The organism is Pseudomonas sp. NPDC087358, assembly GCF_044900785.1.
Lineage (GTDB): Bacteria > Pseudomonadota > Gammaproteobacteria > Pseudomonadales > Pseudomonadaceae > Aquipseudomonas.
This window is the reverse complement of the sequence record NZ_JBJDOA010000005.1, coordinates 365407-480749: the sequence shown is the minus strand read 5'-3', so window position 1 is coordinate 480749 and position 115343 is coordinate 365407. Positions and strand designations below refer to the sequence as shown.

The following is a 115343-nucleotide window of genomic DNA, read 5'->3' as shown; positions in this document are numbered from 1 at the left end:
GTCGTAACGCATCCCGTACGCGGCATAGATGCGCTGCACCTGCCCCTCGCGAATCAGGGTCTCCAGCGCGTCCTCCACGGCATACGCCAGTTGCCGATTGCTTTCGTGCACCGCCATGCCGATTTCCCAGGTTTGCCGGCCCATGTTCGGGTAGGCGTTTTCAGCCATTGCCCATTGTTCGTCATGAGCCTGATGCAACTGCCAGTCGACCTCGCCGCGCATGGCCATTACCGCATCCACCTGGCCCTCGTGCATCGCGGCAAAGGCCTGGCTTACCGTTGGAAAATGATGAGTGCTGGGGCCAAACTCACCGTTGAAGATCGAGGTCAGGTAGAACGAGGGCACGCTGTCGACCTCGACTCCGATGGGGTGCTTGGCAAAGATCGCGACACTGGGTACGGCATCCAGGCGGCGGCGATCGAATGCCACCTGCCAGCGTTCGGTCTGGTACGGCCCGAACATCACCACATGATCGTTTTCCAGCTCACCAACGTCGTTGCGCTTTTGCGTGTAGTCCTTGTCGTAGGGCACGCGCATCATCAGGTCGGCCAGTTGCTGACCGCGCAGCTGATTGCCGCGCCAGATCAGATCACGCAGGTCGTCATCGAGCTTCTCCCCCGGTGGCGCCCACATCAACTCCAGCCGCACCCCCAGCGCCTTGGCCAAGGCAGTGGCGAGCTCGACATCGACCCCGCGAGACTGGCCGTCGACCTGAAAGCTGTAAGGCGGGAAGTCCTGATACACCGCGACCTTGATCACCCCCGCGGCGATGATGCTGTCGAAGTTGCGAACCTGGGCGCTGGCCGGCTGGAACATCATCAGCCCCAGCCAACAACCGAGCGCACTCAATAGCACGGCGATGGCACGCATACCGATCATTCCTCGGTGTAGACGCTGTCCAGATACGTGCGCACCGCCCACAACGCCTCCTGGCTCAGGTAGTCGGCCATCTTCGGCATGTACACCCGGCCATCCCTGACTGCGCCGTTGCGCACGCGCTCGACGAACCATTCATCGCCGGCGGTGCCGGCATCCAGATGCCGCAGGTCCGGCGCGATGCCGCCGGAAATGGCTTCCAGGCCATGGCACGCAGCGCAGTTCTGGGTGTAGGCAGACTTGCCGATCTCCAGCGCCTTGTCGTGGTCGGGGGATTCGCGATAGGGGTTTTCCGTCCGCCATTCAGGCCCCAGCTGTTGCAGGCCGTCAGTGGCGACCGCGTGGGGCACCACATCGCCATGGGCCTGGGCCAGGTTACTGACAAGCAACCCGCACAGCATCAATGCGCCGATCAGCAAGGTCTGTTTCTGATGACGGCATCGGGTCTGGGGCTGGATCCGGTTTTTTGTTGTCATTGTTATGTCCTCAAGCGAGCATGCAAAAGCCTGTGCTCATCTTAAGAACGGCAGCCGCCCCGCCGAATGCTGCTTTGGTGGCCGCGCCTTACTACCTTGGTACTGGCAGACCCGTACCATCTGCATATTTCCCCGTCCCGCGCGCATTTCTATGCTGGCTGCACCTGTATGGAGTGCCTCATGCGCCAGCCCCTCGCTCATCGATTGCTTTGCCTTGTCCTCGCTGCCTGGTCGTTGCTGGCCACGGCGGCCGATGACCCGTTGCAGGTGCGCATCGGCTATCTGGCGTACATCCCCGACACCGGGCCGATCCTGTCCAACGTCATCCCCGAGCCCAGGGACGCCGGCCTGCCCGGTGCCCAGCTGGCGATTGTCGACAGCAACAGCACGGGGCGTTTTCTCAAGCACAGCTACAGCCTGACCAGCGCCAATGCCGACAGTCCCAAAGCGCTGCTCGAGCAAGCCAGGGCGCAGCACGAACAGGGGCTGCGCCTGTTCGTGGTCAATGCGCCGGTCGACAGCCTGCGCCAGCTCAGCGCGGCGATGCCCGACAGCCTGCTGTTCAATGCCGGCAGCGCGGATGACAGCCTGCGCAGCAGCGCCTGCCTGCATAACGTGCTGCACACCCTGCCCAGCCGCGCGATGCTGGCCGACGCCCTGGCTCAGTACCTGACAGTGAGGCGCTGGACCCGCTGGCTGCTGATCGTCGGCCAGACCCCCGACGACCAGGCGTATGCCAATGCCCTGCGGCGGGCAGCGAAACGCTTCGGCCATACCGTCGTGGCGGAGAAAGTTTTCACCTTTGATAACGACCAGCGACGCAGCGCCCAGGCCGACATGCCGCTGTTCACCCAGACCGCCGAATACGATGTGGTGTTGGTGGCCGATGAGCGCGGCGACTTTGGCGAGTACGTGCCCTACCAGACCTGGTACCCGCGCCCGGTGGCCGGCACCCAGGGCCTGACCCCCACCGGCTGGCACAAAACGATCGAGACCTATGGCGCGGCGCAACTGCAAAAGCGCTTCGAGGCGGCTGCCGGGCGCTGGATGAACGACCGTGACTTCGCCGCCTGGATGGCCGTGCGCAGCATCGCCAGCGCGGTCACCCGCTTGCGCGGCACTGACGCCATGCAGATCCGCGAACTGGAGTTGGGCGACAACCTGCCGCTGGACGGCTTCAAGGGCAGCAAACTCAGCTATCGCGCGTGGAACGGCCAGCTGCGCCAGCCCATTGCGCTGGTGCAGCCGCGCGCGCTGGTGTCCACCTCGCCGCAGGAAGGTTTTCTGCATCCGGGCACCGAACTCGACAGCCTGGGCTACGACAAGCCGGAAGTCAGTTGCAGTTTCTGAAGCATCAATCCAACGCAGCAAGACACATCACTGCAGAACCCATAACAACAAGGACCGCACCATGCGCCGCACTCTGATAGCCACTGCCTTGCTGATCGTCGCGGGGCAAAGCCTGGCCGCTACCGCCTTTGTCTCCAACGAGAAAGACAACAACTTGAGCCTGATCGACATGGACACCTTGCAGGTCACCCAGACCCTGCCGGTGGGCATGCGCCCGCGCGGCCTGCTGCTGTCCCACGACAACAAGCTGCTGTACATCTGCGCCAGCGACTCGGACCGGGTGCAGGTGATGGACGTCGCCACGCGCAAGATCATCAAGGAGTTGCCTTCCGGCAAAGACCCCGAGCAGTTCGCCTTGCACCCCAACAACCGCTGGCTGTACGTCTCCAACGAAGACGACTCGCTGGTGACCGTGATCGACACCGAAACCTCCAAGGTGCTGGCCCAGGTCGACGTTGGCGTCGAGCCCGAAGGCATGGCGGTCAGCCCCGACGGCAAGTGGGCGGTCAACACCAGCGAGACCACCAACATGCTGCACTGGATCGACACCAGCACCCAGACCCTGGCAGACAACACCCTGGTCGATCAGCGACCGCGCTTTGTCGAGTTCAACAAGGACGGTTCGCAACTCTGGTCGTCGGCGGAAATCGGCGGCACGGTCAGCGTGATCGATGTCGCCAGTCGCAAGATTCTCAAGACGCTCAAATTCGCCATCAAAGGCGTACACCCGGACAAGGTACAGCCGGTGGGCATCAAGATCAGCGACGACGGCAAGTACGCGTTCGTGGCCCTGGGACCGGCCAACCATGTGGCGGTGATCGATGCGAAAACCCTGGAAGTGCTCGACTATCTGCTGGTGGGGCGGCGGGTGTGGCAACTGGCATTCAGCCCCGACCAGAGCCAGTTGCTGGCCACCAACGGGGTCAGCGGCGACGTCTCGGTGATCGATGTCGCCAGCCTCAAAGTGCTCAAGTCGGTCAAGGTCGGGCGTTACCCCTGGGGTGTGGTGGTGGCGCCATGAGCGCCTTACGGGTCAATGAACTGAGCTTCGCCTACGGCGCGCGGGAGGCGTTGCGGCAGGTGTCGTTTGCCCTGCAACCGGGCCGTTTTGCGGCACTGCTGGGGCCCAATGGTGCTGGCAAATCCACACTGATCGCCTTGCTCACGCGGCTGTATGACCTGCAACAAGGCGAGATCCGTATCGGCAGCCACTCGCTGCGCCAGTCACCGCGCCCGGCCCTGCGGCAGCTGGGTGTGGTGTTCCAGCAGAGCACCCTGGACCTGGATTTGAGCGTGGAGCAGAACCTGCGCTATCACGCCGCGCTGCACGGTCTGGCCCGGCGTGACGTCGACCAGCGAGTGGAGCAGGAACTGGCGCGTCAGGACCTGACCGAACGCCGCCGCGAGCGGGTGCGCGAACTCAATGGCGGGCATCGTCGACGGGTGGAAATCGCCAGGGCACTGTTGCACCAGCCGCGCCTGTTGTTGCTCGACGAGGCCAGCGTGGGGCTCGATCCGGCCAGTCGTCTGGCACTCAACCAGCACGTGCGCAGCCTGTGCCGTGACCAGGGCATCAGCGTGCTGTGGACCACGCATCTGCTCGACGAAGTGCACAGCGATGACGATTTGCTGATTCTGCATCAGGGCCGTCTGGTCGCCAGCGGGCAGGCGCATCAGGTCAGCGCCGAACACGGCGGCGGCCTGGACCGGGCATTCACGCAACTGACGGCGGCTGCAGGGAGCCTGCGATGAGCGCGTACTGGCAGTGTTTGAGTGGCATCGTGCTGCGCGAGTGGCTGCGTTTCGTATTGCAACGCACGCGGTTTCTCAGCGCACTGGTGCGGCCGTTGCTGTGGTTGCTGGTGTTCGCCGCCGGCTTTCGCGCCGCATTGGGCATCGCCATCATCGAGCCCTACGACACCTACATCCCCTATGAGGTGTACATCATTCCGGGGCTGGCCTGCATGATCCTGCTGTTCAACGGCATGCAGGGTTCGCTGTCGATGGTCTATGACCGGGAAATGGGCAGCATGCGCGTGCTGCTGACCAGCCCCCTGCCCCGCACCTTTCTGCTGCTGAGCAAGCTGCTGGCGACTTCGTTGATCTCCCTGCTGCAGGTCTATGCGTTTCTTGCGGTGGCGTGGATCTACGGGGTGCAGCCACCCGCATGGGGGCTGTTGCTTGCCCTGCCTGCATTGCTGCTGGTGGCGTTGATGCTCAGTGCCCTGGGCCTGCTGCTGTCCAACGCTATTCGTCAGCTGGAGAACTTTGCCGGGGTCATGAACTTCGTGATCTTCCCGCTGTTCTTCATGTCCTCGGCGCTCTACCCATTGTGGAAGATGCGCGAGGCCAGCGAGTGGCTGTACTGGCTGTGCGCGGCCAACCCGTTCAGCCATGCCGTGGAGCTGGTGCGTTACGCCCTGTATGAACGGCTCAATCCCCTGGCACTGTTGGTGTGCCTGGGCTTAACGCTGCTGTTCGCATGGCTGGCGGTGCTAACTTTCAATCCTCAGCATGCGGCGGTGCGCAAGGCAACCTGAAGGCAGCGTGTTTTTGATTCCGGCCTACGGCCAGCATCAACCGCAACGAAATTACGACTTTAGTACCGGTTTTCCTCTCTATGGTCGCATTCACAAAGCAGCGGGACTGGCTTGTAATGCAGGGCATAAGAAGAAAGGAATTCCTGACATGCCCCGCGCGCTGCTCTGCTCCTGCCTGCTGGCCCTCACATTGGGCTCGACCGCGTTTTGCGCGGCACAGACCGCCCCCTCAAACCCCGACACGCCTTTGTTCAACGCCCAGGGGTACCGAATCAGCCTGTATCGCAGCCCGACCCCCGAGCAGATAGACGGTGCGCAGATCATCGGCACCGAGCAGCTGCAGGCCCTGCTCAAGCACACGCCCGCGCCGGTGCTGATTGATGTCTATCGCAGACAGTGGCTGCAAGGGCGTTTCATCGAAGACGAACCCCATGCCAACCTGCCCGGCAGCCACTGGCTGGCCAATACCGGCGACGGCGAGCTGGCGCCCGTGTGGGCAGAGTACCTGTCGCAGAACCTGCGGCTTGTCAGCGACGGGCGCCAGGACGTGCCGCTGGTCTTCTATTGCCGCGCCGATTGCTGGCTGAGCTGGAATGCGGTCAAACGTGCGGGTGCGCTCGGCTACAGTCATTTGTACTGGTACCGTGACGGCCTGGACGCCTGGCAAGCCGCCGGGCTGCCGGTGGAACCTGCCCAACCCGAACCCTTGCGCTGAACGGCAACCACACAATAAAAAGGTGAAAAACCATGTACAAGATTCTGATTGCCGACGATCACCCGCTGTTCCGCGAAGCCATTCACAACGTCATCAGCGACGGTTTCCCCGGCACTGAAGTCATGGAAACCGCCGACCTGGACAGTGCCCTGGCGCTGACTCAAAGCCATGAGGATCTGGACCTGATCCTGCTGGACCTGAACATGCCAGGCATGCACGGGCTCAACGGGCTGATCAACCTGCGCAACGAAGCGCCGACCATCCCGGTGGTGATTGTTTCTGCCGAGCAGGACAAGCAAGTGGTGTTGCAGGCGATCACTTACGGTGCGGTGGGTTTCATTACCAAGTCTTCGCCACGCAAGCAGATGACCGAGGCCATCGAGCAGATTCTCAACGGCAGCGTCTACCTGCCCTCGGACATCATTCGCAGCCAGAAAACCAGCTCACGACGCAGTGGCAACGACGCCCCGCACTTCCCACCCGAGCTGCTCCAGGCCCTCACCCGCAAGCAGTTGCTGGTGCTCGAGCGCATGACCAAGGGCGACTCGAACAAACAGATCGCCTTCAGCCTGACTATCGCGGAAACCACGGTCAAAGCCCACGTCTCGGCCATATTGCGCAAGCTCAACGTGCACAACCGGGTGCAGGCGATCCTCAGCGCAGGGGATATCGACTTCGCGGCGTATTTGCGGCGTTAGGAGCTGCTCTGCTGCTGCCCGCAGGGCGTAGGCGCGTTCGGAGGTGACGACGACCGCGATGGACTGCGAAGCGGCCCTGAAACCAAGCGGCGAGGTCCATCAGTTGTACGGCATGTTCAGGATTGACTGCCGCTTGCGGCAGATCCCGAGCAAGCTCACTCCTATAGCCAGCCATCCGTATCCAACCCAGCTCAGCCCTGCTGCACCAGCACTTCGAATGCCTCTTCGATGTAGCTGACCTTGCTTGGCCGCACCAGTCGCGCCACTTCCTGGCCGTCGCGTATGAACACCAGTGTCGGCCATAACTTGACCCCGAACGAACGCCCCAGTCGCCGTCCGCTGCCGTCCTCGATTTTCAGGCGACGCACCTGCGGGTACTCGGCGATCACCTCGCCGATCAAAGGTTGCGCGGCGTTGCAGTGGCCGCACCAATTGGTGCCGAACTCGATGACGCTGGCGCCCGCCAGGGCATCGACTTGGGCGCGGGTCAGGGTTTCTACAGCGTAAGGCGCTGTGCTCATGTGCGATCTCCAGTGACGAGTCCCGCAGTGTAGCCCCACCCACAGGCCTCCAACAAAAGCCTCATCGGCCCTCTGGTCAGTCTGATCATGGCCACACCGCCTATCACTTCGCCTTAAATAGTGACTTGCACAATGAAAGTCACTCCATTAGATTACAACCATAATTTCTCAGCAGCCATCGCTCTGGAGATCCCGGTCATGAAAAAGAAAAGCTTCGCCGACATGCCCTGCCCGATTGCCCACAGCCTGGAACACGTGGGCGACTGGTGGAACATTCTGATCCTGCGCGACATGTCCTATGGGCTGAGCCGCTTCGACGAATTTCAGAAAAGCCTGGGCATCGCTTCCAACACCCTGACTCGTCGGCTCAACGGTCTGATCGAGTCCGGACTGGTCGAACGCCGGCCCTACAGCGACAAGCCGCCGCGCTACGACTACGTGCTCACCGACAGCGGTCGCGACTTCCGCCCCGTGGTGCTGACGCTGATGAAGTGGGGCAGCAAGCACTTCTCGCCCAACGGCTCGAACGTCGAAATGATCGACGAAACCAGCGGCCAGCCGGTCGACCTGGTGCTCGCCGACGGCAACACCGGCAAGCGCATCAACATGCGCGATCACAGCCTGCGTTACCAAGGCCCGTCCGACAGTATTTCCGCCTGGCGCATCGAAGCCGGCCGCGCTCGCCGCGACGCCTATCGCAATGCCCTTCCCACCTCCCCACCACTGCAGCTCAACAGGTAAACCGCGATGAACAATCCCCAAACTGTCACCGAGCCGGCCGCTGCCACAGCGCCAGCAAAACCCGCTCGGGGCAAGCGCTTGATCCTGTTGTTGCTGGTAGTCGCCATGCTCGTGGGCGCGGTGCTGTTCGGTCTGCACTGGTGGACCGTGGGGCGTTTCCTGCAGTCCACCGACGATGCCTACGTGGGCGGCGATGTGACGGTCATCGGGCCGAAAGTGCCTGGCTACATCACCCAACTGAAGGTGGTGGACAACCAGTTCGTTCACGCCGGGGACCTGCTGGTGAAAATCGATGACCGCGATTACCTCGCCGCCTTGAACAAGGCCGAAGGCGCGGTGGCCGCCGAGCAGGCACTGCTGGCCAACCTGGATGCCACCGAGCAGCTGCAACATGCGGTGGTCAGCCAGTCCAGGGCCGGTATAGATGCGGCGAACGCTGAAACCGTGCGTTCACGGGATGATCAGGTGCGCTATCAGGTGTTGTCCGGGCGCTCGGCAGTGTCGGTGGAGAGCTTCCAGCGCGCCGATGCCACCTACAAGACCGCGCAGGCCAATGGCGCCAAGGCTCAGGCATCGATGCTGGCCTCGCAGCGCCAGCTGGACGTGATCGCAACCCAGAAACAACAGGCACGCGCCGCGCTGGATCAGGCCAAGGCCGAACGTGACATGGCCCGCCTGAATGTCGGCTACACCGAACTGCGCGCCCCGATCGATGGCGTGATCGGCAACCGTCGGGCCCGGGTGGGCGCCTATGCCGCTGCGGGCACTCAACTGCTCTCGGTGGTGCCTGCCAAAGGGCTTTGGGTCGATGCCAACTTCAAGGAAGACCAGCTCGAGCACATGCACCCAGGCCAGGCAGTCAGCATCGAGGCCGACGTCTTGCCTGGCCAGGTGTTCCACGGCCACTTGGACAGCCTGGCCCCGGCCACCGGCTCGCAGTTCAGTGTGCTGCCACCGGAAAACGCCACCGGCAACTTCACCAAGATCGTTCAGCGGGTGCCGGTGCGCGTGTATCTGGACGGCGAAGACGGCAACCTCGGCAAGCTGCGTCCGGGCCTGTCGGTGATCGCCCAAGTCGATACCAGAGCCGACACCAACGCCGATGCGACCACCGATGCAAACAGCAACCCGCCACACACCAGCAACCTGGCCAGCGCTGCTGGCGCGAAGAAAGCGCCATGAGTGCCGCCACCGCCGATAGAGGCGCACCCGCAGCCAGACCCAAAGGCCCGGTAGACGCCGCCTCGATGGCCACTGCGGCCAAGGTCCTGGCCTTCGCCAGCATGTGTCTGGGGATGTTCATCGCCTTGCTGGACATTCAGATCGTCTCGGCATCCCTGCGTGACATTGGCGGTGGTCTGTCGGCCGGTTCCGATGAAACCGCCTGGGTGCAGACCAGCTACCTGATCGCCGAAATCGTGGTGATTCCGCTGTCTGGCTGGCTGGCCCGGGTATTTTCCACCCGCTGGCTGTTCTGTGCCTCGGCCATAGGCTTCACCCTCGCCAGCCTGCTCTGCGGCCTGGCCTGGAACATCCAGAGCATGATCGCCTTTCGCGCCCTGCAGGGTTTTCTCGGCGGCTCGATGATCCCGATGGTGTTCACTTCGGCGTTCATGTTCTTCACCGGCAAACAACGGGTGATCGCCGCTTCGACCATCGGTGCCATCGCCTCCCTGGCGCCGACCCTGGGCCCGGTCATCGGCGGCTGGATCACCGACGTATCGTCCTGGCACTGGCTGTTCTACATCAACCTGGTACCGGGTATTTTCGTCGCCATCGCGGTGCCGATTCTGGTCAACATCGACTCGGCCGACCTCAAGCTGCTCAAGGGCGCCGACTACATCAGCATGGTGTTTCTGGCGCTGTTTCTCGGTTGCCTGGAATACACCCTGGAGGAAGGTCCGCGCTGGAACTGGTTCAGCGACCAGACCATCCTCACCACCGCCTGGATCTCCGGTCTGTCTGCGCTGGCATTCATCAGCCGCACGCTGCTGGTGAAAAATCCGGTGGTTGATCTGCGCGCCCTCAAGGATCGCAATTTTGCCCTGGGTTGCTTCTTCTCCTTCGTCACCGGTATCGGCCTGTTCGCCACCATTTACCTGACCCCGCTGTTTCTCGGCCGGGTCCGTGGCTACAGCGCACTGGAGATCGGCGAGGCGATCTTCTCCACTGGGGTTTTCCAGCTGGCGGCGATTCCGGTATACGGCTTTCTGGCCAACCGCGTCGATCTGCGCTGGATCATGATGTTCGGGCTGTCGCTGTTCGCCCTGTCGATGTGGGACTTCTCGCCGATCACCCACGACTGGGGCGGCCATGAATTACTGCTGCCCCAAGCGATTCGCGGCTTCGCCCAACAGATGGCCGTGCCACCGACCGTGACCCTGACCCTGGGCGCCTTGCACCCGTCGCGGCTCAAGCAGGCATCGGGGCTGTTCAACCTGATGCGCAACCTGGGCGGCGCCATCGGCATCGCGGCCTGTGCAACGATCCTCAATGACCGCACCAACCTGCACTTCACTCACCTGGCCGAGCACCTGAACACCAGCAACGAAGCCATGAACAACTGGCTGGCCACGGTGACCGGCAACTTCGCCAATCTGGGGCAGAACGCCGCCGATGCCAGTAACTCGGCGCTGCATCAATTGTGGTTGCTGACCTACCGCGAGGCGCAGACCCAGACCTATGCCGATGCCTTTCTGGCGATCATGGTCTGCTTCATCGTCGCCGTGGCCATGGTGCCGCTGATGCGCAAGGTCGCACCGCCGGCCGCGCCGTCTGCCGACGCCCATTGAGAACGCCATGAATACCTATTCCCCACTTGCAGCTTCACGTTTCGAGGACAGCCCCATGAACACCCTGGCGTCTCGTTTCAAACGCACCGGCCTGTTTGCCTTCAGCGCGCTGTTCATTGCCTTGGCCGGCTGTACCGTCGGCCTTGACTACCAGCAGCCGGACAATACCCTGACCGCCACCTACCAGAACCAGACGTTATTGCAGCAGCGCGTGGGCGACACCCCGGCGCCGGCGCTGGACACCTGGTGGACCGGTTTCAACGACCCGCAACTGACCCGTATCATCCAGCGCGTGCTGGCGCAGAACCTCGATCTGGCCAAGTCCTTTGCCCGGGTCGAGCAGGCCCGCGCCGTGGCGCAACAGGCCGGCGCCATCCGCTTGCCGCAGGGGGCGCTGGATGCCAGGGCGGTGCGTCAGCGTCAATCCACCGAAAGCTCGCAAGGTCAGGTGGGCAGCACCTTTCCCGGGTACGACCGCAACCAGACGCTGGAGACCATCGGTGTCGGCGCCAGTTGGGAAGCCGACCTTGCAGGTGGCCTCAAGCGTGGTGAAGAGGCCGCGATAGACGAAACCCAGGCGGCCGAAGCCAGTCATGTCGGCGTGCGCATCTCGGTCGCGGCCGAAGCGGCCGATGCCTACTTGCGTATCCGCGGCGCGCAGCAGCGGCTGACGGTGGCCGAGGATCAGGTCAAGACCCAGAACAACCTGCTGGACCTGATCAACGACCGGATGGGCAGCGGCCTGGCCACCCACCGCGAGCAGGCACAGGCCCAGGCGCTGGTGTTGCAGGCCCGTGCGACCATCCCGCCGCTGCGCACCGAGCTGGCCACCCAGCTCAACCGTCTGGATGTGCTGATGGGCGCTCAGCCTGGCACTTATAGTCAGGAACTGAAAAACAGCCCGCAGCAGTACAGCGTGCCGACCATCAGCGACTCCGAAGGTCCGGCCGACCTGCTGCGCCGCCGCCCGGACGTGATAGCCGCCGAACGTAAACTGGCGGCGTCCAACGCACGGATCGGCGCCGCGGTTTCCGAGTACTACCCCAAGGTCTCGCTCTCGGGTCTGTTGGGTTTCGATACCGCGCACAGCGGGCAGCTGTTCAGCTCCGCTGCGTTCCAGCCACAGGCAATCATCGGCCTGCACTGGCGGTTGTTCGACTTCGGTCGCGTCGATGCCGAAGTCGCCCAGGCCAAAGGCGCCAACGCCGAGGCCCTGGCCGAGTATCGTCAGGTGATGCTCAAGGCCACTGAAGACGTCGAGAACGCAATCGTCACCCTGGTGGAGCTTGAACTGCAGCGCGGCGAAGTGGACCAGGAAGTCACCGCCCACCAGACCGCCCGCGATGCCGCGCAGGACGCTTACAAAGGTGGCGCGATCAGTCTGGTGGAAGTGCTGGACGAGGATCGCCAGCTACTGACCTCCCGCGATCAACTGGCGCAACTGCACGCCAACGATGCACGAGCGGCCGTCGCAACCTTCCGAGCCCTGGGCGGCGGCTGGCCGCAGGCGATGAAGGGCGAAACGGCGAAACGCTTACGACCTGAAACCGCCCGGCCGGGCGCGATGTTACGGCTGCATCGATCTGCTTGTGCCGAAGGCGGTGGAATATCCTCACACATCGGCTTCTGCTGAAGGCAAATGGAATATCAACGCAAGTCCGCCTCTGCCGAAGGCGTGGGAGTCCGGTTTGCCGGCGGTGGCGATCTTCGGGAGGTCACCGCCGGTGCGCCGGACTGCTACACGGATAAACGCCTTCAGCCCTTGATGAACCCCAACAAGATCTTGTTGATCTCGTCCGGCTGCACGGTGCACATGCCGTGGGCGCCGCCTTTGACCACGTGCAGGGTCGAGCCTTTTACCAGTTCGTGGCTCTTGTAGCCGGCGGCCACGATCGGCACGATCTGGTCGTCATCGCCGTGAAGGATCAATGTTGGCACGTCGATCTTTTTCAGGTCTTCGGTGAAGTCGGTTTCCGAGAACGCCTTGATGCAGTCGAATTCGCCCTTGACGCTGCCGAGCATGCCGATCGACCAGAACGAGTCGATAGCGCCCTGGGAGACTTTCACACCTTCGCGGTTGAAGCCGAAGAACGGCACGGCCAGGTCCTTGAAAAATTGCGAGCGGTCGGCAGTGAAACCTGCGCGGATGCCGTCGAACACATCGATCGGCAGGCCCTCAGGGTTGGCGGCGGTTTTCAGCATGATCGGCGGAACGGCGCCGATCAGCACGGCCTTGGCCACCCGCGAGGTACCGTGACGGCCGATGTAGCGCGCCACTTCGCCGCCGCCGGTGGAGTGACCGATCATGATCACGTCCTTGAGGTCCAGCGCTTCGAACAGCTGCGCCAGGTCGTCGGCGTAGGTGTCCATGTCGTTGCCATCCCAGGTCTGACCGGAGCGGCCGTGGCCACGGCGGTCATGGGCGATGACCCGGTAGCCGTTCTGACCGAGGAACAGCATCTGCGCGTCCCAGGCATCGCCGTCCAGCGGCCAACCGTGGGAGAACACGATCGGCTGACCGGTGCCCCAGTCCTTGTAGAAAAACTCGGTGCCGTCATTGAGGGTCAGGATGGACATGGGGCGCAATCTCCGGGAAAGGTGCAGGGAAGATTGAGCGTAGTCCGCGACGGCGGATGTGCATTGTAGATATGTGCTGGTTTGATCCATTGCCACAGGGACGATGACCGGTCGACGTACTGCCCAACCGGTCATGCATCCCTAACCTGCATACTCAGACGCTATCCGTTGACGACCTTCACCTTCTTGGCTACGTAGCTGTGCTTCTTATCAGGCTCGGAAGCGGCATGAGGATGGGGTTCCCTCTCGAACTTCACCTGTGCCCCGGTTTCTGGAAATTCTCCCGATACATCTGTCTCCTGGAAGTGAATACGATCATCAACTTCAGAGGATCCTCTGGTTCTGGTGGGTACTCGATCCAGCCGAATTTTTTTCCGGCCCCGTCTTCGCCTATGAAACTCACTTTCCCTTCGAGCTGATTCATCATCACCTGTCGTTTCGTTGATGCGGACCAGTAAATAACCCGATAGCAATGGCCGCTGAGTTGCTGTCGTCCGAAAACGGTGATGGCTCAACCGCTCAATCCCAGAGTCGCCCAGAGATCGTATCGAGGCTTGTAAGGGGTATCGCGGCGAAGCTTGGCACGTGCCTGCGAGCTGATGGATGAGGAGTCATCCCCTTGCGCCAAAGCTACGGACGACTCCACCGTTCCTCGGAGGACATTGACCTCAATTGCTAACCCTTCGATTTCATTGACCCTGGCGGCGAAACGTGAACGGTTGGCCCACTCGTAGAGCCTGGCCGGCCGTCCTGTCAGATTGAGAGGGTCCGGGCCGTCCCAATAGCTTCTCAGCTTGCCGAACCACCCGCTTCTTTCGTAGGTGGGCATCGGGTCGAGCGGTGCGGCAGGGGCATCAAGGTAGTCGCCCACCTGACGCATGAACGTGCGCAGGCGCATCCGCAGAGGAAGGCGCGTGGCGCCCAGTTGGGCTTGGTAGATCCGAGTGAGGCGTCCTTGGCCTTTGAAGAGTCGAACAAAGCTGCGACCGAGCGCTTTTGCCCCGCGCCCTATCAGACGCACGGTACGTCCGACCGCGCTGATCGTCTGCTTGAGCAGACTGACGCCCGCCTTGATCGCCCCCATGAAACAGGCTGCGGACAGTACACCCGCGGCCATCGAGGCAACGCCAAGGGCCTTGGACAGTTGCGGATTCGACTCTGCGGTCAGCACCGAAGCGACCTCCAGCCCGAACGAAGCGGCACTGAGCGCCGTCAACGCACCGAACAGCAACATGGAGGCCGTGCCTCCAGAAAAAACCGTTGCAACGCCGCCCACCACCGTCAACACCAACGACAGCGCCAGCCCGCGCCACTTGCCCCCGACCTCCATCGCCTGGGTATCCTGGAGCTCCTGCTCGAGATTCTGCATGACCAGATTCTGCTCCCAGCGGCTGAGCATGATCGCGCCACTGGGGTCATGCAGGTTGATCGGGTCCGGGCAGTGTTGATAGGGGTTGTGACCGCCCTCACCGACCGGGGCCAACCAATCTGGCTGGGCGTAACGGTACAGCGTCGGGTCGTAACTGCGGTAGCCATTGCCGGCGTGGTACTGGCCTGTTACCGGGTCGCGGCGCATGCCGTTATAACCGATGATCACCTCGTCCAGCGCCGCGCCCTCGCCGAACGGCAGCAGCGGCGCCAGGCTGAGCTCGCCATCCTTCACCTGCCCGGCGATGCCGACCTGCGGATCATCAATCAGCCAACGCACCTGCTCCCCGTTATATTCGGCAAGGCCGGCCGAGAGGCTGGTGCGACGGGTAACGGCCCGGTCCTTGTCGAACCAGATTTCGCCAATCAGCTCATCACCGTCGTAGCGCAGTTCGCGGGTGCTCTCATCGGCCCTGACGTACTGCGCCGCCAGGCGTTGATAGCCGTCGTATTCATAGCGTGCCAGCAGCCCATCATTGGCGTCGCTGACCTTGCTCAGTTGGCCGCAGGCATTGTATGCGAACGTGGGGCCCTGGGTTTCAACGGCCTTGAGGTAGCCGTTGTCGCTCCAGGTCAAGGCTTGGGACTCGGAATCGCGCTGCACCGCCGTCATGCGCGTAGGGTCAGTGCTGTCGTCATAGCTGAACGCCCGGGTCACGACCGCATTATCGAAGCCGGTGGTCACGCAGCTGACCAGGTTGTCCAGCGCGTCCCAAGTGAATACTTGCGCCTTGACCGCCTTGCCATCGGCGTCTTTGGGACAATGCGCTGCATCCTCGGCATCGCAGGTATAGCGTTGCAGTCGATCGAGTTCATCGTAGCCGAACCGCTCAGTGGACCTGAGTGCGCCACCCTCGTAACTCGCCTTGCTGGCCAGGCGACCATCTGCGCGCCAGGTCATGCGTTGCTCAAAGCGCGGCGCGCCGTTGTGCAGGAAGCTGCGAATCACCTCTTGGCCAAACTCATCGTGCTCGCTGAGCACCTGCCATTGTTCGCCGGCCTTGAGTGCCTGGACCTGACGCGATTGCAGTTGACCCAATGCGTTGTAGCGGTAGGCCGCGTCCTCATGCTCCTGACAGGTCCGCAGGACACGTCCTTCGTTATCGACGAAACCGCGCTGCCAATGGCCATCGGCGCGTAGCGCAGCCACAGTGGCCCCGCGCAAACTTCGCCACTCGACACTGTGCGATTCGCCACGGGGTGTGGTTTGCGCCTCCTTGACCCTGCCGGGCAGGCTGGGCTGGGTAAAGCTGTGTTTCCAGGCACCGTTTGCGCTGCTGCCCGAGGCCACGGTGGTGACCCCCTCTTTGCGCGTCAGGCTGGCGACGGTGCTGTCGCTCGCATCCCAATGGACCCCCTCGGCATCGACGCGCGTGTGCAAACGCGTCTTGTCGGGCAGGGTCACTGTGTCGTCATCGAAGGTGTAGGTACGGCTGCCGACCTTGCGCGATCGCAACGTGGAATCGTTGACCATTTTCTGCGTGACCACCACCTTGCCACCCACCTTGAGTTCGGTGATCTGGTTGCTGAAACCGTGATAGGTCCGTTCGATCAGCGTGCTGTCAGGTCGCGTTATACGGGTGACTCGACCCAGGGCATCGCGCTCGAGGTGGTAGGTACGTGTTTCATCGCCGACGGCACGCTCGCTGCTCACCACCCGGCCATTGGCATCCAGACTTTGGGTGAGTTTCAATTGCTGTTGACCGAGGCCGTACGACAGACTTTGCGTGCGTTCGAAAGTGCCATCGGTTTTGCTCAGGTATTCTGTGGTGCGTTGGGAGAGGTGGTATTGGGATAGGCCTTGTTCAATAATCAGCCGTGTACCTGCATCGTCAACGGCATCCAGGCGAGTAAACAGATCTGAGCCATCCAATCGAAGCTTACGAAAAACGCTGTCAGCGGCTTCCTCCCCAAGGAATACTGGAAAATCTAAAGGGTCTACATCCACCATATCAGCCATTGATGATAAACCATCGGCATACATTTTAAGGTAATAAGGGTGAATACCTTCGTTGCCCTTACACCCAGCCAGGCCCTGCAAGAACTTTATCAACCTTACAGGGTCATATTTTTCAAATACCACAACAGCCTCAGCGACCGAGTTCGCGATTAGCTTTATGACATCTCTATCCGGCTTATTCCGTGAGCCATGCAGCTTGCACAGCCTATGAAAGTAACCCTCGCACAGCTCATGAAAGTAATCTCTGGCAAAACCCTTGCTGTTTAAGTTCTCGTAAGTAAGTCCGACGCCCTCCTCCTGTACACTTTCAACCGATCGACTTTCAGATTCCGACGCCCAAGACTCAGCCCCCCGCTCACTCACCCAAGGCTGACGCCCATGCCGAGGCTGCACCTGAGCCCGCTCGACAATGGCCTGGCCACCCGGCAAATAATCCCACTCGCAACTGCCCAGCACACGTGACTCATCCAGGCCTTGCAGCGAGCATTCGTACAGCGGCAGATAACCGCCGGAGCCGGCCCTTCGCCACTCAGTTCGCCATGTCCGCTGCAAGCCGTCCAGGTGAGCACGGCTTTCATCGCCGTTGCCATGGAGTTGGGTCGCCAGCTTGCCATCGGTGGAATATCGGATCTGAGTGCGCGCATCCGCTTTCTGGTCAGCGGCCCTGCTTTTTTTGCCTGGCTTGAGTCGATACTGCGCTTCATCGACCACACGCCCCATGGCATCGTACGCCCAAGTCGTCTCGACACTTTGTTCGACCCGCTGCAGACAACGCTGGCTGTAACGTGACACTCGCTCGGTACTGACCTCTTGGCTGCCAGCCTGTGTTCTTGAAATCATGCGCACGACAATAAATGACTTATTCGGGTTGTCATCGCAGATGCGCGTGGTTTCCAGCGAGAAGGTGTCAGTGCCCAAATGGGTCAGCTGCGTGTCGCCCAGGGTCCACTCCCTGACCTTGCTTTCACCGCCAGGCGTCGTCTTGGCGGTCACTGGCGAGACGGTAGTGGTGCGCTGACGCCACAGCACCTCATCGGCAGTCTTGACCCAGACGGTGCTGCTGCGAAACTGCCCGTCGAATGTGCCCTCTACACCTACCCCTTCAATGACCACCTGTTGCTCAAGTTCAAGGAATGTTCTGCCATCACGCTGCACCGCGCGGTAGCCAAAGAGTTTCAGACCAAGGGAATTACCGAAGTCGTCGCATTGATACTCGACCATCAGGGGGCGTACGGCATACTCAGGCAGTTCAGGGCAGCTCAGTTGCGGCACACCCGATACGCCGCTCAGGCCGTTCAACATAGCAGCACTGACGATGTTGTCCCCACCGCTTGCCGGGTAATAGGTGCTGTGAAGGGTGTGATGACCTTGCGTGATCAGTTTTATCGGCAGGCCATCGTCGTTCTGTTCGGTGATCAGCCTGTCGATCGCCTTGCCCAGTGCCGGACGCTGCGACGCCGGACTGACCTTCAGCAATGACTCGATAGAACGGGTCAAACGCGTCCGGCCTTGCCGACCGTAGGTCCAGAGAAGCTCGACGATAGCCTGTTGATACTTGACCCGCTGCTGTCCGAGGAGCACGACCGCTTTGTCGTTCTTGATGCCTAGCTTGATCTGTCCAATGGCCTCGATCAGATCATCCCCATACCCCGTGTAGCGGATCACTTCAGCTTTGCCCGATTGCCGTGCCCTGAACTCCAGCCATTGGCTGTCAGTGGACGCCGCGCCCACCAGCAGCTCCTGCCGCTGCGTCCGATCGTCCAGACCGAAAACCTGCAGGTGGTGCTCCCGTGCCCCATGCGCACCGCGCTCGCCCTCAATGATGTACAACTGATCGGATGTGTCCAGCAGACGGCCGGTATAGCGGTAGGTATTGACCTGGTTTTCTTGCCCATCACCCGGAATCAATGCATGCAGCACGGCCTGCGGCCAAAGGGGTTTACCTCTTCCCCGTATGCCTGGACGGTACTGCACGCATTCGACCGACCCATCGAGCTCCGTCAACCGGCACAGCACCCGATCCAGGGTTGGATCGTCGGCATAGCCGCAATCGACCTGCTGAACGATTGTCTTTGTTCGTTCGTGGGGGGTTTCCTGGGTGCGCGTGAGCGTGCGTAGTAAATAGTTCTGCAAATGCAGTTTGACCTCGAAGCGTTCATCGCTCGTCGGCCAGACCTGCATGTTCACCAGCTGTGCACCGGTTTTGTCCGCAGTGAAATATTCGGCCGTGAACAGCGCCTCATCCCCGCTCTTGATACCCATGAGCAGAAACTGGCCTTTCTGACGCTTCCACTCCAATTCCAACGCCTGGCCATACAGCGAAACGATGCGTGAGGGCAGCAGTTGCACGAAGGGTCGTTGGTAATAGGCAATACGCTCGTTCAGCTGTTTGACGCTGCCGTGGTTTTCCCATGCGCGGCAGGCTTCGTCGTAATCCAGCTTGGCGCCGATGTAATAGCCGATCGGTGAAAGAACGAGCAGCATCCACTGGGTCCAGTGCTCGGGAACCGCAGGGAAGTTAGGTTTACTTTTCTCCTTGATGGCCTTGAGCATCGTGATGATTTTTTCGACAAATTCGGCGTTGGGCTCCTCCTCGTCGCTGCCCGCTGCGTCGGGTTTTTTAAGTATTTCCCGACGTCCGCTGGGCAGGTCGAGGGTGAACTCGCTGTAATCCTTATTGGCTTGCACCAGGCAGTGTTTTTTCTTCAGCGGTTTTTCTGTACCGAGCGCCTGCCATTCCTCGCCGGTAAAGGTGATTCGCATGCCATTGGCCAGGGTCAGGCAACGCTCACGCACATCCAGACTGGAGAAGCGCCAGGCCCAGCCATCGCCAAGCCCCGCTTCGTTGCCGCGCAAGGCCGAGTAATGCAAGGTCAGGTCACATATCGGGCCGAGCCCGCTCAGGCCTTGCAACGTGGCGACCGGGTAATGGGCGTGGAACAGGCCGGTGCGTGTGTCCACGCCGCTTTCACCCTGCCCCAGGGTGTCAAAGATTTCCGAGCGCTCGGTATTGCCGTAGTCCTCGCACAACAGACTGGTCGGCGAGTAAGGCGCCAAGGCGCTGGACGGGGTGTAGAAGACGACCAGGGGTGCGTGCCAGAATTGCGTTTCGCTAAAAGCACCGACATGGCCGACGGCTTGCTCTGTTTCGCCGTACATGTTCTGCGGGTAGTCCAGGCTGACCTCATAGGTGCATGGACTGGCCAGTGCGCCCCAGGTGACTCTGTCGGCCGTCACGGAGATTGGCCACGACACCTCCTCACCAGGCACCTCTTCACCCGGCACGACAGGCACACAGGCGGCGATACGCACGCCTTTGTTCACGGCAGCGCGGTTCAAACGAAACTCCAGCTCACCGGCATGAATATCGGCGCTTATCCGTAATGAGCCGATGCCCGAGGCAAGCGTCACCGTGGGCGATGCGGATGCGGTCGGCGCTGCAGGCGCAACGTCGGTGGCGACCGGATCGAGATCGACTTGCAGTTCGCAAAAGCGTGGCATCCAGACGTCGGCGTCACCCTGCTGCGCCTGGCTTGCCGGCTGCACGTGCAGCTCGGGCCAGGCCTGATTCTTGAGGAACCCGATGAGCGCATCGCGCCAGGCGTGTTGATCGAATTCACCCTCATCTGCTGCCGCAGGGCTGAACACCGCTGCATGCAGCACCTGCCCGCTGAACGGATGGCGCACCATGACCTGCAGATCGTCAGTCGTCTGCGACCCTTGCGGTAGCTCAAGTGCAAGCCCCGTAGAGCGATTGCCTGCATCGGGCAGGGAGGTGAAGATGCGCAACGCATCACCCCGCTGCCAAAGGCCGAGGCCATGGATAGACGTGATCTTGAGGCTGTCTTCAGTGGGACTGCGAACCTCCGCTCGCAGGTAAGCCGACACGTCTGAGGTATTCAATGCGTTGGCCCACGCCGCCAGCCATTTGCCGCTCCCTGACTGGGCGGTAGTCGGCGCCCATTCATGTTCAGCCAGCAAGCGGTGGGAAAACGCATCGTAGACCCAGGCGTGCAGCCTGGTGCCTGCGTCCAGTGCCTGCACCCCTTCCAGTTCGCGGCTCTTCCACCAGTTCGCCAGCGTCAGCGTGACGCTCAGCTCGGCGCATTGCGGCCCCCAGAAAGCGTTGCCATGGTCGGCGGGCGCCACATGACCGTCAGCGCCCGGCACACCGGCACGCAGCAGATGACTGTCACGATTGATTTGCTCGCACAGAGCCCTGGACCAACCTGCCCCGGCCTGCGTCTCGGCCGCCTGGAACAAATGCTGCTCGAACAGCGCCTGAGTTTTCAGGTCGCGCACTTGCAGGCAGAGGGTCTGTCCGGCGATCAGCGGGAAGTCGTCATTACAGGCCAGCACCTGGACCAGATTGGCGGCGAAAGGCGCGTTGGTGAACGCGCGGTGCTTGGCATGGCACCAAAGGCGCAACGGTGTGGTTGCGGTCGAGAAGCTGTTGTCATCACTCCACGCCCCGGCAGTGATTGCCGCGCCCTGGCGGGCAATGTACTGGGCGAAAGCCTCAGGCCATTGGTCGTGCTTGAGCGTGCCCGCCTGCGCAATGTAGTCGAACCGGCTGATCTCGCCGTCGCGACGATTGACCAGGAACGCGCTCAGTGTTTCACCGGCGGTCAGCGCCCGGTCGCCCTTGATCGGCACCGTGCTGTACCAGCCGTCATCGACGCTGCCCGCACGTTCCAGGGTGAAGTCCTGCATGTCAGGCAAGTGGCCGTCGGGCTGGGTGGTGATCAGGTAGGGAACTGCAAACGGTTCGAGCGTCTGTCGGCTGACTTCAGCTGCGGGTATGACCGTATCTTGTGCCGATGGAGAAGGTGCGACTTCATCTGCGGGCTGAGGCTTATCTCTTGCGGGTTGAACCGGCTCGACCTCAGCTGCAGGCTGAGGCTCATCAGAAGCGGATGGAAGTTTGCCACGGTCGACGCCCCGCAAGGCGTACATGTTGTCGATAGCAGAAACCAGGACATCATCGACGTCTTCATTCACGCCACGTGCGGTGTTCAGCAGCGGCAGCACGGCCGAGAGTGAATCGTAAGCCGCACGACTTTCTTTAGTGGCGCAAAGATCCAGATAATAACTCGTATGCCCGAACGTTTTACTCACTACGCTTCGAACGTGCTTCACACTGCCGAAAAGATAGTCTCCGTCGTCCATTTCGATCAACAACGGGCCACTCTGAGGTGTCAATGCGAGTCGATCCGGTTCTGCAATAACAACCGCCCCGGCATTGATGAGCAAACCCAGCTGTCTGGCTTCTTCAGTTTTCCTGAGATCAACTTGCGGGAGCTCTTTGATATTGCCATAAGCGACGCGCTGTTGCGCTTTACCTTCGGGTGAGTCAAGTACTATATCCGGGCCATCAGCCCTGACATAAACGTACTTCTTGCCGTTTAATTCGATGAGTTCGTCGGCGATTAAAAATTTTCTGATGTCACGTCGTGTGTATGCCATCCTGGCAGTCCTCTGAAACGTTGTGGCTATCCATTAGTTGCGCACGCAGATGCTATCAGGCTGCAGTGACGATCAGGTCTGCTGCACCCTTAATCAAGTCGGACGATCCTCAAACTACATTGCACGCGCTATTTCGATGCAACGGAAAAAGCCGATGGGTAAACAGTCCGGAGTAAAGACCCCATTAGAAAAGTGTAGTCATGGAAGTGCATATTTAAAGCACAACCATCGTCAAGGTGACGAACGGCGCACTTCAACTACCTCGACAAGTCCGCAACCGGATGACCACCGCGGGCAGCTTCCCGGACTTCATCGGCTTTCGCGACAGCGATGCTTGCGCAGGCGCACCAATCATTGGCTGACCGCCCTCGCGAGCAAGCTCACTCCTGCAAATGGTGGCGTCTAGACCACCATCGCGTCCCGCGCCACCGACACGTTGTCAGGCAGCTCCCCGGCATGCTCGATCAGCCAGGCATCCAGCGCATGCCCCACGTGCGTGAGCAACGCCCGCGCAGGCGTCAGCTCATCGATGATCCGCAGCGCCAAGTTCAGGTCGTTGTGGTTACGCGGCACTTGAGGCTGGGGCGGCATCGAGCAGTCCAGAATCAGCACATCCAGGTGCCCTCCCCGCAGATACGCTGTGGTGTCATCGGGCAGACCCACGGTATCGGTCAGGTACGCCACCCGCCGCCCTCCACCCTGCAGCAGATAGCCCAGCGTCGGTCTGGAATGCAGCAACGGCAATGCCGTCACCTCAAGCGCGCCAAAGGTACGGGTTTCGAATGCCGCGAACGGCCGGCTGAAATCGAGGATCCCCGGGTGTTTGTACAGATCCGACAGCCCTTGCGGGTCCGCCGGGCCATGCACCGGAATCACCAGCCCCTGGCCCCAGCGCAGATGCAACAGACCCTGTGCATGGTCGGCGTGGTAGTGGGTCTGGAGAATGCCGCTGAGGCTGTGCGGCGCAAAACGCTCGGTGAGGTCTGGCAGGCCGCTGTCGATCAACCAGCGCTGATCGCCCAACTCAACCAGCGCGCAGCAGGGCCGTCGGCGCAACCCTGGATCGGCATGCGCTGCCTGACACGCCTGACACTGACAGCCGTAGACCGGAACCTGCCGCGCATCGCCAGTACCCAGCAAGGTCAGGCGCATGCGTGCTCCCGGTCGATACCCTGCAGCAGCCGGGCGACGGTCTGCTCCAGCGCGCCCGAGTTATCCAGCAGCAGCAACGCTGGGTCTTCGGCCAACAGGTCATCGGCAAACTGCGCATTGCGCGCAAGCCTGGCCTCGATTTCCTCTGCCGATTCCCGGCCTCGCGCCAGCAAGCGTTGGCGAAGCACCGACTGATCGACACACAGCAAGACCGCCGACAGGTCCGGGTAGCGCTGCCGTGCCTGCGCCAGATGTCCGCGTGAACCGTTGATCAGCACATCGTGACCTTCGCCCAGCCACCGATCGATCTCTTTGGGAATGCCGTAGTGCAAGCCATTGGCGAACCAGTCCAGGGCGAAGTCGCCCTGAGCCTGCATCAGAGTGAAATCCTCTACGCTGACGGCCTGGGCCGCCTCGCCCTTGGCTTCGGCCGAACGGGTAATGACCCGGCGCACGATCCGGCAGCCGCGAGCGGCCATCGGTTCGCGCGCGGCATCGAGCAGGCTGTCCTTGCCCGAACCGGACGGTCCGATGAGATAGATCAACCTGCCTGCCATCAGAAAACCCTCTTCGCTTGTCGCCAAACCTGTTGGATGACCGGCAACGTACCCACGGCGCGGGCGTGGATCAGATCGGCGCGCAGGCCGACGCCGATTTCGCCACGGTCGTGCAGGCCGGCAGCACGCGCCGGGGCCAGACTGCCCGTCGTGACGGCCTTGGCCAGCCCTGCCCCGGCCAGCGCTTGATCCTCGTCCAACTGAGCACCGAGGGTGAACGCCGCCTGCAACAGACTGGCCGGATAATAATCGCTGGAGAGAATATCCAGTAGCCCTTCTTTAGCCAGGCTGGCGGCGGCGATGTTGCCCGAATGCGAGCCGCCACGCACGATATTCGGCGCACCCATCAGCACGCTCATGCCCAGGCGACGGCAGGCCTGCGCCGCTTGCAGGGTGGTCGGGAACTCGGCGATGGTCATGCCGTAGGCCGCCGATTCCTCGACGTGCTCGACGGTCGCGTCATCGTGGCTGGCCACCGACAGCCCGCGCGGCAGGCAGATGTCGACGATCGCCCGGCGATAGCGATCGCTGTAGACCCTGGAGTTGGCCACCTGCTCGACGATGAATTGATCCATCTGCTCGCTGCTCAAGTGATATTTGCCCATGTAGTACTCACGGTACTTGGATTCGAGGGCGAACTGGCGCTGACCCGGCGAATGGTCCATCACCGACACCAGTTGCACCAGCGGTTGCTCCACCAGATCGCGGAACACGCTCAGGGTGTCGGGGTGGCACACCTCGCAGCGCAGGTGCAGGCGGTGCTCGGCGCGGGTCATGTCCGAGGCGTTGGCGCGGGCGATGGCCTCGACCATTCCGGGCAGCTGCTGCATGCGCTTGCCCTTGGGGTTGACGTCGCCGATGGACAGCGCGTCGAACACCGTGGTGATCCCCGCCGCGATGATCTGCGCATCATGGCTCATCACCGCCGATGCCGACGGCCAGTCCACGCCGGGACGCGGGCTGAGGTGTTTTTCCAGGTTGTCGGTGTGCAGTTCGACCAGGCCCGGCAGCAGGTAATCGCCGTTCAGGTTGTGCGCCTGCGGCAGCTGGCTGACGCCGCGTTCGACCTCGGCGATCAAGCCGTCGCGCAGCACCACGGTGCCGGTCAATACCTGATCGGCGGTGACGATCTTGGCGTTGGTCAGGATCTGTTCGTTCAGCATTGCAGCGACTCCTTGGCAGTCGGGCTCTCGTCCAGCAGAGCTTGCGGCGTCATGTCCAGATGGCGGTCGGACACCGCTTCGCGAGCCAGTGGGTCATGGAAGATGCCGATCACTGCGGCACCGGCTTTTTTCGCCTCGACAATCAGTTCCAGCACCACCTGACGGTTGCTGTCGTCCAGCGATGCCGTGGGTTCGTCCAGCAGCATCACCGGCCACGGCACCATGAACCCGCGAGCGATGTTGACCCGCTGTTGCTCGCCCCCGGAGAACGTCCCTGGCGCCAGTTGCCACAGACGCGGCGGGATGTTCAGGCGACTCAACAGGTGCTCGGCGCGGGCCTTCGCCTGTTCACGGCTCCAGCCACGGGCCAGCGCCGGTTCCAGGACCACATCCAGGGTCGACACGCGGGGAATCACCCGCAGAAACTGGCTGACATAGCCCAGGGTCTGCCGACGCACATCCAGCACCTGTCGCGGCTGGGCGCCCACCAACTCCAGCCACTGCCCTTGATGCTGCACACGGATGCTGCCCCCCGCCGGCAAATAGTTGCCGTACAAGGTGCGCAGCAAGGTGCTTTTGCCGGCCCCGGAATGCCCGTGCAACACCAGGCATTCGCCGCCGCTCACGGAAAAGCTCAAGCCGCGCAATACGTTGAGCACCACCCCGTTCTGCTGATGCAGGGTGAAAGTTTTCGAGAGGTCATGGACCTCGATCAGCGTGTTCATCAAGCCACTCCAGAAAGGTCAGCCCAGAAATCGTTGCCTACCGCCGAATCAGGGCTGCAGCACCGAAGACACCAGCAGTTGCGAATAAGGGTGTTGCGGGTCGTCGAGGATCTGATCGGTAAGGCCGGTCTCCACCACCCGAGAGCGGCGCATCACCATCAGTCGGTCGGCCAGCAGTCGGGCCACGGCCAGGTCATGGGTGACGATCACCACCGCCAGATCCAGCTCGCGCACCAGACCGCGCATCAGGTCCAGCAGACGCGCCTGCACCGACACGTCGAGACCGCCGGTGGGCTCGTCCATGAACACCAGACGCGGACCGGAGACCAGGTTGCGGGCGATCTGCAGACGTTGTTGCATGCCACCGGAAAAGGTCCGTGGCAGGTCGTCGATACGTGCTGGATCGATTTCCACCTGCTCCAGCCAATCCAGCCCGGCGGCGCGCAGTTGCTGGTAGTTGCGTACGCCCTGGGCCATCAGCCGCTCGCCGATGTTGGCCCCGGCAGACACCGCCATGCGCAGGCCGTCGCGCGGGTTCTGCTCGACGAAGCCCCATTCGGTGCGCAGTAACGTGCGGCGTTCGGCTTCGCTGGCGCTGTACAGGTCCAGCCATTTGCCGCTGCCATTGGAAGCCTCAGCAGTGCGGTAATCGATGACGCCAGCGTCTGGCGGGCAGCGACCGCTGAGCAGCGACAACAAGGTCGACTTGCCCGAACCGGACTCGCCGACGATGCCCAGCACCTCGCCGGGATACAGCTCGAAGCTGACGTCCTGGCAGCCCTTTTCCGGGCCGTACAATTTGCCCAGGCCCTTGACCTTGAGCAGCGGCTGGCTGCGCTCGCGGGCCCCCTGCTGCTGAATGTGCTGTGCTGCGGTCATTGGCCTTCCCTCCCCTGATTGACCCGTTGCGCGCAGTAGTCGGTGTCCGAGCAGACGAAGCTCTGGGTGCCCTGATCGTCGAGAATCAGCTCGTCGAGGAACGAGTCATGGCTGCGGCAAATGGCGCAGTCGTGCTGCCACTTCTGCACTTCAAAAGGGTGATCCTCAAAGTCCAGGCTGGTGACCCGGGTGAACGGCGGCACCGCATACAGGCGCTTCTCGCGGCCGGCACCGAACAGCATCAGTGCCGGGCTCATGTCGAGTTTCGGGTTGTCGAATTTGGGGATTGGCGAGGGGTCCATCACGTAGCGCTCGTTGACCGTCACCGGATAGGCATAGGCGGTGGCGATGTGGCCAAAGGTGGCGATGTCTTCGTAGAGCTTGACGTGCATCACCCCGTAATCGTTGAGCGCGTGCAGGGTCCGGGTCTCGGTTTCAGAGGGCTCGATGAAGCGCAGCGGATCAGGGATCGGCACTTGATAGACCATGATCTGATCGGCGTGCAGCGGGGTTTCCGGGATCCGGTGACGGGTCTGGATGATCGTCGCCTCGGGGGTGCGCTCGGTGGTTTCAACGCCAGCGGTGCGGGCAAAGAAACGGCGGATCGACACCGCGTTGGTGGTGTCGTCTGCGCCCTGATCGATGACCTTGAGCACGTCCTCGGCACCGAGAATGGCGGCAGTCAATTGCATGCCACCGGTGCCCCAGCCATAGGGCAGCGGCATTTCACGACCACCGAACGGCACCTGATAACCGGGGATGGCGACGGCCTTGAGCAAGCCCCGGCGGATCATGCGTTTGGTCTGCTCGTCCAGGTAAGCGAAGTTGTAGGCCTGGTCGCGAGCCGGTCGGGCTGGCCGAGGTTGCGTTGCGGCATTCATTGGGCCTGCTCCTTGGAGGGCGTGCGCAGTTTGCGGATCAGTTCCAGTTCGGCCTGGAAGTCAACGTAGTGCGGCAGTTTCAGGTGCGAGACGAAACCCGAGGCTTCGACGTTGTCGCAGTGCGCGAGCACGAACTCCTGCTGCTGTGCCGGCGAAATGATTTCCTCGGCGTATTCGCCGGCACGCAGGGAGCGGTCGACCAGTGCCATGCCCATGGCCTTGCGTTCGGCGTGACCGAATGCCAGGCCGTAACCGCGGGTGAATTGCGGCAACTCGGTGGCGGAGCCGACGAACTGGTTGACCATCTCGCATTCGGTGACTTCGATGGCGCCGATGCTGATCGGGAAACCCAGCTCTTCAGGCTCGATCCAGACCTCGACTTCACCGACGCGGATTTCCCCGGCAAACGGGTGATTGCGCCCGTAGCCCCGTTGGGTGGAGTACCCCAGCGCCAACAGAAAACCTTCGTCGCCACGGGCCAGGGCCTGCAAGCGTTCGGCACGGCTGGCCGGGTACTCCAATGGCTCGCGGGTGATGTCGGCGACCGGCGCGCCAGTGTCGAGCTCTTCCTTGATCAGCCCTTCGATCGCCAGCAGACCCGACACCCGAGGGCAGGCTTGAAGCGTGGCATCGGCTTTGATTTCCGGGCCTGGGTACTGGCCCTCGGCGAGCAGGCTGAAATCCAGCAGTCGGTGGGTGTAGTCGAAGGTCGGGCCCAACAGTTGCCCGCCCGGCACGTCCTTGAAAGTCGCGGACAAGCGGCGGTTGAGCTGCATGCTCGAAGTGTCGATGGGCAGGCTGGCGTTGAAGCGCGGCAGCGTGGTGCGGTAGGCGCGCAGCAGGAAGATCGCTTCCACCAGATCGCCCGCCGCCTGCTTGATCGCCAGCGCCGCCAGTTGCTCGTCGTACAGCGAGCCTTCGGTCATCACCCGGGCCACGGCCAGCGGCAATTGCTGGCGGATCTGCTCGACACCGAGTTCGGCCACCGAGGTATCGCCGCGACGTTTTTTCGCCAGCAGCTTGTGCGCGTTGTCGATGGCCTGTTCGCCACCCTTGACGGCCACGTACATCAGACATCTCCTTTGGATAGCAACGGCTTGAACAACACTTGGGTGCTGCGCGGCAGGCCCAGCAGTTCGTTGCCGGCAACGAAGAACACGTCGATGCCACGGGGAAAGTCGTTGCGTGATTCACGCTCCTGCCAGAACGCCTCTTGCAACGGCAGGCTGACGTGGTTCTGGCTCTCGATGCCCGGGCCGCGCAAGGCGACCTGACGCCCGCCTTGCAGGCTCGGTAACTGAACCAGCAGCGTGCAGGACTGATCGGGGTAGCGGTCATTGCCCAGGTCGAAACCGCTCAGGTCGTGCAACTGACTGTCATCGAGCAACGCAAAGCGCGCGTTCTGCCGGTCGCTGACGATCGGGCAGCCGCAGTGAAAGGTCAGGTTGGCGCGGATCGCCTGGGTGTCGAACGTCGGCGCCAGCCACAGCGGCGTGTCGATATCCAGCAGCGCCAGACACAGCGCATGGCTGGCAGGCGCCAGGCCTTGCAGATGCGGCGGGGTCTGCGCCGCCAGCAGGCTCTGGACCACGCCGGGACCGGCCAAGGCCTTGAGGGCGGCGCGGAAGCTGCGCTGGGCGTCCAGCACCGGATCGGCAAATGCAGGCTGCAATAACGCTGCGCTGACGGCAGTGGCGCTTTCGGGAATTGCGTTCATCAATTCTCTCCTCTGACCAGGGTGAAGAAGTCCACTTTGGTCGCTGCGATTTCGGCTTGTTGTTCAGTCCGCCGCACGGCTTGCGCCAAGGCCAGCGGTTCGATCAGCTCGCGGATCCAGTGCGCCTGCTGTGTGCCTTGCAGGTGTGCATCGGCCAGGGCAGCCAGCTCGGCATGGGCCTTGTCGCGCCCAGCCAGATAGCTGTAGCCGGTGCGCCCGTCGGCCAGGCGCACGACACAACGGGTGACGCTCATCTCGCCGACATTGAACGGCGCACCACTGCCGCCCATGCGTCCACGGACCAGGGTCATGCCGATTTCCGGAGCGCGAATCAGCTGGTATTGGGCATCGCGCAGGGCCGCCTCATGGGCCAGCAAATCAGCGCGGCGGGTGCGCGACAGCACACCGATCCAATGCTGGCGTGCAGCGTGTTCACTCGATAAGGAACCGGGGTCGGTTGGCAAAGCAGGTGTGGCGGTCATCGAAGGCATCTCCATCAGGTAACGATCTGATACTGGAAGCGGTCGGAGCGGCTGGTGGAATGGGCAATCTCCACCGGCTGGCCGTGCGCATCGCGGGAAAGGGTGAGCACCGTCAATGCCGGCAGATGGCGTGGCATCAGCAGCACGCTGGCCTCGTCACGGCTGGGCAATCGGGCGCCGATCAGGCTGAAGGTGCGGGTCAGCGGCAGGTCGCGATCGGCAAGGAACTGGCGCACTGAACCGCTCTGATAGTCCGCCAGCAGCGAGGTGCGGCTGGCGCAATAGCGGTGGCGAATCAAGCTCACCGGCTGGCCGTCGAGACGGCGCAGGGTTTGCAGCTCGATCAACGGCGCATGCTCCTCAAGGCCCAGATGCTCGGCCTCCTGGCGAGTGGCAAGGCACTGACGACGTTGCAGCAGGAGCGCTTCGACGCCGTGGCCCAGCGCTGACAACGACTGGCTGTAGGCGCTCTGGGCAGCCAGCGGGTACACCAGTGGCCGACCGAGCACCTGCGTGCCTTTGCCCTGGCGGCGCAGCAGGCTGCCTTCGCGCACCAGCTCGTCGATCGCCCGGCGCACGGTGTGGCGGTTGACGTCGAAGCGTGCCGCCAGCTGGGTTTCGGCGGGCAGGAATTGGCCTGCGGTGTAGCCGTTCAACTCGCGGCGCAAGGTATCGGCCAGCTCGCGGTACATCGGTTCGCGGTGCCGGGCTTGGTGGTGTAGGGTTTCGGCTTGTCTAGACAACTGCATGGCTAAAAAAAGGGTTCGCACCCTCTCCTGTCGTGATCGTTAGATGAACTGCTTGCGCAGACGCTGGGAGAAGATGTCGATGACGCTGACCACCGCAATGATCACCAGCAGGACCGAGCAGGTCTGGGTGAACTGGAAGGCGCGAATGTTTTCCCAGAGGATCACCCCGATGCCGCCGGCGCCGACCATGCCCACTACCGTCGCCGAGCGCACGTTGGATTCGAAGCGGTACAGGGCGTAGGAAATCCACAGCGGCATGACCTGCGGGATGACCCCGAAGATCACCTCCTGCAAGGCGCTGGCGCCGGTCGCCCGCACACCCTCCACCGGGCCCGGATCGATGGCTTCGACGGCTTCGGCAAAGAGCTTGGCAAGCACGCCGGTGGTGCTGATCCACAACGCCAGGACACCCGCGAACGGACCCAGGCCGACGGCCACCACGAACAGCATCGCGAACACCATTTCGTTGATCGAGCGGAACGAATCCATGACCCGGCGCAGCGGCTGGTGAATCCACCAAGGGGTGATGTTGTCGGCGCACAGCACGCCCAGCGGCACCGAGCAGACGATCGCCAGCAGCGTGCCCCACAGGGCGATCTGCACGGTGACGATCATTTCCTTGAGGTAGGCGCGCCACTCGTGGAAATCAGGCGGGAAGAAGTCGGCAGCAAAGGTCGCCATGTTGCCGGAGTCGCGGTACAGGGCCAGCGGGTTCATTTCGGCGCCGTGCCAGGCCCAGGTCATCATCGCCAGGAAGACGCCCCAGCCCAGGTACTGCGGCCAGGTGCGCTTGCCGACAGCTTCAGCGTAAGCAGCGTGAGTGGTCATAACGGTTCCCGATAGCGAATACGTTGAAAGGCCAGGCCAGGCGTGGCGCACACGTGCGTGGGCGCCACGCCGGTTGCATCAGCCCGCCTTGGCAGTGCTTTGTTTTTCAAGCTCGGAAATACGGTCCTGCAACTTGTTCAGGCCGGCGTCGATGTCTTTCAGGCGGGTGGCCTTTTCATCGGCACTCAAGGTGGTGCTGGCGGTGGTTTCGGTCTTCTGCTTGAACAGCTCAAGCTGGCGGATGGTCAGCAGTTGATCGTCCGAGGACTTGAGGAACTTGCCCATCTGCATGTTCGCAAGCACGGCCTTTTCTTCGGCGGTGTCACCGTAGCTGGCAAAGAAATCGCGGATCTTGTTCTTGGTCTCGTCGGCCATGCCTTTACGCCAGACCATCGGGTCGGCCGGAATGATCGGCGACTTCCAGATCACCTTGAGCCTGGCCGCGCTCTCGGGCTGAGTGACTTGCAGACGGTCCATGCTTTCGGTGTTGAAGGTGGCGACATCCAGCTGACCCTTGGCGACACTCAGCGCGTTGACCTCGTGGCTGGAGTTGAGCGTGCGCTTGAAGGCGGTGGCGGCATCGACGTGGTTCTTGGCGAACACGTAGTAGCCGGGGACCAGGTAGCCGGAGGTGGAGTTCGGGTCGCCGTTACCGAAGGTCAGTTCCTTGGCATGCTTGAGCATGTCCTCCACCGAATTGATCGGGCTGTCCTTGCGCGCAATGATCACGCTCCAGTAGCCCGGCGCACCGTTGGCAGCGGCGGTCTGGGCGAAGATTTCGCCGCCGGAACGGTCCACCGCTTCCATGGCCGCCTTGTTGCCCAGCCAGGCCACGTCGACCTTGTTGAAGCGCATGCCCTGAATCAGCCCGGCGTAGTCGGAAGCAAAGGTGGCGTTGACTTTTAGCCCGGTCTTTTTCGACATGTCGTCGATGAAGGGCTGCCAGACGCTCTTCAGGTTCTGCGAGGATTCGGTGGACATGATGCCGAAGTTGATGGCGCTGTCGTCAGCCTGCGCGGTGCCCATCAGGCAACCGGCGAGCACAGCGGCAGACGCGAACACGCGACCGAAACGGTTCAACATGGGTAGCTCCTGGAACTGAGGTTGAGGGGGTGTTGGGGTTGTCGGGGTGAGCCGAGCAACGGCTTGGTCAGGCCCGAGCCAGCACCAGCCGCGCTGGCCGGTCGGCGTTGCGGCCCTGATCGGCAAACATCAGGCTGGCGTCGGCATCGGCGCCGTACAGGTCATTGAGGAACTGGCCGTCGAGGTCGGCGCCCTGGCCGTCGAAATGAATGCGCCCACCCTTGAGCGCCACGGCACGCGGGCAATAGCGCACCGCGTAATCGACCTGATGCAGGGTGACGACCACGGTCTTGCCGTCCTGGCGGTTGATGTCGGCGAGAATTTCCATGACCTTGCGCGCAGACTCGGGGTCCAGCGAGGCGATGGGTTCGTCGGCCAGAATCACCTCGGCCTGCTGGGTCAGGGCACGGGCAATCGCTACCCGTTGCTGCTGCCCGCCGGACAAGGTAGAGGCCCGTTGCCGGGCAAGATCGGCCAGACCGACGCGCTGCAGATTGGCCATGGCCCGGGCCTTTTCTTCGGCATTGAACAGCGCCAGCGTGCCACGCCAGCGCGGCATGCGACCCAGGCAGCCGAGCAGCACGTTGTCCAGTACGCTCAGGCGATTGACCAGGTTGAACTGCTGAAAGATGTAGCCGATGTCGGCACGCAGCCGGCGCACCTTGCCATTGAGGCGGCCGGCGGCCTGCACTTGGCGACCCAGTACACTGACGCTGCCACCATTGCCGCGGTCGCAGCAGGCAAGGCCGGCCAGATGGCGTAACAGGGTGGATTTGCCCGAGCCGGAAGCGCCGATCAGCGCTACCATTTCTCCGGGTTGTATAGACAATGCAAGGTCAACCAGAGCGGTCTTGCGAGCAAATGTCTTGTTCAAGCGGTCGACATGGATAGCTGCGTTCATGGGGTTTTCGACTCTCATCTTGGGGATGGCGCCGGCGTCCTGCCGGGGGTGAATGTTCAACCGCACGACCGGTCCGTGGCCGCCTTCGGTGCGAGTGACATTAGAGAGCGGGTGTGGCAGTTCGATGACCCGTCGATGAACGTGGGATAACAGTTGGTTGACGATTTGATGCAGGTTTTTCGGCGGATCTGCTCGACAGGTGGCTGCACATCAGCGGCCTGACGCAGGCGCGTGATAGACAAGTTGCACAGCCGCAGGAGCCCCTATGAGTGCCACTCGATGAACTGGAAACACATCCTTACCGTCATAGTCTTCAGCGCCCTGCCCTTGATCGCTGCCGCTGAAGACCAGGAGAACCGCACATTGGCTGAAACCGGCTCTGCCCATTACCGCTTCGAACGCCTGAATCTGGACTCCGCGGATGGCCAGCGGCACTACCGGCTGGACATCGGCATCCCGCGCAACCCGCCAGCACCGGCGGGCTATCCGGTGATGTACCTGCTGGACGGCAACAACGCGGTGGCCGAACTGCAGGAGCACTGGCTCGCTGAACTGAACGCCGGCACCCCGCCGCTGCTGGTGATGATCGGCTATGACATCGACGGGACCTACGATGGCGAACAACGCACCCGTGACTACACCGGCGCCACGGCCAGGGCGTTTCTGCAAGTGCTCGAGACGAGGATCAAGCCGCTGATTCAGGCGCAGTACAGCGTGGACCGTACTCGGCAGACCTTATGGGGGCATTCGTTCGGCGGGCTGTTCGTGCTCTATGCGCTGCTCGAGCAACCCGATGCCTTCCAGAGCTGGATCGCCGCCAGTGCATCGCTGTGGTATCAGCCGATCACGTTCGACAATGGCATGGCCTTGACAGCGTTCCCGGCTGGCACTACGCGCAGCGTGCGCATGGTCCGGGGCGAACGCGAAGGCAGGCCGCCCATCGCGCAGTTCGACGGTGGCTCGGAACAACGAAGGAAGGAGATGCAGGCCGTGCCCAATGATGCCAACCGCCTGCTGGCCGAACATCTGGCGACGCTGCCTGCCACTGAAGCCAGCTACCAGCAGTTCAATGGCCGCAACCATGGGCAGATGTTCGGTACGGCCCTGCACCTGGGGCTGCGCCGGGCTGCCGGGTTGCCCGAACAACCTTGAGGCCAGGCCTGGAGACAACCTCTTGTAGCAGCACGCCTTGCTAGCGAACCGGTCGGGTCAGACACCTCAGTGACTGACCCCCTACATTCGCCAGCAAGCCGGCTCTACGGCCCTCGGCCAGAAGCAACCCCCGTCAGATGCGGAACGTGCCCACCAGATGCTGCAAGCGCGCGGCCTGATGCTCCAGGTGGGTACAGGCGTCCAGCGTCGACTTGAGGTTGTCGACGCCTTCCTGGTTCAGGGTGTTGATTTCGGTGATGTCGACGTTGATCGACTCCACTACCGCCGTCTGCTCCTCGGTTGCGGTCGCCACCGACTGGTTCATGCCGTCGATTTCGCTGATGCGCCGGGTCACGCTGTTGAGGCGCTCGCCGGCCTGGTTGGCGATGGTCACGCTGCTTTCGCTCTGACGCTGACTCTCGGTCATGTTGATCACCGCGTCACGCGCACCGACCTGCAGCTCCTCGATCATGCCCTGCACCTGCTGCGCAGAGTCCTGGGTGCGGTGGGCCAGGTTACGCACCTCATCAGCCACCACGGCAAACCCGCGACCGGCTTCACCGGCCCGCGCTGCCTCGATCGCGGCGTTGAGGGCCAGCAGGTTGGTCTGCTGGGAAATGCCACTGATCACTTCAAGAATCTGCCCGATGTTGGCGGTCTTGTTGTTCAGCGTTTCGATGTTCACGCACGACTCGCTGATCTTTTCCGACAGCTGATTCATCGCCTTGATGGTCTGGCTGACCACCCCCTGGCCTTCGCTGGCCAGTTGCGTGGCTTCGCTGGAATGCTGCGACGCCAGGGCGGCGTTCTGCGCGATCTCCTGGGCAGCGGCGCCCAGTTGATTGATTGCCGCCGCCACGCTGCTGGTGCGGCTGGCCTGTTGATCGGAGTTACCCATCGAGGAGTTGGAAGCCCCCACCACCCGCGCCGCCACTTCACCCAACTGCCCGGCCGTGGACGCCACTTCGCGGATCGAGCCATGGATACGCTCGACGAAGCGGTTGAACGACTGGGCCAGGTCACCGAATTCATCCTGCGAAACGATCGACAGGCGTTTGGTCAGGTCACCCTCGCCATCGGCGATGTCCTGCATGGCACGGCCCATCTGGTGCAGCGGCTGCATCAGCACGCGAATCAGCAGGCCGAGCAGGATCATGATGATCGCCACCGCGATGACCATGGCAAAAATAGCCGAGGAGCGGAACTCGCTGAGCATCGAATACGCGGCATCCCGGTCCAGCACCAGCGCGACGTACCAGTTGGCAGAAGACAGCCCTTCGACCCGGGTGAACGAGATGAACTGCGCCTTGCCGGCCGATTCGATCTCATACACGCCCGGCGCGATCTTCGGCGCACCGTTGGGGTAGGCCTCGCTGACGTTCTTGAGGATCAGTTTGCTGTCGGGGTGAATGAGGATCTTGCCATCGGCGCTGACGATGTAGGCATAACCGTGACCGCCGAAGTTCAGCGAGTTGATGGTCTTGCTGATGGCGTCCAGCGAGATGTCCGCGCCCGCCACACCGATCATCTGGCCTTGCTGACGCACCGGGGTGGCCAGGGTGACCACCAGCTTGCCGGACGACGCAGCGATGTAGGGCTCGGTGACGATGGTGCCCTGGGCGGCATCGGCGGCCTTGTACCAGCCACGGGACCGCGGATCGTAGTCAGCGGCACGGTTACCTGCCGGTACCGAGAACATCACCCCGTCCTTGCCGCCGAAGTAGCTGAGCTGAAAGTTGTCGGGGTAAACCGACAGGCCGATGGCCCGCTGCAGATTGCTCAGCGCAGGACCGTCGACAGCGATTTGCTGGGCCATGGAGTACAGCAACTGGGTGCGGCTCTCCAGCCAGGTCTGGATATTCTGAGTGGTCAGACTTCCCAACTGTTGCAGTTCGGCATCCACGTTGTTCTTTAAAGTTTCGCGCTGACGATAATCGTTCACCAGAATAAAACAGGAGAAAGCAACAACAACTATCAATGCAGCGGCCAGCAGGATCTTTCTGCTGAAGCCCAGACTTTTGATCATACGATTGTGTCCATAACCAAGGATGACAGCGACGGGAGTGCGTTGCCTGTAGGCGCGCGCTGCGCTTTGTACGGGGTTGTCGGGGGAAAGGGAAGACGCGGCCTGAAATATAGTTCGGCCGGCGGGAGCGAGAGTTGAGTGCCGGTCGTCGAGGAAACAAACCAGAGCGGTTTTAGAAGAGATTCAGAATAGACAGATGTTTAACTAACCATCCAACGATGTTTAAGCTGGATCCAATTATTGAAGCCATGGGCCAGAAGTTTGCAGGAGAGAGCTTGGTTGCGGTCAGCATCGTTCGTACACAAAAGAGCTGATTGACGGGACGCTATCGCAAGCAAGCTTACTCCTACAGGTGGCGAACGTTACTTGGCGAACAACTGCCCGATGTCCTTGAACGCCTTGAACTCCAGCGCATTGCCGCACGGGTCGAACAGGAACATCGTCGCCTGCTCGCCGACCTGGCCCTTGAACCGCACGTAGGGTTCGATGACGAACTTGATCCCCTGGCCCTGCAACCGATCAGCCAGCGCCTCCCACTCCTGCCAGCCAAGTACTACACCGAAGTGCGGCACCGGCACGTCATGGCCGTCCACCGCGTTAGTGCCGGCATGGGCCTGGGAGTCGGTTTTCGGGTGCTCGTGAATCACCAGCTGATGGCCAAAGAAATCGAAATCCACCCAGTGATCGCTGGACCTGCCCTCAGGCAGGTTGAACACCTTGGCATAGAAATGCCGCGCGGCGGCGAGGTCGTGGACGGGGATGGCCAGGTGAAACGGCGAGAGTTTCTGCGCAAGTGCGGTCACGGTGATTTCCTCTACAGGGGATGCAGCCATCTTTACCCATTGAATCATTGATGGAAAGATCATAATTTTTGTGTCGAGCCACAATTATCTTGATCAGTGAGAAACCATGATCCGCGAGCTGAAAACCTTCCTCAGCGTCGAACGCCTGGGCACTTTCGTCGCGGCCGGCAACCGCATCGGTCTGACCCAATCGGCTGTCAGCGCGCAGATTCGTACGCTGGAAAAAGCCCTCGGCACCCCGTTGTTCGATCGTAGCGGGCGCAGCGCCGTCCTTAACGCGGCAGGTCAGCGCGCGCTGCCCATGGCGCGGGAGATTGTCGAGCTGTTCGAGCGTATGGCCGCGCCGTCCGTTGACAGCGGTTTTCATGGCGAACTGCTGATCGGTGCGATCGCCACGGTGCAAACCGGCCTGCTGCCTGCAACGCTGGTTCGATTGAACACGCAGGCACCGGCGGTTGAAGCCAAGGTAATACCCGGGGTGTCGCAGACCTTGCTCAACAGCGTCGATGCCGCCGAGATCGATCTGGCGATCCTGATCCGCCCGCCCTTCGCGCTGCCCAAGGAACTGCATCTGGAAGTCATCGAGCGCGAGCCGTTCGTGCTGATCCTGCCTGCGCATATAGAAGGTGACGATCCGCTGCAGTTGCTGCGCGAGAACCGCTTCGTGCGCTACGACCGGCACTCGTTCGGCGGCCGGCAGGTGACGCGTTTCCTGCGCGAACAGAAGATCGAGACCCGTCCGGGCCTTGAACTCGATGAAGTGGACGCCATCGTGCGCATGGTCGAAGCCGGCCTGGGCGTTTCGCTGGTGCCCCGGGCCGGGCTGTGGCTGGAACGCGCGACGCAGATCAGGATCGTCGAACTCGGCGCCCTGACGTTCTATCGCGAACTGGCGCTGGTGATGCGCCACGCCAACCGGCAGTTGCCGTTGCAGCGGTTGTTCCGCGAGTGCCTTGAGAACCCGTAGCAGTGAGCTTGCTCGCGATGCGCTGTGTCCGGCACGGATAGGGCGCCGACACGAACGTATCACTAGCACGCTCACCGCTAAAGGTATGCGGTTAGTCTGAGCGCACTCAGACCGACTGCAAATGACACCTGACCAACTCGCCGCCCGCCGCGTCTTTGGCCGGCAGCAGTGCCTGGGGTTTGTCACACCCCACCGTTGCTTTCGGGCAACGATCCCTGAAAAAACACCCGCTGGGCAGGTTGCGATTGCCCGGCAGTTCGGTGGGTGCCGAAGCCTGGGCGTCGTCCACTGTCACCCCCAGTCTTGGCACGGCGTCGAGCAGCAGTTGCGTGTAGGGATGACGCGGCCGCTCCAGCACTTCCCTGGCGCTGCCCAGCTCGACGATCTGCCCCAGGTACATCACCGCCACGCGATCGGCCATGTGCCGGACCACCGAGACGTTGTGCGAAATCAGGATGTAGGTCAGGTCGCGGCTGCGCTGCAGCTCGGCCAGCAGGTTGAGGATCTGCGCCTGCACCGAGATGTCCAGCGCCGAGGTTGGTTCGTCAAGGACGATAATGTCCGGGTTCGACGCCAGCGCCCGGGCGATGGCGATGCGTTGGCGCTGCCCCCCGGAAAACTGATGGGGGAAACGGTCCATGTACTCGGTGCGGATGCCCACTTGCGAGGCGACTTTGGCCGCGATGTCGCGCATGTCCCGGCGTGGCGCCGAGCGCTGGACGAACAGCGGCTCGGTGATCACTTTCCACACCGGCAGGCGCGGGTCGAGCGAGGATTGCGGATCCTGAAACACGATCTGCACGTTACTGCTGCGTTCCCTGGCGTTGTTGTAGACCCAGTCGAGCTGGCCCGAGGTCGGTTTGATCAGGCCCATCAGCAGCTGCGCCAGGGTGCTCTTGCCGCAACCAGACTCGCCGACAACGCCCAGGGTCTCTCCGGCGCGTACCTGCAGGTCGATCCCGTTCAAGGCATGGGCCACGGCCTTGGGGCGACCGAGCCAGTCCTTGCCCATCGGGTAATGCACCCGCACGTCTTGCAGCGCGAGGATGGTCGGGCTTTCCCCGGGCACGGATTCAAGGGCTGCGCGACTCATGTCAACGACTCCTGCGCGGGGGAATAGGAGGGTTCGCTCAACCAGCAGGCGCTCTTGCGATCGGCCTGGGCGTCGAGGGTCTGCATGGGTGGCCGTTGCAGGCACTTGGGCATCGCAAACGCACAGCGATCGCGGAAGGTGCAGCCCTCAGGCAGCGCCGAAAGGTTGGGCACCTGACCCGGGATGGTCATCAGGTCCTGACCCGGCTCGACTTGCTCGGGCAAGCCGCTGAGTAATCCCAGGGTGTACGGATGGCGCGGGTCGGCCATGACCTGGGCGGTAACCCCCTGCTCCACCACCGCCCCGGTGTACATCACATACACCCGGTCGCAGAACTGCGACACCAGCGCCATGTCGTGGGTGATCAAGAGAATCGCCGTGCCCCGCTCGCGGGCCTTTTCGCGCAACAGCAGCAACACCTGACGCTGCACGGTGACATCCAGCGCCGTGGTCGGCTCGTCGGCAATCAACAATTGCGGATCACAGGAGAACGCCAGGGCGATCATCACCCGCTGACGCATGCCCCCGGACAGCTCGAACGGGTAGCTGTTCATCACCTGCTCGGGGTCGGCAATGTGCATGTCGCGCAGCAAGGCGATGGCCTTGGTCCGCGCCTCAGGCTTGCTCAAGCGCTGGTGATGGATGATCACATCGAGCATCTGCCGGCCAATGCGCCGGGTCGGATTGAGGGCGGTCATGGGCTCCTGGAAGATCATTGCCGCGTCGCGACCCCGGACCTTGAGCAGGTCTTTTTCCCGGGCCGTCAGCATGTCGCGGCCAAGGATGTTCAGGCTGCCGCTTTTGACCTGGTACGCCCGCTCGGGCAACAGGCGCAGGCTCAGCATCGCGGTCACCGACTTGCCGGAGCCAGACTCGCCGATCACGCCGACGATTTCCCCCGGATTGACGTGCAGTGACACGCCATTGAGGGCCTTTACCGTGCTTTTATACGCCGCAAATTCAATGCTCAGGTTGTCGATGGCCAACACCGGGGTGTCACCCAGCGGCCGTTTTTCAGTGTCCAGGTGCATGTCATTTCCCCTGCTGGCGTGGGTCGAGCAAGTCGCGTACGCCATCGCCCAAGAGGTTGAAGCCGGTAGCGGTGATCAGGATCGCCACGCCGGGAAAGGTCGAGTACCACCATTGATCGAGGATGTAATTGCGCCCGGTGGCGACCATGGCGCCCCACTCCGCCGTCGGTTGTTGCGCGCCCAGGCCGATGAAGCCCAGCGCCGACGCCATGAGAATGGCACTGCCGATGTCCAGGCTCAGTTGCACCAGCAGCGGCGGCATGGCGTTGCGCGCCACGTGCCACAACACCATGTGCCAGCGGCCGGCGCCAAAGGTTTCGGCGGCCTTGACGTAACCCATCTGGCGAATGCTCAGCGCCTGCCCCCGCGCAAGGCGTACGTAGAACGGGATGCGCACCAGGGTAATGGCCAGCATCGCGTTGAACAGGCTCGGACCCAGTGCCGCGGCCAGAGCCATGATCAGCACCAGCGATGGCACCGACAGCATGATGTCCATCAGGCGCATGATCAGCCCGTCGAAACGCCCGCCGATGATCCCGGACATGCAGCCCAACAGGCCTCCGGCAAAGCACGAAGCGAAAGCCACGAACAGGCCGACGCCCACCGATTGCCGACTGCCGTAAAGCACCCGGCTGAACAGATCGCGACCCACTTCGTCGGTGCCGAACCAATGTGCCGCGGACGGTGCGCCCAGGCGTTGCGTCAGGTTCAGCGCATTGGGGTCATGGGACGCCAGCCACGGCGCGAACGCCATGACCAGCAGCACCAGCAAAGTGATGAGCAAGCCGGCCATGGTCAGCGGGCTGCGGCGAACCTGATGCGCCAGGTAAGCGAACTTGTCCTGCCAGCGCGCGGCTTGCGGCAGTGGCGCCACCACCGGCGCAGTGATCGGGGTAGGCATCTCAGTTGACCTCGCCAATGCGTGGGTCGATCAGGCGGTACAGCAGATCGATCGCCATGTTCAGCAGTACATAAATGAAGGAGACCATGATCGCGAAGCCCATGACCGCGGGAAAATCCAGCGACTGGATCGACTTGACCACGTAGGCGCCCATGCCCGGCCAGGCGAACACGGTTTCGGTGAGCACCGCGCCATAGAGCAGATCGCCCAGGGTCAGGCCCAACACCGTCACCGAGGGAATCAGCGCGTTGGGCAACGCATGGCGCAGGATCACCGCCCATTTCGACAGGCCATAGGCCCGCGCGGTGCGGATGTAGTCCTCGCCCAACTGGTCGAGCATGGCCGAGCGGATCTGCCGCGCCACCACGCCCAGGTTGACGAAGCCCAGGGTGATCGCCGGCAGAATCAGGTGCTGCACGGCGTTGAAGAACAGCGCGCTGTCGCCGGCCAGTAAGCTGTCGATCAGGTAAAAGCCGGTGATGGTGCGTGGCGGGTCCAACCCCTCGTCAAGGCGCCCACTGCCGGGCAACCAGTTCAGGTGGCCGTAGAACAACACGATCAGCCCCAACCCGAGCCAGAACGCCGGGGTGGAAATACCGGTCACCGCCAGGGTCCGCGCCACCTGATCGATCAAGCGGTTGTGGTACACCGCCGACAGCACGCCCAATGGCACACCGACCAGAATCGACAGGGTCAACGCCGCCAGCGCCAGTTCCAGGGTCGCCGGGAAGAACGCCTGCAGGTCTTCGAGCACCGGCCGATGGGTGCGAATCGAGGTCCCCAGGTCGCCGTGCAGCAGGTCGAGCATGTAGCGGCCGTACTGTTGGTACAGCGGCAGGTCCAGCCCCAGTTGATGGCGGATATTCTCGACAATGGCATCGGTGGCGCGGTCACCGGCGATCAGCCGCGCCGGGTCACCCGGGATCAGGTGAGAAATGGAAAAGGTAATCAGGGAAACGCCAAACACCACCAGCAGCAGGCCGCCCAGGCGTTTACGCAAAATATTCAGGAAGGCCATCAGGCACCTCGGTCACGCATTCAATCGACAACGCGAAACAGCTCGCGGACACAGCCTTGCCACGGCCCCGCCAAAGAGCGGGGCCGTGTGATGCAACGACGACTTACTTGGTGATCGTGCCGATGTTGAACACTTGTTCGAGCATCGGGTTGAACACATAACCCTTGACCTTGTCGCTCATGGGCAAGGTGTAGGCCTTCTGGTAGAGGTAGGCATAGACGCTGTCGTTGAGCACGATCTTTTGTGCCTGCTGATACAGCTCGGTGCGCTTGGCCATGTCGTTGGTGGTCGCCGATTCACGGATCAGCTTGTCCACGGCCGGGTTGTCGTAGAACGACCGGTTGCCCGCCAGACCTTTCAGCTTGGAGTCGAAGAAGAAGTTCATGAACATGTAGGGGTCGGCGAAATCCGGGCTCCAGGAACCGATGGCGACATCGAAATCGCCGGTGCCCAGGCGTTCACGCATGCTGGCGTTGGCCAGTTTTTCCAGCTTCAGGTTCACCCCCAGCGATTGCAGCCCGGCTTGCAGGGTCAGACCGATGGGCTCCCAGTTCGGGTCCTTGTCGGAGTACATGAAAGTCAGGTTGCTGATCTTCGGCGAGACTTTCGCCAGATCATCCTTGGCCTTGGCCATGTCCTGCTTGAACGCCGGCTGCTTCTCGTCGTACGCCCACATGCCCTGCGGGATCGGGCCGTTCAGCGGTTTGGCCTTGCCTTTGAGGATGCCGTTGGTGATGCCGTCGTAGTCCAGCGACTCGACGATCGCCCTGCGCGCATCCGGATTGTTCATCGGCGCCTTGGCGGTATTGAGATACAGCAGGGTCACGCGCAGCGACGGGTAATCGCCGACTACGATGCCGGACTTCTTGGCCAGCGCTTCGAGCTGGTCTTCGGGCATGTCCTCGATGATGTCCAGGTCGCCGTGTTCCAGCTGCAGGCGGCGCACCGAGGCTTCACCGATAATCTTCACCACGACCTTTTTCAGGGTCGGCTTGGGACCGGCGTAGTAGCTGTTCTGCTCCATGGTCAGGGTCTGGCCCTTCTGCCAGTTGACCAGCTTGAACGCGCCCGAGCCTGCGGTGTGGTTGGACAGGTAAGCGTCGGCGCCTTCGGTTTTTTTCGCCACGTCCGGGTTGATGATCGCCGCGCCGTTGTGTGCCAGGGTCGAGAGGAACGGTGCGTACGGCGCCTTGAGGGTGAACTTGACGGTCAGCGGGTCGACCACTGAAATCGCCATGTCATCCGGGAACGCCCCGGACGGACCCTGCTTGAGCTTCATCACCCGGTCGAAGGAAAACTTCACCGCCTGGGCATTGACCTCGGCGCCGTCATCAAACTTGTTGCCCGGCTTGAGCTTGAATTCCCAGGTCAGGTTGTCGGCTGAGGTCGACCAACTGCTGGCCAGCTCGCCCTGCACTTCGGTACTGCCCTTGCCGTTCTCGACCTTGTAGGTGACCAGGCGCTGATAGGCCGGATAGGTCACGGTCCAGTCATTGTTGTCGATGGTCACGGCCGGATCCAGGGTCTGCGGATCGGACGGTTTGCCGATCATCAGGGTGTCCTGGGGCACGGCTGCGCTGGCCGTCTGCCAGGCACCCAGGCCCATGGCGGTGCACAGAACTGCCATCGCCAGCGTGCGTGGGAAAGCAGGTGAGGTAACGATTGATTTCATGCCGGTTCCTTGATCGTTCGATGTGTGGAAGTTCGTCAGGTTTGTTATTGAAGCTATACCGGGCAGTTAAAGCTCACAGGCCTGGAGCCTGCGAAATGGCGCGCCCTGCTCTTTGCAGCTCAGGTCGGCGCCAGATTCAGCCGGGATTCATGGTCGTCCCGGTCAGGTGTCTTGTCCTTCAGTGGGCGGGACGAATCGAGCCGTCGTCGATCAACGGATAGTCATCGGCGCCGGGCAATTCGTAATGCCACCATTCGCTATCAATGTAGGTGAATCCGGCGCCCAGCATGATCCCCAGCAACAGCAGGCGATTGCGCTGCACATCGGCTGGCAAGTCAGCAAAGAACTGATGGGAGTGCTCGCGCATGTCGTCAAAGCCGGTGCCCATGTCCAGCGCCTTGCCAGCGGCGTCGACCAGGGTCAAGTCCACGGCCACGCCACGGCTGTGATGCGAACCAAGGCCTGGGTCACGCACGTATTCGGGGTTGGGCAGCGCCTCCCACAGCAGATACTGCGCGTACGGCGGGCGGTAGGCATCGAAGATGCGCAGCGTCAGACCGGCCTGACGCGCCAGGCGACTGGCTTTGCGCAGGCAGGCTTCTGCGTCGCGGTGCAACAGACAACGAGGGTCCTGGTAGATCTGCTTGCCGGCCAGGTTATCGACGCCGGCGTAGATCAGGTCGATTTCGACCTGCAGCGCCGTTGCATCGACTTCGACGAGGGGGCTGTCATTCACGTAAAACACTCCAGATCAGGTGACACACGCTCATCACGCGCAGGTTTATTCCAGTCGCTCTATTCGAACTGGCCGAACAATTGTTGCAGCTCACGGTTTTTCGCCAGGCGTTGATCCAGGCGTTCGCCGTATTTCTCGGCCACCGCCGATACCATCAGGTTGAACAGGCAGGTCAGCGGCGCCAGCGAGTCCCAGAACTGGCCGACATCGGAGCTCAGTTGCAGCAGGTCGGTGGGGTAATCCCGTGCCCAGGGGCAGTGAAAATCGGTGATGAAGGCCAGTGCCAGCCGTTGCTGGTGGGCGACCTCGCAGAAGGTCCGGGCCACGGCCGAATAGGTTCGGAAGTCAGCGATCACTGCGTAGGGGTTTTCGAACTGCGAATTCAGCGACTCGGCATAGGTGCCGGACAGACCGTCGACGTAGTAGACCTTGGGCCGGATGTACTCAAGGTGAGTGAAGAAGGCGTTGAGAATGCCGCGTGTGGTCTGGATGCCGACAATGAACACCGCATCGGCGTTGCACAACCGGTCGACAATGCGCGCGAAGGTCTCGCTGCGGGCCAGCGCGTAGACCCGCTGGATGGCTTGCAGCTCGCGGTTCATCGACTGCTCCAGCGCATCGCCATGCAGGCTCTGTTCACGGAAGGCGCCCAGGCGGTCGGTGATCACCCAGGGGCTTGCGCCATCGCCGCGCAGGCTCTGCTTGACGTCATCGAGATTGCGGTAGCCCAGCGAGCGCAGGAAGCGCCCGACCGAAATGCCGGTGGTGCCGGTCTGCTGCGCGATGCTGTCGGCGGTCTCGAACGGCAGCTTCTGCGGGTTGGCCAGCAGGTAGCCGGCGATACGCTTGCCCGTTGGGGTCAGGTCGCTGAACCGCTGTTCCAACGTATCGAGGAAAGATGTTTTTTCCATTGAATTCCACCGCAGATCGACCGGCATAACCGATGGCAAATGTTATCAACCGGTCATTTCTCAACAAGATGTTACCAACATAACATCGGTTTTTAAGCGGGCACAATGGATTTTTTCAGAAGATTTCAGGCGCGGATTTTATTGATTCAGGGTGGTGCGGCGGGGGCGGGAAATGCGCTTTTTGTGGGCAAAAAACATCAGGATTTGCGAACAGTCAGCGTGTAGGAGCGAGCGTGCTCGCGATGCGCTGTGCCAGTGACATGAATGCCACCTGACCGTACGCAATCGAGCAAGCTCACTCCTACAGAAGCGCTGATTGCCAATGATCAGCGAAGGTTGGTCTTGGCCAGCTCCAGCACCTGATCGGCCTTGCCGTTCATCACCGCTTTCAACATGAACAGACTGAACCCCTTGGCCTGGGCCAGCTTGATCTTCGGCGGCAGGCCGAGCTCCTGCTTGGCGGTGACGACATCCACCAGCACCGGGCCGGGGTGTTCAAAGGCTTTTTTCAAGGCATTGGGCAGGTCGGCGGAGTCCTCCACGCGAATCCCGAGAATCCCTGCGCCGATGGCGATGTTGGCGAAGTTGGTGGTGTGCAGGTCGGTGTCGTGGGGCACATAGCCGCTGGCCTGCATCTCCATGGCAACAAAACCCAGCGAACTGTTGTTGAACACCACCAGTTTGATCGGCAGGTTCAGTTGGCGAATGCTCAGCAGATCGCCCATCAGCATCGACAGCCCGCCATCGCCACACAGCGCGACCACCTGGCGCTCGGGGAACGCCCCCTTGGCGCCCAGCGCCTGAGGCATGGCATTGGCCATGGAACCGTGGTTGAACGAGCCCAGCAAGGAACGCTGGCCGTTCATGGTCAGGTAGCGTGCCGCCCACAGGGTCGGGGTGCCGACATCGACACTGAAAATCGCATCTGCATCGGCATAGGCATCGACCATGCGTGTCAGGTACTGCGGGTGAATCGGCTCGCCAGGGGCCGATGGCGTGGCCAGTTCGTCCAGCTCTTCGCGGGCCTTGGCGTAGTGATCCAGAGCCTTGTCGAGGAACTTGCGATCGGTGTGCGCCTTGAGCCTGGGCAACACGGCGGCGATGGTTTCGGCAATGCCACCGGGCAGACCGAGGGTCAATGGCACGCGCCGTCCCAGCGCGGCAGGGTCGATGTCGATCTGAATGATCCTGGCCTTGTCCGGATAGAAATTGCGATAGGGGAAACTGCTGCCCAGAATCAGCAGCGTGTCGCACGCCATCATCGCGTGGTAGCCGGAGCTGAAGCCGATCAGGCCGGTCATGCCGACGTCGAAGGGATTGGCGTATTCGATGTACTGCTTGCCTCGCAGGGCATGGACCACCGGCGCCGAGAGCTTTTCGGCCAGGGCCACGACCTGATCATGGGCCTCTGCGCACCCTGCCCCGGCCAGAATGGTCACCGCTTTTGACTTGTCCAGCAGGTCGACCAGGCGTTGCAGGTCTGCTTCGGCCGGGATAACCCGTGCCGGTGCGTGATCGATCCATTCAGGTTTGGCCTCCGGCGCCGGGCTCAAGGCCACGTCCCCGGGAATTACGATCACCGCCACGCCGCGCTGACTGATGGCGGCGCGCATGGCCCGCTCCAGCACCCGAGGAAACTGCTCGGCGTTGCTGACGAACTCGACGAAGTGGCTGCATTCCTTGAACAGGTCGGTGGGGTGGGTTTCCTGGAAATAATTCAGGCCGATCTCGGAGGACGGAATCTGCGCGGCGATGGCCAGCACCGGCACCCGGCTGCGATGACAGTCGTAAAGGCCGTTGATCAAATGCAGATTGCCCGGGCCGCAACTGCCGGCGCACACCGCAAGCTTGCCGGTGGACGCCGCCTCGGCGCCGGCAGCAAAGGCGGCGACTTCTTCGTGTCGGGTGTGCATCCACTTGATCTTGCCCAGGCGCTCAAGGCTGTCGGTCAGACCGTTCAGGCTGTCGCCACTGACGCCCCAGATTTTCGAGACGCCTGCTGCGGCGAGGGTTTGCGCCAGATAGTCGGCAACGGTTTTGCTGGACATGGGGCAGGTTCCTTGTCGAGTCGAGTGGTCCGCGCGACCCCCCTACAGGCATCGCGCGTCGTTTCAAATCGACCTGTAGCACCGGTCACAGTTCAGTGCTTGTCGGGATGTGCGCTTGATCGCACTGCCCAATGTCCACTGACAGGCACTGATCATCACGCTGGCGCGGCACATGAAGTTCGGCTTCTGCCCACGGGCCTTTGGCCAGCATCAAAACCCGAGCGAGGCAATTACACCGGCGGCTGGGCTACCGCCTTGCTGGGCGCTGCGATCTGTACCTTGGGGTTGACCGGGGTTGCCGCTGGCGTGGCGTATTGCTGCTTCAAATGGCCGTCCTGGTCCAGCAGCCAGGCATCGAGGATCTGCCGAACCACCGGGCCTGCCACGCGACCCCCTGCCTCGCCGTTCTCGATCATCACCGAGACCACGATTTTCGGGTTGGCCGCTGGGGCAAAACCGACGAACAAGGCGTTGTCCCGGTGACGCTCCAGCGTCTTGTCGCGGTTGTAGCGCTCGCCCTGCTTGATCGCCACCACCTGTGCGGTACCGCTTTTGCCGGCGATCCGGTACTGGGCGCCCTGCGCCGCAGCGCGGGCGATGCCGCGTGGGTCGTGCATCACCGCCTGCATACCGTTGTTGACCTGGTCCCACTCGCGCGAATCACGCAGCACGATATTGGGCATCGGATGTTCGTCCACCGGCGCCACGCCGCCAATGGCCTTGGCCAGGTGCGGGCGATTCCACACGCCCTTGTTGGCGATCAGGGTCGTGGCCTGGGCCAGCTGCAACGGTGTGACCTGCATGTAGCCCTGGCCGATGCCGAGAATCACCGTCTCGCCCGGGAACCAGGCCTGACGGCGGGTGATGCGCTTCCACTCCTTGGACGGCATCAGCCCTGGGGACTCTTCGAACATGTCCAGCGAAACCTTCTGGCCGATGCCGAACATGGTCAGGTAGTCGTGCATGCGGTCGATACCCAGCTTGTGTGCCAGATCATAGAAATAGGTGTCATTGGAACGCATGATCGCCGCGTTCAGGTCGACCCAGCCGTCACCGCTGTGGTTCCAGTTACGGTACTTGTGATCGAAGTCCGGCAACTGGAAATAGCCCGGATCGAACACCCGCGTCGAGGGTGTGATGATGCCGCTGTCCAGTCCTGCAATCGCCACTTCAGGCTTGATCGTCGAACCTGGCGCGTACAATCCGCGCAACACCCGGTTGAACAGCGGCCGGTCGACCGAGTCGCGCAGCGCCGAGTACTCCTTGAAACTGATACCGGTGACGAACAGGTTCGGGTCGAAGCTGGGTTTGCTGACCATCGCCAGCACTTCGCCGGTGGCCGGATCGATCGCCACCACCGAGCCGCGACGATCGCCCAGCGCTTCTTCGGCCGCTTCCTGCAACTTGATGTCCAGGCTCAGGGTAATGCTCTTGCCCGCCACCGGATCGGTGTGCTTGAGCACCCGCAATACCCGGCCCTGGGCATTGGTCTCGACCTCTTCGTAACCGACGTGGCCGTGCAGTTCGTTTTCGTAGAAGCGTTCGATACCGGTCTTGCCGATCGACTGCGTGCCGCGATACTCGACCTGATCGAGCTGGGTGGCTTCTTTCTCGTTGATCCGTCCCACATAGCCGATCGAATGGGCAAAATGCGCGCCCAGCGGGTAATGGCGGACAAACTGCGCCTCGACATCCAGCCCCGGCAGACGGAACTGATTGACCGCCAATACTGCAATCTGCTCCTCGGTCAGCTCATACAGCAGCGTCACCGGCACGAAACGGTGCGGGGAGTTCTTCATGGCCTTGTCGAAGATGATGCGATCCTCGTCCGGCAGGCTGAGAATCTGCATCAGTTCGTCGATCACCGCATGCCAGTCACCGGCCCGCTCACGGGTCATGGTCAGGTTGAAACTGGGGCGGTTGTCGGCCAGGACCACGCCATTGCGGTCATAGATCATGCCGCGCTCTGGCGGAATCGGCAGCACGTGAACGCGGTTGTTTTCGGAAATCGTCGAGTGATAGGCGAACTCGGTGACCTGCAGGAAATACATCCGACAGACCAGTGCAACACTGAGGATGGCCACGAACAAGGCACAGGCGATCAAGCGTTTGTTGACCAGCCGGGTTTCCTTCTCATGGTCCTTTAACGGTATGGGATCAGGCATTTCTACAGCTACTCGGTGAAGATGTGAACGGTACACACAGCGTCCGCTGAAGAGGGTCTGGACGCAAATGGCGTGCACCATACCAAGAAGCGCCCGCTTTCATCGGCCGTTCTTCATGAAAATCCTGTCATGTTCTGCACGCACGACCAAGCGCTGCGCGGTGAGCGGCACGCGTAGAGCCCGGCGCCGGCGCACGCCGATCCCAAACTTTTATTACGCCGTTGAACTTAATCCCGCGCCGATCCTCCACGCACTAGAGTTGCGGGAAAACAGTTCGGATCTGCACCGCTTTCCTGTGCCGCGTCAGCATGTGGCGCCGATGCACCTGCAACGGGCTTCTCGAGCATCTGTCATGACTGTGCGGTGATTGCTGCGTCAGAAGAGCAAGAACGTGACAATGATCGACTATTACCGTTTGCGTAACAGTCATTTACCGAATCCGCACGATGCAACAGTCGGTAACACATCTATGATTGCCATTGGCTTGGAAAAGATGACGAGCGGTAATGGTAGCTCCCCGCCTAGCGTGCGCCTTTGGCCCGCTGGCTTGCCAGAGACCCAATGTCACACCCCGCCGCAGAAACGCCCGCTTGGCCAGATTGCGTCGAGCAAAAACCGTGAAACACACGCACACGCACACGCAGTCCCGGCACGGACCATCTTCGCCATGGCCCGGGTCGGCGCGTTCGCAAGGAGCCCTGAATGACAGAAAAATCCAAAGGCTTTACCCGCCGCCAGTTGCTGAAAACCTCAGCCGCGTCGCTGGCCGTGGGTGCTGCCGCAACGGCCAAGGCCGCCACCGTCGTGGGTGTTCCACAATGGGTGCCCTTTGACCACAACGGTCCGATGCACTACGACACCCCGGGCTGGCAGTTCTTCACCGCCGCCGAAGCCAGCGCCGTGGAGGCCATCGTTGCGCGCCTGATTCCGGCTGATGACTTGAGCGTCAGCGGCAAGGACGCCGGTTGCGCGGTGTTCATCGACCGTCAGCTGGCCGGCGAATACGGCACGTTCAGCCGCCTGTACATGCAAGGCCCTTTCGACAAAGGCACGCCGATGCAGGGCGACCAGTCCGAACTGGTCCCGCGTCAACGCTACCGTCTGGGCCTGGCCGGGCTTGAAGCCTACTGCCAGAAGCAGTTCCAGAAGAGCTTCAACGCCTTGGCCGCCGATCAGCAGGACAAGGTTCTGCTGGGTGTGGAAAAGGGTGACATCGCGCTGGACGGCATCGACGGCAAGCTGTTCTTCCAGCAGGTGCTGGGCAATACCATGGAAGGCTTCTTCGCCGACCCGGTCTATGGCGGCAACCGCGACATGGTGTCGTGGAAGATGATCGGTTTCCCCGGTGCCCGCTACGACTATCGCGAATACATCGGCCTGCATAACCAGAAGCTCGACCTCGTGCCGCTCTCCATCATCGGCAGCTCCGCCTGGAACAAGAAGGGTTAATTCGACATGGCCAAAAAACTACCTTCCACGGACGTCGTGGTCGTCGGGCTCGGCTGGGCCGGATCCATCATCGCCAATGAGCTGGCCGACGAAGGCCTGAACATCATCGGCTTCGAACGTGGCCCATGGCGCGACACGGCGGCGGACTTCAACCTGGCCTCGGCCGCTGACGAGCTGCGTTACAACCGCCGTCAGGACCTGATGCTCCGGACCCGGCAAAACACCACCACGATCCGCAACAGCGTCACCGAGACAGCGCTGCCCATGCGCAGCTGGGGTTCGTTCCACCCCGGCAACGGTACCGGCGGCGCAGGCAATCACTGGGCCGGGATCACTTTTCGTTTCCAGCCCCACGAGTTCCGCCTCAAGAGCTACCTGACCGAGCGTTACGGTAAAGAGCTGTCGCCAGAGCTGACCCTGCAGGACTGGGGCACCGACTGGGAGGAAATGGAGCCGTTCTACACCAAGTTCGACCGTCTGGCAGGCGTCTCGGGCAAGGCCGGCAACATCAAGGGCGTGATCCAGGAAGGCGGCAACACCTTCGAAGGTGCGCGTTCCGAGGAATACCCCAACCCGCCGACCAAACAGACCTACGCGCCGGTGCTGTTCGCCGAAGCCGCGAAGAACTTGGGCTACAAGCCGTTCCCGGTACCCTCGGCACTGGTCTCCCAGCCTTACGTCAACTCGCTGGGCGTGGCCATGGGTCCGTGCACCTATTGCGGCTTCTGCACCAATTACGGCTGCGCCAACTACTCCAAGGCCAGTGCCATCACCACCGTGCTGCCGGTGCTGATCCGCAAGCCGAATTTCACCGCCATGACCAACTGCGAAGTCCTGCGCGTGACCATGGATGCCAGCGGCAAACGCGCCACCGGCATCGTCTACATGGACGCCAACGGTGAAGAGTGGGAACAACCGGCCGAACTGGTGGTGGTCAGCGCGTTCATCTTTGAAAACGTGCGCCTGATGCTGCTGTCCGGCGTCGGCCAGCCGTACGACCCGGTCACCAACACCGGCACCACCGGGCGTAACTACGCTTACCAGACGGCCAACAGCGTGCGCATGTTCTTCGATGACAAGAACTTCAACCCGTTCATTGGCGGTGGCGCCATCGGCATGGGCATCGACGAGTTCAACAACGACAACTTCGACCACTCAGGTCTGGGCTTCGTTGGCGGCGGCAGCACCCGGGTCACACCCATTGGTGCCGCACCCATCGACTCGCGCCCGACCCCGCCGGGTACACCGGCCTGGGGCTCGGACTGGAAGAAAGCCACGGTCAAGAACTACGCCAGCACCATGTCCATCGGCTGTGAGGCGAGCAGTTACGCAACCCGCACCAACTACCTGTCGCTGGATCCGACCTACAAGGATCCGCTGGGCCGTCCGCTGCTGCGTATCACTTTCGACTTCCCGGAGAACGATCGCAAGATGGCCGCGTACGTCACCGGCAAGGTCGCTGAAATCGCCAGGAGCATGAATCCGCGCGAGATGGTCCCAAGCGCCCAGACCGGGCCCTGGAACAGCGCGCCGTATCAGTCCTCGCACATCGTCGGTGGCTTCATCATGGGCGCCGATCCGAAGAACAGCTCGGTCAACAAATACCTGCAAGTCTGGGGCGTGCCGAACCTGTTCGTGGTCGGCTCCTCGGCCTTCCCGCAGAACCCTGGCTACAACCCGACCGGCACCGTGGCGGCGCTGGCGTTCAAAGCGGCGGATGCCATCCGCACCCGCTACCTCAAGCGTCCAGGGGAGATGATCAGCGTATGAAGACTCTTCTGACTGTGTGTGCAGGCGTCATCGGACTGTCCGTCAGCCTGGCTCACGCCGCGACCGGCGCCGATTCCTACAACCTTGTGGAAAAAGGCCGTTATCTCAGCACGCTGGGCGACTGCACGGCGTGCCACACGATCCCCGGCAAGCCGCTGTTCTCCGGCGGTGTGATTCTCGACACGCCCTTCGGCAAACTGGCGGGCGCCAACATCACCCCTGATCCGGTCAACGGCATCGGTCGTTGGAGCTTCGAGGACTTCCAGAACGCCATGTCCAAAGGGCATGGCCTGGATGGAAAACGCTTGTACGGCGCCATGCCGTTCACCGCGTACACCAAGGTCACCCGTGAAGACAATCAGGCGATCTGGGCCTACCTGAAAACCGTTGACCCGGTGGACACCAAGGTCGAGACCAACCAGTTGCCCTTCCCGTTCAATGTGCGCACCAGCCTGATCGGCTGGAACCTGATCAACTTCAAAGAGGGCGAGTTCAAGGCCGATCCGCAGAAGTCCGAGCAGTGGAACCGGGGTGCCTATCTGGTCGAAGGACTGGGGCACTGTGGGACCTGTCACACGCCGAAGAACCTGATTGGCGGCGACAAGAACGATCAGTTCCTCACCGGCACCAACCTGCAGAACTGGGTCGCGCCGAACATCACCTCGACCGGGCATGACGGTCTGGGCGCCTGGAACGAGGCGGACATCGTCCAGTACCTCAAGACCGGCGCCAACCGTTTCGACATCGCTTCAGGTCCCATGGCCGAAGAAGTCGAGCACTCCTCGCAGCACTGGAACGATCAGGACCTGATGGCCGTGGCGGTCTACCTCAAGGATGGCGCCAAGCCTGCCGAAGCCGCCAAACCGGTAGCCGCCAGCGATGCCGCGATGGTGGCAGGCAAGGCGATCTATGCTGACCGTTGTTCGGCCTGCCACACGCCGAACGGTGAAGGCGTGGCCAAGCTGTTCCCGAAACTGGCCATGGCTCCGCTGATCAACAGTAACGATCCGTCGTCGCTGATCCGTGTGGTGCTGTCCGGTAGCCGTGCAGGTGCCACCGATGCGGCGCCGACCGCGCCAGCCATGCCGGCGTTCGGCTGGAACCTGTCGGACGAGAACGTCGCCGACGTGCTGACCTATGTGCGCAACACCTGGGGCAACGCAGCCCCCGCGGTGTCCAGCGCCAGCGTCAAAGATGTGCGTGAGGCGTTGTCACCCAAATAAACGCCGCTCGATGAAAAAAAATGCCTGGCCTCAGTGATGGGGTCAGGCATTTTTTATGGCCTGCAGAACGTCTCCCCCTGTAGCAGCGGGCTTGCACCGCGAGCGGCGGGGAACCCGTCGTAAAACCCGGCCACGGGATCAGCCTGATGCACCGCGTCCAACGCATTGACGACGACTGCGTCGCCGCTCGCGGGGCTAGCCCGCTCCTACGGCCGACGGTGGCAAGGTCGCTGGGTCGCTGGGTCGCTGGGTCGCTGGGTCGATGGGTCGCTGGGTCGCTGGGTCGCTGGGTCGCCATCGAGGCTGCCGCGAAATCATGAGGGGCTGACGGTTTTTGTCCGCGCCTGGCGCGCCTGCATGATTCGCGGCAGATTCTGCTCGATCCAGGTGGTCAGGCCGTCGACGCGCAAGGCCACCTCTTCGCCCAGTGGCGTGAGGTTGTATTCGACATGGGGCGGCACCACGGGCAAGGCCTTGCGATCTACAAAGCCGTCCTGCTCCAGGCTCTGCAGGGTTTGCGAGAGCATTTTTTCGCTGACCCCGCCGATCTTGCGGCGTAATTCGCTGAAGCGGTGCACGCCATCGAGCAGCACCACCAGCACTAATACGCCCCAACGGCTGCAGACATGGTTGAGGATCTCCCTCGAGGGGCAATCACGCGCCAGGAGTTCGCCCATGCGGATGCGCTCCAGCAATGAGGTGTTTTCTACAGAAGGACCTGCACTATCATTCATGACACTTACCTTTTTGTGCGTACTTACGAAAGGTTAGCATGATAGCTATGCTGATCGCACATTCATCTTCGCTCAGGAAATCATTATGTTTGTCATCACCGGTGCATCGGGTCAGCTTGGCCGTCTGGTTATCGAACAGTTGCTGGAAAAGGTCCCTGCCGCGCAGATCATTGCCGCCGTGCGCAGCCCGGAAAAGGCCGCTGACCTCGCGGCCAGGGGTGTGCAGGTGCGTCAGGCCGATTATTCGCAACCTGCCACCCTGGACGCTGCCTTCGCTGGCGCGGAAAAAATCCTGCTGATTTCCTCCAGCGAGGTCGGACAGCGGGTCGGCCAGCATCAGGCCGTCATGGCCGCCGCCAAACGCGCAGGCGCCGGGCTGCTGGCCTACACCAGCGTGCTGCACGCCGACACCTCGCTGCTGGGTCTTGCCGAGGAGCATCGCCAGACCGAAATCGCGCTCGCAGCCTGCGGGGTGCCGGCGGTGATCTTGCGCAATGGCTGGTACCACGAGAACTACACGGCGGCGATTCCCGGTGCTCTGGCCCATGGCGCGCATTTTGGCTGTGCCGGTGAGGGGCGGATCAGTTCGGCCGCGCGCACGGATTACGCCGCGGCAGCGGTAGCGGTTCTGACCGCCAACGACGATCAGGCAGGCAAGGTGTATGAGCTGGCCGGTGACAGCGCGTACACCCTCAGCGAATTTGCCGCCCAGGTGACCCGACAGAGCGGCAAGCACGTGGTCTACAGCGACCTGCCCGAGGCAGATTTCAAGGCAGCGCTGTTGCAGGCCGGGCTGCCGGAGTTCCTCGCACAGCTGTTGGCCAACTCCGATGCAGCAGCGGCCAAGGGTGCGTTGTTCGATCAAGGCCAGCAGTTGAGCAAGCTTATCGGGCGTTCCACTACGCTGCTGGCGGCAAGCATTGCCCAGGCACTGGCGACATAAAACCCTGCAGGAGCGAGCTTGCTCGCGATGGCTTTATCCCATGCCCGCGCGATGCTGACCGATACCTTTAAATCGCGAGCAAGCTCACTGCGACGGATCGTGTGCCAGCAAAACCTGGCTATAAACGCACTGAATGATTTGCACGTAACAGGGTCGGAGCTAGTGACAGCGCATTACGCACTGGATAAGGAGCTTCGTATGAACAGCAAATCGCTCATCGCCGGTCTCGCGATCCTGGGTTGCGTTTCTGTAGTCAGCTTCTCGGTACAGGCCGAAGACGCACCCGCTCAGACCGTTCAGCCATCCAAAGACAACATGCGCGACCTTGAAAAAGGCGATCGTGCGCCGGAAAAATTCCAGCGCCCTGGCGCTGCGATCAAGAACTGGAAAGCCAAGGGCCTGCACGCGCCTGCCGACCAGAGCCAGTGGGTACGGATCAATGACAAATACGTCCAGGTCCAGACCACCAATGGCCAGATCACCGACATCACCCCGGTCAAAAAATAACGCTGCCCTACAGACAGCGAACGGCTCGTTGTACGCGAGCTGACCAAAGGACAAAACAAGGAATCGCCCATGAACCTGAAAACCCTGATCGCCTGTGCCGTGGCCATGAGCTGCCTGGCCGGCACCAGCCTGATGGCGCAAGCCGCCCAGCCTGCGTCGAGCAAAACCGTTCAGGCTGAAAACACCAACGAAAAACTGAAAGTCGGCGACACCGCCCATGACCTGTACAAACAGGAGCGCGTCGGCATCAAGGACTGGCAACAGAAGGGCCTCAAAGCGCCGCACGAAAACACCCAATGGGTGCAGATCAGCGACAAATATGTGCTGGTGCAGATGGACAGCGGCAAGATTCTCGACATCACACCGGTCAAGAAATGAGCCCGAGGTAAACCCTCCAGCGCCTGAAGCTCTCTCAGGCGCCCTTCCCCCTGATATCTGTTACTCGTCCCGAACGCTCTGCGTCGCGGCCTGGCAATGATCGAACCGCGGCCTCATGGGCGAGAAAGGTTGGACGCTAACGATTTCTGACTTTAATCTTTGCCGCTTGTTTCGCAGTGTCAGGGTCCAAGTCCGATGTCTTCCGTTCTTAATGTGCTATTGCCGATCTTCGCCCTGATCCTGGTCGGTTATCTGTGTCGTCGAACCAACCGCCTGGGCCCGACCGCCGCCTCCGAAATCAACCGGATGGTGGTCTGGCTGTGTTTGCCTGCGCTGTTGTTCACCGCCACGGCCACCGCGACCTGGGAGCAGATATGGCATCCCGGCTTCGTTCTGGTGTTCACCCTTTCCACGCTGGTGATGTTCGTTGTCACCCTGCTGCTGCGACGCAATAAAGCCGGGCACTTTGCCGACGCCAGCATCGACGCCTTGAGCGCTTCATACGCCAACACCGGCTACATCGGCATTCCGCTGTGCGTCATGGTTTTGGGGCAGAACGGTCTTGAGCCTGCGCTGATCGCCTCCCTGCTGGTGGTCTGCGTGTTGTTCGGCATCGCCCTGGTGTGCATCGAAATCGGCCTGCAGAGCGAGGCGCAGGTTCATCGCATCGTGCTCAAGGTGCTGCTGGCGCTGGCGAAGAACCCATTGGTGGTGTCGCCCATCCTCGGCGCCTGCTGGGCCTGGACCGGCATGCCGCTGCCGGGCGCGCTGGATAAGTTTCTTCATCTGCTGGGTGCGGCCACTACACCGTGCGCGCTGATTTCCCTGGGGTTGTTTCTGGCCCACAAACAACAGGGCCCTCGCCAGGGCACCCGTCTGCTGGTGCTGGTCAAGCTGATCGGCCATCCGCTGCTGACCTGGTTTCTGGCCTTTCATGTGTTTCATCTGCCACCGCTGTGGGCCAATTCGGCACTGCTGCTCAGTGCGCTGCCTACCGGTACCGGGCCGTTCATGCTCGCCGAGTACTACAAACGCGAGGCGTCGGTGGTTTCGAGCACGATCCTGATCTCCACGCTGGGCTCGCTGGTGACCTTGTCACTGTGCATCTATTACATCAACGGCTGACCCCGGCGCACAGCCCGAACCCCGTGTGGCAGCAGCGCTTGCGAGCATAGCGCTGACGCCTTTTTCTACGCCTGGATTGAATTCCTCTGGCCCCTCCACGCCGTCCCCGCGTAACGGTTTTTTTCAGCCGGCAGAAATATTTTTGTCTGTCTGTAACCCGTTGTCTTTCTCCAGCGAACTACCTCTCGGATCAGGTGCACAGCGTGACTCACACGCAGGTGCTGCGACCACGATCGATCAGGTCAGCGCAGAAACAAAATGGCACGACATGCCGTTCGCGCTTGTTTCTTCGACGAACTAACGTTCGGACCTGTCGCACGGCGTGACCTCACGCAGGTGCTGCAATCATCCTTAACCCGTCACTGGAGATACACCATGAACAACCTCAAACTCGCTGCTGTCGCTCTGGCTTTCGCTTCCATCGCCACTGGCGTCAACGCCGCCGAAACCGGCACCGCGCCGGCGATGGAAAAATGCTACGGCGTGTCCATGGCCGGCAAGAACGACTGCAAGGCCGGGGCTGGCACCACCTGCGCTGGTACCTCGAAAACCGACTACCAGGCCAATGCCTGGAAGAACGTCCCGGCTGGCACCTGCACCTCGATCAAGACCCCTCACGGCATGGGCTCGCTGAACGCGATGTAATCACTGCCCAGCGTCACCAGGCACTGTAAAAACCTCTCGCAAGGGCAGACGTCGACCATGAACACTTCACTCACATTGGGTGCCGGACTGGGCCTCAAAGCCGAACATTACGAAGCAGCATACGACTGTGCTGCCAAGGGGTTGTGGTTTGAGGTCCACCCGGAAAACTACATGGTCGACGGCGGCCCGCGCCTGGCCTGGCTGGAAACGATCGGCAGCCGTCACCCGCTTTCTCTGCACGGTGTTTCACTGTCACTGGCGGCCGATTGCGCGCCTGACGTCGAACACCTGAAGCGGCTCAAGGCGCTCGCCGACCGGGTTCAGCCAGCCCTCCTTTCCGAACACCTCGCCTGGTCCGCCTGGCGGGGTCAGTATCATCCCGACCTGCTGCCGTTCCCGCGCACCGGGAAAGCCCTGCAGCGAATCGCCGACAACATTCAACGCACTCAGGAGTTTCTCCAGCGGCCAATCGCCGTCGAGAATCCCAGCCACTATCTGCAGCTGCCAGGCCACGATCTGGGTGAGATCGAGTTTCTGTGCGAACTCAGCAAACGCACCGGTTGCGGCCTGCTGCTGGACATCAACAACGTGTTTCTCAGCGCGCACAACATGGGCTACGACGCCGACGCCTATGTGGATGCCTTCCCTGCACAGGCGATCATGGAAGTGCATCTGGCCGGGCACAGCCTTGACCCCGGCGGTGCAGCGTTGTTGATCGACAGCCACGATGCCCCGGTCGCCGAGGCCGTCTGGGCCTTGTATCAGCGCCTCATTCGACGGGTCGGCCCGCGTCCGACGCTGATCGAACGCGACGACCATCTTCCGCCCTTCGTCGAGCTGTTGCTGGAACGCGACCGGGCTCAGTCGATGCTGGAGGCGCAGTCATGACCCAGTCTCTGACCGAGTTTCAGCATGCGTTCGTCCAGGGGCTGTACGACCCTGATGCCAGCAGCCTTGCGACCCTGACCGAACAACCCGGTTTCAAGGTGTATCGCAACACCGTGATGAAGGGCGCGGTGGATGCATTGCAGGCGAACTTTCCCACCGTCGAACGTCTGGTGGGAACCGAATGGTTCGTCGCCGCAGCCGCGATTCATGCGCGACAGTCCCCGCCCATTGATGCTCGGCTGATGCATTACGGCAGTGAGTTTGCGCGGTTTCTCGAGGGTTTCGAGCATGCGCAGCAACTGCCCTATCTGGGCAACGTGGCCCGCCTGGATCAGCTGTGGACTCACTGCCACACCGCGGCGGAAGAACCCGGCATCGACCTGCAGCGGATTGCCGGTCTTGCACCCGCGCAACTCGCCTCACTGGTGCTCACGCCACGCGCGGCGGCGGGCTGGCGCTGGTTCGCCGGGCAACCGGTGTTCACGCTCTGGCGACATAACCGCGAACAACGGGCGCTGCCTGATCCCCTCGACTGGCGAGGCGAAGGCGCGTTGCTGGTACGCAGCGGCGGCGCGGTCGGCTGGCATCCGCTGGAGATCGGCGACTGCGCGTTTCTCGACGCCTGCGCCGCCGCGACCCCCTTGGCCGAAGCCGCACAACTGGCCAGCGACCTGCAGCCGTCGCTGGACATCACCGAACTGCTGACACGACTGGTCAATGCCGACGTATTCGCGATGACCGCCCCTTCTTGAATGGATACAGGAGACAACCATGGACACGCTACGCACTGAAACGCCCGATCAAGGCTCGGCGCATTGCCGCTGGGGCCGTATCACCGATCGTCTTCATCTGCTGATCAACGACTCGCTGCTGTCGCTGGTGGCACGCCTTTCCATCGCCGGCGTGTTCCTGATGTCGGGGCGGACCAAAGTCGAGGGTTTTCTCACCATCACCGACAGCACCTACGAGCTGTTTCGCAGCGAATATAAACTGCCCCTGGTACCCCCGGAAATTGCAGCACATCTGGCCGCCTACGCCGAGCACCTGTTCCCGGTGCTGTTGATTCTCGGCCTGTTTTCGCGCCTGTCGGCCTTTGCCTTGCTGGGCATGACGGCGGTCATCGAGATATTCGTCTATCCCGATGCCTGGGCCACCCACCTGAGCTGGGCCGGCCTGCTGCTGATCATCATCGCCAAGGGCGGCGGCGTGCTGTCGCTGGATCGCCGGTTCGGAATCAGGTAGGCACGGCATCCAGAACCGTGCCGCCAGGCCATGGATCGCGCGCATGAACCGATGCTTCTGATTCTGGCCGAAGGCCGTGGATTCCAAGACAGACCCGATGCTTCTGATTCTGGCCGCAGGCCGTGGATTCCAAGACAGACCCGACGCTGCTGATTCTGGCCGCAGGCCGTGGGAGCCAGGCTTGCCGGCGATCTGCCGGGGACCGGCAGTAAAACCATCCGCCCTGGCCGTGTCAGGTACTGCGCATTGGCAACAATTGCTGCCGGTGCCCGGCAGATCGTCGGCAAGCCAGACTCCCACGCCCTCCGGGCAGAAGCAGGTTTGAGCATGCCCCAGATGTTGATTCCAGCCGCAGCCCGTGGATTCCAAGACAGACCCGACGCTTCTGATTCTGGCCGCAGCCCGTGGACTCCAAGACAGACCCGATGCTTCTGATTCCAGCCGCAGCCCGTGGACTCCAAGACAGACCCGGTGCTTCTGATTCTGGCCGCAGGCCGTGGGAGCCAGGCTTGCCGGCGATCTGCCGGGGACCGGCAGTAAAACCATCCGCCCTGGCCGTGTGTCAGACGGACCGCACCGCCAGGGTTTGGCTGCCCCCTGCTCGCTTCAGATCGCCTTGCTCTTCAACCCGTCAGCAATGAACTCCGCCTGCCGGATCGCCAGGGTGACGATGGTCAGCGTCGGGTTCTCTCCTGCGCTGGTGGTGAACTGGCTGCCGTCGGAAATGAACAGATTAGGGATCTCATGGCTCTGTCCGTGTTTATTGCAGACGCCGTCCTGCGCCTTTTCACTCATGCGGCAGGTGCCCAGGTTGTGGGTCGAGGGGTACGGCGGCACGCGAAAGGTGTTCACTGCCCCGACTGACGAATACAGCGCCTCGCCCTGCTTGAACGCATGCTCGCGCATGGCCAGATCGTTGGGGTGATCGTCGTAGTGCACGTTGGGCACAGGCAGGCCGTACTTGTCCTTGACGCTGTCGTTGAGGGTGACGCGGTTGGTTTCCTGCGGCATGTCCTCACCGACGATCCACATCCCCGCCATCTTGCTGTATTGCTCCATCACATCGGTGAAATCCCTGCCCCACGCGCCGGGATTGAAGAACGCGGCGAGAAACGAAGGCCCCAGGGATATGGTTTCCATCTCGTAGCCGCCGACAAAACCCCGCTCGGGCTTATGGTGAATCTCGTCGCTGATGATCCCGGCCATGATGGTACCGCGATAGAAATGCACCTCCTCCTTGAACGAGGCGAACACGCTGCCGGTGGTGTGACGCATATAGTGTTTGCCGACCATCCCGGAGCCGTTGGCCAACCCGTGCGGGAACTGACTGCTCGAAGAATTGAGCAGCAGACGCGGGGTCTCGATGGAGTTGCCCGCCACCGCAACGACCCGCGCCTTCTGCCGCTGCTCCTTGCCCAGACCGTCGAAATACACCACGGCGTTGACCCGACCTTTATCGTCATGCTCGATTTTCGCCACATGGCACTGGGTGCGCAGTTCGAGCTTGCCGGTGGCTTCGGCAGCAGGAATTTCGGTGTAAAGCGTCGACCATTTCGCGCCCATCTTGCAGCCCTGGAAACAGAAGCCCAGTTGCTGGCAGGCAGCGCGATCCCCGCGTGGCTTGCTGTTGATCGCCATGTGCCCGGTCGAGCATTCCTTGTAGCCCATCTTCTGCGCGCCGTTGTACAGCACCTTGAAGTTGTTGTTGCCGGGCAGGCCCTCGATATCGTTGGTCCGCGTGACGCCCATCTTGTCTTCGGCGCGGGCGTAGTAAGGCTCCATTTCCGCCAGGGAGATGGGCCAGTTCAGCAGGTTGGCGCCCGTGACCTGGCCGTAGGTATCCAGCGCGCGGAACTCGTGTTCCTGGAAACGCAGGCTGGCACCGGCCCAGTGCGTGGTGGTGCCGCCAACGGTCTTGCAGATCCAGGCCGGCAGATTGGGGAAATCCTTGGCCACCCGCCATGAGCCCGAGGTGGTGCGGTTGTCGCCCCACGCCAATTGCGAAAACGAAGGCCACTCGTCGTTGATGAAAGTGCCGGTGGACTGGCGTGCGCCCGCTTCCAGCAGCACCACCGGCACCCCCTTCTGGCACAGCTCGTTGGCCAGGGTGCCGCCGCCGGCGCCGGAGCCGATGATCACCACTACTGAATCGTCGTCCAGGTTATACGTCGTCATGATTGCGCTCCTCAGGCAGGGACAGTCGGGCTGGCATCGACAGGCGGCGCCGGCAACCATTTCAGGTCATTGAAACCGCGATGGATGTAACCGCCCTTGGGAAAGGACGCGCCTTCATAGCCGAAGTGCTTGTACGCCAGTTCGTTGCTGTACAGGCTGTTGACCGAGGTGCCGCGCACCAGCGCAAAGAACGGCCCGCTCTGGACTTCCTTGAGGATCCCGACCTGCCTTTCTTCGGCAAGCTTGCTCCAGTCGCCGCCAGCTCGCTGGTCGAGGTCGGCCAGGCCCTGCTTGAGAAGGTCAGCGACCCCGGGGTCCTGTGAGGCTTTTTCGTCGAGGGCCTTGACGGAAAACGCGTAGACCGCTTCTTCCATGGTGTCGTGGGGGAATATGCGGCGAATGACCAGCAACAACCGGCTGCCGGTGGCGCTGTCCAGGGTGTTCATCTCCAATGCCCAGGTCTGGCTTGGAGCAAGCAGTGCAATGGGACCGGAACCGAATAACAGCGTCCCCAACAGCAGTCCGCCGCTTCCTTGCAAAAAGCGGCGACGATCGAGCTTCAGGTCTTTCATGGCTTTTGTCCTTGTTATTTTTCTTGTCGGTGCAATCAAGCTGATTTGATAGTAGTTGGGCCGTCGGCATAAAGGTAATAGCCTTCTACTACGTGGTTATAAGGCAGCACGCCGGGTGATGGCGCAGGAGCGTGGCTTGTCCCGCGATCGGCGGGGAACCCGTCGTAAACCGGCAACCACGGTGCCCCTGCTTAGCGCATTCAGCCGTTTCACGACGACTTCGTCGCCGATCGCGGGACAAGCCACGCTCCCACAGGTCTCGATTTGCCAGTAGTAGTCCCGTATTACCTGCCGTGCAGCGCCGTTTCCTAAACTGGCAAACCACTCACAACGAGCAGCCTGCCATGTCCTTCGTCAGCGAAACTCAACCCGGCGTATGCCTTGCCCCCGATGCCGTCACGCAGGATTACGTGTTCAACCACACGATGCTGCGGGTCAAGGATCCCGAGCGTTCGCTGGATTTCTATACCCGAGTACTGGGCATGCGACTGCTGCGCCAGGTGGATTTTCCGGAAGGCAAGTTTTCGCTGCTGTTTCTGGCCATGGCCAAAGGCGGGACGGTTCCCGAAGATGCCTCGGCGCGCATGAGCCACACCTTCGGCCGCGAGTCGGTGCTGGAGCTGACCCACAACTGGGGCACCGAGAGCGATGAGTCGCAGTACCACAACGGCAACAAGGACCCCCGCGGTTTCGGCCATATCTGCTTTTCGGTGCCGGACATCGAAGCCGCCTGTGCCCGTTTCGAATCGTTGGGCGTGCCCTTCGTCAAGCGTCTGGACAAAGGCATGAAGCACGTGGCGTTCATCGCTGATCCGGATGAATACTGGATCGAAATCGTGCAGGCGGACCTGCTGGGTAATCTGGGGCAGTAACTGGCAGCCAAGGCCGCCCCGCAGCGGGCGGCTTGCCAGGGCGTGATTATTTCAGCTCGGCGACCACGGCATCGAAAAACACCATCGGGTCGATGGGGTCCTTGTCGACCGGCTTCGGTTGCGCGCCAAAGGTAACGATCACCACGTTGTGCGCCGGATTGATGTAGATGTTCTGCCCCTGAATCCCGACGGCGGAGTAGGCACCGTCCTTGACTGACGCGTCGGTCCACGCCGTCCACCACATGTAACCGTAGTCCAGTTTCTTGCCGCCCTTGAGGGTGGTCGGCGACGTCGCCTCCTTGACCCAGCCATCCGGCAGAATCGATTTGCCGTCGATCTTGCCGTCGTTCATGAAGAACAGACCGAAACGTGCGTAATCGCGCAGGGTGGCGCTGATGCCGCTGCCACCGATCTCGACGCCATTGGTGGAGTCCAGCCACCATTTGGCGTCGCTCTCCATGCCAAATGGCTGCCAGATCTTCTGCGACAGGTAATCGGCCAGCGGCATTTTCACCGCCCCGCGGACAATCTCGCCAAGGATCTGCGTCTCTCCGGTGCTGTAGTTATTGACCGTCCCGGGTTCTGCCGCCCTGGGCAGGTTGGCCATCAACCCCACCGCCGAACGAGGCTTCTGTGATATCTGCGCGTTGAGTAGCGCCCGGCGGTCGGACTTGGGATCGGTGTAGGTCTCGTTCCATTTCACGCCCGAGGACATCATCAGCACATCGCGGACCGTGACGCCGTCATAGGCGCTGCCTTTGAGTTCCGGCACATAGTCGACCACTTGAGCGTCGAGCCCCTTGAGCAGGCCGTCCTTGATCGCCGCCGCGGCCAATGTCGATGTGATGGATTTGGCCATCGACATCGACATCCAGCGGGTCTTCTCGGTGTTGCCGCGCTGGTAGGTCTCGTAGACGATCTTGCCGTCCTTGATCACCAGCATCGCCGTAACGCTGTCCAGCGCAACGTAGTCGTAGAGATCGTACTTCTTGTCCTGATAGGTGAAGTGCACGTTGCCCAGCTGTTTCTCGGATTTGGGCAGCGCATAAGGGTGGCCGCCGGCCTTGATGGTGTGGGTGGGGAACAGCCGGTCGATGTTGCGATAGGTACTGACCGCAAGATCGGGCAGCATTGCGCCATCGTAGATCTGCTCGACGGTGCCGATGGGTTCCTGGGCATGCGGGTAACCGGCGTCATCGGCCCAGGCCGCCGACATCACGCCAAGGCTCAACACACCGAGTGAGAGGGTCAGCGGCAGGCGCTGAGCGGGACGGGAAACAGCTCGTGTGAACATAAGGCATCCTTATTTTCTGGCGACCTTGTTTGAAGGTGTCGGGACTTCTGCCCGCCTGAACCATAGTTCACCGCAAAGCAATCTTCCGTGCGTTCAGTTAAGTGGCTCCATAACCTGAGATTGCAAATCTTGTATGTAAAGCGTCTGCAGGCCACAAAAAAAACCACCGCCAGAGGGCGGTGGTGTTTGTCCTGCGGTCGCGGCCCTCGGGCTCAGACCTTGACGATCCAGCCGGCAGGCCCTTCGATGTCGCCGAACTGGATACCGGTCAGCTCCCTGTACAGGCGCTGGGTCACGGGACCGACGTCAGTCTCGCTGTGGAACACGTGCAGTTTGTCCTTGTAGCTGATGCCGCCGATCGGCGTGATCACCGCAGCGGTGCCACAGGCGCCGGCTTCTTTGAACAGGTCCAGCTTGTCGATGAACACCTCACCCTCGGTGACCTTCAGGCCCAGACGGCTCTGCGCCAGCTCGATCAGCGACAGACGGGTGATACCCGGCAGCACCGATGGCGATTTTGGCGTGATGAACTGGTCATCGTGGGTGATGCCGAAGAAGTTGGCCGAACCGACTTCCTCGATCTTCGAGTGGGTCAGCGGGTCCAGATAGATGGCGTCGGCGAAGCCACTCTTCTTGGCTTCGCTGCCCGGCATCATGCTCGCCGCGTAGTTGCCGCCGACCTTGGCCGCACCGGTGCCCTGGGGCGCTGCGCGATCGTAGCTGGAGATCACGAAATTGTGCGGCTTCATGCCGCCCTTGAAGTACGGGCCAACCGGGATGCAGAACACCGAGAAGATGAATTCAGGGGCTGCGCGCACACCGATGTTGTCGCCGACGCCGATCACGAACGGACGCAGGTACAACGCACCGCCGGTGCCATAAGGAGGAATGAAACGCTCGTTGGCGCGAACCACGTCCTTGCAGGCCTGGATGAACATGTCGGTGGGCACATGCGGCATCAGCAGACGCGAGCAGCTGCGCTGCATGCGCGCGGCGTTCTGGTCCGGGCGGAACAGATTGATCGAGCCGTCTTTTGCACGGTAGGCCTTCAGACCTTCGAAGCATTGCTGACCGTAGTGCAGCGCTGTGGAGCCTTCGCTGATGTGCAGCACGTTGTCTTCGGTCAGGGTGCCCTCTTCCCACTGGCCATCGCGCCAGGTGGACAGGAAACGCTTGTCAGTCTTGATGTAGTCGAAACCCAGCTTGTCCCAATTAATGCTCTCGTTACCCATGACACCCTCTATTTCCTGGCCAGCGCGCCCGGCGTGTGCGGGGCTGGCGTTTCATCAATATGGTCGTGAAGGCCCGGTACAGGACACGGCCTGTCCCGATGTTGCGCCATATTACTGATTTTTTGCCCGACAAACCGCCTCCGTCGCCTGCGCGCTGAAAAAGATCCTGCCGTGCTTTGTCAACAGGGTTCAAAAAGCGCCGCCAACCTGCGAGTCTGGCGCAGTTCTTCCTTGCCAAGGCCGACACCATGCTCAGAAAAGTCGCAGACCAATGGTATTCACTGGACAAGATCGACGACGCCATCACGCTGATTACCGAACCCCATGTCACGCCGTGGCTGCGTTGCAACATCTGGCACATCCGCGGCCGCGACCAGGATCTGGTGGTCGATACCGGCATGGGCATCTGCAGCCTGCGCGAGGCGGCCAGGGACCTGTTCGGCCAGCGCATAAGTGCCCTGGCCACTCACGTGCATCTGGATCATGTCGGCTGCCACCATGAGTTCGACGAATGCCTGGTGCACAGCGCCGAAGCCGACGGCCTGCGCGGTTCAGACGGCTACTTCACCCTGGTCGAGGCGGATTTCGACCCCAATGACTTCAGTCTCGCGACCCTTGGCGGCCAGCGTCTGGGCCCGATCATCAGCGCGCTGCCGTCGCCTGACTACGACCTCAACACCTGGAAAATCCAGGCGGCCAAGGTTACCCGCACCCTGGAAGAAGGCGACGTGGTGGACCTGGGCAACCGTCATTTCGAGGTTCTGCACCTGCCAGGGCACTCGCCCGGCAGCATCGGCCTGTGGGAATCGGCCAGCCAGACGCTGTTTTCCGGCGACGCCATCTATGATGGTGAGCTGCTCGACAACCTGGCGCACTCCTGCCCCGAAGATTACATCCGCACCATGCAACGGCTGCGAGAGCTGCCTGCTCGCGTGGTGCACGGCGGCCACTGTAAAAGCTTCGGCCGCGAGCGGCTGATCGAACTGGCCGACGCCTACCTGAAAAAATTCGACTGAACATCAGGCAAGGCAACGCGGTGGTTTCGCGCAGCCGTCCAGCACGCTCGCGCCTGCATACCGCCCGCTGCCGGCGGGCCCCTTGGTTCGTTCCATCTGTACCAAAACCTGAACAGCCGCCGTGCAGATTCGCCAATCTTGCCTATCGTTGGTAATTCACATGAAACAGGAGCAAGGCCATGGCTATCGAGCAACTCTTCGCGGATTTGGGCAGCCTTCCGAGCATTCCCAAAGTGGCTCAGGACCTGATCCGGCAGTTCGACAACCCGTCGTCGAACCTGGAAAGCATTGCCCGAAACATTCAGAAGGACCCAGTGATTTCAGCGAAGATCCTGCGTCTGGCCAACTCCGCGCGCTTTCGTGGTGCGCGCGAGTCTTCGAGCATCGAGGACGCGGCCATGCGCCTGGGCTTCAACACCCTGCGCACGCTGGTGCTGGCTTCGGCGGTGACCGGGGCGTTCAAGGCCGGTCCCAGTTTCGACCTCAAGGGTTTCTGGCTGAAAACCTTCCAGGTTGCCGGGATCTGCCGACTGCTGGCCAAGCAGTCCGGGGTGGATGCGGAAATCGCCTTCACCTGCGGGGTGATGCACGACATCGGCGAGCTGCTGATCCAGACCGGCGCGCCAAAGGTTGCCGAGCAAATCAACAGTGTGACCCGGACCGGCACCACCAGCCGCGCGGCCATCGAAACCCTGCAACTGGGCTTTGGTTATCCCGAGGTGGGTGCAGAACTGGCTCGGCGCTGGCAGTTGCCGCCCGTCATCCAGCAGGCCATCGCCTATCAGGCGCGGCCGATGCAGGCGCCCGAAGGTGCCGTTCACCCGCGGATCGTGGCCCAGGCGTTGACGGTGGCCGATGCGCTGGAGAGTCATGGTGGTGCCACGCCAGAGGCGCAGAACGCGGTGCAGGGGCCATTGTTCGAAGGGATTGACCTGGACGCGCTGTTTGCCGCGTTGCCGGCGGTGCTGGAAGCGGACAAGGCGTTTGCCGAACTGTTGAGCTGATCGGCCTGCCCCGGTTTTACGCCCTGGCAGCCATGCTGTAGGAATGAGCCTGCTCGCCAAGCGTCAGGCCAGACAACGCTGCTTCGCCCGACCTGACGCCTGGCGAGCAAGCTCACTCCTACAGAAGCGTCAAACGATCGTCCGGGCAGCGGTCACCGAATTGCCCCATGCCCATTTCCGTCACCTCGTTTAGTATCAGCCCACCGCCGCGCTTACGAGGGCCCGCCCGTGTTCGACACCTACGCCAATTCCGACATCGATCTGCTGTTGCACTGGATGCACGAACGCTCGTTCGTGGTGCTTACCGGTGCGGGCATCAGCACCTCGTCCGGCATTCCCGATTATCGGGACAGCGAGGGCGTCCGTCGGGGCCGGCAGCCAATGATGTTCCAGGAATTTCTCAACGCCCCCGAAGCGCGCCGCCGCTATTGGGCGCGGGCCATGCTCGGCTGGCCGCGCGTGCGCGCCGCGCAACCCAACGCTGCCCACGAAGCGCTGGCCGCTCTGCAAAGCCACGGGGTGATAAGCGGCCTCATCACCCAGAACGTCGACACCTTGCACGATCAGGCTGGCAGCCATGACGTGGTCGAGTTGCATGGCAGTCTGCATTGGGTGCTGTGCCTGGATTGCCGCCAGCGCAGCGAACGCGACGTGATTCAAACCACCCTGGTGCAACAAAACCCTTACCTGGCGGGCGTGGATGCCGTGCAGGCCCCGGATGGCGACACGCTGCTGGACCCGGCGTTCGAGGAGCGCTTTCAAGTTCCGCACTGCCCGCATTGCGGCGGCGAGCGAATGAAGCCGGACGTGGTGTTCTTCGGCGAAAACGTCGCACCGCCCACCGCGGCCAAAGCCATGGCCCGGGTCGAGCAGGCAGAGGGCCTGCTGGTGGTCGGGTCCTCGCTGATGGCGTATTCAGCGTTCCGCCTGTGCCGTGTGATCGCCGATCAGGGCAAACCGCTGATTGCCATCAACCTGGGCAAGACCCGCGCCGACGACCTGCTGGATGTGAAGATCGCTGCCTCGTGCGAAGTGTTGTTGCCCGAACTGACACGAAGGCTGATCGACGCATTCCCCTGATGCGCAGGCGCAACTGGGGGCCTGGCGCGTCGCCTGAGCGCTAGCGCCGGCAAGCCGTGCTTTTACCGAAGGCTTCCCCGCCTATCCGCTCAGGCATTGATTCCCGGCAACGCCGCCAGCGCCCGTTCCCAGATCTGCCGCGTCCTGACCCAGACCACTTCCTGCCAGTCCGGATCTGCCGGATAGAACTGCTCCAACAACCCCTGCTTGATGCGCCTGCCCACCTGATCCAGAGGATCGCCATGCAGGTGCAGCCAGTGGTCGTCGCGCAGGTGCCCATGCACGGTTGCGCCCGGCCAGGTGCCGCATTCGATGACAAAGGGCATCAGATGCACGGTCGGCAAGGCATCGAGCAGCATTTGCGAGGTGTAACCGGTCGATGTCGCGGCGACCCCGGTTTCGCTGACTTGATTGGCGCCGGTGATCAAGGTGAACAGCCATGGGCCGAACAGCGCTTTGGCGTCATCCAGCGCCGGATACGCCGATTCGACAATGCTCATTAACATCGGATGCCCGTAGTCCCCGGCGCCTGTGTGCAGATCAAAACAGGCGGCCACCTCGACATCCTTCAGGTAGGTTTCGACGATGCTACGCAAGGTGCGGTTCGACCAACTGGGTGCCGTGCCGCCGTAGAACAACCCGTCGGCAAACGCATATTGCCCCGCCTCCACCACCGACATCAGCCCCGACCAGCCCCGCTCGGCGATGGCCGCGTCAAACAGCGCATCGGCCTTATCCCGCTGCGGCCCCTGCAGCTGTTCGCACGCGTAGATGGCATGCACATCGTGATAGGCGCGGTTGTCCGGCAATGGCTTGCTGAAGTCCAGGTAATTGCGGTTCTGGTCGAGGTTGTCCTCGTTGACCCGGCGCATCCACGCCGTGCCCCAGGGGTTGATCAGGTGAATCATCATCACCGCGACGCCCTCCGGCAGCGCCGTCTCCTTGAGGCCCTCCAGCCAGCGACTCTGGCAATCGGAGCCGTAATAGCCCTCCACGCCATGGGTCCCGCTCAGTGCCACCAGCACCCGACGCGCATCGGCAGGCCCCAACCAGGCCACATCGGTGAACAACGCTTCGCCGAAGGGGCCCGGCAACGGATGGGGGTATTCACGCAGGCTCGCGCCAGCGGCCGTGGCGGCCTGCAGGAAGCGCTCACGAAGCTGACGATAACCGGGTAGAACAGGGAAAAACTGGCTCATCAAGACCCTCACAAAACACAGACGGTGTCGGCAGCGGACGGCTCACAAGCAAACGTCAATCGGCCGCCGTATGAAAAATGTTACAAATAGGCAGCTTTTTGGCACATTTCTTTCAAGGAGATTGCCCAAGTGGAACGTCAGTACCACCCCAGGACCCATGCGTGCCCATAAAGCCGTGAGTCTACGCTGCCGACCGGTGCGCAACACGCACCAAATGGCAGGAAGCGGACACCATAATGTCCAAAAACAGTGCAGGACGCAGACCAGAAGTTTGTCGTCCGTCGATAAGGAATTCGATTCGTGCCTGACATGTCTTTGCTGTTTTCATCACCGCGCCACCCTACGCCTCATCCGTTGTCCTGCATCACTGCCTGGCGCCTCGCCTGGCCCCCCTCGCTGCTGCCCCACCCCACGCGATCGACATGACCTGTCGCCACGCCTGATTTTTTAATCTGACGCCATCCGGACAGCCGACCTTAACCGGCAGTGCTTATCCGTTTTATTTTTTGCCTGCAACGAAGGCTGTTGCCTGCTGATTGAACTTCGTGATGGATAGCCAATAAATAGAAAACACCTAATCCCCTATGGCGATGTTTCGCCGAACAAACAGCACATATATTAAATAGCCATCATGTAGTGATGGACGTTCCCGTTCCGCCCGAGAAAAACCCTACAGTAACTTCGTGACTGACAAGTCACAGCACTTTGGAGACTACCCATGCACAGTTAAACATTCGCGCACCAATTCGAACCTCCACTACCGAGTTTGGTGCAAGCACACTTGCTGGTTTAAGTACGGGACTTTGCGAAGTTTGATCGCCAGGTCTTGCGGATCGACTCGTTTGAAATTTGCGATGGGTCCAAAAGGTACGTCGTTGTTCGCAAACCGTTTTAATCCTGAAACGATAAAAAATTACAGGAATGCGACATCTGCGCGTACAGCGCGAAAAACCACGTCGCAGACGGCCTGTCTGGCATAGCGGTTGCTATTACCAGACTGTAGGCAGTTCGACACACCGTCGTACATCACCGTACACAACAAGAAATCAGGAACCTGCGATGTCGTCTCCATAGCCCATACCGCCACAGCGCTTGCAATAAACGGCTGACATACCACTGTCCGCTTACGGGTGTCTTGCGCCTCATGAAAGTGCAGACCTCAGGCATTCGAACATTCATCCAATGTTTGAACGCAACCGTATTGCCCTTCAACTACCCGAGGGAGCTTTAATGAACGACGCGGTAAAGATGAAAGCATTACCCGACCCGTCCCCGGATGAACTGTCCAGGGTCTGGCCGCGTATCCCTTTCAAGGAAAACACCTCACGTCCGGGCGGGTTGAACAGGCCGCAGGTGTTGTTATTGATTGCCGCCTCGGTACTTATTCACGGCGCTATCTGGTGGTACATGCAAACAGCCAGAGCCCAGATACCGGAAGTTGCGCCGCAAGTGCCTGAAATGACCGTCGAGTTGACCAGCCCGACCCCGCCGACACCCGAACCCGTGCCCCCGGAGCCGCCACCGCCGCCACCTCCTCCACCGCCACCGCCGGAGCCGGAACAACCAGTGGAAGACCCGGACGCGCTCAAGCCACCGCCCAAACCGGTGGAAAAGCCCAAGGTCGAGAAGCCAAAGCCGGTGAAAAAGCCGGAACCGGTGAAAAAGCCTGCACCTGCTGCGCCGCCAGTGCCCGCCGCGCCCAGCACCCCGGCGCCAGCGACGCCTGCACCGACTCCCGCGCCGGCGGCGTCCGCGGCACCTGCAGCGGTCAAGGAATCGGCAGCGATCTCGGGGCTGGCGAGCCTCGGCAACCCGCCACCGGAATACCCCGGCGCGGCGCTGCGCAAAGGCATGGAAGGCCGGGTGATCCTGCGCATCAAGGTGTTGCCCAACGGCCGCGCGGGCACCGTGGAAGTCACCAAGTCCAGCGGCAAACAGGTGCTCGACGATGCAGCGGTGGAAACAGTGCGCAACTGGAAATTCATTCCGGCCAAGCGCGGTGACACGCCCATCGAAGGCTTCGCGACCCAGACCATCGATTTCAAGTTGCCGGAATGACCCGGCAGGCAAACGACTGAACAACTCTTATATAGCTGGTGAGGTGTAACCATGAACGAATCGCTCTCTTCGATGATTGTCCCTGCCGTACTTTGGGCACTGGTGCTGTTCTCCGTGCTCAGCTGGGCACTGCTGCTGATCAAGTCCGCGCAATACCTGCGCCAGAAGACCCAGAACAGACAGTTCGCCAAAGCGTTCTGGACCGCCCCGGACCTGCTCACCGCCGCCGAACACGCCACGCAATATCCGGGCGCCCTGGCGCGCATCGCCAACAGCGGCTTCGAGGCCATGGCCGTCGAAGAAACGCCACGTACCACCCAGCAACTGGCGCACACTATCAACCGCTCTGACCGCCTGGAACGCAACCTGCGTCAGCAGATCCAGAAGGAGCGCCGCTCGCTGGAAGCCGGCCAGGCGATTCTTGCCAGTATCGGCAGTACCGCGCCTTTCATCGGTCTGTTCGGCACCGTCTGGGGGATCATGGAAGCCCTGCAAAGTATCGGCGCCAGCGGCTCGGCCAGTCTGGAAACGGTTGCCGGACCCATTGGCCATGCGCTGATCGCCACCGGGGTGGGCATCGCGGTCGCGGTCCCGGCCGTGCTCATCTACAACTTTTTCCTGCGCCGCCTGAAGCTGGCCGTGGCCGACATGGACGATTTCGCCCATGACTTCGACTCCCTGGCCCAGCGCAGCGCCTTCGCGGTCAGCCGCCAACCCATCGCCCACAAGCCCGGCCACGCCGTGCGGGAGGCCAGCTGATGTCTTTCTCCACTCAAGACAGCGACGAAGTCCTCAGCGAAATGAACGTCACGCCGCTGGTGGACGTGATGCTGGTGCTGCTGGTGGTGTTCATCGTCACCGCACCGCTGATGACCAACGCGATCAAGGTCAACCTGCCGAAAACCGACGCCGTGGCACCCGCCGAGAAGAAAGACCCGGTGGTGGTCAGCGTCGATCAGGACGGCAAGTTCTATCTGGCCAAATCCGAGATTGCCCCTGAGTCGCTGGAAATCAGCCTCAAGGACGTCAAGGCCAAGGACCCGGAGGTGCGCGTGCAATTGCAGGCCGACACCGCCGTCAACTACGGCCAGGTGGCCAAGGCCATGGCGTCGATCGAACGCTCAGGCATCACGAAGATTTCAGTGATGACCTCCAAATGACGCGCTGATGAACCCGGGGGCTGCGCCCGGCGCAGCCCTGCACACCCTACTCCCGTTGTAACGGCCGTCCGTGGTTTTGGCCATGGAGGGGAGCGGCTTGCTTGAAAAACGGATTTCCCGACCGCCACAACCGCGTCGGAGCAACGAGGGCTCACAAGGCCATTTCAATAACATCTGGAATAAGTCGGAAATTACCATGCTGATGAGTTTTCCTGGTTTTACCCTCAAGCCCCTGGCCCTTGCCGCAAGAGTACTTGCCGGACAACGGCATCCTTGCGCACTGATCTGCGCGCTGGCGGTAGGCATGAGCTCGGCGCAGGCAGCCGAAAGCACCGACGGCACAAGCGAAGCCGCCCCCGCCAGCGAGGCCGCGGTTCCGGGTGCCGCTGCGGCGCCGGCCACGACCCAGCTCAAACGGGTTGAAGTGACCGGTTCGGCGATTCGCCGGGTGGATGCCGAAACCGCGGTGCCGATCACCATCATGCGCACCGAAGACCTGAAAAAGCAGGGTGTCACCACGACCGCCGAAATCGTCTCGCGCATCACCGGCAGCAATTCCATCGACAACGCCGCCGGCTCCGTCGGTTCGGCGACCGGTGGCGCCTCCTTCGCCGACATGCGCGGCATCGGCGCCAACAAGACCCTGGTCCTGCTCAACGGTCGGCGCCTGGCCAACAACTCGATGTCCGGGACTCACTCCCAGGGCGGTGCAGTTGACCTGAACACCATCCCGTTCGCTGCCATCGACCGTGTCGAAGTGCTGCGCGACGGCGCCTCGGCCCTGTACGGCACCGACGCGATCGGCGGGGTGATCAACTTCATCACCAAGAAATCCCTGACCGACGGCAGTCTTTCCCTGGGCGGCAGCATGGCCGATGCCAGCGGGGGCGGCGGCACCAAGGACATGAGCGGCAGTTGGGGCTTCGGCGACCTGGACCAGGACCGCTTCAACGTCATGGGCGTGTTCAACTACGCCACCCAGCAGAACCTGGACGCCAACGACCGCACCTTCGCCAAGGACTACGTGCCTGGCCGCGGCCTGGACTCCACCTCACCCACGCCCTACCCGGCCAACTACAGCCAGAACGGCGGCCCGAGCACCAACCCGCTCAGTGCAGGCAACTGTAACGGGCCCAACCTGATCCCGGGCCAGGGCAACTGCAACTACAGCACGCGTAATTCCATCGATCTGGTGCCGCAGACCGAAAAAACCTCGTTCTTCGGCAAGGCCACCGGCAAGCTGGCTGACGACCATAACGTCAGCCTTGAATACTTCTGGGCGCGCAACAACAACGCCACCACCATCGCCCCGCAGCCACTGACCGGCATCAGCGTGCCGAACAGCTCGCCGTTCTATCCGGGCAACGGCATTACCCCCTTGCCCAACAACTTCACCCTCGATCCCAACGACCCGGTGGACATCCGCTGGCGCGAGACCGCCGCCGGCGATCGCCAGCAGAAAGACCAGAACACCGCTCAACGCCTGCTGCTGCAGTTCGATGGCAATGTCTCGGGCTGGGATTACAACGTCGGCGCCTCGTACAACCAGAGCAAGGTGATCAACAGCGTCACCGGCGGTTTTGCCAGTGACTCGGCCCTGACCAACGGCATCCTCGACGGCATCCTCAACCCGTTCGGTCCACAAACCGCGGAAGGTCAGGCCTACATCGATGCCGCGCAGTACCACGGCGCCTACAGCACATCGGTGGGTCGCGTCAGCGCCCTGGACGGTCGCGTCAGCCGGGAAATCGGCGACTGGTTCGGTGCCGGTGAAGCCGGTATCGCGCTGGGCGGCGAATACCGCAAGGAGAAATTCCACCAGACCATCGAAGACTTTGCCGGTGATCTGGACAGCCTCGGCGTCGACCCCGACTCCAGCGTCTCGGGCGACCGCAGCATTCAAGCGCAGTACGCCGAACTGAACGTGCCGGTACTCGAAAGCCTGGAGCTGTCAGCGGCCGTGCGTCACGACAAATACAGCGACTTTGGCAGCACCACCAACCCCAAATACTCGTTCCGTTTCCAGCCGTTCAAGGAACTGGTGGTTCGTGGCGCCTACAGTGAAGGCTTCCGCGCGCCCTCCCTCTACGAACTCAACAACCCGAACTACACCACCTACACCGTGGGCAAGTACAACGACCCGCGCCTGTGTACCGGTGGCGTGGTTCAGGCAGGCGGCAACGCTGGCCGCGACTGCGGGCTGCAGGTCTACAACCGCACGGGGGGCAACAAGGATCTGCAACCGGAAACCGCGCGCAACGTGACCTTCGGTTTCGTCTATCAGCCGGTGCGCAACCTGTCGGTGGGTCTGGACTTCTGGTGGGTCAAGATTGCCAACCAGATCGAAGAGTTTCCCGAGTCTTCGGTGTTCGACAACCCTGACCTGTATGCCGACCGTATCGTGCGGGCTGCCGATGGCTCCATCGACCACATCAACACCGGCCTGGCCAACCTGGGCAAGGTCAAGACCAACGGCGTCGATGTCAGCCTCGATTACCTGTTCCCGAATACCCCGTACGGTCAGTTTGGCACCAACCTGCAAGGCACCTACGTCGATCGCTATGACTATCAGGAAACCATCGGCGGGGCTTACATCGACCGCGTCGGCGACTACCAGGGCACCGGGGTGTCCGCACGCTGGAAACACAACCTGGTCGGTACCTGGAACCTGGGCGCCTACCGCGCTTCGGTCACTAACCGGTTCACCACCGGCTATTACGATCAGGACCGCAGCACCAACTCCCGCGTCGCCTCTTACTCGGTATGGGACATGTCGGCGGGATACACCTTCGACAAGGCCCTGGATATCGATGTCGGCATGAAAAACATGTTTGACCGCAATCCGCCATTCTCCAACCAGACCGACAACTTCCAGACCGGCTACGACCCACGCTACACCGACCCACTGGGCCGCACGCTGTTCGCACGGATGAATTACCACTTCTAAGCCTCACCCCTGGCGCGCTTTGCTCCGGCGCGTCAGGTCCTTCTGCGAAATCGCGCCCCCGGCTTCAAGGTCTCGTCCACCTTCCCCGGCCGGGGGATTTTTTCCCAGCGCTTTGAGTGTGTCGACCTGCAAACCGAGGATTGTCCAAAGATGTGCGCCTCCCCCCTTTCGTTGCGACGCCTGCTGCCTGGCATCGCACTGCTGTACACCGTGGTGTTTTTCATCTCGTTTCTGTCCGGCGTGCCGCTGGCCATCGCCACTCCCCAGCATGCCCTGACCGTGTATGGCGAAGCGCCAAAATACCCGGCTGACTTCAAGCATTTCGATTACGTCGATCCCTATGCGCCAAAAGGCGGATCGCTGAGCCGCGCCTCCGAGGAGATCGGCCAGTACAACTACCTGACGCCGTATGTCGATCAGGGTATCTCCGTCAGCCAGATCGACACCTGGGTCTATTCGCCGCTGGCCTACCGCTCGCTGGACGAGCCGTACACCGTCTACGGCCTGGTGGCAGAGAAACTGGAGCGTGACCCGGACAACCTGTGGGTGCGCTTCTACCTCAACCCCAAGGCCCGCTTCGACGATGGCACGCCCATCACCGCCGAGGACGTGCGCTACACCTACCAGACCCTGATCACCCAGGGCAGCTTCAGCTACCGGCCGCTGTATGGCGACGTCAAGGACGTGGTCATCGAGGCGCCGGGGCAGATCCGTTTCGACTTCAAGAACAACCTCAACCGCACCCTGGCGCTGGACCTGGCCAGCATGCGCGTTGTGCCCGAGCACTGGTGGAAGAGCCGCGACTTCACCAAGGGCGGCGGCTTTGAGCCGCCGCTGGGCAGCGGCCCGTATCGGGTGTCGCGGGTGGATGCCGGGCGCAGTGTCAGCTTCCAGCGTGTGACGGACTGGTGGGCCAAGGATCTGCCGGTCAGTCGCGGGCTGTACAACTTCGACACGCTGACCGTGAATTTCTACGGCGATGTCGACGTGGCCCGGCAGCTGGTCCAGGCCGGCAGTTTCGATTACAACCGTGAGTTTTCATCCTCCGGCTACGTGGTCGGCTACAACGCCCCGACGCTGGCCGACGGTCGCCTGCAAAAGACCATCCTGGCCAAACGTCGCCCGGTGGCCGGACAAGGCTTTGTCTTCAACCTGGACAAACCCGTGTTCCAGGACCGCCGGGTACGCGAGGCGCTGGCGATGCTCTGGGATTTCGAGTGGGTCAACGGCCAGATCATGCGCAACTTTTATGTACGCGAGCAGAGCTACTTCCCCAAGAGCGAAATGGCCGCCACCGAACTGCCCGATGCTCAGGAGCTGAACATTCTTGAACCCTTGCGCGGGCAAATCCCCGACCAGGCGTTTACCCAGGTCTGGCAGGCGCCGAAGACCGACGGCAGCGGTTACATCCGGGACAAACAGCTCAAGGCCCTGAAGCTGCTGGCCGACGCCGGCTGGCAGGCGAAAAACAATCGCTTGGTCAACGCCGCCGGCCAGCCGCTGGAATTCACCTTTCTCGACGGGCAAGGCGGTTTCGAGCGTCTGGTACTGCCTTACAAACGGGTGCTGGCGCAGATCGGCATCACCCTGAATTTCCGCCGCGTCGATTCGGCGCAATACATGAACCGGCTCAACGCCCGTGACTACGACATGATCGTGGTTACCCTGCCCAACAACGGCAACCCGATCCTCTCCCCCGGCCGGGAGCTGTACAACCTGTTCGGCTCGCAAAGCGCCCGACAGATCGGCAGCTCCAACGCCATGGTGCTGCGCAACCCGGCAGTGGACGCGCTGATTGATGGCCTGGTGGCGGCCAACAGCCGCGACGACATGCTGCATTACGCCCGCGCCCTGGACCGGGTGCTGCTGTGGGGGTTCTACATGATTCCCAACTACTACTCCCAGGGCACGCCGGTGGTGTACGCCAACCGTTTCGGCAAACCCGAAGTGGAGCCGATCTACGACGTTGGCCTGGAAAGCTGGTGGCAGGTCAGCCCGGTGGCCCTGACCAACGCGCAGATGGCCGCACGCCTTGCGCCGCAGACCAGCGCGCAGTCCACAGCCCAGAAGCAGGAGCACTGACATGCTGGCTTATGCACTGCGTCGCCTGATGCTGATCATCCCCACCCTGCTGTGCATTCTGGTGGTCAACTTCCTCATCGTGCAGGCCGCACCGGGCGGGCCGGTGGAACAGGCCATCGCCCGGGTACAGGGCTTGAGTCCCAGCGGCGGGATTGGCGGTGGCGGCGGAGAAGTCGCGGCCTCCGGCAGCGTCAGCCGCAGCGCCCAGGGTCTGGATCCGCAGCTGGTCGAAGCGATCAAGCAGCAATACGGTTTCGACAAGCCGATGCATGAACGGCTGTGGCTGATGCTGACCCACTATGCGCAACTGGATTTTGGCAGCAGCTTCTTTCGCGGCGCCACGGTCACCGGCCTGATCGCCCAGAAACTGCCCGTCACCCTTTCCCTGGGCCTGTGGGCGACGCTGATCACCTACCTGATCTCGATCCCGCTGGGCATCCGCAAGGCGGTCCATCACGGCAGCCGCTTCGATGTCTGGAGCAGCACCATGATCATCATCGGCTACGCGGTGCCTGCGTTTCTGTTCGCCATCCTCTTGATCGTGGTGTTTGCCGGCGGCAGTTACCTGAGCTGGTTTCCCGCGCAGGGGCTGGTGTCCGACGACTTCGACAGCCTCTCGACCCTGGGCAAGCTCGGCGACTACCTGTGGCACTTGGTGCTGCCGGTCAGCGCGCTGGTGATCGGAGGCTTCGCCACCCTGACCATCCTCACCAAGAACAGTTTTCTCAACGAGATCAGCCGCCAGTATGTGGTCACTGCTCGGGCCAAGGGCCTGAGTGAACACCGCGTGCTGTATGGCCACGTGTTCCGCAATGCGATGTTGCTGGTGGTGGCGGGGATTCCCCAGGCGCTGATCGAGGTGTTCTTTGCAGGTTCGCTGCTGATCGAGACCATTTTCGGCCTCGATGGCATTGGCCGCATGAGCTACGAGGCCGCCGTGTCGCGCGACTATCCGGTGGTGTTCGGCACGCTGTTTCTGTTCACCCTGTTCGGCCTGTTGATCAAGCTGGTGGGCGACCTGTGCTACACCCTGGTCGACCCGCGCATCGATTTTTCCGCGAGGAGCGCCTGATGTTCGAGTTTTCACCGCAAAGCAAACGGCGCATCGCCAGCTTCAAGGCCAACCGGCGTGGCTGGTGGTCGTTGTGGATTTTCATCGTGCTGCTGCTGGTGTGCCTGTGCGGCGAGTTGATCGCCAATGACCGCCCGTTGCTGGTCAGTTATCAGGGCCAGCTGTACTACCCCACGCTGCACCAGTACCTGGAAACCGATTTCGGCGGCGAGCTGCCGTTCGAACCCGATTACTCCAGCGACTATGTGCACAAGCTGATCGAAAACAAGGGCGGCTGGATGCTCTTCGCGCCCATCGCGTTCAGCTTCGATACGATCAACTACGACCTCAAGCAGCCTTCACCGAGCCCACCCAGCGCACGCAACTGGCTGGGCACCGACGATCAGGCGCGAGACGTGATGGCGCGGGTGCTGTTCGGGACCCGGGTGTCGATTCTGTTCGCATTGCTGCTGACTGCGATCAGCACCGTGGTCGGCGTATTCGCCGGCGCGATCCAGGGCTATTACGGCGGACTGGCCGACCTCATCGGGCAACGCTTGCAGGAGATCTGGTCGGGGCTGCCGGTGCTGTACCTGCTGATCATCCTCTCCGGTTTCGTCGAGCCGAACTTCTGGTGGCTGCTGGGGATCATGGCGCTGTTCTCATGGCTGGCGCTGGTGGATGTGGTGCGCGCCGAGTTTCTGCGCGGCCGAAACCTGGAGTACGTCAAGGCGGCCCGGGCGCTGGGCCTGACCGACAGCGCCTTGATGCTGCGGCACATTCTACCCAACGCCATGACCAGCACCCTGACCTACCTGCCGTTCATCGTGACCGGCGCCATCGCCACCCTGACCGCGCTGGATTTCCTCGGTTTCGGCATGCCCGCGGGCAGCGCCTCACTGGGTGAATTGATCGGCCAGGCCAAGCGCAATCTGCAGGCCCCATGGCTGGGGCTGACGGCCTTCTGCTCCCTGGCGCTGATTCTTTCCCTGTTGGTGTTCATCGGCGAAGCCTGCCGTGACGCTTTCGACCCGCGAACCTGAGGCTGCGCCATGAATGAAACACTGATCGACATACAGGGGCTGCGCGTGGCCTTCAACGGCAGTGAGGTGGTGCACGGCATCGATCTGACCATCCGCCGTGGCGAATGCCTGGCACTGGTCGGTGAGTCCGGTTCGGGCAAGTCGGTGACCGCGCACTCGATCCTGCGCCTGCTGCCGGCAAAGACGGTCAGCACCCAGGGCAGCATCTGCTACAACGGCATCGACCTGTTGCATGCCAGCGATAGCCAGTTGCGCAGCCTGCGCGGCAATCGCATTGCCATGATCTTTCAGGAGCCGATGACCTCGCTCAACCCGCTGCACACGGTGGAAAAGCAGATCGGCGAAATCCTGGCGATGCACAAGGGCCTCAAGGGCAAGGCGGCTCGGCAGCGCACCCTGGAGTTGCTGGAGCTGGTGGGCATTCATAATCCGTTGCATCGGCTCAAGGCCTATCCGCACCAGTTGTCCGGGGGCCAGCGCCAGCGGGTGATGATCGCCATGGCCCTGGCCAACGAGCCGGACCTGCTGATCGCCGACGAGCCGACGACCGCGCTGGACGTGACCGTGCAATTGAAGATTCTGCAGCTGCTCAAGTCCTTGCAGGCGCGTCTGGGCATGTCGTTGCTGCTGATCAGCCACGACCTCAACCTGGTCAAGCGCATCGCCCAGCGGGTCTGCGTCATGCGCGCTGGCGAAATCGTCGAGCAGGCCGATTGCCAGACGCTGTTCGCCAACCCGCAGCACGCCTATAGCCGCCTGCTGATCAACGCCGAGCCCGACGGCGAACCGGTGCCCAGCGTGCATGCGCAGACATTGCTCGCGGTGGACGCCTTGAAAGTCTGGTTTGCCCTGCCCAAACCCCTGTTCAGCCGCGAGCGCCAGTACATCAAGGCGGTGGACGGGGTCAGCTTTGAACTGCTCAAGGGCAAGACCCTGGGGATTGTCGGCGAGTCGGGGTCCGGTAAATCAACCCTGGGCCAGGCGATTTTGCGCCTGATCGACTCAGAGGGCGGCATCCGCTTCGGCAACAAGGAATTGAGTTTGCGCAGCCAGCAACTGATGCGCCCGCTGCGCAAACGCATGCAGGTGGTGTTTCAGGACCCGTTCGGCAGCCTGAGCCCGAGAATGACCGTGCAGCAGATCATTGCCGAGGGCCTGTTGACCCACGGTATCGGCACACCGAAGGAACGCGAGCAGACGGTTATCCGCGTGCTCGGCGAAGTGGGCCTGGACCCGGAAAGCCGACACCGCTACCCCCACGAATTCTCCGGCGGGCAACGCCAACGCATCTCCATCGCCCGCGCGTTGGTGCTCGAACCTGACCTGATCCTGCTGGACGAACCCACTTCGGCGCTCGATCGCACAGTACAGAAGCAAATCGTCGCCCTGCTGCGCGATCTGCAGATCCGCCATGGCCTCACCTACCTGTTCATCAGCCACGACCTGGCGGTGGTCCACGCCCTGGCCCACGACCTGATCGTGATCAAGGACGGCAAAGTGGTCGAGCAAGGCGCCTCACGCGAGATATTCGCCAACCCGCAGCAGGCGTATACCCGGGAGTTGTTGCAGGCGTCGGGGTTGGCGTTTGGGGGGTGATAGGGCCCTGGCATTCAATTCTGGCCGGCAGCCACCCCGCTGCCCGGAAGACATGAAATCCCGCCGAACACCGCCCTGATTCTGCCCGGAGGGCGTGGGAGTTGGCTTGCCGACGATCTGGCGCGAAGCGGCAGCAAACCCTGTGAATGTGCTGTATCTGGCACGGCAGAGGTGTCTGGATTCACTGCCGGTGCCCGGCAGATCGCGGGCAAGCGCCGCTCCCACGGCCTGCGGCCAGAATCAAAAGCGCTTAAGGTGCGATCAAAGATGCCCCGCTTTTGCCCGCAAAACAGGGAGTACGGCCGAACACCGCCCTGATTCTGCCCGGAGGGCGTGGGAGTTGGCTTGCCGACGATCTGGCGCGAAGCGGCAGTCAACCCTGTGAATGTGCTGTACCTGACACGGCCGAGGTGTCTGGATTCACTGCCGGTTCCCGGCAGATCGCGGGCAAGCACCGCTCCCACGGCCTGCGGCCAGAATCAAAAGCGCTCGGCGTATCGGTTGTAGAGGTTGGGGCGCTTGGAGCGCAGCATCTAAGGTGCGACTCGGGATGCCCTGCTTCTGCCCGGAGGGCGCGGGAGTCTGTCCGAACGCGCCCTGCTTCTGCCCGAAGGGCGTGGGAGTTGGCTTGCCGACGATCTGGCGCGAAGCGGCAGTCAACCCTGTGAGTGTGCTGTACCTGACACGGCCGAGGTGTCTGGATTTGCTGCCGGTTCCCGGCAGATCGCGGGCAAGCACCGCTCCCACGGCCTTCGGCCAGAATCAAAAGCGCTCGGCGTATCGGTTGTAGAGGTTGGGGCTCTGGGGGCGCAGCATCTAAGGTGCGATTCGTGATGCCCCGCTCCTGCCCGCAAGACAGGGAGTACGGCCGAACACCGCCCTGATTTTGCCCGGAGGGCGTGGGAGTTGGCTTGCCGACGATCTGGCGCGAAGCGGCAGCAAACCCTGCAAATGTGCTGTATCTGGCACGGCCGAGGTGTCTGGATTCACTGCCGGTTCCCGGCAGATCGCGGGCAAGCACCGCTCCCACGGCCTTCGGCCAGAATCAAAAGCGCTTAAGGTGCGATCAGGGATGCCCCGCTTTTGCCCGAAAGACAGGGAGTATGGCCGAACACCGCCCTGATTCTGCCCGGAGGGCGTGGGAGTTGGCTTGCCGACGATCTGGCGCGAAGCGGCAGTCAACCCTGTGAATGTGCTGTACCTGACACGGCCGAGGTGTCTGGATTTGCTGCCGGTTCCCGGCAGATCGCGGGCAAGCACCGCTCCCACGGCCTGCGGCCAGAATCAAAAGTGCTCGGCGTATCGGTTGTATCAATGCGGCCTGCGGCCGGAATCAAAAGCGCTCGGCGTATTGGTTGTGTCAATCCGGCCTTCAATCAGAATCAAAGGCGCTCGGCAAGCCGGACTGCTACAGAGGTGAGGGCTCAGCGGGCGGGTTCAGGCCCAACGCTGCGATGCTGGGCGCCGACCTGGGCTTTGCGCATCCGACACTCCCTGCAACAACTACTACACTGCCAACCGAAAGCGTATCATCGCGCCCCTGTTTTCTTGCCTCGGTGCTTCTCATGTCCACACTTCCGCTCACCTCAGAACGCCGTGGCTGGGCTTTCTGGTGGAAACCCCTGGTGTTTCTGCTGGTCGCCGCCATCGGTCTTTACTACGTCAAATGGTCGCCGTACTACCTGAAGTCTTTCATTGCTGCCGATACCCACAACATCGGCGGTTCGATCATCAATGACAATCCGGCCAACCCGTGGGCCGCCGCGTTGGCTTACGCACAGGTGTATTTCCTGGCGATCTGGAAGGCCGCGGTACTGGCGGTGATCCTCGGCTCGCTGCTGCAAGTGCTGATTCCCCGCGACTGGCTATTGCGCATGTTCGGTCGCGCCGGCCTTGGCTCGACGGTGCGCGGCGGTTTGTTCGCGCTGCCCGGCATGATGTGCAGTTGCTGCGCAGCGCCGGTTGCGGCGGGTATGCGCAAGCAGAACGTATCGGTAGGCGCGGCGCTGGCGTTCTGGATCGCCAACCCGGTGCTCAACCCGGCCACGCTGGTGTTCATGGGCTTCGTGCTGGGTTGGGGCTTCACCGCGTTGCGTCTGGTTGCGGGGCTCGTGCTGGTGATCGGCGTGTCGCTGGTGGCGCAGCGTATTTCGCGGCCGCAAGCATTGCCTGAGCAAGCGGTGGAAGCCGTGGTCGAAGCTGAAAGCGCCGACCAGGGCAGCCTCTTGCGCCGTTGGGGCAGGACGATCTGGCAGCTGTTCTGGACCACCATTCCGATCTACGTGGTCGCGGTGCTGGTGCTGGGCGCCGCGCGCGTCTGGCTGTTCCCGCATGTCGATGGCGCCATGGGCAACAGCCTGCTGTGGCTGGTGCCGCTGGCGATCGTCGGCACGCTGTTCGTGATCCCCACCGCCGCGGAAATCCCGATCGTGCAGACCCTGATGACCCTGGGCCTGGGCACGGCGCCTGCCGTGGCGCTGCTGATGACCCTGCCGAGCGTGAGCCTGCCGTCGCTGCTGATGCTGCGCAAGTCCTTCGACCGCAGAGTACTGGTGACCGTCGGCGTGCTGACGATGCTGGTGGGTGTGGTCAGCGGGCTGGTTGGCGCGGCGATTTTGTAAGAACACACAGAACACCCTGTAGGAGTGAGCTTGCTCGCGATGACAACCGCCCTGGCAACGGTGTTGTCCAGCCGACCATCGCGAGCAAGCTCACTCCTACAAGGGCAGCCTTTTCAGCCAACACCTACCCTCTAACGTGCGCTTCTGTGCTTGAGGTACTCGACAATCGCTTGCTGGTCACCGGCAAACTCGATCCGCGCATTCTTGCTGTCGCGCTGATGAACGTACATCGGGTCGTAATATTCGCTCAGCATGGCGCTGATCCAGGCCCGGTGCTGATCCACGTCACCGCTGCGTGCCTGCTCTTGCAGGGCGCTGTCCATGATCGCCGCCAGGCGCTGGTAACGCTCTCCACCCAGGCGTCGAACGATGCTCGACAGGCTCTGCCTGAGGCGATCGGCATAGCCTGAAAAACCCGTTTCCAGTCCCTGCACCGCAATGAATTCGGCGCACAGGTCGGTCACGTAATCCTTGAGAATGCGCTCGACCCGTCCGTGGAAACTGTCTTCAAGCCACACCAGCGGTGCGTCCTGCATGGTCCGGTACAGCTCCAGCGGCACCGCCCGACTGCCGACGATCCGGCCTTCGTCCTCGATCACGAACTGATGCAGGTGCCTGGCGCGTTTCTTGAGAATATCGACGGCCAGCTGGTTTTCGAAATCGATCTGGCCCGGTTGCGGCGTGGCGTGCTTGCCGAAGCTTGAGCCACGATGGTTGGCGTGCCCTTCCAGATCCAGCGCGTTGTCCAGGCGCTGCAGCACTTCAGTCTTGCCGGTGCCGGTCAGGCCGCCGATCAGCACGAAATCGCACTCGGCCACCGCCTGCTCGGTGACGCCAATGAGGAAGTTACGCATGGCCTTGTAGCCGCCGATGATGCGCGGGTACTGGATGCCCGCCTCAGCCTTGAGCCATTGCTGGGTGATCTGCGAGCGCAAACCGCCGCGAAAGCAGTAGAGAAAACCTTCGGGATGCTCATTGGCGAACGCTGCCCAGGCCTCGATACGCGCTTGCTTGAGTTCGCCGGCGACCAGCTTGTGACCCAGTTCGATAGCCGCCTGCTGGCCTTCCTGCTTGTAGCTGGTGCCGACCTTCTGCCGCTCGACGTCGTTCATCAGCGGCAGGTTGATCACACCGGGGAACGCGCCCTTGGTGAATTCCACCGGGGCGCGTACGTCCATCATCGGAATGTCGTGGAGGAAGATGTCGCGAAAATGGGCGCTGTTGTCGCGCATCAAAACACCTCGACCGCGAGCCGCTGTCGTTCCACCAGTTCGCCGATCGGTGCCAGGTTCAGCCCCAGCTCGCTGGCCATGGCCAGGAACGCGGGCTCCTGCGCAGGCTCGACGGCAATCAACAGCCCGCCGCTGGTCTGCGGGTCGCACAGCAGCAGTTTCTGCGCGTCGGTCAGGGCGCCGATGCGCTCGCCGTAGCTGTCATAGTTGCGATACGTGCCGCCGGGGATGCAGTCCTGTTCGATGTAGAAATCGACACTGCCCAGACGCGGCACCGCGGCAGCGTCGAGCCGCGCCGTGACCTGGCTGCCATCGGCCATTTCCACCAGATGCCCCAGCAAACCAAAGCCGGTGACGTCGGTCATGGCGGTGACGCCGGCCAGTTTCGAGAAACGGCTGCCGGGTTTGTTCAGCGTACACATGACGTCGCGCGCCAGGCCGACGTCTTCGTCGCGCAGCAGGCCTTTCTTCTCGGCGGTGGTGAGAATGCCAATGCCCAGCGGTTTGGTCAGGAACAGCTTGCAGCCGACGGTGGCGGTGTCGTTGCGCTTCATGTAGCGCTTTTCCACCAGCCCCGTGACCGCCAGACCGAAGATCGGCTCCGGCGCATCGATGGAGTGACCACCGGCCAGGGGAATGCCTGCGGCGTCACACACCGCACGGCCGCCACGGATCACCTCGCGGGCGATTTCCGGGGCCAGCACGTTGACCGGCCAGCCGAGAATGGCGATGGCCATCAACGGGTCCCCGCCCATGGCGTAGATGTCGCTGATGGCGTTGGTGGCGGCGATGCGGCCGAAGTCGAACGGGTCGTCGACGATCGGCATGAAGAAATCGGTGGTGGACACCACGCCCTTCTCGTCATCGATGGCATACACCGCTGCGTCGTCACGGGAGGCATTGCCCACCCACAGACGCGGATCGAGGTTCTGCGCGCCGCTGCCGGCAAGGATGGTTTCGAGGATTTTCGGAGAAATCTTGCAGCCGCAACCGGCGCCGTGGCTGTACTGGGTAAGACGAACTGTGTCGTTCATGGGAAGCCCCTGAGTTTCAAGGCGCTGAAGTCTATCAGAGCCGGGGCGGGTTGGCGTTCTGGCGGGCCGGGTGGAGCGTCTCGATGGGCGCTCCTGCCACGGCAACCCGGGCTGGACTCAGGACTGGGCCTTGATCAGCGACGCCAGCGAAACGTCGAACTTGTGCAGGGCATTGATCTGCACATCACGTTGCTGGTTGATCTGCGCGGCGATTTCCGGGGCGCGTTTGGTGTGGGCCCAGATCGGCGACATCGACTTGGCATCGCTGCCTTCTGCCTTGCCGATGAATTTGAAGTCAGCATCGAAAAATTCGGCAACGATGCTCGCCTGCACGTCGGAGCTGCGTTCGGTGATCAACTTGCTGCGGGTGTCGAGCAGCACGATCACGTCAGGTCGCGCAGCCAGCACCGAGTCCAGGTCCTCATAGAAGTCCACGGTGGCGAACTGTTTTTCCAGCGACTGGGCAAACCAGTTTATCGCAAGCTCTGGGTCGGAGCTGTCGACATAGGCTTGCGTGATGCGACTGTCGGTCAGTCTGGCGGTCAGCCCACCCTGGGCGGTGGCGTTGTAGCGTTCCATATAGGCAAGGTTGGCCACGGTGTTTTCGGTGAAGATCACGCCCACGGTCTGGTTGTGCTTGAGGGTCACGCCGGAGGTGACACCGCCAGCCCGAAACTGCCCGTCCGGCACATCGGAATAACGCGGCGCACCGGGCACGGCACATCCGGCCAGGGCGACCACCAATGCAAACAGGGCAGCAATTCGAACTTTCATATGACTTTCTCCAAGGGAGGCTCAGTAGGCGTGTCGCTATCCTGGGCCTTCGATGCAGAAAGCAGAACTTGAGCCGATCAATGTTGAACATTGATCAAAGCGATAGTGGCCTACTCGCTGGCCATGCGCCGGGCGCTCAACACCTGCGCCAGCATCAACGCACCGACACCCAGCAACGCCACGCGCAGGCCCAGCAGATGCGCGGCGAAGCCGATCAGCGCCGGGCCCAGCAGAATCCCGGTATAGCCGATCGCGGTAATGGTGGCGATGGCAAGCCCGGCGGGCATCGCCGTCTGCGCGCCGACCACCGAGCAATACACCGGAAAGGTGTTGGACAGCCCGATACCGATCAGCGCGAAGCCAAACAGAAACACCGGCCACGGCTCCAGCAGCACCGCCATCAGAAAACCGATCAGCACCAGCACGCCGCCGGCGATCAGCACCTGCACCGCGCCAAACCGGGCGCGCAGGTAGTCCCCACAGAACCTGCCCGCAGCCATGGTCAGCGAGAAAACCGCATAGGCGCCACCGGCTATCGAAGTGTCGACGTGATGCGCGGTATTGAGAAACACCGCGCTCCAGTCGAGCATCGCCCCTTCGACCAACAGCGCCACGAAGCACAGCAAGCCGATCACCAGTACCCTGGTCGAGGGCCGGGCAAAGGGCGCTGAAGGGTCATCGGCGCCATGGGGTAATAAATGCCGGGCGTGCCACAGCAGCAATCCGGCGATGATCGCCACCACCACACACACGGCCGGCAGCGGGGATAGACCGCCCCACAGCATCAGGCTCATCAGCACCGCGCTGGTGATGCCGCCCAGGCTGAACAAGCCATGAAATCCGGACATCAATGGACGGCCGTGGTCCTGTTCGACAATCAAGCCCTGCACGTTCATTGCCACATCGATGCTGCCCAGCCCGGCACCGAACAGGGCCAGCGCCAGCGCCAGACCGGTAAAGGACGACAGGCTGGCGAGCAAAGGCAGCATGCTGCAGATCAACAGGCCGCCGAGCAGCGCCACGAAGCGGCAGCCGTTGCGGGTGGTCAGCCAGCCGGCCAAGGGCATCGCCAGCAACGAACCGAGGCCGAAGCACAGCAAGAGCAACCCCAGTTCTGCCTCTTCGATGCCAGCCCGGTCACGGGCGAACGGCACCAGCGGCGCCCATGCCCCCAGGGCCATGCCCGAGAGCAGGAACGTCAGGCGATAACTCCAGAGATGGACGAGTGTCGGGGAAGTGGCGCAATGCTCAGTAGACAAGAGAGAAGATCCGGCGAAATTTCAGGTTTGATATGAGCGCGGGCGAGACCCGCTGTAGGGGGTGAGCTTGCTCGCGATGGAGCGTCAGACACTGCCGGGGCATCGGGTCCGCCACTCATCGCGAGCAAGCTCACTGCTACATCGTTACGGTCGCGACCTCACATCATCGGCGCGGCCATGCTCACCACCCGTAGCGCCAGGCCTTCGTAGGCATCCAGGGTAATGGTGAACTCGCCCTCCTCGCTCAGGTCGCCTTCGACACGTTCGTTGATGATATCCACCACCGGGCCCGGTGCGATGCCCGGCAGATGCAGGGTTTCGACGATGGCCTCGGCACTGAAGTTGAGCGCGGTGATCTGCGTGCCCTTCCCGGCCGGCAGCTCGTGGACCATGATCAACAGCCCCGGGTGCTGGACATCCGGAATGAGGATCTGCCGGCTGGCGGCGATGTCATAGGCGCGGCGCACGGCGAGAATCTTTTTCAGCTGCGAGGCGAACGAATCCGGCCGCTGCAGTTGCTCGACGAGGCTGCCATAGAGCGCCTTGGCCCGGGGCATGCCGCCAGAGGACAGGTCGGCGTCGGGGTCCAGATCGACCAGATCGTAGGCGCCGCGATGAATCCAGCGCGTATCGCCATCGCCCATCAAGTGCGCAACCTGCTCGGCCGGCAGCGGCAAGGCGCCGACCAGGTCCCAGCCAGACAAGGCAAACACGCCCGGCTGCATGGCGTTGAACATCACCAGCAGCAGGTGAATGTGCTGGATCTTGCTGACGTCCTCACTGGTCATGCTGTCCAGTTCGCGGATGCCCAGCGCGGCAGTGATGATGCTGGCGGTGGTGCAGGACACGCCGTTGGTGACGAACTTCAGATTGTACGGCGCATGCTCGCCCGCCAGACGCTCGTACATTTCCTCGCGGATGTGCTCACGCAGGATGTTGCCGGGGAAAGTCTGGCCCATGTACAGGTATTGATCGTGGGCGTGCAGCGTCCAGAAATGCACCAGCTCCAGGGTCAGCTCATCATGGTTCTGCAGGGCGTGAATCAACGATGCCGGATCGATGCCGAAATCGTGCACCTGACGCAGCATCAGGCGCAGGAACTCGGTCCTGCCGGTCAGCAGCGCGTGTTGATAGGCCGGGCGGGTGATGAAGTCGTAGGACAGATCGGCACCGCCGTGGGACATGGCGGCGATGTCGTCGATGGTCAGGTTCAATTCCTGGAAACTGAAGCCACCGGCCTTGCGGATGGCGCCTGCGAGCAGCTGGTTGCCGGTGATCGACAGCGGATGGCTCTCCGACCAGGCCGTGCCTTCAGCCTTGCGCTCGACCCCGAGGAAACCGTTGGCGTCCAGACGCAGGACCCGTGCGCCCATCACGTCGATGGCATGCAGCGCATCGCCGATGATCATTTGCTGCGCGGCGAAGCTGGGGTCCAGCCAGTTCAGCGACGGCTGGCCTTCCTTGAAGTAATGCAGGTACACCCAGCGCCTGGCCTTGCCGTCGACGCCGACGATCACCGGCGTGGCGCTCCAGTCAGTCTCCTTGACCCCGGCCTCGAAGAAGATCACGCGCTGCAACTGGCCGACGATGTAGTGCTTGTCGCGTAGCGCATCGCAGGTCGCCGGTGGCAGGTTCACGGCGTCGCGCCCGTGCGGCACCTCAGGCAGCAGGGGCCAGTCTTCTTCCTTGATCTCGACCATGTGATAGAGGCCGGGGTATTCCTCGTAGGCCAGCTCGGCCAAGCGGAAGTCCGCACCCTTGCCGGTGTGCGACGGGATCACGTCATCGACAATTACCGCGTTATGCGCGGCGGCGATACGGCTCAGATTGAGAAATTGCGCATCGGTGCCCAGATCGGTATCGACTTCGAAGCTGATACGGTCGAAGTTGCCGTCAATGCTCGGCGTACGCTGACGCCCCTTGAGGCCCCCGGAAGCCTTCAACGGGCCGTTATGAATGCCCTGGATGCCGATCTCGGACAACGCGTGCCAGAGTTTTTCATCACCCAGCGCTTCGAGCACCGAGGCGCCTTCCCGGGTGATGATCGATGCGGGATAAGCGGTGAACCACACCGAGGCGATCGCCGAGGCGTCCCGTGGCCGGGCCAGTGCATAAGGCCGCTGCCAGAGTCGGCCCTGGCCGCCATAGAGCTTGGCGCGTTGTTTTGCGGCGTTGAGCATCGACTGCTCAACCAGCCATTCCACGTACTGCTTGTCCGGGGTGGTCATAGGGTCCAGGGTTCCGTCTTCAAGAGGATTGGAGAGGTCGCCCGTTGCGCTGATCGCGCTGTCGGGGACGATCCTGTCTACGCCGTTGCTTATGTCTATGAGCCTTCACAGACGTAAACGTTCGTTACTTGAAGGACAGCCGCCGCAGACGGGGTACCCCGGTGGCGAATGCGCCATGGCAGATCAGAGGTGCCCGGCGTTGACGATGAACTCCTGATAACCGGACAGGATCACGTACATCGCGAAATAGCAGAAGATCGCCGCCGAGACCCAGTAGGAGTACTTGAGCAGCCGGTCACCGAGCAGGCGCCCGCCATGGCTGGCGGCCAAACAGATGAACACGCACCAGGCCACGCCCGCGCTGAAGAACCCGCCAAGAAACAGCGCCGTGCTCAGGCTGCCGTGGCCGCCGGCGCGGTAGATCAGTGTTCCACCCACCGCGGCGAACCAGAGGATGGCCGTGGGCGATGAAACCGCCAGGAACACGCCCCGCGAAAATTCCCTGAAGCCGGAGCGGTTAGCAACGTCAACGGCCATCGCCAGACCGCTGTGGCTGCTCATCGCCGACATCACCATCTTCAGCGCAAAGCCGATCAACAACAGCGAACCGCCGAGCCACAGCGCCCAGCGCACCCACTCGTATTGCAGCAGCACGGTCATGCCGGCCAGCGCCAGGACGGCATACAACAGATCGCCGAAGCAGGTCCCCAGGCCCAGCCAGAAGCCCTGAAGATAACCACGTTGCATGGCCAGGGTGATCATCGCGATGTTGGCCACGCCGATGTCCAGGCACAGGGAAAGGCTCAGCAGAAAGCCGCTGGTGAACTCCATGTTTGATATCCATCGAAAGCTGTCGGTAGGGGTGGAAAAAACAGCGCGCAGGATAGCCCGATTCAGCGCTTTTGCCGATGGCGGGGGGGGCGAAAAGGTCGGGGACAATGCCAGTCCATCCTACGGCCCTGTAGGCGTGAATTCGCTCGCGATGGCTTGGCTGACTCAAGTTGATCGCGAGCAAGCTCACTCTTACAGGTCAGTGCCCCGTTCAATCGGGGACCTGGGTCACGATCGTTAGAGCGCGGGCTTTTTGCGAAAACTCACGGCCATGCGATTCCAGCAGTTGATGGTGGCGATCGCGACCGTCAGGTCGACCACCTCCTTGTCGCTGAAATGCTCGCATAACTGCTCATAGAGTGCGTCCGACGGCCCAGCGCCGTCGAGCACGGTCACCGCGTCGCACCAGGCCAGCGCCGCGCGCTCGCGTCGGGTGAACAAGGTTGACTGCTGCCACACCAGCAGGTTGTGCAGACGCCGCTCGCTCTCGCCATTGTGGCGTGCCTGGGTGGCGTGCATGTCGGCGCAGAAAGCACAGTCGTTGAGTTGGGACACGCGCAGCTTGACCAGCTCCATGAGGCTTTTTTCGACGCACAGATCGAAGTTGGCCGCCTCCAGCAGCATGATTGCCTTGAGGGCATCAGGGGACGCGGTGTAGTAGTCCAGACGAATGTCCACGAGCGCAGTCCTCATTCAGCTTTGCGGACCTTCACCTTAAGCGTGCGTAACGCTCCAGGCGACGGCCAATCTGCCGCTTATCGGCAAGTCCAATGCAGCGCAACCAAGAGCAGACCAATCTGCATCTTTTTTACCGCTCAGCTATACCGCCTGCGCGGCCACTGACTAGAATTCCCGATCATGGACCCAAGCCGTGCGGATCGTTCAGGAGCCTTTCGTGGAACTTCACATCGTCATTCAAGGCCGCAAAGACCTGGCCAATCAGGTGTATGACCAGTTGCGTGAGAGCATTGAGTCGGGGCGTCTGGCGGCCGGGGTGCAATTGCCGCCAAGCCGCCTGCTGGCGATCCAGCTGGGGCTGTCGCGCAAAACCATCTCCGACACCTACAGCCGTCTGACCTACGAAAACTATCTGGTGGGCAAGATCGGCAGCGGCACTTTCGTCAACACCCTGAGCAGCCCTGCCCGACGCAGCCTGATCAGCTCGGACCTGGCCAGTGTCGAACGGGTCAGGAAATGGCAAGGCATCTCCCTGCCCCTGCGCCATCCGACGCTGGAGGGCACGTTGCGCTGTGACTTCATCGGCGGCGCCACCGCCAAGACCCAGTTTCCCCACGATGAATGGCGGCGCTGCACGCAATATGCGCTGCGGCAGATGTCCCAGGCACGCGGCTTCTACAGTCAGCCCGAGGGCTTGCCGGCGTTGCGCAGCGCCATCGCCGGCCACATTGCCTTTGCTCGCGGGGTCAAATGCGTGGCCGACGACGTGGTGGTGTGCAACGGCGCGCAGCAGGCGCTGGACCTGATTGCCAGGGTGCTGATCGAGCCTGGCTGCAGCGTGGCCATGGAGGACCCGGGCTACACCCCGGCGCGCTTGCTGTTTGCCGCACAGGGCGCCAATGTCGTCAGCGTGCCGGTGGACAGCGAAGGCATCGTGGTCGATGACATCCCGCAAGACGCTCACGTCATCTATGTCACCCCGTCGCATCAGATGCCGCTGGGCATGCCCATGAGCGTGGCACGCCGTGAGGCGTTGCTGGAGAAGGCCCGCCGGATCGGCGCCATCATCATCGAAGACGATTACGACTCCGAGTTTCGCTACGAGGGGCGTCCAACCGACTCGCTGCAAAGCATGGATCAATTCGGCGTGGTCGCCTACGTCGGCACCTTTTCCAAGACCCTGCTGCCCGAACTGCGGCTGGGCTATGCGGTGCTGCCCAAGGCGATTCTGGAAGCGGTGATCAAAGCCAAGCAGTTGACCGACTGGCACACCTGCACGCTGCCGCAGTGGGCCCTGACCAAGTTCATCAGCGAAGGCCTGCTGAATAAGCATATCCGCCGCTGCCACAGCATTTATGCCGGTCGCCGTGAACGTATTCTGGCGCGGCTGGCACAAGATCTCGCGCCGTGGATGGAGGCGATTCCGTCAACCGCCGGGTTCCACATGGCGGTAATGTTCAAGGTGACGCTCAACCTTGGCTTGCTGATCGAGTTGGCGCGCAAGGTCGAGATCGGCCTTTACCCGTTGACTGGGTTCTACAGCGACACAGCGCCACGCGACGGCTTGATACTGGGCTTCGGCGCCATCGAAACCCTGGATATCGACCCGGCCCTGGATCGCCTGCGGGATTTGTTGCTGCAGATTGGTTGAGCCTGCCTGGCCAACCCAACAGGGCTGCGCAGCAGCACAGCGGGCCGCCAGATTCGTCTCAAGGCTGGACCCGTTGCCCGAAACTTATGGTCAGCCGGTTCCAGCTGTTGATGGTGGAGATCAGCAGGGTCAGATCCACCCGTTCACTCTCGCTGAAATGCTGCGCCAGCCAGCTGTAATCGGCATCCGGGGCGTGAGTGTCGGCAATCTGCGTGACCGCCTCGGTCCAGCCCAGGGCCGCCCGTTCGCGCGGGCTGAACAGCGGCGATTCACGCCACACTGCCAGCGCATGCAGCTTGCGCTCCGACTCGCCCTGTGAAGTCGCCTCAAGGGCATAACGATCCACCGACCAGGCGCAGCCATTGAGTTGCGAAGCGCGCAGCTTGACCAGCAGCGCCAGCGAGGTCTCCAGCGGCAAACGGTTGACCGCCTGCTCCAGCGCCTGCATCGCCTTGATCGCCAGCGGCGAAGCCTTTTGATAATCGATACGGGGCTGCATGGCGACACTCGCATTGGGAACTGTGCCATCAGCCTATCCCCGCCCGCCGCCGGTCCCAATAGCCAATCGTGGTAAAGACCGGGTGGCCATTTTGTTCGCAACAAGCGTTGCGATGGAACTTCCCGCGCTTGCGCCTGCCGACTACACAGGCGCCGGACACACTGTCCGCTGAAAAAAGGAGGCCCTTCACATGCCAGATTCAAACGGCAAAGTGCGCTATGCAGTCGTCGCCGGAGGCTGGATTTCCCAAGGCGCGTTCATGCCCGGACTGGAACAGACCGACAATTCGGTCATGACCGCACTGGTCACGGGCGATCCGGAAAAGGCCGACAAACTGGCCGAACTGTACGACCTCAAGAGTTACCACTACGACCAGTTTTCAGACCTGCTGCAGTCGGGTGAGATCGACGCGATCTATCTGGCCACGCCCAATTTCCGCCATCGCGAGTTTGCCGTGCCTGCCCTGGAAGCCGGGATTCACGTGCTGCTGGAAAAACCCATGGCCGCCAATGAAGAAGACTGCCTGGCCATCGCCGACGCGGCAAAGCGCTCGGGGGCCAAGCTGATGGTGGCCTACCGGCTACATTTCGAGCCCGGGACAGTAGAGATGGTGCATCGGGTGCGCGCAGGTGATATTGGCGATCCGCGACTGTTCACCGCCACATTCGCCCAGACCACCGACCCGGCCAATCACCGCATGCAAAGCGGCTTCGACGCAGGTCCGGTGGCGGACATGGGCCCCTACCCGATCAACGCGGTGCGTAACCTGTTTGCGGCCGAGCCCATTGAAGTGCATGCCGTCGGGGTCAAGACGCCGGGCCGTGAGATCAACACCTTCGATACGGTCAATGTGACCCTGCGCTTCGACCAGGAGCGGCTAGCGACCTTCACCGTCAGCTACAGCCTGCCGTCGACCGAGCGCTTCCAGTTGATTGGGAGCAAGGGCGAGTTCGAGGCGTCGCCGTGCTTCGGTTTCGGTGAAGGCGTGGCCATTGCCTATCGAGCGATCATCGACGGCAACACCACCGAGCACAGTCATCCGGTGGTCGATCAGTTCGGCGGCGAAACCCAGTATTTCTCCGACTGCATCCTGCAGGATCGCGAACCGGAGCCCGATGGCGACGAAGGCTGGCGCGACGTGCGCATCGTTGCCGCCGTCGAGCGGGCGCTGAAAACCGGACAACCGCAGACCCTCGATCCGTTGCCGGAGCGTGCGGGCATCAGCATCGAGCAAGCGCGCCGATTGCCGTTGGCCAAGGTGCCGCCCTACATCAACACTGATGAGCCCAACGCCTGAGCGGTGTGATCTGTAGCCGTCCGGCTTGCCGACGCTTGCGCTGGCAAGCCGCCTGCAAGCCATGCTGCTACAGGCTCTTGCGGTTGCAGGCGATGCGAGACCGCGAAAGGTCGCGAGCCGATCATTCGCTGCCCGGCAAGCGCGCCTTGCGGGCACAAAAATGCAGTTGTATGATGTCCGTTAACTTTCGATAGGCCTTTCGATCTGTCGTCGCGACGCTTCATGCAATCCCACAGATTCCCTGTCAGGCGCCTCGCCTGATCGTTTCGACCCAAAAATAACAGGAGAAGCAGATGCCTAATGTTCTCGGCCAAAACTTCATCGGCGGCGCCCGCAGCGGCCTCGGCGAAGCGCGCCACAAGAGCCTTGACGCCACCACCGGCCAAGCCCTGCCCTACACCTTTTACCAGGCCACCGACGCGGAAATCGATGCCGCGGCCGTGGCTGCAAAACAGGCCTTCGCCGAATACCGCCAGCTGAGCCCGGCTCGCCGCGCTGAATTTCTCGACGCGATTGCCGATGAGCTTGACGCTTTGGGTGATGATTTCGTCGCCCTGGTCTGCCAGGAAACCGCGCTGCCAGCCGGCCGTATCCAGGGCGAACGCGGTCGCACCAGCGGCCAGATGCGCCTGTTCGCCAAAGTCCTGCGCCGCGGTGACTTCCTTGGCGCGCGTATCGACCTGGCCCTGCCGGATCGCAAACCGCTGCCGCGTGTCGACCTGCGCCAGCAGCGCATCGGTGTCGGCCCGATCGCCGTGTTCGGCGCCAGCAACTTCCCGCTGGCCTTCTCCACGGCCGGTGGCGATACCGCCTCGGCACTGGCCGCCGGTTGCCCGGTAGTGGTCAAGGCGCACAGCGGCCACATGGCCACCGCCGATCTGGTGGGTAACGCGATCATCCGCGCTGCCGAAAAAACCGGCATGCCCAAAGGCGTGTTCAACATGATCTTCGGCAGCGGCGTGGGCGAAGGCCTGGTCAAGCACCCGGCCATCCAGGCAGTGGGCTTCACCGGTTCGCTGCACGGCGGCAATGCCTTGTGCAAGCTGGCCGCCGAGCGTGCCCAGCCAATCCCGGTGTTCGCCGAGATGTCGAGCATCAACCCAGTGGTGCTGCTGCCGGGCGCCTTGTCGGCCCGTGGCGCCGCCATTGCCGGCGAGCTGGCAGCGTCGGTGGTCATGGGCGCCGGCCAGTTCTGCACCAACCCAGGCGTGGTGATCGGCATACGTTCCCCGGCCCTGACTGCCTTTACCGAGCAGTTGCAGGAGCACATGGGTGGCCAGGCGCCGCAGACCATGCTCAACGAAGGCGGCCTGCGCAGCTACAGCAAAGGCGTGCAGAAGCTGCTGTCGCACCCAAGCGTCACGCACCTGGCCGGCAAGCCGCAAGAAGGTCGCCAGGCGCAGCCACAGCTGTTCAAGGCGGACGTGAGCATGCTGCTCAACGGCGACGAACTGCTGCAGGAAGAAGTCTTCGGCCCGACCACACTGCTGATCGAAGTGGCTGACGATGCCGAACTCAAAGCCGCCCTGCTGGCCCTGCGCGGTCAACTGACAGCGACGCTGATCGGCGAAACCGCCGACCTGCAGAAATATCAGTGGCTGGTTCCGCTGCTGGAAGACAAAGTCGGCCGCATCCTGGTCAACGGCTATCCGACCGGTGTTGAAGTCTCTGACGCCATGGTCCACGGCGGTCCGTACCCGGCCACTTCCGACGCCCGCGGTACGTCCGTTGGCACGCTGGCAATCGACCGCTTCCTGCGTCCGGTCTGCTACCAGAACTACCCGGACAGCCTGCTGCCGGCAGCCCTGCAGAACGCCAACCCGCTGGGCCTCAAGCGTCTGGTCAATGGCGAGTGGAGCACCGACGTCATCGCTTGATGCTCGTCTGATCCGCTGCAATCGAACGGCGCGCCTGTAAAGGGCGCGCCGTTTTTTTATGCGCCTGGCTGCATTGCCAGCGCAGGCCTACGTCACTAGCATTCACCTGGGCCAATTCACCCGGGGACAGACACAACATGAACGACGAATTACAGATCATCGACCTTGAGCAAGGCACCGGCAAGGCGGCGGTCAAGGGTGCGCTGATCACTACGCAATACACCGGCACGCTCGAAGACGGCACGCTGTTCGACTCTTCGTGGGAGCGCGGCAAACCCTTCCAGTGCGTGATAGGCACCGGTCGCGTGATCAAGGGTTGGGATCAGGGAATCATCGGAATGAAAGTCGGCGGCAAACGCCAATTGCGCGTGCCTGCGCACCTGGCTTACGGCGAGCGTTCGATGGGTGCGCATATCAAGCCGCATTCCAATCTGGTATTCGAAATCGAGCTGCTGGAAGTGCTGACCCGGGACGATTAAGGGCTCTACCGATTTCCCCGCTTGGCATCACCCTTGTGAGCCGGCTTGCTGGCGAATGCGTCAAACGCCACAAGACTGGCGGATGACCGCGACCACCGCAGGAACCGGGCTCACGACGCGACGCCCACGCCTGTCTGCATCAGCACGTGCGCGAGCTTTCTGGCCAGTTCTTCTTCCTTGTAGGGCTTCTGCACGATCAGTTGCTGATCGACGTCGAGGATGTCGATATCGGCAAAACCGGTGATGAACATGACCGGCAGTTCGGGATAGTTGCGCCTGACAATGTCGGCCAGTTCGGCGCCAGTCATGTTGGGCATGGCGAAGTCGGTGAGGACCAGTTCGATGCCCGCGTCGATCTTCTTCAGCGCATCGTCGCCGCTTTCGGCTTCGACCACCGAATAACCCAGCGAACCGAGCATCATCGAGGTCACCGAGCGGACATGGGGGTCGTCATCGACCAGCAGGATGGTGCGGTGCAGATCATCGGCGTCGGCGTGTCCCGGCATGTCCGAGACGCTGATCACAGGGGTCGCGGCGCAAGCGATGCTGGGCAGATACACCTTGATGGTGGTCCCTGCATTTTCGGCGGTGTCGATGCTCACGCCCCCGCCTGACTGTTTGGCGAAGCCGAATACTTGCGCAAGGCCCAGCCCCGAGCCCTTGCCCACCGCTTTGGTGGTAAAGAACGGCTCGAACGCCTTGGCCAGCACTTCCTCGCTCATCCCGCAGCCCGAATCGCTGACCGAGAACACCACATAGGCGCCCGGGTCCGGGTCCTCGGGGCGATGCGGCAGGCGATAGACGATTTCGTTCCAGGATTTGAGGCGCAGTTGCCCGCCCTGCGCCATGGCATCGCGGGCGTTGATCGCCAGGTTGAGGATGATCATCTCGGTCTGTGTCGGATCGACCAGCGCGCTCCACAGGTCATCGGCCAGCTCGGTGTCGACCCAGACACTGCCGCCCAAGGCACGGCCCAGCAGCTCGCGCATGCCGTCGATGGTGTCGTTGAGGTTCAACGCTACCGGCTCCAGCCGCTGACGACGGGAGAAGGACAGCAGCTGGCTGGTGAGTTTGGCGCCGCGCTCACCGGCTTCGCGGATGTTCTGCAGGCGTTGCGGTGACTTGGTGAAGTTACCTTTCTCCAGGTCACGGGTGAGGAAGTTGGCGCTGGTGAGGATCACGGTCAACAGGTTGTTGAAGTCGTGAGCGACGCCTGCGGTCAGCTGGCCGACCACCTCCAGCCGCTGCATCTGCTGCAGCGCCGCCTCGACCCGCTCGCGTTCGCGGATCTGGTCACGCAAACGTTTATTGGTCGCCGCCAGCTCATCGACCACCGCGCGTTCGCTGGTGATGTCACGCACTGCGGCATACATCAGGCCTTCGTCGGGGACAATGGTCCAGGACAGCCAGCGGAAGCCACCCTCGGCGTGACGCATGCGATTGACGAAACGCGTAGTGACGTTGCCTTTGGCGACGCTGGCGGTCTCGCGCAAGGTGGCGTCAAGATCATCCGGGTGTACCCACTCCCACAGGGCCTGCTCATGAAAATCCGCGCGCGCCCAGCCCAGGGTCGCCTCCCAGGCCGGGTTCAGGGCAATGGTGGTCATGTCGAAACGCAACACGCCCAGCAATTCGCGGGACAGCTCCCAGGTGCGGTCGCGTTCGCGGGTCCGTTGCACCACCCGTTCGCCAAGGATCTCGTTGAGTTGATGCAGCGCCTGAGTGGCCTGCTTGCGCTCGCTGATGTCCTGCATGACGCCGGTGAAGCGCACGCATTTGCCGTCTTCGAACAAGGAGCGGCCATTACTGAACACCCAGCGCTCGCCGTCGCCTTCGACCAGCAGGCGATGTTCGATCTGGAAACCGACATCGGCGGTAAGCGCGGCCATGACCCGGCTCTGCAAAAGGTCGCGGTCATCGGGGTGGCAGTGGGAAAACATGAACGCCATGCTGACGTGAGCGTCGCTGGACACCCCATAAAGCGTCTTGCAACGCTCGTCCCAGAGCAGCGTCTCGGTACGCGGGTCGTAGGTCCATACGCCCATCTCGGCGGCTTCGATCGCCAGATGCGCACGCACCTCGGCGTCCTGCAGGGTTTCCTCGGCCAGCAGGCGTTTTTCCCGCTCGTGCACCTCGGAGACGGCACGCACGACCGCCTTGGGCAGCATCTTGAGGTTCTGCTTGAGCACGTAGTCGATGGCGCCCATGCGCATCATTTCGACCGCGTGCTGTTCACCAAAGATGCCCGACAGAAAAATGAACGGCGTCTGCGGTGCCAGTCGCAACGCGCAATTGAGCACCTCGGCACCGGAAGAGCCGGGTAACAGGTAGTCACTGAGGATCAGATCAAAACGCTGCGCCAGCAGCTCTCGCTCCACATCCTGATGGTTGTAGACCAGCGTGGCGTCGATTTTCAGCCCACTGTTTTCCAGCGTGAGCAGGGTCAGTTCGGCATCATGCGGACTGTCTTCAACCAGAAGCAATGTGAGTGGCGATAGCGGCATGAATAGTCGTCGATGGTTTCGCAAAGACCTGCGCGGTCAGTCATTGGCACGACGGCGCAGGTCGGATGGACAGGTGAATCAGGAACCCGGACGGCGTGACAGTCGCAGGGAACCTGGCGGCGGCTCGTTGAGAACGGCCCAGAAAACCCCGAGATCGGAGATTGCCGAGACGAATTCCTTGAATTCGACCGGTTTGACCACGTAAGCGTTCACTCCTAATGCATAAGCGCGTTGCAGATCGGGTTCCTCGCGTGATGAGGTCAGCATCACCACCGGAATGCTGCGCAGCTCCTCGCTCTCACGGATCGCCTTGAGAACTTCCAGGCCATCGAGTTTGGGCAGCTTGAGGTCGAGCAACAGCACCGCCGGATTACCCAGCGCACGGTCATCGTAGTTGTTTCGCCGAAAGAGATAGTCCAGCGCTTCGGCGCCGTCTCGCAATACGATCACTTCGTTGGCCAACTGGCTACGCTCCAGCGCGACCAGAGTCAGCTCCAGATCGTTGGGATTGTCTTCCACCAGAAGAATGGGTTTGAGCATTGGGCGTCTCCTCGGACACTCAAATGGTTACAGTGAGACTGCGCTTGGGCAGCGCAAAATAGAAAGTGGCTCCGTGCCCCAGTTGGCTGTGCGCCCATACCGAACCATCATGGCGTTCGATAATGCGCCGCACACTGGCCAGGCCAATCCCTGTGCCTTCGAATTCTTCCATCCGGTGCAGCCGCTGGAACACGCCGAACAGCTTGCCCGCGTACTGCATGTCAAACCCCACTCCGTTGTCGCGGATGTACACCACGACCTTGCCATCTTCCTCATAGCTGCCGATTTCGATGACAGCGGCGCTGTGGTTACGGCTGTACTTGATCGCGTTGGACAGCAGGTTGCGCATCGCCAGGTGCAGGAACGCGGCGTCGGCGATCACCACCGGCAAAGGCTCGGGGATACGCCAGCTCAAGTCCCGGCCTTCGTAGTCGGGGAGCATTTCCCGGCGAATGGCCTCGACCATCGCGTTCAGGTCAACCTGCGAGAAGCGCATGGCCGAACGGCCCATCTGCGAGAAACTCAGCAGGTTGTCCACCAGCGTGCCGGCAAAACGCGCCGATTCGCCGATGTTGTCCAGGAACCGCACCCCTCGCTCGGACAGCTTGCTGCCTTCGATGTCACTGAGCAGTTCGGCATAGCCGGCGATATGCCGCAGCGGCGCGCGCAGGTCGTGGGACACGCTGTAGGAGAACGCTTCGAGTTCCTTGTTGGATTTTTTCAGCTCTTCAGCCAGGGCGGCCATTTCCTCGGCTTTGCGCAGGACGATGCCGAGCACCGCAGTGCGCAGCTCCACTACGCCTTCGACGTCCAGCTCATCCCACGGACGCGAGAAGCCGCGAACGGTTTCCTGCCAGAGGGCAAAGCTGTGACGCGGGCTCAGCGAACCGCTGTCGCTGATGGTTTTCTCGGGTCTTCCCGCCCAGCTCACCACCCGCGTCTGCTCGGGGCGGAACCAGATGATGTAGTTGGAATGCAGCTCGGAAATGGCCATCGCCAGCACACCGCTGACCGACTCGCCCAGTTGCGGCAGTTCAGGTATGTCGCGGCCTACGTTGTCAGAGGCGAAGACCTCATGGGCGTCACGTTGACTCAGCCATTGGGTCAGCGCGTGGATCTGGGCACGGTCGGGGGTCTGGCCATAGACATCCAGCGTCGATTCGGAAATCACCGCCGCGCCTGTGGCCTCGACGAACGCCAGCAATACCTCCGGCATCGCGCGCAGACCGCCAATGACGCTGTCCAGGTCAGCCATCGCCGCGAGCATCTGCACGATCTGGCGACGCAGGCTGAGCATGCGTTGGGTCTTGGCCTGGGCCTCCTTGGTTTCGATCTGCAACGACAACACGCTGCCCAGCAGTTCACAGGCGGTGCGGGTCTGGAAGCTGACCGAGCGCGGCGTTGCGTGATGGCAGGAGATCAGGCCCCACAACTGGCCGCGGACCACGATGGAAATCGACATCGAGGCCAGGGTCTGCATGTTGCGCATGTACTGCAGATGCACAGGCGAAACACTGCGCAGGGTGGCGAAACTGAGGTCCAGTGGCGCACCAGTGACCGGGTTATTGACCGGCACCAACGCCGAGGGCTGGTAATTGGCATCCTCGATCACGCGAATCCGGTTGGCCACGTACAGCGCCCTGGCCTGGGCCGGAATGTCGGACGCCGGAAAGCTCAGCCCCAGGTAACTGGGGTAGCCGGGCTGGGCAACTTCGGCGTTGACCAGGCCATTGCCGTCGGCATCGAAACGATAGGACTTGACCCGCCCGAACCCGGTAATGCGCCTGACCTCGTCCACCGAACGCTGGCACAACGCCTGGATGCTTTCGCCCTCCTCCATCTGGCTGATGAAGGTGCGCATCAACGGATAGACGTTGCCGTACGCCGAGGTCATGTCGCTGGCAGGCTCGAATTCGGCGATCAGCACCCGGTCATGCCGATGCACCATCATCGCCATCGGCAGGCCGGCACGAGAGCCCTCAAGGAAGCGCACATCACCGACGTGAAACGGGTTCTGGTCGTCCTCGGGCAGCGCGGCCAGGCGATCGAGCAGGCGCGGGCAGTCATCGAATACCCGAGCCAGCGCGGCACCGATCAACGCCTGCGGCTCCAGGCCCAGCCAACTGAGCACGTTGGCGCTGACCTGGCCAATGCTCAGCGTCGCTTCGTCAATCACCAGCAAAAAGCCCTGAGGCTGAATACTGCCGGGAATCTGGATCGGTTCACGGGCGCAGTTATCGATCGCGCTTTGGTGAAGTTCCTGGCTCAGGGTCAAAACAAAATCTCCTTCACCCTCAGGCGCCGCTCATCAGTGGGCCCCAACGGTGTGTGCCCAATGGATGGCACTCAGTGAATGGGCGTGAATGGTAACAAAGCTCACGCGTGTTTATGCCGCCGAATCGATCTTCAGAACAGCTCGCCTCATGCGTCGAGCATGGTCCTGACCTTGTCGAGGAACTCGACCATCTGGAAAGGCTTGATGATCATGTCCATGCCCTCCCCCAGGAAATGCTGGCGGTTCAGGGCGTTTTCCGCGTAACCAGTCATGAACAGCACCGGCACGTGCGGCCACCAGTTGCGCATTCTCTGCGCCAGCTCGCGGCCGTTCATGTGGGGCATGCCGACATCGGTGAGCAGCAGATCGATGGAGCTGTCGTGCTCCATGATCGACAGCGCGGTGATGACGTCCGCCGCCTGGGTACAGCGATAGCCCGCATCGGTCAGGATCTCGTTGACGAACATGCGCACCGAAGCGGTGTCCTCGACAATAAGGACATGCTCGCCAGCGCCAAGTTCGGCGGTCTGCGCCGGTTGGGGCGGGGCCACCGTCTGATCGACAGCGGCAGGCAGCATCAGGGTCACTTCGGTGCCATGGCCGACAACGCTGCGGATCTGCACGTCGCCACCGGATTGCCGGGCGAAGCCATAGATGGTCGATAGCCCAAGCCCGGTGCCTTCACCGATGGGCTTGGTGGTGAAGAACGGGTCGAACACCTTGCTGATCAGGTGATGCTCGATGCCGACACCGTCGTCGCGCACGGTCAAGGTGATGTAGGGGCCATCCGCCAGTCGCGAGTTGCCTTGTGAATACGCCTCGAAGGTGCTGATCCAGATGTTGCCGCCCTCAGGCAATGCATCGCGCGCATTGATCACCAGATTGAGCACCGCGCTTTCCAGCTGCCCGGCGTCGACCATTGCCACGGCACTGCGGGAGGTCAGCTCAAGGGTCAGCCCGATGCGCTTGCCGACGGTCCTGCTGACCAGGTCCTCCAGAGAGCGCACGTGCTGATTGATGTCGGTGGCGCGGGTGTCCAGCGGCTGCTGCCGGGCAAAGGCCAGCAGGCGGTGAGTCAATGCCGCCGCGCTCCTGGCCGAAGCCAGCGCGGCATCGGCGTAGGCCAGCACTTTGTCGGGCCGGGCGTCCTCGGTGCGCTTCTTGATCAGCTCAAGGCCGGTCATGATGCCCGTCAACAGGTTGTTGAAATCGTGAGCGATGCCCCCGGTGAGCTTGCCGATCGCGTCCATCTTCTGCGCCTGCAGCAGCTGTTCTTCGGTCCTGGCGCGTTCGGCGACTTCATGGGCCAGACGGCTGTTGACCGTGTCCAGTTGCTGCAGGTGCGATTGCTCACGGCGCCGATGCTCGGTGACGTCCTCGATGAACACCAGGCTCAGGCCGGTGGCGCGATAGGGCGACACTTGCCACTCGGTTTCGCGCAGATCGCCCTTGACCAGCATGCTCACCGTGCCTTTCCAGCGCTCGCCAGCGGCAAGCGCTTCATACAGACCGGCGATCACCGGTTGCGGGTTTTCGGTCAGGCACTGCAACACGGTGCTCTCGGGTGAACCCTGAGCGATCAGCCGGGCGAAGGCGTGATTGCATTCATGAATGTTCAACTGGCCATCCATGACCGCGATGGGCGCCGACACGTTGACGAAAATCTCGCGAAAGCGCTCCTCGCTGTCACGCAGGGCAAATTCGGTGTCACGCACCCGCAGCAGCGTGCGCAGGGTCGCCAGCAGCACGTCGGGGTCCACCGGGTGCACCAGGTAAGCGTCGGCGCCCGCCTCAAGGCCGGTGACGATATCGCCGGTCTGAATCGACGCCGCCGACACATGCACCACCGGCAGCAAGGCCGTACGCGGCTCGGTGCGCAGTTGGCGGACGATATCGAAGCCGCTCATGTCCGGCAGGTTGACGTCGAGAATCAACGCATCGGGGATCTGCTCGGCGATCAGCTGCAGGCCTTCGCTGCCGGTCCCGGCCTCCAGCACAGTGAACCCCTGGCGCTCCATGCGCCGACGCAAGGCATAACGCGTGGCGGCATTGTCATCGACGATCAGCAGCCGGGTTTCAGCTTTCATCAAGGTGCTCCTGAGCCAGCGCCAGCGGGATGACGACATAGAACGTCGAGCCGATGCCGGGCTGGCTCTGCACCCCGACCCGGCCGCCCAGCAGCTCGGCGAAACGCTTGCACAACGACAAACCCAGGCCGGTGCCACGCAGCCGCTTCTGCAACGGCGAGTCGACCTGGACAAAGTCCTCGAACAGCGCGCCGTGAAGCTCCGGCGGAATGCCGATGCCGGTGTCGCTGACGGCAAAACGGATAGCCTGCTCGCCCTCGAGGCGCGCCGACACCCGGACCTCGCCACGCTGGGTGAACTTCAAGGAGTTGGAAATGAAATTACGCAGGATCTGCGCCACCTTCTTGTCATCGGTGTAAAGCCTTGGCAGGCCCATGGGCTCTTCGAAGATCAGATCCACCGCCGAGGTGTCGACGATCGGCCTGAACATACCGCGCAGGGCCGAGAACAGATCGAACATGTCGAACCAGGCGGGTGAAATGGTGATGCGCCCCGCCTCGATCTTGGCCAGGTCCAGCAGGTCATCGACCATGTCGCTCAACTCCCGCGCCGCGGTGCTGACGAACGCCACCTGCTTGTGCTGATCCGGGCTCAACGGGCCATCGATTTCATCGGTCAGCAGGCTGGCGATGCTCAGGATCGAGCCCAGGGGGGTGCGGAACTCGTGGCTCATGTAGGACAGAAAGCGGCTCTTGAGGTCCGATGCCTGACGCAACTGCTCGGCCTGGCCGTCGAGTTCGGCATACAGCGCCAGCACGCCCTGATTGGTCTCGTCCAGTTCGGCTCGCAGCGCTGCCGCTTCGTCGCGCGCCTGGCGAAGCTGGGCGGACTCCTCAAGGACGCCGTGAGCGGGGTTGTCAGTCATCGAGCGCCTCCAGGGCCATTACCAATACCGTTACGTCATCCCTGCCCCGGCAATAATCGCGGTGCAGAACCGCCGCGATGATGGCCGGGTGTCGATACATCAGACCCGGGTAGTCACGAAGATTCCACCGCGATTGCAGGCCGTCGCTGTACATGATCAACAGTTGCCCGCCGCAGTGAGCGTAGTTCACCGCCGGGATCTTCCGGTACTGCAGGCCGACGATGCCAGGATGCGAGGCCATGCCACGGGGCTTGTCCTCGCCGATCAGCGTCGCACCGATGTTGCCGATCCCGATAAAGCGCAACGCGCCATCCGCGCCGTCGAACTGCGCAATCGCCAGCGCGCCGCCGCGGCTACCGCGCATGTCGTGGTGGATTTCCTCGAGCAGCATGCCGGGCTCGGCGAACGGTTCGCGATTGAACGCCGTGGCCCCTGCCCTTGCCGCCGCCTCGGCCTCCGGGCCATGGCCCAGACCGTCGATCATCAGCATGCTGATCTGCTGGCCCTTGATCGCCAGTTCCCAGGCGTCGCCACAGGCCGGATCGTCGTGCAGCGAATGCTGGCTGACACCTGCGCGCAGGTCCCTGACCACCGCTGCCCGTGGGTAGAAGCGCGTCAGCAGCACGGTGCCACGGTGGTCGCTGTGCACGTCGAACACCTGAGCCTGACGCAGGATCGAGCCCAGCCCGATGCCTTGTGTGCCGCGCGTGGAAACGCCGTCGGGCATGCAGTCATGCAGATCGAAGCCCTGTCCACGGTCGATCGCGATCACCTCGACGCCCGACACGGCGCCGGGCAACGGACGCAGGTGCACCTCGCCGCTGCTGGCATGCTTGAGGATATTGCTTGCAAGCTCGGTGACCACCAATGCCACACGACCTGCGTCCGTGGCGTCGAAACCCAGCTGCTCGGCCAGCTTCTGCGCAGTGCGGCGGGCATGGCCGACCTGGCTGCTGTCCTCGACCGGCAATACCTGGGTCAGGCTGCTGTGCAGTCTCAGGTCCATTTGCAGATCGTCACTCGGGTGCCCGCACCGGGCGCGGTGTCCAGCTCGAAGTCATCGACCAGGCGCTTGGCACCGGTCAGGCCCAGACCCAGGCCGCCGCCGGAAGTCCAGCCATCGGTCATCGCCAGTTTCAGGTCGGGAATGCCCGGGCCTTCATCACGGAAGGTCAGGCGCAGGCCAGTGCGCACGCCGTCCTCGACGATCTGCCAGTCCATGTCACCGCCACCGCCGTAGACCATGGTGTTGCGCGCCAGCTCACTGACGGCGGTCACCAGCTTGGTCAGGTCGATCAGGCGCATGCCACATTCCTGCGCCAGCTTGCGCGCCGTTTGCCGGGCCAGCACCACATCCTGCTCTATACGAATGCCTTGAGTGCCGCTGCTGCGCGTGTTCATTGCGTCTCAGCCCGCTCGCGCAACAGTTTCATGCCGCGCTCGACGTTCAGCGCGGTGCTGACACCCGGCAGCGTCATGCCCAGCTCCACCAGGGTAATGGCCACCGCCGGCTGCATGCCGACGAGCACGGTTTCAGCGTCCATGACCCGTGACAGACCGGAGATCATGCCGATCATGCGGCCGATGAAGGAGTCGACCATGTCCAGCGCCGAAATATCGATCAGCACGCCACGAGCCGAGGTCTTGCTGATCCGCTCGGACAGGTCGTCCTGCAGCGTCAGCGCCAGTTGGTCATGCATGTCCACTTGAATGGTGACCAGGAGGAAGTCGCCCATCTGCAGGATTGGAATCCGCTCCATGGGCTTATACCGCAGCCTTGGTCACGCTCACGCCCAGACGGCGCAGCGCCAGGGCCAGCGCATCGGCCAGGTTGGCCTTGGTGACCACGCCTTGCAGGTCCAGGCCCAGGTGGACGATGGTCTGCGCGATCTGCGGACGCACGCCGCTGATGATGCAGTCGGCGCCCATCAGGCGAATGGCGGTTACGGTCTTGAGCAGGTGCTGGGCGACCAGCGTATCGACGGTCGGCACACCGGTGATGTCGATGATGGCGATTTCAGAGCCGGTGTCGACGATGCGTTGCAGCAGCGACTCCATTACCACCTGGGTGCGCTGGGAGTCCAGCGTGCCGATCATCGGCAGTGCCAGCACGCCGTCCCACAGCTTGACCACAGGGGTGGACAGCTCGAGCAGTTCTTCCTGCTGGCGCTTGATCACCGCCTCGCGGGATTTCTGGAAGGTGCGGATGGTGTGCATGCCCAGCGCGTCCAGCAGCTGGGAGATTTCCCAGAGCTGCTCGGCCAGCACCGCCGGTTGCTCGGCGAACTCTTCCTGCAGCAGGGTAAAGAACGGCCCTTTGAGGGCGAAGATGAAGTTCGCGGTCTGTTGCGAATCCTGCCCGGCCAGCGCGCGCTGGTGGGAGAGTTTTTCCAGGAACTGGCGGATCTCGTCCCAGTCGGCAGTGGTGATGTTTTGCGAACCACCACGCTCCAGCACCGAGGTCAGCAAGTGCAAGAAGTCGCCCGTCTGCTGATTGATGTCATCGGCCTTGAGATTGCGCGTAGCGCCACTGGCTTCAAGGTCGGTGAGCCAGCGCGAAGACAGTTGCGCGTGGGAGCGCTTGAGGGCTTGCATGGTGGTTTGCTGCAGTACTGCCATGAGGTGGCTCCTGGGATTTTTCTTATACGTTGATCGGGCGGTCAAACCACTCCGACGACCAGACGTCAAAATAGGGTCAGGACACTGATTCCGGTTCTGCGGAATGGTTTCCTAACTTGTTCAATACACAGTGGTTTTCAAATCGCGGACAAAGCCAAGGAAATACCCTGCCACACCATTGGTGTCAAGGTAACATCATCAAGCGCCAATCGTTCCATCGCCCGTGTAGATAAAGGCGGCGACGACCCGCGGTAGATGGCCACGAACGCACATCAAGCGCCCTGGGACCCCACCAGAGAGGCAGGCGATGAGCCAAAGGGTGTGACACACGTGCGCAGATCATAGCGCAGCTCGGCGACCAGCTCCGCCACCTGACGCACGGTGGTCAGGTTGGCGATCGACAGGTTGTCTACGCGCAGGGCCAGCTGGCCGGTGTCGGGCTGAAAAATCCTCACCATCAGGGTGCCGCCGGGCATGACCGTACACTCACAGGCCAGGGGCAGAAAACCGCTCTCCAGAGTCCTGCGCAATTGCGGGGTAAACAGCATGCCATCACCTCCATGTTGATCGAAACCAGGCGCCCGCCAGCCCGTCTGCCTGCAGACCGATACGTCAGTGTAGACAGGGTTGCGAACCTGCCGCGCCTGCGGTGATCAAGCTGTGCGTTGGCGCACATTCCCCTGCCCCATGGCGCGTCGCCGCTCAGAACGCACTACTGGCGGTCTGCGCGTAGATCGAGAACGCGCCCAGCAGCAGCCAGAAGACGCTGAACAGCCAAGGGGTGCGCATCGAGAACAGCAATGACTTGCGATAGCCCTTCTCGCTCGACTCATGCTCGCAGAACAACGGCGAATCATCGTAGGCAAGGCCCATGGCCGGCTGGCTGTGCAACAACTGGCTTTGTTTGAAATGCCAGTGGTCGATGATTTCGTAGGCGGCTCGAATCCCGGGCCAGGCATGCATCGAGCTGATCAGGCCGAGCAATGTCAGAAACGGCGGCACCACCAGGGTGAACAACTTGCCCCACTCCGGATTGAGATTGGCCATGGAGGAGGCAAACGCGATGACCAGAAACGACTGGGCGGACAGGTAGGCGTTGGTGCGGTTGGACAGGATGGTGGTCTCGTACTGGATTTCCTTGCGGTAGAAATCCAGACGGTCCTTGGGTGAACCGAACAACAGCGCTTCGGCGCTCTGAGAATCCGTTACCGGCACACTGCTGGTGAGGATGTTGGGTGTCACAGGGTCACGACTCAAAACGGGCTCCTGGTAAACGACGCTTGAAAAAAAAGCCGAAGCGAAGGCATGTGCCCTGCTCCGGCGACCGACGGCAGCCTGCTAGCGCAGGTCGTCAGAAAGCGGGGTGGGGTCATCGGCGCCAGGGACCTTTGCCGCAGGAGGCTCGTTCCAGTCTTCAGGCCGCTGCTCTTTCGACTCTTTCAACTCTTGGGCGGCATCCTCGTCGTCTCCTGCGTCCGGATCCAGGTCGCTTTCGACGGGCGTGGTCGGGGCAACGGGCGGCACACCGAGAGGGAGGGTTGGATCGACTGACATAGGCACCTCTGCTAGGCAAAGTCCGGCGCATCCGGGCTGTTAAGGCTTCGAGAGCCGCACAGCGCAGGGGTGCCATGAAATGGACAGGCGGTCGCTCGCTTGCCCTGCGCGCAGTGGTTACTGCAGTTTGCCCGAGGCCCGTGCCATGCAGCGCACGCGGCGTTCTTCGACCCGCTGGGCAAACCAGGCGGTGGTCAGCTTGCGGGTAATCTTCGGGCTTTCCAGGACGATGCCCGGCAGGATCGCCCTGGGTAACGGCTTGCCCGCCGCCTTGTCGGCCAGTTCGAACACCTGCCGATACAGATCGGTGTCCTCGAACGCCAGTGTCTCGCCTTTTTCCAGCTGGCTGCGAATGCTCGGGTTACGCATGCCCAATTGCGTGTGCAGGCCGCGCACTGCCAGCTCGGTCTGGCCCAGTGACGGGCCGAAACCGTAGCTGATCAAATCACCGTCCAGCGCCAGGCGCTTGCCCGACAGACGCGCCACTGCGCTTTGAAACGCGGCATTGCGGCTGGCGTACCAGCCGGCATTGAAGTCGGCGAAGCGATACAGCGGCTTGTCGTAGCTGACCGGATAGCCGAGCAGATGAGCGATGCCGAAATACATGCCGCCACGGCGACTGAACACCTCATGCCGAATCGAGCTGTCCAGCGGATAGGGATAATCCTGTGCGTGGCGCTCGGCGAACTCGATGCTGACCTGCATGGGGCCTGCGGTGTGCACCGGGTTGAAGTTGCCAAACAGCGTACGCCCCAGGGGCACCATGCCGATGAAATCATCGAAGATCAGGCTGAGGTCTTTCTCGGTCCGCGCCGCGCTCAGGCGTTCGTTATAGGTCTTGCCGGTCGGCGAGCGGATATCCAGCGCGCTGCGCACCAACAGGTTGGGGATATGCACCTTGCTGGCGCGGCGGTCGATCTCATCCTGGGCGATCTTGCCCATCCCGGGGACGGCCGGATCGACCTGATAGTTCGACTCCTGCTCGGTCACCGCCAGCACCGAACACAGATTCTCGACGCTGGGGTCGATTTTCTGTGTTTCGAACGCGGTGTAGATATCCGTCGCCCAGCCTTGACGGTCGGCGACACTGGCGGGCAGCAAGCGCACGATTTCACTGCGTACCAGGTCCGGCGCGGGGGGTGGCGGCTGATTGCGTTGCGAGCTACAGGCGGCCAGCAGCGTCAGCGCAGCCAGGCTGACCAGGGTCCTGGCGTGGCGAGGGTTTCCGATTGCGGGCATGAATGCTCGGCACTCCATCAATAAGTTGCCGATATGGACAACGCCGGTCGCCGAGTGACTCACGGCTCAAACACGCGGCGCCACATCGGGCAGGCCTACGCCGAACTTGCTGCGGTAGGCGCTGGGGGCCAGTCCGGTGATTTTCCTGAACGTCGCCCGAAACGCCGCCGAGTCCTGATAGCCCACGGTCCAGGCGATGTGATCGACCGTGCCGTTGGTGAACTCGAGCATTTCCCGGGCCTTGCCGACACGCAGGTGCTGGCAGTATTCGGTGGGTTTGAGGCCGGTGGCGGCGCGAAAACGGCGCAGGAACGTACGCTCCTCAAGCCCTGCACGACGCGCCATCTCGGCCAGCGAGACATCCACCGCGCCGGTGCTTTGCAACCAGTGCTGAGCCTTGAGCACCGCGCTGTCGCCATGCCCGAGGATCGGCGCGAAATTGCTGCCGCATTGCTGGGCGCTGTCGCTGTGCTCGATCACCAGAAAACGCGCGGTGCGGGTGGCGATGCTCGGCCCCAGCAAGCGGTCGACCAGGCGCAGCCCCAGTTCGGCCCAGGCCATCAAGCCGGCCGTGGTGATGATGTCGCCGTCGTCGATGATCGGTTGCTCGGCGTGCACCCTGATGTTGGGGAAGCGTTCGCCCAGCGGTTTGGCCTGGGTCCAGTGGGTAGTGGCGGCGCGGCCATCGAGCAAGCCGGTCTGCGCCAGCACGAAGGCGCCCAGGCACACCGTACCGATGGTCGCGCCAGCGGCGTGTTGTGTCCGCACCCAACGTGACAGGCCCTCCATCGCCTCGGTGCCGGGCAGGCCCATCAACGACGGTGGAATCAGTACCGCCAGCAATGGCCCGTCTTGCGCCAAAGGCAGACTGTCGAATACCCGCTGCGGCTCGCAACGGCTGTCCACCTGCCAATGACTGACCCGCAGGCGCGGCAGCTGTGTCGCGCCATGTTCGTCGGCCATGCGATTGGCGACCTCGAACAGGTCCGTCAGCCCGTGCACCGCTGCGGTTTGTGAGCCGGGATAAATCAGCAGGCCGATCTCGGCAACTGGCCGTTCAACGCTCATTGTCAGTTTTGCCTCGTCTAATGTCGTTACGGCCAATCCACGGCGATCCCCACAGGGTCAATACTGACCCCACACCACACAGATCCCAACCGAGGCAGCAGACATGTCCAAATCAGCGCTCATCGTAGTCGATATCCAGAACGACTACTTCCCTGGCGGCAAATGGCCTTTGGTCGGTGCCGATGCAGCGGCCGATAATGCCGCCAGGATTATCCAGGCCACCCGCGATGCAGAGGGTCTGGTGGTGCATATCCGTCACGAATTCACCAGCCAGGACGCGCCGTTCTTCACCCCGGGCTCCGACGGCGCAAAACTGCATGCAAAGGTCATCAACCAGGGTGATGAGCCGGTGCTGCTCAAACACTTCGCCAATTCATTTCGGGAAACCGAGCTCAAGCAGGTCCTGGATCAGCACGGCATCGATGAACTGGTGGTGATCGGCTCCATGAGTCACGTGTGCATCGACGCAACGACTCGCGCGGCAGCGGATTTCGGTTACACGGTCAAAGTCATTCACGACGCCTGCGCCAGCCGCGATCTGGAATTCAACGGCAGCACAGTCCCGGCGGCCCAGGTACACGCCGCCTTCATGTCCGCGCTGGGCTTTGCCTACGCTCAAGTGATCTCGACGGACACGCTTTTGAATTGAAGCACCGCTTCCCCGGGGCGTTTTGCTGGCGAATGCGCGGGGTCAGGTATCAAACCGGCGACTGACGCGCCGCGTTCGCCAGCAAGCTGGCTCCTACAGGGTTCGCGTGGCCGGTCGAGTTTCGAGCGTTTCGCGCGTTTCCGATCGTTCCCACGCTCTGCGTGGGAATGCATCCGCTGACGCTCTGCGTCAGATCAAAAGCAGACGCAGAGCGTCGAGAGCGGCGTTACCACGCGGAGCGTGGGAACGATCAGCACCAGGATTTCTGAGCCGGTCGAGTTTTCGAGCGTTTCGCATGTTTCCGATCATTCCCACGCTCTGCGTGGGAATGCATCCGCTGACGCTCTGCGTCAGATCAAACGCAGACGCAGAGCGTCGAGAGCGGCGTTACCACGCGGAGCGTGGGAACGATCAGCAC

At 62.2% G+C, this 115343-nt stretch carries 98 protein-coding genes and 1 pseudogene (1 of these 99 running past the window's edge); 41 read left to right on the top strand and 58 right to left on the bottom strand.

The genetic code is table 11. From position 1 onward, the window contains the following. Together ACI2KS_RS15100 and pedF are read right to left on the bottom strand one after the other, a co-directional pair. Window positions 1-870, bottom strand: the 5' portion of a protein-coding gene (locus ACI2KS_RS15100; RefSeq protein WP_404621514.1) for a substrate-binding periplasmic protein. The gene continues 21 nt to the left of window position 1, outside the view; only the first 870 of its 891 coding nucleotides appear in the window; it begins with the start codon at window positions 868-870; the stop codon falls past the left edge of the window. A gap of 5 nt (window positions 871-875) precedes the next feature. Beyond that, a complete protein-coding gene (gene pedF / locus ACI2KS_RS15095; RefSeq protein WP_404621512.1) occupies window positions 876-1352 on the bottom strand; it encodes a cytochrome c-550 PedF in 477 nt (158 codons plus the stop codon). 180 nt (window positions 1353-1532) lie between these two features. Here pedF and ACI2KS_RS15090 point away from each other — a divergent pair, with 180 nt between their 5' ends. The 6 genes from ACI2KS_RS15090 (at window position 1533) to ACI2KS_RS15065 (ending at window position 6655) form a co-directional block, all read left to right on the top strand. Further along, window positions 1533-2702, top strand: a complete 1170-nt coding sequence (locus tag ACI2KS_RS15090) for an ABC transporter substrate-binding protein (RefSeq protein WP_404621510.1) — start codon at window positions 1533-1535, stop codon at window positions 2700-2702. Window positions 2703-2763: 61 nt separating this feature from the next. Beyond that, entirely contained in the window at window positions 2764-3723 is a 960-nt protein-coding gene (locus ACI2KS_RS15085) for a YVTN family beta-propeller repeat protein (protein ID WP_404621508.1), read from the top strand. Beyond that, on the top strand, window positions 3720-4454 hold the full coding sequence (locus tag ACI2KS_RS15080) for an ATP-binding cassette domain-containing protein (protein ID WP_404621506.1): 735 nt from the start codon (window positions 3720-3722) through the stop codon (window positions 4452-4454). The genes ACI2KS_RS15085 and ACI2KS_RS15080 overlap by 4 nt, the downstream gene beginning before the upstream one ends. After that, entirely contained in the window at window positions 4451-5242 is a 792-nt protein-coding gene (locus tag ACI2KS_RS15075) for an ABC transporter permease (protein ID WP_404621504.1), read from the top strand. Before ACI2KS_RS15080 ends, ACI2KS_RS15075 begins: the two co-directional genes overlap by 4 nt. A gap of 148 nt (window positions 5243-5390) precedes the next feature. Next, window positions 5391-5957, top strand: a complete 567-nt coding sequence (locus tag ACI2KS_RS15070; protein WP_404621502.1) for a PQQ-dependent catabolism-associated CXXCW motif protein — start codon at window positions 5391-5393, stop codon at window positions 5955-5957. Between the two features lie 32 nt (window positions 5958-5989). Beyond that, window positions 5990-6655, top strand: a complete 666-nt coding sequence (locus ACI2KS_RS15065; RefSeq protein ID WP_404621500.1) for a response regulator — start codon at window positions 5990-5992, stop codon at window positions 6653-6655. Window positions 6656-6846: 191 nt separating this feature from the next. Here ACI2KS_RS15065 and ACI2KS_RS15060 read toward each other — a convergent pair whose 3' ends face one another. After that, the gene (locus tag ACI2KS_RS15060; protein WP_404621498.1) at window positions 6847-7176 is read right to left on the bottom strand and encodes a thioredoxin family protein; all 330 of its coding nucleotides are present in this window, start codon (window positions 7174-7176) and stop codon (window positions 6847-6849) included. A gap of 198 nt (window positions 7177-7374) precedes the next feature. Here ACI2KS_RS15060 and ACI2KS_RS15055 point away from each other — a divergent pair, with 198 nt between their 5' ends. From ACI2KS_RS15055 to ACI2KS_RS15040, 4 genes are read left to right on the top strand one after another with little or no spacing between them, the layout of a single operon-like run. Beyond that, the gene (locus ACI2KS_RS15055; RefSeq protein ID WP_404621496.1) at window positions 7375-7917 is read left to right on the top strand and encodes a winged helix-turn-helix transcriptional regulator; all 543 of its coding nucleotides are present in this window, start codon (window positions 7375-7377) and stop codon (window positions 7915-7917) included. A gap of 6 nt (window positions 7918-7923) precedes the next feature. Beyond that, the gene (locus ACI2KS_RS15050) at window positions 7924-9099 is read left to right on the top strand and encodes an HlyD family secretion protein (RefSeq protein WP_404621494.1); all 1176 of its coding nucleotides are present in this window, start codon (window positions 7924-7926) and stop codon (window positions 9097-9099) included. After that, the gene (locus ACI2KS_RS15045; protein ID WP_404621492.1) at window positions 9096-10709 is read left to right on the top strand and encodes a DHA2 family efflux MFS transporter permease subunit; all 1614 of its coding nucleotides are present in this window, start codon (window positions 9096-9098) and stop codon (window positions 10707-10709) included. Before ACI2KS_RS15050 ends, ACI2KS_RS15045 begins: the two co-directional genes overlap by 4 nt. Window positions 10710-10716: 7 nt before the next feature. Next, window positions 10717-12342 (top strand): efflux transporter outer membrane subunit, encoded by a 1626-nt coding sequence (locus ACI2KS_RS15040; RefSeq protein WP_404621490.1) that lies wholly within the window; start codon window positions 10717-10719, stop codon window positions 12340-12342. 122 nt (window positions 12343-12464) lie between these two features. Here the strand turns inward: ACI2KS_RS15040 and ACI2KS_RS15035 are convergent, their stop codons facing one another. From ACI2KS_RS15035 to phnC, 15 genes are all read right to left on the bottom strand, one after another. Then, window positions 12465-13286 carry an alpha/beta fold hydrolase gene (locus ACI2KS_RS15035; protein WP_404621488.1) on the bottom strand — a complete coding sequence of 274 codons (822 nt, stop codon included), beginning with the start codon at window positions 13284-13286 and terminating at the stop codon, window positions 12465-12467. Window positions 13287-13797: 511 nt separating this feature from the next. Then, on the bottom strand, window positions 13798-21792 hold the full coding sequence (locus tag ACI2KS_RS15030; RefSeq protein WP_404621486.1) for an RHS repeat-associated core domain-containing protein: 7995 nt from the start codon (window positions 21790-21792) through the stop codon (window positions 13798-13800). Window positions 21793-22542: 750 nt separating this feature from the next. Beyond that, window positions 22543-23292, bottom strand: a complete 750-nt coding sequence (phnP, locus tag ACI2KS_RS15025) for a phosphonate metabolism protein PhnP (RefSeq protein ID WP_404621484.1) — start codon at window positions 23290-23292, stop codon at window positions 22543-22545. Continuing rightward, window positions 23283-23849: a phosphonate metabolism protein/1,5-bisphosphokinase (PRPP-forming) PhnN gene (phnN, locus tag ACI2KS_RS15020; protein ID WP_404621482.1), complete on the bottom strand. Its 567-nt coding sequence runs from the start codon at window positions 23847-23849 to the stop codon at window positions 23283-23285. The genes phnP and phnN overlap by 10 nt, the downstream gene beginning before the upstream one ends. After that, window positions 23849-25012 carry an alpha-D-ribose 1-methylphosphonate 5-triphosphate diphosphatase gene (locus tag ACI2KS_RS15015; RefSeq protein WP_404621480.1) on the bottom strand — a complete coding sequence of 388 codons (1164 nt, stop codon included), beginning with the start codon at window positions 25010-25012 and terminating at the stop codon, window positions 23849-23851. Before ACI2KS_RS15015 ends, phnN begins: the two co-directional genes overlap by 1 nt. Then, complete coding sequence (gene phnL / locus ACI2KS_RS15010) at window positions 25006-25737, bottom strand: phosphonate C-P lyase system protein PhnL (RefSeq protein ID WP_404621478.1); 732 nt, start codon at window positions 25735-25737, stop codon at window positions 25006-25008. Before phnL ends, ACI2KS_RS15015 begins: the two co-directional genes overlap by 7 nt. Before the next feature lie 48 nt (window positions 25738-25785). Then, window positions 25786-26616 carry a phosphonate C-P lyase system protein PhnK gene (phnK, locus tag ACI2KS_RS15005; RefSeq protein ID WP_404621476.1) on the bottom strand — a complete coding sequence of 277 codons (831 nt, stop codon included), beginning with the start codon at window positions 26614-26616 and terminating at the stop codon, window positions 25786-25788. After that, window positions 26613-27497 carry an alpha-D-ribose 1-methylphosphonate 5-phosphate C-P-lyase PhnJ gene (locus ACI2KS_RS15000; RefSeq protein ID WP_404621474.1) on the bottom strand — a complete coding sequence of 295 codons (885 nt, stop codon included), beginning with the start codon at window positions 27495-27497 and terminating at the stop codon, window positions 26613-26615. Before ACI2KS_RS15000 ends, phnK begins: the two co-directional genes overlap by 4 nt. Then, window positions 27494-28567 carry a carbon-phosphorus lyase complex subunit PhnI gene (locus ACI2KS_RS14995; protein WP_404621472.1) on the bottom strand — a complete coding sequence of 358 codons (1074 nt, stop codon included), beginning with the start codon at window positions 28565-28567 and terminating at the stop codon, window positions 27494-27496. Before ACI2KS_RS14995 ends, ACI2KS_RS15000 begins: the two co-directional genes overlap by 4 nt. Beyond that, on the bottom strand, window positions 28567-29214 hold the full coding sequence (gene phnH / locus ACI2KS_RS14990; RefSeq protein WP_404621470.1) for a phosphonate C-P lyase system protein PhnH: 648 nt from the start codon (window positions 29212-29214) through the stop codon (window positions 28567-28569). The genes ACI2KS_RS14995 and phnH overlap by 1 nt, the downstream gene beginning before the upstream one ends. After that, a complete protein-coding gene (gene phnG, locus ACI2KS_RS14985; protein ID WP_404621468.1) occupies window positions 29214-29696 on the bottom strand; it encodes a phosphonate C-P lyase system protein PhnG in 483 nt (160 codons plus the stop codon). The genes phnH and phnG overlap by 1 nt, the downstream gene beginning before the upstream one ends. A 14-nt stretch (window positions 29697-29710) precedes the next feature. After that, window positions 29711-30445: a phosphonate metabolism transcriptional regulator PhnF gene (gene phnF, locus ACI2KS_RS14980; protein WP_404621466.1), complete on the bottom strand. Its 735-nt coding sequence runs from the start codon at window positions 30443-30445 to the stop codon at window positions 29711-29713. A gap of 39 nt (window positions 30446-30484) precedes the next feature. Then, a complete protein-coding gene (gene phnE, locus ACI2KS_RS14975; protein ID WP_404621464.1) occupies window positions 30485-31273 on the bottom strand; it encodes a phosphonate ABC transporter, permease protein PhnE in 789 nt (262 codons plus the stop codon). A 78-nt stretch (window positions 31274-31351) separates the two neighbouring features. After that, the gene (gene phnD, locus ACI2KS_RS14970; protein ID WP_404621462.1) at window positions 31352-32356 is read right to left on the bottom strand and encodes a phosphonate ABC transporter substrate-binding protein; all 1005 of its coding nucleotides are present in this window, start codon (window positions 32354-32356) and stop codon (window positions 31352-31354) included. Window positions 32357-32423: 67 nt separating this feature from the next. Next, window positions 32424-33257, bottom strand: a complete 834-nt coding sequence (gene phnC / locus ACI2KS_RS14965) for a phosphonate ABC transporter ATP-binding protein (protein ID WP_404621460.1) — start codon at window positions 33255-33257, stop codon at window positions 32424-32426. Window positions 33258-33536: 279 nt separating this feature from the next. Here phnC and ACI2KS_RS14960 point away from each other — a divergent pair, with 279 nt between their 5' ends. Beyond that, complete coding sequence (locus ACI2KS_RS14960; protein WP_404621458.1) at window positions 33537-34409, top strand: alpha/beta hydrolase; 873 nt, start codon at window positions 33537-33539, stop codon at window positions 34407-34409. A gap of 133 nt (window positions 34410-34542) precedes the next feature. Here the strand turns inward: ACI2KS_RS14960 and ACI2KS_RS14955 are convergent, their stop codons facing one another. From ACI2KS_RS14955 to ACI2KS_RS14945, 3 genes and pseudogenes are all read right to left on the bottom strand, one after another. After that, window positions 34543-35307 (bottom strand): methyl-accepting chemotaxis protein, encoded by a 765-nt coding sequence (locus ACI2KS_RS14955; RefSeq protein ID WP_404621641.1) that lies wholly within the window; start codon window positions 35305-35307, stop codon window positions 34543-34545. A gap of 93 nt (window positions 35308-35400) precedes the next feature. Beyond that, window positions 35401-36435: pseudogene (locus ACI2KS_RS14950) on the bottom strand (cache domain-containing protein); the annotation flags it as partial. Between the two features lie 362 nt (window positions 36436-36797). Next, window positions 36798-37268: a VOC family protein gene (locus tag ACI2KS_RS14945; protein WP_404621456.1), complete on the bottom strand. Its 471-nt coding sequence runs from the start codon at window positions 37266-37268 to the stop codon at window positions 36798-36800. 76 nt (window positions 37269-37344) lie between these two features. Between ACI2KS_RS14945 and ACI2KS_RS14940 the strand changes: the two genes are divergently transcribed. Continuing rightward, window positions 37345-38205 (top strand): LysR family transcriptional regulator, encoded by an 861-nt coding sequence (locus tag ACI2KS_RS14940; RefSeq protein WP_404621454.1) that lies wholly within the window; start codon window positions 37345-37347, stop codon window positions 38203-38205. Between the two features lie 106 nt (window positions 38206-38311). Here the strand turns inward: ACI2KS_RS14940 and ACI2KS_RS14935 are convergent, their stop codons facing one another. The 9 genes from ACI2KS_RS14935 to mrdA all read right to left on the bottom strand — a co-directional run bounded on the left by ACI2KS_RS14935 (window position 38312) and on the right by mrdA (window position 49780). Continuing rightward, a complete protein-coding gene (locus ACI2KS_RS14935) occupies window positions 38312-39298 on the bottom strand; it encodes an oligopeptide/dipeptide ABC transporter ATP-binding protein (protein WP_404621453.1) in 987 nt (328 codons plus the stop codon). Continuing rightward, window positions 39295-40329, bottom strand: coding sequence for an ABC transporter ATP-binding protein (locus ACI2KS_RS14930; RefSeq protein WP_404621451.1), 1035 nt, complete (start codon window positions 40327-40329; stop codon window positions 39295-39297). Before ACI2KS_RS14930 ends, ACI2KS_RS14935 begins: the two co-directional genes overlap by 4 nt. Before the next feature lies 1 nt (window position 40330). Next, entirely contained in the window at window positions 40331-41230 is a 900-nt protein-coding gene (gene ddpC, locus ACI2KS_RS14925) for a D,D-dipeptide ABC transporter permease (protein ID WP_404621449.1), read from the bottom strand. A gap of 1 nt (window position 41231) precedes the next feature. Next, window positions 41232-42248: an ABC transporter permease gene (locus tag ACI2KS_RS14920; RefSeq protein WP_404621447.1), complete on the bottom strand. Its 1017-nt coding sequence runs from the start codon at window positions 42246-42248 to the stop codon at window positions 41232-41234. A gap of 103 nt (window positions 42249-42351) precedes the next feature. Then, on the bottom strand, window positions 42352-43920 hold the full coding sequence (locus ACI2KS_RS14915; protein ID WP_404621445.1) for an ABC transporter substrate-binding protein: 1569 nt from the start codon (window positions 43918-43920) through the stop codon (window positions 42352-42354). A 178-nt stretch (window positions 43921-44098) separates the two neighbouring features. Further along, a complete protein-coding gene (gene ddpX / locus ACI2KS_RS14910; protein WP_404621443.1) occupies window positions 44099-44656 on the bottom strand; it encodes a D-alanyl-D-alanine dipeptidase in 558 nt (185 codons plus the stop codon). A gap of 59 nt (window positions 44657-44715) precedes the next feature. Further along, window positions 44716-45567, bottom strand: coding sequence for a MurR/RpiR family transcriptional regulator (locus ACI2KS_RS14905; protein WP_404621441.1), 852 nt, complete (start codon window positions 45565-45567; stop codon window positions 44716-44718). 326 nt (window positions 45568-45893) lie between these two features. Next, complete coding sequence (gene poxB, locus ACI2KS_RS14900) at window positions 45894-47615, bottom strand: ubiquinone-dependent pyruvate dehydrogenase (protein WP_404621439.1); 1722 nt, start codon at window positions 47613-47615, stop codon at window positions 45894-45896. 230 nt (window positions 47616-47845) lie between these two features. Then, the gene (gene mrdA / locus ACI2KS_RS14895) at window positions 47846-49780 is read right to left on the bottom strand and encodes a penicillin-binding protein 2 (RefSeq protein ID WP_404621437.1); all 1935 of its coding nucleotides are present in this window, start codon (window positions 49778-49780) and stop codon (window positions 47846-47848) included. Window positions 49781-50482: 702 nt separating this feature from the next. On the opposite strand from mrdA, the gene ACI2KS_RS14890 reads away from it, so the two are divergent. The 3 genes from ACI2KS_RS14890 to ACI2KS_RS14880 are packed head-to-tail and all read left to right on the top strand — an operon-like array spanning window position 50483 to window position 54222. Next, the gene (locus tag ACI2KS_RS14890) at window positions 50483-51229 is read left to right on the top strand and encodes a gluconate 2-dehydrogenase subunit 3 family protein (RefSeq protein WP_404621435.1); all 747 of its coding nucleotides are present in this window, start codon (window positions 50483-50485) and stop codon (window positions 51227-51229) included. 6 nt (window positions 51230-51235) lie between these two features. Then, window positions 51236-52999: a GMC family oxidoreductase gene (locus tag ACI2KS_RS14885; protein ID WP_404621433.1), complete on the top strand. Its 1764-nt coding sequence runs from the start codon at window positions 51236-51238 to the stop codon at window positions 52997-52999. Continuing rightward, window positions 52996-54222 (top strand): c-type cytochrome, encoded by a 1227-nt coding sequence (locus ACI2KS_RS14880; RefSeq protein WP_404621431.1) that lies wholly within the window; start codon window positions 52996-52998, stop codon window positions 54220-54222. The genes ACI2KS_RS14885 and ACI2KS_RS14880 overlap by 4 nt, the downstream gene beginning before the upstream one ends. A gap of 314 nt (window positions 54223-54536) precedes the next feature. Here ACI2KS_RS14880 and ACI2KS_RS14875 read toward each other — a convergent pair whose 3' ends face one another. Further along, on the bottom strand, window positions 54537-54956 hold the full coding sequence (locus tag ACI2KS_RS14875) for a winged helix-turn-helix transcriptional regulator (protein WP_404621429.1): 420 nt from the start codon (window positions 54954-54956) through the stop codon (window positions 54537-54539). Between the two features lie 85 nt (window positions 54957-55041). Here ACI2KS_RS14875 and ACI2KS_RS14870 point away from each other — a divergent pair, with 85 nt between their 5' ends. From ACI2KS_RS14870 to ACI2KS_RS14835, 8 genes are all read left to right on the top strand, one after another. Beyond that, entirely contained in the window at window positions 55042-55899 is an 858-nt protein-coding gene (locus tag ACI2KS_RS14870; RefSeq protein WP_404621427.1) for an SDR family oxidoreductase, read from the top strand. 198 nt (window positions 55900-56097) lie between these two features. Further along, the gene (locus tag ACI2KS_RS14865; protein ID WP_404621425.1) at window positions 56098-56406 is read left to right on the top strand and encodes an RcnB family protein; all 309 of its coding nucleotides are present in this window, start codon (window positions 56098-56100) and stop codon (window positions 56404-56406) included. Window positions 56407-56475: 69 nt separating this feature from the next. Continuing rightward, window positions 56476-56784, top strand: a complete 309-nt coding sequence (locus ACI2KS_RS14860; protein WP_404621423.1) for an RcnB family protein — start codon at window positions 56476-56478, stop codon at window positions 56782-56784. Between the two features lie 195 nt (window positions 56785-56979). Further along, window positions 56980-57909 carry an AEC family transporter gene (locus tag ACI2KS_RS14855; RefSeq protein WP_404621421.1) on the top strand — a complete coding sequence of 310 codons (930 nt, stop codon included), beginning with the start codon at window positions 56980-56982 and terminating at the stop codon, window positions 57907-57909. Window positions 57910-58284: 375 nt separating this feature from the next. Continuing rightward, window positions 58285-58554: a DUF2282 domain-containing protein gene (locus tag ACI2KS_RS14850; RefSeq protein WP_404621419.1), complete on the top strand. Its 270-nt coding sequence runs from the start codon at window positions 58285-58287 to the stop codon at window positions 58552-58554. 57 nt (window positions 58555-58611) lie between these two features. Beyond that, a complete protein-coding gene (locus tag ACI2KS_RS14845) occupies window positions 58612-59442 on the top strand; it encodes a DUF692 domain-containing protein (RefSeq protein ID WP_404621417.1) in 831 nt (276 codons plus the stop codon). Next, window positions 59439-60194: a DNA-binding domain-containing protein gene (locus tag ACI2KS_RS14840; protein ID WP_404621415.1), complete on the top strand. Its 756-nt coding sequence runs from the start codon at window positions 59439-59441 to the stop codon at window positions 60192-60194. The genes ACI2KS_RS14845 and ACI2KS_RS14840 overlap by 4 nt, the downstream gene beginning before the upstream one ends. 19 nt (window positions 60195-60213) lie before the next feature. Next, a complete protein-coding gene (locus ACI2KS_RS14835) occupies window positions 60214-60684 on the top strand; it encodes a DoxX family protein (protein ID WP_404621413.1) in 471 nt (156 codons plus the stop codon). A 606-nt stretch (window positions 60685-61290) separates the two neighbouring features. On the opposite strand, the gene ACI2KS_RS14830 is transcribed toward ACI2KS_RS14835, so the two are convergent. Next, on the bottom strand, window positions 61291-62859 hold the full coding sequence (locus ACI2KS_RS14830) for a GMC family oxidoreductase (RefSeq protein ID WP_404621411.1): 1569 nt from the start codon (window positions 62857-62859) through the stop codon (window positions 61291-61293). An 11-nt stretch (window positions 62860-62870) separates the two neighbouring features. Continuing rightward, entirely contained in the window at window positions 62871-63431 is a 561-nt protein-coding gene (locus ACI2KS_RS14825; RefSeq protein ID WP_404621410.1) for a tat (twin-arginine translocation) pathway signal sequence, read from the bottom strand. Between the two features lie 344 nt (window positions 63432-63775). Between ACI2KS_RS14825 and gloA the strand changes: the two genes are divergently transcribed. Then, window positions 63776-64303 carry a lactoylglutathione lyase gene (gene gloA, locus ACI2KS_RS14820; RefSeq protein ID WP_404621409.1) on the top strand — a complete coding sequence of 176 codons (528 nt, stop codon included), beginning with the start codon at window positions 63776-63778 and terminating at the stop codon, window positions 64301-64303. 46 nt (window positions 64304-64349) lie between these two features. Here gloA and ACI2KS_RS14815 read toward each other — a convergent pair whose 3' ends face one another. Together ACI2KS_RS14815 and ACI2KS_RS14810 are read right to left on the bottom strand one after the other, a co-directional pair. Continuing rightward, window positions 64350-65597: a serine hydrolase domain-containing protein gene (locus ACI2KS_RS14815; RefSeq protein WP_404621407.1), complete on the bottom strand. Its 1248-nt coding sequence runs from the start codon at window positions 65595-65597 to the stop codon at window positions 64350-64352. 212 nt (window positions 65598-65809) lie between these two features. Continuing rightward, complete coding sequence (locus ACI2KS_RS14810) at window positions 65810-66829, bottom strand: branched-chain amino acid aminotransferase (protein ID WP_404621405.1); 1020 nt, start codon at window positions 66827-66829, stop codon at window positions 65810-65812. Between the two features lie 248 nt (window positions 66830-67077). Here ACI2KS_RS14810 and ACI2KS_RS14805 point away from each other — a divergent pair, with 248 nt between their 5' ends. From ACI2KS_RS14805 to ACI2KS_RS14795, 3 genes are all read left to right on the top strand, one after another. Continuing rightward, window positions 67078-67845 (top strand): MBL fold metallo-hydrolase, encoded by a 768-nt coding sequence (locus ACI2KS_RS14805; protein WP_404621403.1) that lies wholly within the window; start codon window positions 67078-67080, stop codon window positions 67843-67845. 179 nt (window positions 67846-68024) lie between these two features. Further along, on the top strand, window positions 68025-68849 hold the full coding sequence (locus tag ACI2KS_RS14800; protein WP_404621401.1) for an HDOD domain-containing protein: 825 nt from the start codon (window positions 68025-68027) through the stop codon (window positions 68847-68849). A gap of 276 nt (window positions 68850-69125) precedes the next feature. Next, window positions 69126-69929: an NAD-dependent protein deacetylase gene (locus ACI2KS_RS14795; protein ID WP_404621639.1), complete on the top strand. Its 804-nt coding sequence runs from the start codon at window positions 69126-69128 to the stop codon at window positions 69927-69929. 89 nt (window positions 69930-70018) lie between these two features. Here the strand turns inward: ACI2KS_RS14795 and ACI2KS_RS14790 are convergent, their stop codons facing one another. After that, window positions 70019-71128 carry a DUF2817 domain-containing protein gene (locus tag ACI2KS_RS14790; RefSeq protein ID WP_404621399.1) on the bottom strand — a complete coding sequence of 370 codons (1110 nt, stop codon included), beginning with the start codon at window positions 71126-71128 and terminating at the stop codon, window positions 70019-70021. A gap of 1230 nt (window positions 71129-72358) precedes the next feature. On the opposite strand from ACI2KS_RS14790, the gene ACI2KS_RS14785 reads away from it, so the two are divergent. From ACI2KS_RS14785 to ACI2KS_RS14745, 9 genes are all read left to right on the top strand, one after another. Next, window positions 72359-73186 carry an energy transducer TonB gene (locus ACI2KS_RS14785; protein WP_404621397.1) on the top strand — a complete coding sequence of 276 codons (828 nt, stop codon included), beginning with the start codon at window positions 72359-72361 and terminating at the stop codon, window positions 73184-73186. 51 nt (window positions 73187-73237) lie between these two features. Further along, window positions 73238-73945, top strand: coding sequence for a MotA/TolQ/ExbB proton channel family protein (locus ACI2KS_RS14780; protein ID WP_404621396.1), 708 nt, complete (start codon window positions 73238-73240; stop codon window positions 73943-73945). After that, window positions 73945-74346 carry an ExbD/TolR family protein gene (locus ACI2KS_RS14775; RefSeq protein WP_404621394.1) on the top strand — a complete coding sequence of 134 codons (402 nt, stop codon included), beginning with the start codon at window positions 73945-73947 and terminating at the stop codon, window positions 74344-74346. Before ACI2KS_RS14780 ends, ACI2KS_RS14775 begins: the two co-directional genes overlap by 1 nt. A gap of 196 nt (window positions 74347-74542) precedes the next feature. Beyond that, window positions 74543-77293, top strand: coding sequence for a TonB-dependent receptor (locus ACI2KS_RS14770; RefSeq protein ID WP_404621392.1), 2751 nt, complete (start codon window positions 74543-74545; stop codon window positions 77291-77293). A 150-nt stretch (window positions 77294-77443) separates the two neighbouring features. Continuing rightward, window positions 77444-79375, top strand: coding sequence for an extracellular solute-binding protein (locus ACI2KS_RS14765; RefSeq protein WP_404621390.1), 1932 nt, complete (start codon window positions 77444-77446; stop codon window positions 79373-79375). 1 nt (window position 79376) lies between these two features. After that, complete coding sequence (locus ACI2KS_RS14760) at window positions 79377-80447, top strand: microcin C ABC transporter permease YejB (RefSeq protein WP_404621388.1); 1071 nt, start codon at window positions 79377-79379, stop codon at window positions 80445-80447. After that, window positions 80447-81469 (top strand): ABC transporter permease, encoded by a 1023-nt coding sequence (locus tag ACI2KS_RS14755; protein ID WP_404621386.1) that lies wholly within the window; start codon window positions 80447-80449, stop codon window positions 81467-81469. Before ACI2KS_RS14760 ends, ACI2KS_RS14755 begins: the two co-directional genes overlap by 1 nt. Window positions 81470-81478: 9 nt before the next feature. Further along, the gene (locus ACI2KS_RS14750; protein WP_404621384.1) at window positions 81479-83065 is read left to right on the top strand and encodes an ABC transporter ATP-binding protein; all 1587 of its coding nucleotides are present in this window, start codon (window positions 81479-81481) and stop codon (window positions 83063-83065) included. 1565 nt (window positions 83066-84630) lie between these two features. Further along, entirely contained in the window at window positions 84631-85686 is a 1056-nt protein-coding gene (locus tag ACI2KS_RS14745) for a permease (protein ID WP_404621382.1), read from the top strand. 131 nt (window positions 85687-85817) lie between these two features. Here ACI2KS_RS14745 and mnmH read toward each other — a convergent pair whose 3' ends face one another. From mnmH to ACI2KS_RS14710, 7 genes are all read right to left on the bottom strand, one after another. Next, complete coding sequence (gene mnmH, locus ACI2KS_RS14740) at window positions 85818-86918, bottom strand: tRNA 2-selenouridine(34) synthase MnmH (RefSeq protein ID WP_404621380.1); 1101 nt, start codon at window positions 86916-86918, stop codon at window positions 85818-85820. Then, window positions 86918-87952 (bottom strand): selenide, water dikinase SelD, encoded by a 1035-nt coding sequence (selD, locus tag ACI2KS_RS14735; protein ID WP_404621378.1) that lies wholly within the window; start codon window positions 87950-87952, stop codon window positions 86918-86920. The genes mnmH and selD overlap by 1 nt, the downstream gene beginning before the upstream one ends. Before the next feature lie 117 nt (window positions 87953-88069). Beyond that, a complete protein-coding gene (locus ACI2KS_RS14730) occupies window positions 88070-88726 on the bottom strand; it encodes an ATPase (protein WP_404621376.1) in 657 nt (218 codons plus the stop codon). A gap of 110 nt (window positions 88727-88836) precedes the next feature. Further along, window positions 88837-89985 (bottom strand): MFS transporter, encoded by a 1149-nt coding sequence (locus tag ACI2KS_RS14725; RefSeq protein ID WP_404621374.1) that lies wholly within the window; start codon window positions 89983-89985, stop codon window positions 88837-88839. A 158-nt stretch (window positions 89986-90143) separates the two neighbouring features. Further along, a complete protein-coding gene (gene treS / locus ACI2KS_RS14720) occupies window positions 90144-92213 on the bottom strand; it encodes a maltose alpha-D-glucosyltransferase (RefSeq protein WP_404621372.1) in 2070 nt (689 codons plus the stop codon). 183 nt (window positions 92214-92396) lie between these two features. Beyond that, entirely contained in the window at window positions 92397-93044 is a 648-nt protein-coding gene (locus ACI2KS_RS14715) for a LysE family translocator (RefSeq protein WP_404621370.1), read from the bottom strand. Window positions 93045-93281: 237 nt separating this feature from the next. Then, window positions 93282-93722 (bottom strand): carboxymuconolactone decarboxylase family protein, encoded by a 441-nt coding sequence (locus ACI2KS_RS14710; protein ID WP_404621368.1) that lies wholly within the window; start codon window positions 93720-93722, stop codon window positions 93282-93284. 217 nt (window positions 93723-93939) lie between these two features. On the opposite strand from ACI2KS_RS14710, the gene ACI2KS_RS14705 reads away from it, so the two are divergent. Then, window positions 93940-95373 carry a PLP-dependent aminotransferase family protein gene (locus ACI2KS_RS14705; protein ID WP_404621366.1) on the top strand — a complete coding sequence of 478 codons (1434 nt, stop codon included), beginning with the start codon at window positions 93940-93942 and terminating at the stop codon, window positions 95371-95373. Window positions 95374-95431: 58 nt separating this feature from the next. Here the strand turns inward: ACI2KS_RS14705 and ACI2KS_RS14700 are convergent, their stop codons facing one another. After that, window positions 95432-95872: a carboxymuconolactone decarboxylase family protein gene (locus ACI2KS_RS14700; RefSeq protein WP_404621364.1), complete on the bottom strand. Its 441-nt coding sequence runs from the start codon at window positions 95870-95872 to the stop codon at window positions 95432-95434. Window positions 95873-96062: 190 nt separating this feature from the next. On the opposite strand from ACI2KS_RS14700, the gene ACI2KS_RS14695 reads away from it, so the two are divergent. From ACI2KS_RS14695 to ACI2KS_RS14685, 3 genes are all read left to right on the top strand, one after another. Further along, window positions 96063-97169 carry a Gfo/Idh/MocA family protein gene (locus ACI2KS_RS14695; RefSeq protein ID WP_404621362.1) on the top strand — a complete coding sequence of 369 codons (1107 nt, stop codon included), beginning with the start codon at window positions 96063-96065 and terminating at the stop codon, window positions 97167-97169. 293 nt (window positions 97170-97462) lie between these two features. Further along, the gene (locus tag ACI2KS_RS14690) at window positions 97463-99046 is read left to right on the top strand and encodes an aldehyde dehydrogenase (NADP(+)) (RefSeq protein ID WP_404621360.1); all 1584 of its coding nucleotides are present in this window, start codon (window positions 97463-97465) and stop codon (window positions 99044-99046) included. Window positions 99047-99183: 137 nt separating this feature from the next. Then, the gene (locus tag ACI2KS_RS14685; RefSeq protein ID WP_404621358.1) at window positions 99184-99525 is read left to right on the top strand and encodes an FKBP-type peptidyl-prolyl cis-trans isomerase; all 342 of its coding nucleotides are present in this window, start codon (window positions 99184-99186) and stop codon (window positions 99523-99525) included. Window positions 99526-99635: 110 nt separating this feature from the next. Here the strand turns inward: ACI2KS_RS14685 and ACI2KS_RS14680 are convergent, their stop codons facing one another. From ACI2KS_RS14680 to ACI2KS_RS14615, 14 genes are all read right to left on the bottom strand, one after another. Then, complete coding sequence (locus ACI2KS_RS14680) at window positions 99636-102029, bottom strand: response regulator (RefSeq protein WP_404621356.1); 2394 nt, start codon at window positions 102027-102029, stop codon at window positions 99636-99638. A 78-nt stretch (window positions 102030-102107) separates the two neighbouring features. Beyond that, the gene (locus ACI2KS_RS14675) at window positions 102108-102569 is read right to left on the bottom strand and encodes a response regulator (RefSeq protein ID WP_404621354.1); all 462 of its coding nucleotides are present in this window, start codon (window positions 102567-102569) and stop codon (window positions 102108-102110) included. 19 nt (window positions 102570-102588) lie between these two features. Beyond that, entirely contained in the window at window positions 102589-104844 is a 2256-nt protein-coding gene (locus ACI2KS_RS14670) for an ATP-binding protein (protein ID WP_404621352.1), read from the bottom strand. A 146-nt stretch (window positions 104845-104990) separates the two neighbouring features. Beyond that, entirely contained in the window at window positions 104991-106931 is a 1941-nt protein-coding gene (locus ACI2KS_RS14665) for a response regulator (RefSeq protein WP_404621350.1), read from the bottom strand. Next, a complete protein-coding gene (locus tag ACI2KS_RS14660; protein WP_404621348.1) occupies window positions 106921-107796 on the bottom strand; it encodes a sensor histidine kinase in 876 nt (291 codons plus the stop codon). Before ACI2KS_RS14660 ends, ACI2KS_RS14665 begins: the two co-directional genes overlap by 11 nt. After that, window positions 107789-108802: an ATP-binding protein gene (locus ACI2KS_RS14655; protein ID WP_404621346.1), complete on the bottom strand. Its 1014-nt coding sequence runs from the start codon at window positions 108800-108802 to the stop codon at window positions 107789-107791. Before ACI2KS_RS14655 ends, ACI2KS_RS14660 begins: the two co-directional genes overlap by 8 nt. After that, window positions 108793-109197 (bottom strand): anti-sigma regulatory factor, encoded by a 405-nt coding sequence (locus tag ACI2KS_RS14650; RefSeq protein ID WP_404621344.1) that lies wholly within the window; start codon window positions 109195-109197, stop codon window positions 108793-108795. The genes ACI2KS_RS14655 and ACI2KS_RS14650 overlap by 10 nt, the downstream gene beginning before the upstream one ends. Then, complete coding sequence (locus ACI2KS_RS14645) at window positions 109194-109556, bottom strand: STAS domain-containing protein (protein ID WP_404621342.1); 363 nt, start codon at window positions 109554-109556, stop codon at window positions 109194-109196. The genes ACI2KS_RS14650 and ACI2KS_RS14645 overlap by 4 nt, the downstream gene beginning before the upstream one ends. 4 nt (window positions 109557-109560) lie before the next feature. Continuing rightward, window positions 109561-110415, bottom strand: a complete 855-nt coding sequence (locus ACI2KS_RS14640) for an STAS domain-containing protein (RefSeq protein ID WP_404621340.1) — start codon at window positions 110413-110415, stop codon at window positions 109561-109563. Window positions 110416-110687: 272 nt separating this feature from the next. Continuing rightward, the gene (locus tag ACI2KS_RS14635; RefSeq protein ID WP_404621338.1) at window positions 110688-110963 is read right to left on the bottom strand and encodes a DUF1652 domain-containing protein; all 276 of its coding nucleotides are present in this window, start codon (window positions 110961-110963) and stop codon (window positions 110688-110690) included. Between the two features lie 154 nt (window positions 110964-111117). Continuing rightward, the gene (locus ACI2KS_RS14630; protein ID WP_404621637.1) at window positions 111118-111657 is read right to left on the bottom strand and encodes a hypothetical protein; all 540 of its coding nucleotides are present in this window, start codon (window positions 111655-111657) and stop codon (window positions 111118-111120) included. 96 nt (window positions 111658-111753) lie between these two features. After that, window positions 111754-111969 carry a hypothetical protein gene (locus tag ACI2KS_RS14625; RefSeq protein WP_404621336.1) on the bottom strand — a complete coding sequence of 72 codons (216 nt, stop codon included), beginning with the start codon at window positions 111967-111969 and terminating at the stop codon, window positions 111754-111756. A gap of 117 nt (window positions 111970-112086) precedes the next feature. Beyond that, window positions 112087-113208, bottom strand: a complete 1122-nt coding sequence (locus ACI2KS_RS14620; protein WP_404621334.1) for a DUF1615 domain-containing protein — start codon at window positions 113206-113208, stop codon at window positions 112087-112089. Window positions 113209-113274: 66 nt separating this feature from the next. Next, a complete protein-coding gene (locus tag ACI2KS_RS14615) occupies window positions 113275-114276 on the bottom strand; it encodes a GlxA family transcriptional regulator (RefSeq protein ID WP_404621332.1) in 1002 nt (333 codons plus the stop codon). 103 nt (window positions 114277-114379) lie between these two features. On the opposite strand from ACI2KS_RS14615, the gene ACI2KS_RS14610 reads away from it, so the two are divergent. Beyond that, window positions 114380-114925, top strand: coding sequence for a cysteine hydrolase family protein (locus ACI2KS_RS14610; protein ID WP_404621330.1), 546 nt, complete (start codon window positions 114380-114382; stop codon window positions 114923-114925). Window positions 114926-115343 lie beyond the last annotated feature (418 nt).

Coding starts and splice junctions, on each gene's coding strand:
- pedF (WP_404621512.1), bottom strand. CDS start 1,352: ATGACAACAAAAAACCGGATCCAGCCCCAGACCCGATGCCGTCATCAG.
- ACI2KS_RS15090 (WP_404621510.1), top strand. CDS start 1,533: ATGCGCCAGCCCCTCGCTCATCGATTGCTTTGCCTTGTCCTCGCTGCC.
- ACI2KS_RS15085 (WP_404621508.1), top strand. CDS start 2,764: ATGCGCCGCACTCTGATAGCCACTGCCTTGCTGATCGTCGCGGGGCAA.
- ACI2KS_RS15080 (WP_404621506.1), top strand. CDS start 3,720: ATGAGCGCCTTACGGGTCAATGAACTGAGCTTCGCCTACGGCGCGCGG.
- ACI2KS_RS15075 (WP_404621504.1), top strand. CDS start 4,451: ATGAGCGCGTACTGGCAGTGTTTGAGTGGCATCGTGCTGCGCGAGTGG.
- ACI2KS_RS15070 (WP_404621502.1), top strand. CDS start 5,391: ATGCCCCGCGCGCTGCTCTGCTCCTGCCTGCTGGCCCTCACATTGGGC.
- ACI2KS_RS15065 (WP_404621500.1), top strand. CDS start 5,990: ATGTACAAGATTCTGATTGCCGACGATCACCCGCTGTTCCGCGAAGCC.
- ACI2KS_RS15060 (WP_404621498.1), bottom strand. CDS start 7,176: ATGAGCACAGCGCCTTACGCTGTAGAAACCCTGACCCGCGCCCAAGTC.
- ACI2KS_RS15055 (WP_404621496.1), top strand. CDS start 7,375: ATGAAAAAGAAAAGCTTCGCCGACATGCCCTGCCCGATTGCCCACAGC.
- ACI2KS_RS15050 (WP_404621494.1), top strand. CDS start 7,924: ATGAACAATCCCCAAACTGTCACCGAGCCGGCCGCTGCCACAGCGCCA.
- ACI2KS_RS15045 (WP_404621492.1), top strand. CDS start 9,096: ATGAGTGCCGCCACCGCCGATAGAGGCGCACCCGCAGCCAGACCCAAA.
- ACI2KS_RS15040 (WP_404621490.1), top strand. CDS start 10,717: ATGAATACCTATTCCCCACTTGCAGCTTCACGTTTCGAGGACAGCCCC.
- ACI2KS_RS15035 (WP_404621488.1), bottom strand. CDS start 13,286: ATGTCCATCCTGACCCTCAATGACGGCACCGAGTTTTTCTACAAGGAC.
- phnP (WP_404621484.1), bottom strand. CDS start 23,292: ATGCGCCTGACCTTGCTGGGTACTGGCGATGCGCGGCAGGTTCCGGTC.
- phnN (WP_404621482.1), bottom strand. CDS start 23,849: ATGGCAGGCAGGTTGATCTATCTCATCGGACCGTCCGGTTCGGGCAAG.
- ACI2KS_RS15015 (WP_404621480.1), bottom strand. CDS start 25,012: ATGCTGAACGAACAGATCCTGACCAACGCCAAGATCGTCACCGCCGAT.
- phnL (WP_404621478.1), bottom strand. CDS start 25,737: ATGAACACGCTGATCGAGGTCCATGACCTCTCGAAAACTTTCACCCTG.
- phnK (WP_404621476.1), bottom strand. CDS start 26,616: ATGACCGCAGCACAGCACATTCAGCAGCAGGGGGCCCGCGAGCGCAGC.
- ACI2KS_RS15000 (WP_404621474.1), bottom strand. CDS start 27,497: ATGAATGCCGCAACGCAACCTCGGCCAGCCCGACCGGCTCGCGACCAG.
- ACI2KS_RS14995 (WP_404621472.1), bottom strand. CDS start 28,567: ATGTACGTGGCCGTCAAGGGTGGCGAACAGGCCATCGACAACGCGCAC.
- phnH (WP_404621470.1), bottom strand. CDS start 29,214: ATGAACGCAATTCCCGAAAGCGCCACTGCCGTCAGCGCAGCGTTATTG.
- phnG (WP_404621468.1), bottom strand. CDS start 29,696: ATGACCGCCACACCTGCTTTGCCAACCGACCCCGGTTCCTTATCGAGT.
- phnF (WP_404621466.1), bottom strand. CDS start 30,445: ATGCAGTTGTCTAGACAAGCCGAAACCCTACACCACCAAGCCCGGCAC.
- phnE (WP_404621464.1), bottom strand. CDS start 31,273: ATGACCACTCACGCTGCTTACGCTGAAGCTGTCGGCAAGCGCACCTGG.
- phnD (WP_404621462.1), bottom strand. CDS start 32,356: ATGTTGAACCGTTTCGGTCGCGTGTTCGCGTCTGCCGCTGTGCTCGCC.
- phnC (WP_404621460.1), bottom strand. CDS start 33,257: ATGAACGCAGCTATCCATGTCGACCGCTTGAACAAGACATTTGCTCGC.
- ACI2KS_RS14960 (WP_404621458.1), top strand. CDS start 33,537: ATGAACTGGAAACACATCCTTACCGTCATAGTCTTCAGCGCCCTGCCC.
- ACI2KS_RS14955 (WP_404621641.1), bottom strand. CDS start 35,307: ATGGGTAACTCCGATCAACAGGCCAGCCGCACCAGCAGCGTGGCGGCG.
- ACI2KS_RS14945 (WP_404621456.1), bottom strand. CDS start 37,268: ATGGCTGCATCCCCTGTAGAGGAAATCACCGTGACCGCACTTGCGCAG.
- ACI2KS_RS14940 (WP_404621454.1), top strand. CDS start 37,345: ATGATCCGCGAGCTGAAAACCTTCCTCAGCGTCGAACGCCTGGGCACT.
- ACI2KS_RS14935 (WP_404621453.1), bottom strand. CDS start 39,298: ATGAGTCGCGCAGCCCTTGAATCCGTGCCCGGGGAAAGCCCGACCATC.
- ACI2KS_RS14930 (WP_404621451.1), bottom strand. CDS start 40,329: ATGCACCTGGACACTGAAAAACGGCCGCTGGGTGACACCCCGGTGTTG.
- ddpC (WP_404621449.1), bottom strand. CDS start 41,230: ATGCCTACCCCGATCACTGCGCCGGTGGTGGCGCCACTGCCGCAAGCC.
- ACI2KS_RS14920 (WP_404621447.1), bottom strand. CDS start 42,248: ATGGCCTTCCTGAATATTTTGCGTAAACGCCTGGGCGGCCTGCTGCTG.
- ACI2KS_RS14915 (WP_404621445.1), bottom strand. CDS start 43,920: ATGAAATCAATCGTTACCTCACCTGCTTTCCCACGCACGCTGGCGATG.
- ACI2KS_RS14905 (WP_404621441.1), bottom strand. CDS start 45,567: ATGGAAAAAACATCTTTCCTCGATACGTTGGAACAGCGGTTCAGCGAC.
- poxB (WP_404621439.1), bottom strand. CDS start 47,615: ATGTCCAGCAAAACCGTTGCCGACTATCTGGCGCAAACCCTCGCCGCA.
- mrdA (WP_404621437.1), bottom strand. CDS start 49,780: ATGCCTGATCCCATACCGTTAAAGGACCATGAGAAGGAAACCCGGCTG.
- ACI2KS_RS14890 (WP_404621435.1), top strand. CDS start 50,483: ATGACAGAAAAATCCAAAGGCTTTACCCGCCGCCAGTTGCTGAAAACC.
- ACI2KS_RS14885 (WP_404621433.1), top strand. CDS start 51,236: ATGGCCAAAAAACTACCTTCCACGGACGTCGTGGTCGTCGGGCTCGGC.
- ACI2KS_RS14880 (WP_404621431.1), top strand. CDS start 52,996: ATGAAGACTCTTCTGACTGTGTGTGCAGGCGTCATCGGACTGTCCGTC.
- ACI2KS_RS14875 (WP_404621429.1), bottom strand. CDS start 54,956: ATGAATGATAGTGCAGGTCCTTCTGTAGAAAACACCTCATTGCTGGAG.
- ACI2KS_RS14870 (WP_404621427.1), top strand. CDS start 55,042: ATGTTTGTCATCACCGGTGCATCGGGTCAGCTTGGCCGTCTGGTTATC.
- ACI2KS_RS14865 (WP_404621425.1), top strand. CDS start 56,098: ATGAACAGCAAATCGCTCATCGCCGGTCTCGCGATCCTGGGTTGCGTT.
- ACI2KS_RS14860 (WP_404621423.1), top strand. CDS start 56,476: ATGAACCTGAAAACCCTGATCGCCTGTGCCGTGGCCATGAGCTGCCTG.
- ACI2KS_RS14855 (WP_404621421.1), top strand. CDS start 56,980: ATGTCTTCCGTTCTTAATGTGCTATTGCCGATCTTCGCCCTGATCCTG.
- ACI2KS_RS14850 (WP_404621419.1), top strand. CDS start 58,285: ATGAACAACCTCAAACTCGCTGCTGTCGCTCTGGCTTTCGCTTCCATC.
- ACI2KS_RS14845 (WP_404621417.1), top strand. CDS start 58,612: ATGAACACTTCACTCACATTGGGTGCCGGACTGGGCCTCAAAGCCGAA.
- ACI2KS_RS14840 (WP_404621415.1), top strand. CDS start 59,439: ATGACCCAGTCTCTGACCGAGTTTCAGCATGCGTTCGTCCAGGGGCTG.
- ACI2KS_RS14835 (WP_404621413.1), top strand. CDS start 60,214: ATGGACACGCTACGCACTGAAACGCCCGATCAAGGCTCGGCGCATTGC.
- ACI2KS_RS14830 (WP_404621411.1), bottom strand. CDS start 62,859: ATGACGACGTATAACCTGGACGACGATTCAGTAGTGGTGATCATCGGC.
- ACI2KS_RS14825 (WP_404621410.1), bottom strand. CDS start 63,431: ATGAAAGACCTGAAGCTCGATCGTCGCCGCTTTTTGCAAGGAAGCGGC.
- gloA (WP_404621409.1), top strand. CDS start 63,776: ATGTCCTTCGTCAGCGAAACTCAACCCGGCGTATGCCTTGCCCCCGAT.
- ACI2KS_RS14815 (WP_404621407.1), bottom strand. CDS start 65,597: ATGTTCACACGAGCTGTTTCCCGTCCCGCTCAGCGCCTGCCGCTGACC.
- ACI2KS_RS14810 (WP_404621405.1), bottom strand. CDS start 66,829: ATGGGTAACGAGAGCATTAATTGGGACAAGCTGGGTTTCGACTACATC.
- ACI2KS_RS14805 (WP_404621403.1), top strand. CDS start 67,078: ATGCTCAGAAAAGTCGCAGACCAATGGTATTCACTGGACAAGATCGAC.
- ACI2KS_RS14800 (WP_404621401.1), top strand. CDS start 68,025: ATGGCTATCGAGCAACTCTTCGCGGATTTGGGCAGCCTTCCGAGCATT.
- ACI2KS_RS14795 (WP_404621639.1), top strand. CDS start 69,126: ATGCACGAACGCTCGTTCGTGGTGCTTACCGGTGCGGGCATCAGCACC.
- ACI2KS_RS14790 (WP_404621399.1), bottom strand. CDS start 71,128: ATGAGCCAGTTTTTCCCTGTTCTACCCGGTTATCGTCAGCTTCGTGAG.
- ACI2KS_RS14785 (WP_404621397.1), top strand. CDS start 72,359: ATGAACGACGCGGTAAAGATGAAAGCATTACCCGACCCGTCCCCGGAT.
- ACI2KS_RS14780 (WP_404621396.1), top strand. CDS start 73,238: ATGAACGAATCGCTCTCTTCGATGATTGTCCCTGCCGTACTTTGGGCA.
- ACI2KS_RS14775 (WP_404621394.1), top strand. CDS start 73,945: ATGTCTTTCTCCACTCAAGACAGCGACGAAGTCCTCAGCGAAATGAAC.
- ACI2KS_RS14770 (WP_404621392.1), top strand. CDS start 74,543: ATGCTGATGAGTTTTCCTGGTTTTACCCTCAAGCCCCTGGCCCTTGCC.
- ACI2KS_RS14765 (WP_404621390.1), top strand. CDS start 77,444: ATGTGCGCCTCCCCCCTTTCGTTGCGACGCCTGCTGCCTGGCATCGCA.
- ACI2KS_RS14760 (WP_404621388.1), top strand. CDS start 79,377: ATGCTGGCTTATGCACTGCGTCGCCTGATGCTGATCATCCCCACCCTG.
- ACI2KS_RS14755 (WP_404621386.1), top strand. CDS start 80,447: ATGTTCGAGTTTTCACCGCAAAGCAAACGGCGCATCGCCAGCTTCAAG.
- ACI2KS_RS14750 (WP_404621384.1), top strand. CDS start 81,479: ATGAATGAAACACTGATCGACATACAGGGGCTGCGCGTGGCCTTCAAC.
- ACI2KS_RS14745 (WP_404621382.1), top strand. CDS start 84,631: ATGTCCACACTTCCGCTCACCTCAGAACGCCGTGGCTGGGCTTTCTGG.
- mnmH (WP_404621380.1), bottom strand. CDS start 86,918: ATGCGCGACAACAGCGCCCATTTTCGCGACATCTTCCTCCACGACATT.
- selD (WP_404621378.1), bottom strand. CDS start 87,952: ATGAACGACACAGTTCGTCTTACCCAGTACAGCCACGGCGCCGGTTGC.
- ACI2KS_RS14730 (WP_404621376.1), bottom strand. CDS start 88,726: ATGAAAGTTCGAATTGCTGCCCTGTTTGCATTGGTGGTCGCCCTGGCC.
- treS (WP_404621372.1), bottom strand. CDS start 92,213: ATGACCACCCCGGACAAGCAGTACGTGGAATGGCTGGTTGAGCAGTCG.
- ACI2KS_RS14715 (WP_404621370.1), bottom strand. CDS start 93,044: ATGGAGTTCACCAGCGGCTTTCTGCTGAGCCTTTCCCTGTGCCTGGAC.
- ACI2KS_RS14700 (WP_404621364.1), bottom strand. CDS start 95,872: ATGCAGCCCCGTATCGATTATCAAAAGGCTTCGCCGCTGGCGATCAAG.
- ACI2KS_RS14695 (WP_404621362.1), top strand. CDS start 96,063: ATGCCAGATTCAAACGGCAAAGTGCGCTATGCAGTCGTCGCCGGAGGC.
- ACI2KS_RS14690 (WP_404621360.1), top strand. CDS start 97,463: ATGCCTAATGTTCTCGGCCAAAACTTCATCGGCGGCGCCCGCAGCGGC.
- ACI2KS_RS14685 (WP_404621358.1), top strand. CDS start 99,184: ATGAACGACGAATTACAGATCATCGACCTTGAGCAAGGCACCGGCAAG.
- ACI2KS_RS14680 (WP_404621356.1), bottom strand. CDS start 102,029: ATGCCGCTATCGCCACTCACATTGCTTCTGGTTGAAGACAGTCCGCAT.
- ACI2KS_RS14675 (WP_404621354.1), bottom strand. CDS start 102,569: ATGCTCAAACCCATTCTTCTGGTGGAAGACAATCCCAACGATCTGGAG.
- ACI2KS_RS14665 (WP_404621350.1), bottom strand. CDS start 106,931: ATGAAAGCTGAAACCCGGCTGCTGATCGTCGATGACAATGCCGCCACG.
- ACI2KS_RS14660 (WP_404621348.1), bottom strand. CDS start 107,796: ATGACTGACAACCCCGCTCACGGCGTCCTTGAGGAGTCCGCCCAGCTT.
- ACI2KS_RS14655 (WP_404621346.1), bottom strand. CDS start 108,802: ATGGACCTGAGACTGCACAGCAGCCTGACCCAGGTATTGCCGGTCGAG.
- ACI2KS_RS14650 (WP_404621344.1), bottom strand. CDS start 109,197: ATGAACACGCGCAGCAGCGGCACTCAAGGCATTCGTATAGAGCAGGAT.
- ACI2KS_RS14645 (WP_404621342.1), bottom strand. CDS start 109,556: ATGGAGCGGATTCCAATCCTGCAGATGGGCGACTTCCTCCTGGTCACC.
- ACI2KS_RS14640 (WP_404621340.1), bottom strand. CDS start 110,415: ATGGCAGTACTGCAGCAAACCACCATGCAAGCCCTCAAGCGCTCCCAC.
- ACI2KS_RS14635 (WP_404621338.1), bottom strand. CDS start 110,963: ATGCTGTTTACCCCGCAATTGCGCAGGACTCTGGAGAGCGGTTTTCTG.
- ACI2KS_RS14625 (WP_404621336.1), bottom strand. CDS start 111,969: ATGTCAGTCGATCCAACCCTCCCTCTCGGTGTGCCGCCCGTTGCCCCG.
- ACI2KS_RS14620 (WP_404621334.1), bottom strand. CDS start 113,208: ATGCCCGCAATCGGAAACCCTCGCCACGCCAGGACCCTGGTCAGCCTG.
- ACI2KS_RS14615 (WP_404621332.1), bottom strand. CDS start 114,276: ATGAGCGTTGAACGGCCAGTTGCCGAGATCGGCCTGCTGATTTATCCC.
- ACI2KS_RS14610 (WP_404621330.1), top strand. CDS start 114,380: ATGTCCAAATCAGCGCTCATCGTAGTCGATATCCAGAACGACTACTTC.